Here is a 109,266-nt window from a genome sequence, read left to right as displayed (position 1 = left end):
CCTCGGGGCGCGGGGACCATGGTTCGCCGCGTGTCAGGCGTCGTCGGCGGTCTCGTCGGCTTCGTTCTCGGCGCTCCCTGAGAGATGGCCGATCAGGCGGCGCAGTTGCTCGCCGTACCTCGCCTGGAACTCGGGCGATCGCGGGTCCAGCCCGGATACCTCACGAGCGATCTGGGGCATCACGATCGGCGCCATGATCATGCCCATCAGGGCCAGCCGCAGAAAGCCCGGTTCGAGGTCGTCCGCGATCTCGCCCCGCTCACGGGCCTGCTCCAGCCTGGCCATGTCGGCGCCGATCGCCTCCGACTCCGCCGGGAGCTCCTGGGGCTCGTCCGAGAGCCCGCGCCAGATGGCGAGCCGGGCGGGCCGGGGGTCCAGCAGGCCGCGTTCGAGATAGCGGACCGCGACATCGGCCAGCGGGGCGTTCTCCGCGGCGAAGAGCGCCTCCTTCTCGGCCCAGCTGTGCTGGAGCTCGGTGTAGAGACCGTCCTTGCCGCCGAAGTAGTAGTTGATCAACTGCTTGTTGACGCCTGCTCGTTGGGCGATGTCCTGGGTCCTGGCGCCGGCCAGCCCATGGGCGGCGAACTCGTCGAGGGCCGCGTCGAGCAGCAGCCGTCTGGACCGCTCCGCGTCCCGCTGACGATCCTCGCGCTGCGGCGCCCGGCGCGGCCGGGTCCGCTCCTGGTCCGCGTCCGTCGCCTGTCCACCGCCCACGAGAAAACCGCTGTCGTTGACCGTCATGCGAACACTCTAGCCAATCAACCACTCGATTGACAGTATCATCCAGTCGATTGATTATGGGGGCATGACTACTCACGCCGACGAAAAGCCTGGCCTGGCCCCCGAAGCCAAGCAGGCCGTGCTGGTCGTGCTGCTGGGGGCGATCCTCGTCTTCCTGGACTCGACCGTCGTCAATGTCGCCCTGCGCCATCTGTCCCTCGATTTCCACACCTCGTTAGACCGTGTCCAGTGGGTCGTGACGAGCTATCTGCTGGCTCTTGCGGCCGTGATCCCGCTCTCCGCATGGGCAACGCTGCGGTTCGGCCCCCGTCGGCTCTACGGCTGGTCGCTCGCCGTGTTCACCCTGGCCTCGGCCCTGTGCGGGCTCGCCCCGTCGGCCGGCATGCTGATCGCCTTCAGGGTTCTCCAGGGCGTCGGCGGCGGGATGATGATGCCGGTCGGCCAGACGATCCTCGTGAAGGCCGCCGGGCCCAAGGGGCTGGCCCGGGTGATGAGCGCGATCGGCGTGCCGATGGTGCTCACCCCGGTCTTCGGGCCCACCATCGGCGGGCTGCTGCTGGACCATGCGGGCTGGGAGTGGATCTTCTGGATCAATGTGCCGGTCGGTCTGCTGACCTTGTATCTGACGGCACGGATGCTGCCGCGCGACCAGCTGGCACCGGCCGGGCCACTCGATGTCTGGGGGCTGCTCCTGGTGTCCGCGGGCGCGGTCGGCATGACCTACGGGCTCGCCCAGGCCGGATCGAACGCCTCCCTGCTCACCACGGACGTACTGGGGCCGTTCCTCGCGGGACTCGCCCTCACGGCCGTGTTCGTGGTGTACGCCCTGCGGGCCGCCCACCCCGTGCTCGATCTGCGGCTCTACCGGAACAAGATGTTCAGCGCGGCGTCCTTCGCCACCTTCGCGATGGGCGCGGCAATCTTCGGCGGCATGATCCTGATGCCGCTGTACTACCAGGTGGTCCGCGGTCAGGACGCGGTCGGCGCCGGTATGCTGCTCGCCCCGCAGGGCATCGGCGCGGCCTTCGCCATGTGGCTCTCCGGCCGGCTCTTCGAGAAGATCGGCAGCCTGACCGCGGTCATCGGCGGTGTCGTCTGCGTCGCGGCCACGGTTCCGTTCGTACTCATCTCGGCCGACACCTCGTACTGGCTGCTGGGAGCCGCCATGGTCTTCCGCGGCTTCGGTATCGGCCTGGCCGGCATGCCGGCGATGACGGCGGCGTTCCGCGCGCTCGAACCGGCTCAGATCAACGATGCCTCACCGCAGTTGAACATGCTCCAGAGGATCGGCGGTTCGATGGGCACGGCACTGTTCGTGGTCGTGCTCCAGCAGCATCTCAACAGCGCGGGCGCCCGGGTGTCCGCGCAGGCCTCCGGCTTCGGGACCACCTTCGTGTGGGTGCTGGCCACGTCGGCGCTCGCCACCGTGCCGCCCGTGCTGATGACGGCTCTGGAGCGCCGCGCCAAGGCCGTGGAGGCGGCCGACGGGAACAGGCCCGGCACGGAGGCCGAGACCGCTCCCGCGGGTTGAGCGGACGCCGGGTGGCGGCCCCGGCGGCGGCCACCCGGCGTCCGTACCGTGCGAGGGTCCGTTTCGGGCCCCTGCGCTGGGTCCGTTTCAGGCCCGTGCCTCGAGGAGAGCCTCCGTGCGCGGTCCGTCGCCCTGCCCCGGCAGCCGTACGTCGGTGATCTTCAGCCCGGCCCGGGCGAGCAGGTCGCGGAACTCGTCCACGGTGCGCTCCCGGCCGCCCAGCACCACCAGCATCTGCAGATCGGAGAACTTGCCGGGATGGAAGCCCGGGACATCCGGGATCACCTGGTCGATGATGACGAGACGGGATTCGGGCCCCATCGCGTCCCGGACCCGGCCCAGGATGCGCAGCGCGTCGTCGTCGCCCCAGTCGTGCAGCACCCGGGACAGCACATAGGTGCTGGCCCCTTCGGGCACGCCGTCGAAAAAGCTCCGCCCGACGATCTCCGCCCGGTCCGACACCTTCTGCTCGTGCAGCAGGGCGGCGGCCTCCCCGGCCTCAGCCACCGTCGGCAGGTCCTGGAGGATGCCCCGCAGGCCCGGATGGGCCTTCAGCACATGGGCGAGCAACGTCCCGACGCTGCCGCCCAGATCGACGACCAGCGTGTCCTTCGAGAAGTCGCAGGTGTCGATGACCGGCGGCACCGTGCCGCGCCCGACCATCCTGTGGAACACCTGCCGGGCCTCCTCGTTCCGGTCGAGGAAGTCGAACGCGGACATGTGGTAGATCTCGTCGAACGCGGGCTTCCCGGTGCGCACCGTGTACATGACGTCGGCCCAGGAACGGAAGTTCTCCGCGCCATTGACGATGGTGAACTGGGCCAGCCCCCCGCTGCGGAACGCCTCGCCCGCCGGGGTCAGTTCGAAGACCCGGCCAGGGTGCTCGCGGAACAGGCCGAGCGCCGCGATCGCCCGGCAGAAACGGTAGAGGGCGTCGGCGTGGCTGTCGGTGGCCTCGGCCAGCCGGTCGCTGCTCAGCGGTCCGTCGGCGAGTAGATCCGCAAGCCCCAGGCGGGCGGCGACATACAGGCTCTGGAAGGTCCAGGGGGCACTCCTGAAGACCAGTTGGAACAACTCGTCGGGGCCGAGTGCGGTCGGGTCGTCCGATGGCGGCATGAGCGACATGAAGGGAACTCACCTCTCGGAGGAATCAAGGGAAGGGGCCGAGGCGGGGGTCGAAGAGGCGGCCATCGCCCTGTGGGCGGCGGCCCCGGCCGGGCGGCGGGCCCGGCTCCAGTGCTCCATGACGGGGGTCTCCACCAGGGCGTACAACAGCCAGGCACACAGCAGGGAGAGCGCGAGCACCGGCAGGGACAGTCCCGTAGCCTGCCAGGTGTTCAGTGAGTGGGCGGGGTCGATGCCCATGGCCAGGGCCACCCGGTCGATGACCAGTTCGTGGACCATGTACAGGGCGAACGACACGTCGCCGAGCCACACCATCGTCCGGCCCCGCAGCGCCGAACTGCCCCGGCCGATGTCGGCGCGGGCCCCGGCGGTGATCAGCAGGGTCAGCGGTACGGAGGTGACCGCGACCGTGCCGTACTGGCCGGGTGCGTACAGGGCTCCGACGTAGGAGGCGATGACCAGCGCTCCCGCGGGCAGCAGGCCGATGCGCGGTCCGCGCCCCGCCATGACCAGGCGTGCCAGGAGCATGCCGAGCACGAATTCCAGCGCCCGGGTCGGCGGGAAGAAGTAGACGAACCACAGCTGGGTGACGGAGAGACCGTTCCCCGTCGGAGACGGCGTGCCGCCCGCCAGGATCAGCTGGGAGATCAGCGGCACGCACCATACGGCGGCCGCGACGCCGCCCGCGCACCACCACAGCCACCGCTCGGGCACGCGGCGGACCAGCACCAGCAGCAGCGGGAACGAGAGGTAGAAGAACGCCTCGCAACCGAGCGACCAGCTGACCTGGTTGATGCCGGTGAGCACGTCGAAGCGGGGCAGCCAGGTGTGCACCAGCAGCAGGTTCGGGACGAGCTGATGTGTCGTCACCGCGTGGCCCTCGACGAGCAGCAGGACGACGGCCACGGCCGCGGTCACGAGATGGTTCGGGTAGATCTTGCAGGCCCGCCGGCGCCAGAACGCCCGCGCCCGCTGGCCCTCCCGGGCCGACCAGGTCAGCACGAAGCCGCTGAGGACGAAGAAGAACGACACCCCGGTGGAACCAGCCTTGCTCCAGAAGAAGGTCATGCCGCCGTGTGCGCCCCAACTGCTAGGCACGAACTGGAAGAAGGCGTGCGAGACGAACACCATCGCGGCGGCGAGGAAGCGCATGCCGGTGAGGGTGGGCAGCGCTTCCCGGCGGCCCAGGGGCGCGGAGGTGCTCATCCGGCATCGGGCGACGTCGGCGCCCAGCCGCTCTCGCGCAGGAACGACTCGAAGGTGTGGAGCTCCGGGTGGGCCGCGCGCAGCGCCGGGATGTCCGCCTTGTAGCCGATCTCGTTGAACCAGACGAAGGTCTTGGCCATCCACTCGTTGCGCTTCGCGATCTCCTCGATGGGCTCGGACTCGAAGCGCGTCGGCAGCCCCGTGTGCCGTGCGAAGACGGCGGCGATCTCCGGTCCGGTCAGTGCCTCGCCGGCGATCTCGATGTTCCGGCCGAGGTGGTCCTCGGGGTGGTCGAAGGCGTCGGCGACGAAGACGCCGATGTCCTGCGAGGCGATCATCTGCAGGACGGTGTCCGGCAGCAGCCCGCGGCTCAGGAGCAGCCCGCCCTGCCCGTCGGGCACCGGCGGGAGGTCGAGGAAGTTCTCCATGTAGTAGACGGCACGCAGGAAAGTGGTCGGGCGGCCGGCCGCCCTGATGATCTGCTCGACGCGCAGTTTGGTCTCACGCCAGCCGACGCCACCCGGGTTCTCCACCCCGCCGACCGAGCTGTGCACCAGATGAGCGACCTCGTTCTCCCGCACCGCGGCGGCGACGGTGGCCGCGTGCCGCTCCTCGCCGTCCAGGCCGTTTCCGTGGGTGGGGGTGAAGACGCTGAACACGCCGTACGCCCCGGCAGTCGCCGCACGTACCGAGTCCGGGTCGTCCAGGGACCCCTTGACGAGCACCGCGCCCTTCGCGGCCAGCTCCTCGGCCCGGGGATGGCCGAGGTCACGGACGAATGCGTGTACCCCCCAGCCGTGGTCGAGCAGCTGCCGGGCGGCGGCACCGCCCTGCCTGCCGGTCGCGCCGAACACCAGCAACCAACGACCCGTGCCGTTCTCCTTCGCCACCCCGCCTGTCGTGCCTGCTATGTCTGCCATGTATGGGCCTCCGCAGTCGCTCGCCGTCGCCGGTCCGGTGGCCAGGCTCACGGCGGCGGCTGGAATCCCGCTGGAGGCCGGGTTGAACAGCCCGGGACTGTCCAGCGGCGGTCGAGCCCCCTTCGAGCCGCGCCGCAGACCCTTGCGGCGCACACCTCGCGTCGTCGAAAGGAGTACGGCAGCCATGCGCCAAAGCCGCTACCGGGAGCGTGAGGCAGGCCGGGCCAGCCCGGAGGAGGAGACTCCCGCCGCCCGGACCCTGTTCGACTGGCACGGCACGGCCGGCCTCGGGTGCGAGGGCCCCGACGCCGACTGGCGGTTGCGGCCGGTGGGTGAACTGCTGCACGGGGACGCGACGATACGGACCACCGGGAGCGGGCTGGTCGTCGAGTCGGGGGCCCACCGGGCGCCGGGCGCCCCGCCGGAGTTCGGCCATGCCACCGGCCCCGGCGGCGCCGACGACCACCTCAAGTGGTGCGCCCTGGTCGAGCGCACCGCCGCCTCCGGACTGCCGGGCTTCGACGCGCCGGAGAGCGGTGAGCTCACCGTCACGGCCTGGCTGGCCCCGCGTGTCTTCGGCGCCGGCCGGCACCCGTTCGGCGACGCGGTCACCGACTCGGAGTCGGACGCCCGGCTCGCGGCCGGCGCACTGATCGCGCTGGACCCATACAGCGGCCTGGTCTTCGACTTCTTCCTGACCAACCGGCGCATCCACGCCGTCTACGAGCGGCTGTACCGGCCTGGTGACGACCGGGCCGCGTTCTCGTACCTGATTCCTGTCGCGGACCGCTCCCCCGGCGACGGCGAGGGCGACCGCGGCCACCTCCTGGAGATCGCCTTCGAACGCTCGGCCGGCACGGTGACCTGGCGGGTGGATGGCAAGCAGGTGCTGCGCGTCGGTCGGCTCGGTTGCCGCTCCCTGGGACGCGAGCACCTGGCGATCGACCATGGCGGCGTCGAACGGCCCGTGGTGCCTCGCCAACTCGTCTTCGGCCTGGGCCTGTTCACCCTGCTCGACGCGGCCGGCCCGGACGGCCGGGGACTCGTACGCCTCTCCCCGGACCCCGACCACTACGTCGACCCGGCCCTCGATGATCCCGTACCGCAGCGCTTCTGGGACGAACACGGCCGGCGGCGGCACCGGCTGTGGGGCCAGGGGGTACGGCTGACGGCCCGCCGGCTGACCGTCGCCGTACGACCGGCACTGACGTGACACGCAACCACACGGAAAGAGGATTCATGCGCACGGCGGAGAAGACTGTACGGAATCTCGCGCGGCCCCTCCTGGCCATCGGTTTCGTCACTGGCGGCTATGGAGTGGTGCGGGACCCCGGACCGCTGTCCCGGGTGGCCGAGAAGCATGGAGTCCCGTTCCCCGAGCTGGCGACCCGTGCCACGGCGGCGGGCATGCTCGTGGGCGGTGTCGCCCTCGGCGCGGGTTTCCGGCCACGTCTCAGCATCGGCCTGCTGGCCGCCTGCCTGGTGCCGACCACGGTGACCGTGCACGGCTTCTGGCGCCAGCAGGACCCGCTGCGGCGGAAGATGGAGCGCAACGAGTTCTTCAAGAACGTGAGCCTGCTCGGCGGTCTGGCGATCGCCGCGGCCGACGCGGCGGCGTCCGGCGGGGAGCCGCCACGATGACGACGACAGTAACGCCCGACACGGCCGGCTCGCTGGTCTCCCGTGCACAGGAGGTCGAGCGGCTGGCCGCCCGGCATGCCGCCGAGGCCGACCGGGACCGGCACCTGCGGGCCGAGGTGGTCGAGGCGATCGCCGACGCCGGATTCACCCGGCACTTCGTGCCCGCCCGCTGGGGCGGCGCGGCCGGCGGATTCGGCGCGCTGGTCGACGCCGTGACGGTGGTCGGCGAAGGGTGCACCGCGGCGGCCTGGGTGGCGTCCCTCGGCGCGACCGTGGCCCGGATGGCCGCCCATCTGCCGGCCGAGGGCCAGCAGGAGATCTGGGGAGACGGCCCCGACCCGCTGCTGGTCGGCGCGTTGATGCCGGTGGGACGGGCCCGCCCGGTGCCCGGCGGCTGGCGGCTGACCGGCACCTGGTCGTTCATCAGCGCCGTGGACCACTCCGACTGGGCGCTGGTGTGCGCCATGACGCCGGCGGAGGGAGCGCATCAGGAGGAGGCCCGTTACTTCGCGGTGGAGCGTGCCGCGTACACCGTCCGCGACACCTGGCTGTCGGTGGGGATGCGCGGCACGGGCAGCAACACGCTCGTGCTGGAGGAGGTGTTCGTCCCCGTCCACCGGTCGTTCCCGCGCGAGCACGTGCTGGAGGGCACGGGCTCCCCCTCCCCCGCGCCGTGCCACCGGGTGCCGCTGAAGGCGGTCAACGGGTTGTCGTTCGTCACCCCGATCCTGGGGGCCACCCGCGGCATGTTCGCCCGGTGGACCGAGTGGGGAGCCGCCCGGGAAACGGACGTGGCCTTCCGCGAGGTCCTCACCCGGACCGCCTGGGACCTCGACACAGCACTGCTCCTGCTGCACCGGGCGGCGTCCGTCGCGGACGGGGGCGCGCCTACCGCCCTGCTGACGGCGCGCAGCGCCCGGGACTGCGCGCTGGTGGCCGAACGCCTGCTGACCGCCACGAACCTGATGTTTCGCGCGACCGGCACCTCGGGCCAGTCTCAGGGAAGCCCCTTCGAGCGCTCCTGGCGGGACGTCAACTCGGCGTCGAGCCATCTCGTCCTGCGCCTCGGTCCGGCCGCGGCGGCCTACACGGAGCAACTGCTCGCGGAACCGAAGGACGTGAAGGACTCTAGAAGGACCTGAAGGACACGGACGGCTGAGCCGATACGACGCCGATACGACGTCATCGCCGGACGGGCCTCCTCGGCCCGTCCGGCGATGACGCGTGTCCCTGTCCCTGCCGCTCAGCGCACCGGCGCCCCTGCTCCCGCGGTGGCCGCGAGCGCGAGCGTGACCCGGCTGTTGTCTCCGAGCGCCTTGCGCACGTACGCCAGCGCGTCCGCCTGGGTCGCGCCCTCCCCCAGCACGTCGGAGACCGCCGTGGGGTCGATCACCACGGTGTGCCGAGCCGAGGCGACCGTCCCGGACGCACCCTGATCGAACGTCCACAGCCCGCTGTGCCCGAGCAGCAGCTTCGGCAGCACGCGCTGCTTGTACGCGATCCAGCCGGGCTCGCTGCACACCCGCACCGAACGCGTGGTGTGCGAGGAGCCATCGCCGGTCACCGTGTCCATCTCCAGGTCCTGCACGCCGGGGGCGAGTTCGGTCAGCCGGCTTCGGGTCACGTGCGGCAGCCGTTCTGCCCACAGATCGGCGCGGTGGACGAACGCGTACGCCTGGTCCGCCGGGCGCTGAAGCTCCACCGTGTCGCTGAAGGAGAAGACCACCTCGGACACCGGATGGCCGCACTCGGCGATCCGGGCCAGGGCTGCCAGCTCGGCGGTGCTGTTGCGATCGAGTGCCAGCATCATCCGGGCCAGTACCTGCGGGTCGTTCTCGACGCTGGTGAAGCGGTGCCGCAGCACGACTTCGGTACGCTCGCCGGGCAGTTGCCGCAGCAGCCAGCCGCCGCCCATCGAGGCGAACGGCGGGCTGCTGTGCTCCTGCTGGAACCCGACGTAGAGGCGGTCGGGGTCCAGAACCCGGCGTGAGGTCCACGTCGCCACCTCACCGCCCATCTCCGCCCACAGCTGGAAGCGTTCGGTGCCGCGACCGTACGGCGGCGGGTCGAGATGCCGCACGTGGACGCAGGGGCCGAAGACGGCGGGCCAGGACGCGGAGTCCGCGACGAGGGCGTAGAGCGACTCGGCCGGCGCGTCGACGATGAGGGTGTGTTCCGTGCGGTGGATCCGGGGTGATGTCATGCGGCGCGTGCCCCTTCGCTCTGAGCGTTGACGAGCCCCAGCAGGACGCGGGGGGTGGTGAGTTCGGCCAGTGCGTCGTCGGCGAGGTCCACGCCGTGCTCCTGCTTGATCCGCGCCATGCAGTCCAGCAGGGCGAGCGAGTCGTAGCCGAGGTCCTCGAAGGGCACGTCGATGATGTCGCCCTCGACTGCCGCCGCCTCGTCCTCGCCGGCGCAGGCCACGAGGATGGCGCGCAGGTCGTCGATGTCCATCGGTGCTGCCATGGTGTTCTGCCTCCTGGTGCTCTTCCCGGTGCGTTCGGTCGTCAGGTGGGGTCCGGCCGGGTCACGACCACAGCCGAGTTGAAGCCCCAGCGCCCGCGCGCGAGCACCAGGGCGGTACGGAGGGCCGCACTACGCGGTTCGTCCAATACCAGGTCGAGGCCGTAGTCGGACGGCACGTCGGTGGTGTGCACGGTCGGCGGCACGACCCCGTCCCGCAGGGAGAGCAGGGCCGCGACGAGGTCAGCGGGACCGCCGCCCGCGTACATCCGGCCGGTCATGGACTTCGGCGCGGTGACGGGGACGCCGTAGGGGCCGAACACGCCCCGGATCGCATCGGCCTCCGCCCGGTCGAGTGCGGGCAGGCCCGCGGCGTCCGCGAACACCACGTCGACGTCCGCTGGGTTCAACCCGGCGTCTGCGAGGGCGAGTTCGGCCGCGCGGCGCAGGCCGGGCGGCCGCCCCGACCCGGGTTTCGGATCGAAGGTCGACGCGTAGCCCGCGACGGCACCGTGCGGCCGCCGTACACCGCGTGCCCGCGCAGATGCCGGGTCCTCGACGACCAGGAGTGCCCCGCCCTCGCCCGGCACATGACCGTTCGCAGCACGGTCGAAGGGCAGATACGCACGGTCCGGCCGGTCGTTCACCGTGCTTGCCCGGCCGCCCGCCAACTGGGCGGTCCAGCCCCACGGGTCGAATGCCGAGTCCACACCGCCCGCCAGCACCAGCTTGGTGCCGAGTCGCACCGTACGGCGTGCGTGGCCGACGGCGTCGAGTCCGCCGGCCTGTTCGGCCACCAGCGCGGCGCTGGAGCCGCGCATCTTGTGCCGGATGGATATCTGGCCGGTGTTGACCGCGTAGAACCAGGCGAAGGACTCGTAGACGCTGACGAACTCGGGCCCCTGGCTCCAGAGTTTGCGGAACTCCCGGTGGGTGAAGTCGAATCCACCCTGAGCGCTCGAGACGACGACTCCCATGTCGTAGTCGGTGAGGGCGCCAGGCTCCCCCTCATCTTCCTTCACACCGCCGACCGGGATGCCCGCGTCCTCGACCGCCCAGTCGGCCAGTGCCAAGGCGTACCGGGTGGAGACGTCGGTCTGCGGCAGCAGCCGGCCGGGGAGGTGGTCCTTCGCCTCGAAGTCCCTGATCTGGCCGGCGAGCCGGGAGGGGTATCCGGAGGTGTCGAAGCGGTCCAGCTCCCTGATGCCGTGGCGACCGGCGAGCACAGACTTCCAGTACTGCTCCGTGCCGAGCCCGTTGGGCGCGGCGATCGACATGCCGGTGACGAGCACGCTGCTCATGAGGCCTTCTCCCCCACTCCGGTCAGGACCATGGCGCTCTGGAACCCGCCGAAGCCGCTGCCCACGGACAGCACGGTGTCGATGGGCAGTTCACGGGCGGTGAGGGGTACATAGTCGAGGTCGCACTCGGGGTCGGGCTGGTGCAGGTTGGCCGTGGGCGGGACCGTGTTGTGCCGGATCGCCAGGGCGCAGGTCGCGATCTCGATGGATCCGATGGCGCCGAGCGAGTGTCCGATCATCGACTTGATGGAGCTGACCGGTACGCGGTAAGCGTGGTCGCCGAGGCTCCGTTTGAACGCGGCGGTCTCGTGGCGGTCGTTCTGCTTCGTTCCGGAGCCGTGCGCGTTGACGTAGTCCACGGCCGTACGGTCGACCCGCGCCTCGTCGAGAGCAGCACGGATCGCCTCGGCCATCTCCCGGCCGTCCTTCTTGAGGCCGGTCATGTGGTACGCGTTGCAGCGGCTCGCGTAGCCGCTGACCTCGGCGTAGACGGGCGCCCCGCGGGACAGCGCGGCCTCGTACTCCTCCAGGACGAACATGGCCGCGCCCTCGGCGAGCACGAACCCGTTGCGGGAGACGTCGAAGGGGCGCGAGGCGTGTTCCGGGTCGTCGTCCCGGGGAGTCGTGGCCTTGATGGCGTCGAAACAGGCCACGACGATCGGTGTGATCGGGGTGTCGGTGGCCCCGGCCACGGCCACGTCGACGGTGCCTTCGCCAATGAGCTGGACCGCGTGCCCGACAGAGTCGAGGCCGGAGGTGCAGCCGTCGGACACCATCGTCACCGGCCCCTCCGCACCGACCGTCCAGGCGACCTCGGCGGCCATCACGCCCGGGCTGAGGTAGTCGAACATGTGCGATGACAGATAGGCGTGGTCGACCAGCCACTGCCGCCCGCTGTCGGACATGACGAGATATTCGTTCTCGAGACTGGTCGCGGAGGCGACCGCGGTCCCGAGGCTGACGGCGATCCGTTCGGGCCGCACCCGTTCGACGGGCAGACCGCTCTCGGCGAGCGCGTCCCTGGTGCAGGCGACCGCGAGCTGGGTCGCCCGGTCCATTCTGCGGATCTCCCGGGGGCCGAACCCCTCGGCCCGCGCGTCGAAGTCGACCTCACCCGCAACCCTCGACCGGAACGGCGAGGCGTCGAAGGACGAGATCCTGCGGGTGGCCGTACGACCGTCCGTCAGCAGCTGCCAGAAGTTCTTGGTTCCGATGCCACCAGGGGCGCGCACCCCGATGCCGGTGATCACTACGCGGCGCTTCCCCACACGTCTTCCTTCCCCTGTGCCCGAACCGACGCCGGGACCGCCGACAGCGTGCGGCGCAACGCTCGACCGCCTCTGGAGCGCTGCTCGGGGCGTGCGCCGACAGGCCGACCGGGGAGCCGTGGCCAAGGGACTGACGAGTAACCGGGAGGGGTTTCACCTGCAGCAGGTTGTTCCGCTCGTAGAAGGCGCGAGGTCCACTACGGTCGCCCGGTCAGAGGGGGATGGCCGTACGCGTCTCCGCGGGGCGGCCCCGACGGGGAGATCGTCCGGCTCCGGGGCGGCAAGGCCGTCGTGGTCGTCCGGATCGACAGGGCCACCGACGGAACTGCTCGGCCGACGCACCGTTCGGGCACACCACCCCCGTTGGAGAGGGACCGCCGGGCCGCCTTCCGGAGGCAGTCCCCGTTCGGCAGGGGCGCACCGCCTCGTCCTTGAAGCAGATGTAGCCCCCCGCAGGCCGCCCGGGCCCTTTTACCTCCACCCAGGTCGCCTCCTTCCAGCCGGTCACGGCCTCATCGTCGCGCTCGGCCACCCTCAGTGCGGGCACCTGCGGGCTGAAGCCGAGCCGGTGCATCAGCCTCGTCGCGCCCGAGACGCTGTAGGAGACGTGGAACTTCCTGCCGATCAGCGTGGCCACACGTGCAGCCGTCCACACCTGGTCCTCCACCCAGCCGTGCACGGCTGGCCCCTGCTCCAGGTACATGGCAAGCTTCTCCAGGCAGCGTGGCGACAGACGGCACCGGCCCCCGCTCGGCCCTCGGGAAAGCAGCGCGTCGGCACCGCCTTGCCGCCACAACTGCTGCCACCGGTAAAACGACTTCACACTTACACGCAGCAGCCGGGCCGCCTCCGGCGGATTGACCTGCTGAGCGAACAGCTCCGCCGCCAGGGGAGGAGAGGCTGCCGCCCGTAGGAACGCAGCCCCGGTCGGCTTCGCTCTGCCCTGCGTGGCGCCTTCCTTCGCGCACGTGGTGCGCATGCAGGAGCGAGATGGCTTCGAGCCGTATGGCGGCCGAGAAGACGTGCGTAGGGTCAACGTCCAACTCCGGGAGGCCGACGGCGGGCTGCGGGTCCAACCCCGAGTGGAGCCTCTTTTCGGCATACCGCCTCGGCCTCGCAGGCCCCCCGCTGTTCACCTCGTTCCCGGCCAGTGGGTCCGCTGGCAGCTCAACTACCGTTTCAGCAGTGCATCGGGGATGCAGGACTGGTCGTATTGGATGGACACCTTCAACATCGCCTACGGCCCAGCGGACGCTGATGTGTTCTTGTCGGAGCCCACTGTGCATGTAGACGAGCGTGGACCGCTCCGGTAGCTGCACCACGGGTTGATCACGCACTGGAGCCGTTCCTCTCCGCTTCAGCGTTGAGGGGCTGGCCGAGCTCGGTCAGGAGTCTTTCGATGCGTTCGCTGGTGCAGCGGTGGCGTTCGACCTCGCGGTCCCAGCCGCGTTCGGCCGCGTCGCGGGCGACGGCCCGCTTGACCTCGCGCCGTGCGCGCAGTCGTGGTGCATATTCGGGTGTGGTGACGAACTTCGCGCAGGTCAGGTAGAGGTCGCACTCGCGGGGGCCTTCGGCGGGGAGTCGGAGACAACGGCCGAGTTCGAGTTCGGTCTTGAAGAAGTTGGTCTTGAGCCAGTCGACCGAGGTGTCCGGCAGTGTGCCGTTGCGCAGTTCGTCGGCGGCCGGGCCGGCGATCGTGGCGTCGGGGCCAAGCACGGCCTGGTAGTCGCGCAGGAGTTCCTGGTCACTGATCTGCGCATAGACAAGGGCCATGTTCACGGAGGTGTGCCCGAGGACCTTCATGATCGTGCGGAGCTTCGCGCCGCGTTCGGCAAGCTGGGTGCCCACCGTGTGTCGGAACCGGTGAGCTGAGGCGGTGCCCCGGCCGGTGCCGCCGCGGCCGCCAAGGCGGACGAGGCGGACGAGGCCAACGGCCTTGCAGGCGGCCTGGATCGGGGTCTCGAACAGGTAGTACGTCGACAGCAGCTTGCCGTGGCCCATGAACAGGTAACGGATCTCTTCGCCGGTCCGCTCGTCGTTGAACGGCCGCTCCGGTGCGTTTCTGCGCAGGTCGACGACCTTCTGCAGGGCCTCGGCGGCATCCTCGTGCAGGGGGACGACGCGCTCCTTGTAGTTCTTGCGCCCGGACAGGCGGAGCCGTGCGGTGCCGTCGGGGTAGCGGTCCAGGCAGTCCAGCGGAAGGCGCTGGATCTCGGTGCGGCGGGCTCCGGACCAGCGGGCGACCAGCAGTGCGGCCCGCTGGAACGGGCAGGCGATCGCGTCGATGCCGGGCATCAGCCGGTCGAGGTCCTGCTCGGGGATGAACCGCGGCACCTTCTGCGGGTACTTCGGGGCGTCGCCGGCGCCGATGAGGGTGCGGCCGGGCACGTCGTCGTATTGCCAGGGTTCAGGCACCGCCGGCAACCTGCGGCGGACGACTTTCGCCCAAGCCCCCTTCCGGCTCGGTCGGCCGGGTCCGCAGGGTGGCGTCCTTGAATCCCCGCGGACGGTTCATCTCGTCGATCGGGCACTCAACGACCCGTCTGGTCATCCAATGAAGCTCGGCCTTGTTGCCGCCGTTCCAGGAACAGTTGTGAGACATCAGTGAGAAGCAAGGACAAAAAAGGCCCTCTGACCTGGTCATTTGACGTGATCACTAGAATCCAGCCCCATCATAACGTCACGTACGTCCTGTACATTTTTTACAGACGCCGAAGGAGGGGCACCCATGACCCGACCGACCGCCCGCTACGTCCTGCCCGAGTTCACCGAACGCACGAGCTTCGGCTCGAAGACCATGGATCCGTACTCGAAGCTGCTGGAGGAGCGGATCGTCTTCCTTGGGACGCAGATCGACGACACGTCGGCGAACGACGTGATGGCGCAGTTCATGCACCTGGAGTACCAGGACCCGGACCGGGACATCTCCCTGTACATCAACTCCCCCGGCGGCTCGTTCACGGCCATGTCGGCGATCTACGACACCATCCAGTACGTCAGCTGCGACGTGGAGACGATCTGCCTGGGCCAGGCGGGTTCGTCGGCCGCCGTGCTGCTGGGCGCCGGCACGGCGGGCAAGCGGTTCGCGCTGCCGGGCGCCCGTGTGGTGCTGCACCAGCCGGCGCTGTACGAACCGGTGCGAGGGCAGGCCAGCGATCTCGCCATCCAGGCCGAGGAGTTGACGCGGACGCGGGCCCAGCTCGAGGAGATGCTCGTCCGGCACACCGGACGCAGCCCGGAACAGGTCACCGCCGACATCGAGCGGGACAAGATCCTCGACGCGCGGGAGGCGGTGGAGTACGGGCTGGTGGACCGGATCATCCCCAGCCGCAAGGCCACCGTCGCCCCGCCGAGCGGGAGGTGAGCGGCCGGTGCTCCCACCCGAACTCCCGCCGCTGCCCGCGCTCACCAGGGCCGAGGGCGAGTTGATCGACCGTTACCTCGATGTGGTCGACCTGCTGGGCCGGATCAACCCGGCGCACCACGGGGACACCTACCGCGGACTGCGCGCCGCGCAGGCGCTGGTGGCCAGGGCGGCCGAACTGCGCGACGCACTGGCCCTGATGCACCAGCGCGGCGAGAACGAGGTGCACGCCCCCACGCTGCGGCGGGCCCTGAGGGTCCTGGACGGCGAGCGGCGCACGGCCCGGGTCACCGTGCCGCCGGACGACGACAGTTGACGCGAACGCCCGCTCCGGACATCCCGGCCCTGACGCCGGGCGTCCGGAGCGGCGCCGAAACGGACCAAATGACGTACCCCCCTTTGCAGTAGACGCGACCCCTTTTTCGCGACCCTCCAAGTTGCGCAACGCACGTGGCCGCAGGGCGGAATGGGGCATTCCACCCCAGGTCCGGGCCTCCTCGAGGTCCTCGACACCGCCTCGAACGCAGGGGCGTCCACCCGAACGGGTGAGTGGTGAGGAACAACACAAACCCCGATTCCATTGGGATTTTCGGACATCCGTGAGTCAAGATCCCTGTCTGACGACAAGCCCCCGCCACCGCGGCGGGGCAATCCGGGCGGACGCCGAGTCCTGCCGCCGCACGGATGACCGGTCGACAGAAGTGGATCGGCAGGAGTGGAGGACCCAAGCACGACGGGTCGCCGGGACGGTCACGCCATGACCGGTCCGAGCAGCCCTTGGGGTGAAGCCGCGTCAGCGGCCGGGCAACTTCGCCAGCCCGAATCCGACAGGTCATCCTTCACAGGCGGCTGACGAAGGGTTGCGCATGACTGCGCTCAATCGTGTCCCGTCGCTGATGGTCCGGGCCGGTACGGCCTCGGCCCTCACCCTCGCCGCCGTGGGCGGCTCCGTCGTGATCCCGGGGGTCGCCTCCGACGCCTCGGCCGCGACGCCGGCGACGAAGGCACTGCAGGTGGCTGCCTCCAAGAAGGGCTCGCCCTACGCGTGGGGTGCATCAGGACCACGCCGGTTCGACTGCTCCGGGCTCACGCTGTACTCGTACAAGGCGGCGGGCAAGAAACTGCCCCGTACGGCGGCCCAGCAGTACAACACGACCCGTCACATCTCCGCGAGCAACCGCAGGGCCGGGGACCTGGTGTTCTTCCACTCGGGGTCGAACGTCTACCACGTCGGCATCTACGCCGGGCAGGGGAAGATCTGGCACGCCCCCAGGACCGGGGACGTGGTGAGGCTGCAGAAGATCTGGACCAAGAGCGTCTGGTACGGACGGGTCAGCTGACTCTCCCGCGGGGGCGGCGGCCACCTGACAGGCCGTCGTCCCCGCGGGCCTGACCGGCGTCCGGCTGGATACCCGTGTCCCATGGCCCACCACCATCCCGCCGCGCGCAACGAGACCCCGCTCGAGCGCGCCGACCGCAACTTCGTGGAGTTGCTCCAGGAACTGCGCGTCACCCAGACCGGCGTGCAGATCCTCTTCGCCTTCCTGCTGAGCCTGGCCTTCACCCAGCGCTTCCCGTCCCTCGACACGTTCCAGCGCGCCACGTACGTCACCACGCTGCTGCTGGCAGTCCTCGCCGCCGCACTCTTCACCGCCCCGGCCGCGCTGCACCGCTCGCTCTTCCAGCAGGGCGCCAAGCCGCTCATCGTGCAGGTCTCCTCACGGCTCGCCACCGTCGGCATGGGCGTCCTGGTGTTCGCCTTCACCGGATCGGTGCTGCTGGTCGTGGACGTGACGACCGGTCGGACCGGCGGACTGGTGGCCGGCGCGGCCACCCTGTCCGCGTGCCTGGGTCTGTGGGGGCTGCTGCCCCGGCTGGTACGGCGGCGGGTCGCGTGGACGCGGGACACCTCACCGCCCGTCCACGAGCCCGCGCAGGACCGGGAGACGGCGCCCGGGACGCAGCGCGCCTGCGGTGGCCCCTACGGCTCCTGCTGACCCGCCGTCACCGCCGGGGCCGAAACGGTCCACGGGAGCTCGATGGAGACCGTCTTGCCGCCCTCCCTGGTGGGCCGTACGTGCATTCTGCCGCCACACTCGGCAGCCAGCCAGCGGATGATCACCATGCCGCGGCCGTTGTCCTGCTGGACGGCGGCGGGCAGCCGCTTGGGGAAGCGCGGATGGCTGTCGGTGACACCGATGCTCAGTTGTTCGTCACGCTCGAGCCTGATGTCCACGGTGAAGGTGGGTGACTGACCGAAGGTGTGCTGTACGGCGTTGGTGGTGAGTTCGGAGACGATGAGGCGGATGGTGTCGGCGATCTCCGTATCGGCCGGCAGTCCCCACTCCGCCAGGGTCGTGATGACGTAGCCACGGGCCGCGGAGACCGAGGCGGGCTGGCTCGGCAGAGTGACGGATGCTTCCAGATGGTCTGCCATGGCGCGGTCGTCCCTTTCCCACGGGACCGGAGTCCGACACGGAGCGGATGGTTCGAGTACGGTCCCGGACTGGTGCTTCTTCGCCAGACTGCCATTACCGCGCCGGTCACGGTGCCGATCCACCAAGATATGCATATATCTGTCGCTCAAAGCAGTGAACTCTGCGACGAGAGACCGTATTTGGGTGGCCCGGAAGGAGTAAGGAGGAGTGCATGCTGCACGGTCCCGCGGTGCGCCGTCGGAAACTGGGCACCGAACTGCGTGCCCTGCGCACGGGTGCGGGGCTCACCAGCGGTGAGGCGGCCCGGCTGGTGGGCTGGCACCAGTCGAAGGTGAGCCGCATCGAGACCGGCTCCAGCGGGGTGAAACCGGCCGATGTGCGGTTGCTCCTGGACGCCTACGGCGTCGGCGACGCCCAACTGCGCGAGCTGCTGCTGGCGTTGGCGGGCTCCGACGAGGGCGGCGGCCGGCACCACTGGTGGCACGCCTACCGCGGGGTGCTCCCGCCGACCTACCGGGATTTCATCAGCCTGGAGTCCCAGGCGAGCGCGATGCGCACCCTGGAGACCTCCGTGGTCCCCGGACTGCTGCAGACGCCCGAGTACGCGCGGGCGGTGACCAGGGCCGCGGTGGGCGGCCTTGACGACGAGCGGCTGGACGCCCTGGTGGAGGTGCGGCTGGCCCGCCAGGACGTTCTGCGGGCGGACCCGCCGCTGGAACTGACCGCGATCCTCGACGAGGCGGTGCTGCACCGCGAGATCGGCGGCCCCGACGTCATGACCCGCCAGCGGAAGCGGCTCATGGAGGCCGCACGGCTGCCCCAAGTGCGGCTCCAGGTACTGCCGTTCACTGCCGGGGCGCATGTCGGCGTCACCGGTCCTTTCGTAATCTTCTCATTTTCGAGCACTTCTGATCTGGACGTGGTTGTTCTCGACCACTTGACGAGTAGCCTCTACCTCGAACGGAAAGAAGACCTTCAGGCCTATACGGAGGCCTTCAACACCCTTCGGATCCACGCCCTTTCGCCCGAGGACTCGTTGGATTACCTCGCCGGTCTCGATGACGGCGCGTAAGGAGGCACCCATGACCGCATTGCCTCGGAACGTTCCTTCCAGTACCGATCTGCACGACGTGCGATGGCTGCGCAGCAGCTACAGCACGGGAGCGAACAACTGCGTCGAGACGGCGCTGCCGCACTCCGGCCCGGCGGCCGGGCTGCTCGCGGTGCGCGACTCCAAGGACCCGGCGAGGCCCGCGCTGCTCTTCTCCCCCGAGAGCTGGGCGGGCTTCACAGCCGCGTTCCGGTCCTGATCGATCCTGATCAGTTCCGATCAGTCGCTGATCGGACGAGGCCCGGCCGTGTCACGCCGACTCATGGTCGCGTTTCCCCGATCACCCGTACCGCGTGTTCGAGCTGCGCGTCGGAGAGGTCCGCGCGGGCGGTGAGCCGGAGCCGGGAGATGCCGTCGGGCACGGAGGGAGGGCGGAAACAGCCCACGGCGAGGCCGGCCGCACGGCAGTCGGCCGCCCACCGCACGGCCCCCTCCGGGGACGGCGCACGCACCGAGACCACCGCGGCGTCCGGGCGTACCGCCTCGTGACCCGCGGCGGTCAGCCGTGCGTGCAGTTCGGCGGCCACCTCGCGAGCCCGCGCCGCGCGCTGCGGCTCGCGGCGCAGCAGCCTGAGGGCCGCCAGGGCGGCGCCCGCCGCCGCGGGGGCGAGGCCCGTGTCGAAGATGAACGTGCGGGCCGCGTTGACCAGGTGGTCGATGACCCGGGCTGGGCCGAGGACGGCTCCGCCCTGGCTGCCGAGCGATTTGGACAGCGTGACCGTGACGACCACGTCGTCGGCGCCCGCGAGCCCCACCGCCTGCGCGGCGCCCCGGCCGCCGTGGCCCAGCACACCGAGCCCGTGGGCGTCGTCGACCAGCAGGCCGGCACCGCGCTCCCGGCAGGCGGCGGCGTACGCGGCCAGCGGTGCGGCGTCGCCGTCGACGGAGAACACCGTGTCCGACACGACGACCGCAGTGCCCTCGTGCGTCCCCAGGGCCTTGCGCACCGCCTCCGGATCGGCGTGCGGCACGACCTGGGTGGCGCCCCGGGCCAGCCGGCAGCCGTCGATCAGCGAGGCGTGGTTGGCCGCGTCGGAGACGATCAGGGAGCCGTGCGGGGCCAGCGCGGTCACGGCGGCGAGGTTGGCCGCGTAGCCGGAGGAGAAGACCAGCGCCGCCTCGAAGCCGCAGAAGCCGGCCAGCTCGCGTTCCAGTTCGGTGTGCAGTTCCGTGGTGCCGGTGACGAGCCGGGAGCCGGTCGAGCCGCCGCCCCAGGTCCGGGCGGCCGCGGCGGCCCCCTCGGCGACCTCGGGGTGGTGGGCGAGGCCCAGGTAGTCGTTGCTCGCGAGATCCAGGAGCGGCGAGTCGGCCGGGCGCGGTCGCAGGGTCCGGACGAGTCCGGCGCGGCGGCGCAGCTCCGCCTGCTCGTCGATCCAGCCGAACGCCATGGCTCCTCCGGGGCTTTTGTAGGCAGTGGACAGACACTAGTCGCACCGGCCGCACCCCATGGTGTGGCAATCCACACACGGCGAAGTGCGGCTCTTGTTCAATGTCTCCTTGGCCACGGACGGGTCGGTAGGACAGGATCGGCTCTCATGGACCTGCTGAACACGCTGGTGGACAAGGGGCTTCGGCGCGAGCTGCCGACCCGCGAGGAAGCGCTGGCCGTCCTCGCCACTTCCGACGACGACCTGCTCGACGTGGTGGCCGCAGCCGGGAAGGTGCGCCGGCACTGGTTCGGGCGACGGGTGAAACTGAACTACCTCGTCAACCTCAAGTCCGGCCTGTGTCCCGAGGACTGCTCCTACTGCTCGCAGCGGCTCGGCTCCGACACGGGCATCCTGAAGTACACCTGGCTGAAGCCGGAGGAGGCCTCGAAGGCCGCCGCGGCGGGGCTCGCGGGCGGCGCCAAGCGGGTGTGCCTCGTGGCGTCCGGGCGCGGTCCGACCGACCGTGACGTGGACCGGGTCGCCGGCACCATCAAGGCGATCAAGGAGCAGAACGAGGGCGTCGAGGTGTGCGCCTGCCTCGGTCTGCTCTCCGACGGTCAGGCCGAGCGGCTGCGCGCGGCGGGCGCGGACGCCTACAACCACAACCTCAACACGTCCGAGTCGACGTACGGGGACATCACGACCACGCACACCTACGCCGACCGCGTCGACACCGTGACCAAGGCGCACGCGGCGGGCCTGTCCGCCTGTTCGGGACTGATCGCGGGCATGGGCGAGAGCGACGAGGACCTCGTCGACGTCGTCTTCTCCCTGCGCGCGCTGGACCCGGACTCCGTTCCGGTCAACTTCCTGATCCCGGTCGAGGGCACCCCGCTGGCCAAGGAGTGGAACCTCACCCCGCAGCGCTGCCTGCGCATCCTGGCGATGGTGCGGTTCGTCTGCCCCGACATCGAGGTGCGCATCGCGGGCGGCCGCGAGGTCCATCTGCGCACGATGCAGCCCCTCGCGCTGAACCTCGCCAACTCCATCTTCCTCGGCGACTACCTGACCACCGAGGGACAGGCCGGCCAGGCCGACCTCGAGATGATCGCGGACGCCGGGTTCGAGGTGGAGGGCGCCGACCAGGTGACGCTGCCCGAGCACCGGGTGCGGGGCGGAGGCGGCTGCGGGGCGCACGAGAGCGCGGGCTGCGGGTCCCACGACGGTGCCGGGTGCGGCTCCCACGAGAGCGGCGGAGTGTGCGGTACGGCGCCGGTGGCGGCCGAGCCGCGTACCGACCTGGTCGCCGTGCGCCGCCGCGGTGCCGGGACGGACCTCGCGCCCAATGCCTGACCTGCCCGTCGCCGAGCTGCTGGAGCTGGACCGGCGGCATGTGTGGCATCCGTACGGCCCGATGCCCGGCCGCGTCGAACCGCTCGTCGTGGAGTCGGCGAGCGGGGTGCGGCTGCGTCTGGCGGACGGCTCGGGCGAGTTGGTCGACGGCATGGCGTCCTGGTGGTCGGCGATCCACGGCTACAACCACCCGGTGCTGAACGAGGCCGCGCGCGAGCAGGTCGGCAGGATGAGCCACGTGATGTTCGGCGGGCTCACCCACGAGCCCGCGGTCCGGTTGGCAAAGCTCCTTGTCGACATGTCTCCCGAGGGCCTGGAGCATGTCTTCCTCGCCGACTCCGGCTCGGTGTCGGTCGAGGTGGCCGTCAAGATGTGCCTGCAGTACTGGCGCTCACTGGGCCGGCCCGGCAAGCGGCGCCTGCTGACCTGGCGCGGCGGCTACCACGGTGACACCTGGCAGCCGATGTCGGTGTGCGACCCCGAGGGCGGGATGCACGACCTGTGGACCGGGGTGCTGCCCCGGCAGGTGTTCGTGGACCTGCCTCCGGCCGCGTACGAGGAGTCGTACGCCGACCTGCTGCGCTCGGCGATCGCCGGGCATGCCGACGAACTCGCCGCCGTCATCGTCGAGCCCGTGGTGCAGGGCGCGGGCGGCATGCGGTTCCACTCCCCCGCGTATCTGCGGGTGCTGCGCGAGGCGTGCGACGCGCACGACGTGCTGCTGGTCTTCGACGAGATCGCGACCGGGTTCGGCCGTACGGGCGCCCTGTTCGCTGCGGAGCACGCGGCCGTGACGCCGGACGTGATGTGCGTGGGCAAGGCGCTGACCGGTGGCTATCTGACGATGGCGGCCACGCTGTGCACCTCCCGGGTGGCCGACGGCATCTCGCGCGGCGACGTGCCCGTGCTCGCCCACGGCCCCACCTTCATGGGCAATCCCCTCGCCGCGTCCGTCGCCTGCGCCTCGATCGGGCTGCTGCTCGGCCAGGACTGGCCCGCGGAGGTCAAGCGGATCGAGGCCGGGCTGCGGGAGGGGCTGGAGCCGGCGCGGGGGCTCCCGGGGGTGAAGGACGTACGGGTCCTCGGCGCCATCGGCGTCGTGCAGCTGGACCACGAGGTCGACATGAAGGCCGCCACGGCGGCGGCCGTGCGCGAGGGCGTGTGGCTGCGGCCCTTCCGCGACCTGGTCTACACGATGCCGCCGTACGTCACCGGGGACGCCGACGTGGCACGGATCGCGCGCGCGGTGTGCGCGGCGGCACGGGAGGGTTGAGATGCCGGTACTGGTGATCACGGGTACGGGAACCGAGGTCGGCAAGACGATCACGACGGCCGCGGTGGCCGCCACCGCGGTCGCCGCCGGCCGCTCGGTGGCCGTGCTGAAGGCCGCGCAGACGGGCGTACGGCCCGACGAGCGCGGGGACGCCGACGAGGTGGCGCGGCTCGCGGGTGCCGTGACGGCGACCGAACTGGCCCGCTATCCCGAGCCGTTGGCACCGGCCACGGCCGCACGGCGGGCAGGGATGACGCCGGTGCGTCCGCAGGACGTCGCCGAGGCCGCCGCCAAGCTGTCCGCCGAGCACGATCTGGTGCTGGTGGAGGGTGCGGGCGGGCTGCTCGTGCGGTTCGACGAGGCCGGCGGGACGCTGGCGGACGCGGCGCAGCTGCTGCGGGCGCCGGTGCTGGTGGTGGCGACGGCGGGTCTCGGCACGCTCAACACCACGGAACTGACGGCCCGTGAACTCCGGGGCCGGGGCGTGGAGTTGCTGGGTGTCGTCATCGGCGGCTGGCCCGACGCCCCCGATCTGGCGATGCGGTGCAACATCACCGACCTCCCGGACGTCGCCGGGGCCCCGCTGCTGGGTGCCGTGCCCTTCGGGGTCGGCTCGCTCGCCCCCGCCGACTTCCGCGCGGCGGCGCCGGGTTGGCTGGCGTCCCGCCTGGACGGCACCTGGGACGCGGAGGCGTTCCGGACGCGGGAAGCCCCGTAACACCAGGACGACGACGACCGCCCGCCGCGGACCTGTCCCGGCACGGGTGCGCCGGGGCCGGACGGGGGAGAATCGGGGGTAAGGCCCGTCCTCCCGAGGAGGTCCCCATGCCGCTGCGGTCGCCCCTTTCCGGCTCGGCGAAGCCGGCCCGGGATGCCGTGCACCACCCGCTGTTCGCCCGCTACTACGCCCGGGTCAGTGTCTCCGCCGAGACCCGGATGGGCGTGGGCGCCATCCGTGACCGGCTGTTGACCGGTCTGTCCGGACGCGTCGTCGAGATCGGTGCGGGCAATGGACTGAACTTCGCGCACTATCCGAGCGCCGTCTCGGAGGTGGTGGCGATCGAACCGGAACGCCTGCTGCGGCGGTTCGCGGTCGAGAACGCGCTGCGCGCCGAGGTGCCGGTCGACGTCGTGCCCGGCGCGGCGGAGGCGCTGCCCGTCAAGAGCGAGGCCTTCGACGCGGCGGTCCTGTCGCTGGTGCTGTGCAGCGTGCGGGACGTGCAACGGGCGCTCGGCGAGGTACGGCGGGTCCTGCGGCCCGGCGGAGTCCTGCGGTTCTTCGAGCACGGCCGCGGCGGCGGACGGATCATGACCCTCACGCAGCGCACGCTGGACCGTACGGTGTGGCCGCGGCTCAACGGTGGCTGTCATGTGGGCCGGGACCCGGTCGCCGCCCTGCGTGAGGCCGGGTTCGAACTCGGTCCCTACCGGCGGCTGTCGCTGCCGGAGAGGGGACCGACCCTGCCGACCTCGTACTGCGTCCTCGGCATGGCCTGGCGGCCCGGGCCCACGGAGCCGGCCGGCGGGCCGTGATCACACCGTCCACTGCCGCAGTTCCGCCGCGATGTCGTGCACCGTGGCCTCACCGCTCTTGACCAGCCGGGCCAGCTCGCGCACCTGCACGGGCGAGGTGGCCACCTTCAGACCGCTGGCGACGAGGTAGCCGTAGGCCACGGCCGTCGCGAACAGGGCGTTGGTGCGCTCCAGCGCCGGGACGTGGATGAGGAGTTGGAGCAGGGAGGCGGCACGCGCGTGCGGACCGTCGTACACGGGCACGTCGAATATCTCCGCCTCGTGCCGTGCGACGGCGGCGACGAGGGCGCCCCAGTCGGTGACCTGGGGATCGCCGGGAGTGTTCTGTTCGGCGAGCATGAGGAGCCAGGCGAGGTCGATTCTGAGGTTGCTCAAGGGATCAGTGGCTACCTTCGCGCATGCCCTCGTTCTCGCCGCCGAACTCCTCCGCGAAGACGGACTCGTACTGCTTCATGAAGTCGGCCGCGGCCTCGACGAACGTGTGCCCCACCTCGCCGGTGTCCTGTCTGACCAGTTCCTCGATGTAGCGGTTGACGCTCATGCCGCGGGCCAGGGCGCGCTCGCGGGCGGCGCGGGCGGTGCCCTCGTCCACTCTCACGTTCAGCTGGGTCTTCGCCATACCTCGAAGCTAGCGCCGATGCGCTAGCGCCGGCAAGGGGGCGCTTCCGGGAACCTCGCGCGTCCCCCGGATGGAAGATGCCCCTTACACCGGCATCAGGGGCGCGACCTGGGACGGAGAGGGACCGGGACCTGTGGTGGATACCGGCTGTGGGGCGGGTCACACTACCCTCGGCAGCGGCGAGCAGAATCGGCACGTCCACGAGGAGGCTGCCTTGTCCACAGCACCTGCGGAGCACGCCACGGTCCCTCCGTCGCCCGACGGCGTCGCCGCCCGCGCCCGCGCGCTGACCAAGGCGTACGGATCGGGCGAGACGACCGTGCTGGCCCTGGACTCGGTGGACGTGGACATCGCGCGCCGCCGCTTCACCGCCGTCATGGGGCCCTCGGGCTCCGGCAAGTCCACGCTGATGCACTGCCTGGCCGGCCTGGACACGGTCTCGGCCGGCCAGGTGTGGCTCGGCGACACCGAGATCACCGGGCTGAAGGATCGCGAGCTGACCCGGCTGCGGCGGGACCGGATCGGGTTCATGTTCCAGTCGTTCAACCTGATCCCGACGCTGAACGCGGCCGAGAACATCACCCTGCCCATGGACATCGCGGGCAAGAAGCCGGACCAGGAGTGGCTGGACCAAGTCATCGACACGCTCGGCCTGCGCGACCGGCTGCGGCACCGCCCCTCCCAGCTGTCCGGCGGCCAGCAGCAGCGGGTGGCCTGTGCGCGGGCGCTGGCCTCCCGGCCCGAGCTGATCTTCGCGGACGAGCCGACCGGCAACCTGGACTCGCGGGCCGGACTCGAGGTACTCGCCTTCCTGCGCCGGGCCGTGGACGATCTGGGGCAGACGGTCGTCATGGTCACGCACGACCCGGGCGCCGCAGCCCACTCCGACGTGGTGCTGTTCCTCGCCGACGGGCGCATCGTGGACGAGACGCGGCAGCCGACGGCGGAGGCGGTGCTGGAGCGGATGAAGCGTTTCGACGTGATCCGCGGCCAGTCCGGTGCCACGGAAGGACAGGAGTAGGCCGGTGCTCAGGGCGACGCTGCGGAGCTTCCTCGCGCACAAGGGCAGGCTGCTGCTCTCGGCGCTCGCGATCATCCTGTCCGTGGCGTTCGTCGTGGGCAGCCTGATCTTCTCCGACACGGTGACCCGCACCTTCGACCAGCTCTTCCACTCCACCGCCGCGGACGTCACCGTCTCCCCCAAGCAGGACCTGAAGTCCTCCGTGCCCACCGGCGAGGCCCGGACCCTGCCCGCCGAGCTGGCGCGGCGACTGGCCCGGGTCGACGGGGTGAGGTCCACCCACGCCGACGTCGGCGTCCAGAACGTCACCATCGTCGACCGGCACGACAAGTCGGTCGGACCGACCACCGGCGCCCCCACCATCGCCACGGACTGGTACCTCACCGACCGCAGCCCCGTACGCCTGACCTCCGGCCACGCCCCGCACGGGGCCGGCGAGGCCCTGCTCGACGCGGACACCGCCGACAAGAAGCACGTACGGATCGGCGACCCGCTCACCGTGATGGCCCAGCCCGGCACCTTCCGGGTCCGGGTCGTCGGGATCGCCACCTTCACCACCACCAACCCTGGCGCCGCCCTGGTCTTCCTCGACCCCCAGGTGGCCGCGACGAAGCTGCTCGGCTCCGCCGACCGGGCCACCGGCATCTCGGTGTTCGCCGCGAAGGGCGTCACCGATCCCGTGCTCAAGCAACGGGTGGCCGCCGTGACCGGCACCGGCGCGTACGACGTGCGCACGGCCGGCGAACAGGCCAAGTCCTCGGCGGCACAACTCGGCGGGTTCCTCGACGTCATCAAGTACGTCATGCTCGGCTTCGCCGGGATCGCCGTCCTCGTCGGGATCTTCCTGATCGTCAACACCTTCTCCATGCTGATCGCCCAGCGCACCCGCGAACTGGGCCTGCTGCGCGCCCTCGGCGCCGACCGGCGGCAGGTGCGCCGGTCGGTGCTCACGGAGGCGGTGCTGCTCGGCTTCGTCGGCTCCACCCTGGGCCTCGCGGCCGGGGTCGGGCTCGCGGCGGGGCTGCTGAAGCTGATGAGCGGCTTCGGCATGAACCTCAAGACCACCGAGATGGTCGTCGGCTGGCCGACGCCGGTCGCCGCGTACGCCGTCGGGGTCGGCGTCACCTTCGTCGCCGCGTACCTGCCGGCCCGCCGGGCCGCCGGCGTGTCCCCCATGGCGGCCCTCGCGGACGCCGAAGTGGCGGGCATGGGGCGGCCGTTGAAGACCCGTGCGGTGGTCGGGTCCGTCGTCGGGGCGCTCGGGGCGGCCGCGCTGGCGGGCTGCGCCGCGTCCTCGAAGACGGCCTCGGCGGCCTCCCTGCTCGGGCTCGGCGTGGTGCTGACGCTGATCGCGACCGTGATCGCCGGCCCGCTGCTGGTCCGGCCGATGATCCGGGTGCTGGGCGGGGCTTTCCCGGCGCTGTTCGGGTCGGTCGGCCGCATGAGCCAGCGCAACGCCCTGCGCAACCCCCGCCGTACGGGTGCCACCGCGGCCGCGCTGATGGTGGGCCTCGCGCTGGTGGGCGGGATGTCGGTGGCCAGCGCCTCGATGTCCAAGTCCTTCGACCGGCAGATCGACCGGACGCTCGGCGCCGACTTCATGGTGCAGAACACCAACTTCCTGCCGTTCAACCGGGAGATCACCGACAAGGTGCGGGCGACGGAGGGGGTCCGTCTCGTCGTCCGGGAACGCTTCACAGGTGTCGCGGTACGACTGCCGGACGGCAAGCGCGTCGCGACCACGGCCGCCGGCTTCGACCCGCGGCTGGACGACGTCGCGCACATCACCTACACGCGGGGCAACACCGCCGCCGCGCTGGCGGACGGCAACATCGCCATGGACGCCAAGTTCGCCGACGACCACCACGTACGGCTCGGCAGCGTGCTCCCCGTCCAGTTCCCCGGCGGGCACGCGACCCGGGCCAGGGTCGCCGCCCTCACCAACCAGGACGGGTCCAGCGGGTTCGGCACCCAGGGCGGCCTGTACTTCGGCATCGCCACCGTCGAGAAGTACGTGCCGGGCGGCGAGGACAGCGTGCTGTACGTCGACAAGTCCCCCGGTACGAGCGCCGACCAGCTCCGCAAGAACCTGGAGCGGACCCTCAAGCCGTACCCGCAGGTCCAGGTCCGCGACCAGGCCGACTACAAGAAACTGGTCCACGACCAGATCGCCGTGCTGCTGTACCTGGTGTACGCGCTGCTCGGCCTCGCGATCATCATCGCGGTGCTCGGCGTGGTCAACACCCTCGCCCTGTCGGTGGTGGAACGCACCCGCGAGATCGGGCTGCTGCGGGCCATCGGGCTCGCCCGGCGCCAGTTGCGGCGGATGATCCGGCTGGAGTCGGTGGTGATCGCGGTGTTCGGCGCGGTGCTGGGGCTCGCGCTGGGCCTGGTGTGGGGCGTGTGCACCCAGCAGGTCCTGGCCCTGCAGGGCATGAAGGCCCTCGCCATCCCCTGGGGCACGATCATCGCGGTGGTGATCGGCTCGGCGGTGGTGGGCGTCGTGGCGGCCCTCCTGCCTGCGCTGCGGGCGTCCCGCATGAACGTCCTGGAGGCGATCGCCCACGAGTGACCCCTTCGGGGCGGGAGTCGTCCGGATACTGGAATTCCGTGTATCGGACGACCCCCGGTGATGAGATCGCCGCATGACTGAACTGCGGATCCGAGCAGCGGCCCCGGCCGACCTCGACGCCGTCCTCGCCTTCTGGAAGACCGCCGCCGAGGGCACGAGCATCAGCGACGACCGGGACGGCGTGGAGCGGCTGGTCGAGCGCGACCCGGAGGCGTTGATCCTGGCCGAGCGGGACGGCGAGCTGGTCGGCACGGTCATCGCCGGCTTCGACGGCTGGCGCTGCCATCTCTACCGGCTCGCGGTCGACCCGCGCCGGCGCCGCCAGGGCATCGGCTCGGCGCTGCTGGCCGCCGCCGAGGACCGCTTCGTACGGCTCGGCGGCCGCCGCGGGGACGCGATGGTCCTGGTCCGCAACGAGACCGCCCAGCACGCCTGGCGCGCGGCCGGATACGCGCCCGAGGAACACTGGCGACGCTGGGTGAAGCCGCTCACCGACTGAGCCCCTTTGCTCATCCTTTACCATGGGGGCACCCTTCGGTCCCCCCGTCGGGGACCACCCGGTCCGGCATGAAAGGTGTGAGCGTCCGTCCATGGGCGACCCTCCCAGTCGTAGGAGCAGTACGCGACATCGCGCGATCCTCCCCGCCCTGCCCGACCATGGGACGGAGGTGACCCGATGACCGAAGTGCTCCTGCTGCTGGTGGCGATCCTGCTGTCGCTCGCCTGCGGCGCCTTCGTCGCGGCCGAGTTCTCGCTGACCACGGTCGAGCGCGGCGAGCTGGAGCAGGCCGTGGAGCGCGGCGAGCGGGGCGCCTCGGGTGCCTTGAAAGCCGTGCGGAACCTGACGTTCCAGCTCTCCGGCGCCCAGCTCGGCATCACCGTCACCAACCTGGTCGTCGGCATGCTCGCCGAGCCGTCCATCGCCAGGCTGATCGCCGGCCCGCTCCAGGCACTCGGCCTCTCCCGCTCGGCGGCGACCTCGCTCGCCCTGGTGCTGGGTACGGCGCTGTCGACCGTGTTCCTGATGGTCGTCGGCGAGCTGGTGCCGAAGAACTGGGCGATCTCCTCACCCCTGCCGGTGGCCAAGCGCGTGGGCAACGCCCAGCGCTGGTTCAGCGCCGCCTTCCGGCCCTTCATCACCCACCTCAACAACACCGCGAACCGCGTGGTGCGCCGCTTCGGCCTGGAACCCGCCGAGGAGCTGGCCTCCGCGCGCGGCCCCAAGGAACTGGTGGCGCTGGCGCGGCACTCCGCCCGGGAGGGCGCTCTGGAGGCGGACACCGCCGAGCTGTTCGTCCGGACCCTCAACCTGGCCGACCTGACCGCGGAGAACGTGATGACACCCCGCGTCCAGGTCGTGGCCCTCGATGCCCAGGCGACCTGCGAGGACGTGGCCAACGCGACCCGGGCGACCGGGCTGTCCCGCTTCCCCGTCCACCGCGGCGGCCTGGACTCTGTCGTCGGCACCGCCCACGTCAAGGACGTGCTGGCGATATCCGCCGAGCGCCGCACCCGCGTCCCGGTCTCCGAGATCATGCGCGAGCCCCTCCTCGTCCCCGAGACCCTCACCGTCGACCGGCTGCTGGACCGGCTGTCCGGCAAGCGGACGATGGCGGTGGTGATCGACGAGTACGGCGGCACCGCCGGCGTGGCCACCCTGGAGGACATCGTCGAGGAGGTCGTCGGCGAGGTCCGCGACGAGCACGACCCGCACGAGACTCCCGACCTCGCCCTCGCGGGCAGCGACGACGAGGGCCGCGCCCTGTACTCGGCCGACGGCTCGGCCCGCGTCGACCAGCTCGCCCGCGTCGGTCTGCGGGCGCCCGAGGGACCGTACGAGACGCTGGCCGGACTCGTGGCGACCCGGCTGGGCCGGATCCCGGCCGTCGGCGACACCGTCGACGTCACCGGGTGGCGGCTGGACGTGGTGGACGCCTCGGGGCGCCGGGCCGCTCGGGTGCTGCTGCACGCGCCGTTCGAGGACGAGGCCGGGGCGGGCCAGGGGGAGGATGCGAAATGACCGCCGTACAACTGCTGATCGGCCTCGCGACCCTCGTCGTCAACGCCTTCTTCGTCGGCGCGGAGTTCGCGCTGATCTCGGTGCGCCGCAGCCAGATCGAGCCGTACGCCGAGGAGGGCGACCGGCGGGCGAAGAGCGTGCTGTGGGGGCTGGAGCACGTGTCCGCGCTGCTGGCGGCCGCGCAACTGGGCATCACGCTGTGCACGCTGGTCCTGGGTGTCGTCGCCGAGCCGGCGATCGCGCATCTGCTGGAGCCGGTGTTCCACGCCGTGGGCGTGTCGGCGGGGGCCGGGCACGTGGTGTCCTTCGTGATCGCGCTGACCCTGGCGACCTATCTGCACATGCTGCTGGGCGAGATGGTGCCGAAGAACGTGGCGCTCGCCGAGCCGGTGCGCAGCGCGCTGCTGCTCGGGCCGCCGCTGGTCGCCCTGTCGCGGGGGCTGCGCCCGGTGATCTTCACGGTCAACGCCTTCGCCAACGCGCTGCTGAAGCTGCTGCGGGTGGAGACCAGGAACGAGGTCGCCGCCACCTTCTCGGACGCCGAGCTGGCCCGGATCGTGCGTGACTCGGGTGAGGCGGGGCTGATCGACGACCGGGCGCTGGAGCGGCTGAGCGACGCGCTCGAGCTGGGCAGGCGTCCGGTGCGCGACGTCGTCCTGCCGCTGGAACGCGTCGTGTACGCGCGCGTGGGCGTCACGCCGGAGGAGCTGGAACGGCTCTCGGCCGAGTCGGGCTTCTCGCGCTTCCCGGTGGTGGACGAGGGCCGCCGGATCACCGGCTATCTGCACGTGAAGGACGCGCTGGACGCCTTGGGACGCGATGTGCCGTTCCGGGTGCGGGACATGCGGCCCATCGCGCGCGTGCGAGCGAGCACGCCCCTGGACGACGTGCTCACGGCGATGCGGGGCAGTCGTACCCATCTGGCCGCCGTGCTCGGCGACGACGGCCGGCTGGAGGGGCTGGTGACCATGGAGGACGTGCTGCGGGAGCTGTTCGGGCAGCCGGCCTGAGCGCGGGCGCCGGAAGGCCGACCGACCGACGGGTATGGCGTCGGGTTACCATCGCTGACGCCATGCAGACGAACGCCTCTCCCTCGTACACCAGCCTGGTCGCGGTCGGCGACTCCTTCACGGAGGGCATGTCGGACCTGTTGCCCGACGGCTCCTACCGCGGCTGGGCCGACCTCCTCGCCGGCCGGATGGCCGCCCACACGCCCGGTTTCCGCTATGCCAACCTCGCGGTGCGCGGCAAGCTGATCGGGCAGATCGTCGACGAGCAGGTGGACGTGGCGGCGGCCCTGCGGCCCGATGTGATCACGCTGGTCGGCGGGCTCAACGACACGCTGCGACCCAAGTGCGACATGGGACGCGTACGGGCTCTGCTGACGGAGGCCGTGGAGCGGCTGGCGCCGTCCTGCGAGCAGTTGGTGCTGATGCGCAGTCCGGGCCGTCAGGGTCCGGTCCTGGATCGGTTCCGGCCGCGCATGGAGGAGCTGTTCGCGACCGTCGACACGCTGGCCGAGCGGCACGGCGCCGTGGTCGTCGACCTGTACGGGGCGCCCTCGCTCGCCGACCCGCGGCTGTGGGACGTGGACCGGCTGCACCTCACGGCGGAGGGCCACCGCAGGGTCGCCGAGGCCGTCTGGCAGGCACTCGGCTACGACCCCGAGGACACCGAGTGGCGTACGCCGGTACCGGCCACGGTGCCGCCCGGCTGGGCCGCCCGGCGGATCGCGGACGCCCGGTTCGCCCGGCAGCATCTGCTCCCGTGGATAGGCCGCCGGCTGACCGGCCGCTCCTCGGGCGACGGCCGCCCCGCCAAGCGGCCGGAACTGCTGCCCTACGAGGGCCCGGCGGTGTGAGCCCCCGATGCCGACGCGGGTGATCAACCTCCGGGGCCTCCTCCACGAGTACGGCGCCCGGCTGGAACTCGCCCCCGCTGACGTGGTCTATGTCGGTCGCCGCTGGACCCTGGGCGGCTGGGACCTGCCCGGGCACCCGCTCCGCAACCCCTTCGCCTACGACACCCCCAAGCGCCGCCGGGACGGCACCCGCGCGGAGGTCATGGCGATGTACCGGGCGTATCTGCTGGAGCGGCCCGACCTGCTGGAGCTGGTCGAAGAGCTGCGCGGGAAGACGCTGGCCTGCTGGTGCGCGCCCCTGCCCTGCCACGCGGACGTGCTGGCGGACCTCGCCGACTCCGTCCGGTGACGCAGGTCTCGTAGCTTCCCACGAACGGAAGCGTGGCGCTGGCCTGCACGAATCGCCAGTAGAATCCGTACACGTGACTTCCGCTCCCGCCAAGCCCCGCATCCCGAACGTCCTCGCCGGACGCTACGCCTCCGCCGAGCTCGCCACGCTCTGGTCGCCCGAGCAGAAGGTGAAGCTGGAGCGGCAGCTCTGGCTCGCCGTGCTGCGGGCCCAGAAGGACCTCGGGATCGAGGTGCCGGACGCGGCGATCGCCGACTACGAGCGCGTCCTGGACACCGTCGACCTGGTCTCGATCGCCGAGCGCGAGAAGGTCACGCGGCACGACGTGAAGGCGCGGATCGAGGAGTTCAACGACCTCGCCGGGCACGAGCACGTCCACAAGGGCATGACCTCGCGCGACCTCACCGAGAACGTCGAGCAGCTGCAGATCCGGCTCTCGCTGGAGCTGATGCGCGACCGTACGGTGGCCGTCCTGGCCCGGCTGGCCAAGCTGGCCGGCGAGTACGGCGAGCTGGTCATGGCGGGCCGCTCGCACAACGTGGCCGCGCAGGCCACGACGCTGGGCAAGCGGTTCGCGACGGCCGCCGACGAACTGCTCGTCGCGTACGGCCGGGTCGAGGAACTCCTCGCCCGCTACCCGCTGCGGGGCATCAAGGGCCCGGTCGGCACGGCGCAGGACATGCTGGACCTGCTGGGCGGCGACGCGGCGAAGCTGGCCGAGCTGGAGAACCGGATCGCCGGGCACCTCGGTTTCTCGCAGGCGTTCACCTCGGTCGGCCAGGTCTACCCGCGCTCGCTTGACTACGAGGTCGTCACCGCGCTGGTCCAACTGGCCGCGGCCCCCTCCTCGCTGGCCAAGACGATCCGGCTGATGGCCGGGCACGAACTGGTGACCGAGGGCTTCAAGCCGGGCCAGGTCGGTTCCTCCGCCATGCCGCACAAGATGAACACGCGGTCCTGCGAGCGCGTCAACGGCCTCATGGTGATCCTGCGCGGCTACGCCTCGATGACGGGCGAGCTGGCCGGCGACCAGTGGAACGAGGGCGACGTGTCCTGCTCGGTGGTGCGCCGGGTGGCCCTCCCGGACGCCTTCTTCGCGCTGGACGGCCTGCTGGAGACGTTCCTGACGGTACTCGACGAGTTCGGCGCGTTCCCCGCAGTCGTCGCGCGTGAGCTGGACCGTTACCTCCCCTTCCTCGCCACCACCAAGGTGCTGATGGGGGCGGTGCGCGCCGGCGTCGGCCGAGAGGTCGCGCACGAGGCGATCAAGGAGAACGCCGTCGCCTCCGCGCTGGCCATGCGCGAGCAGGGCGCCGAACGCAACGAGCTGCTCGACAAGCTGGCCGCCGACGAGCGCATCCCGCTCGACCGCGCCCGGCTGGACGCGCTGATGGCCGACAAGCTGTCCTTCACCGGCGCCGCGGCCGACCAGGTCGCCGCCGTAGTGGGCCGCGTCGAGGAGATCGTCAAGCAGCACCCGGAGGCCGCGGGCTACGCCCCGGGGGCGATCCTCTGACCCGCTTCACCCCGGCGGAACTTCAGGCCGCCCGCGACCGTCTCGTCCCGGACGTGGTCGCGGACGGCCTCCATGTCCTGTTCTGCGGCATCAACCCCGGCCTGATGACGGCCGCCACGGGCCACCATTTCGCCCGCCCCGGCAACCGCTTCTGGCCGGTGCTCCACCTGTCCGGCTTCACCCCTCGGCTGCTGAAGCCCTCGGAGCAGGGGGAGTTGCCGTCGTACGGGCTGGGCATCACGAACGTCGTGGCGCGGGCGACGGCACGGGCGGACGAGCTGAGTGCCGAGGAGTACCGCGAGGGCGGCCGGCGGTTGGCGCTGAAGGTGGCGCGGCTGAGGCCGCGGTGGCTGGCGGTGGTGGGGGTGACGGCCTATCGAGCCGCGTTCGACGACCGAAAGGCCCGGGTGGGGCCGCAGGACCGGGTCATCGGGGACACGCGGGTGTGGGTGCTGCCGAACCCCAGTGGCCTGAACGCCCACTGGACGGCGCAGACGATGGCGGAGGAGTTCGCGCGGCTCAGGGTCGCCGCCGAAGGTTAGCCGCCCGAAGGCCGGCCGGTGAAGGGTGGCTCGGTGTCGGTCACGGCGGCGAGGAGGCGGGCCCTGTCCGGTTCGTCCCGGTCGGAGACGGCGAGGGTGATCCAGCGGCCCGTCTCGCCGGCCGGCCAGGTCCGCAGGTCGTCGGCCAGGACACCCAGCGAGGCCCAGGGCTCGGATATGCGCTCACCGCGCGTCAGGCGCTCCCTGAGCGTCACGGTTTCCGAGCGGGCCTGACCGCCCAGCCGTTCGTCCAGGCGCTCGGCCACGGCGGTCTCGTAGGCGTGGAGGTCCTCCGGGCTCGGCCAGGCTCCCGGTCCCAGGGAGACCATGAAGTAACCCGGTCCGCCGCTGCCCACCTCCGTGCTGCCGTGCACCCCGGGAAAGTCCCGGACACACAGCAGGTCCAGCACGGCGAGGTCCCTCACGATGTCCATGTCATCCAGTATCTCCACCCCCACGGCTTGGTGATCCACCGGACAGTCCCTGGCACTCGCCGGGGTCCGCCGCGCCGAGTACGATCCGGCCAACACGCGCACGAGCTGGGAGGACGGACGGTGGGGCGGCTTACCGGCGGGGACCCCTCGCTGCTGCGAAGGATCAACTCCGCGGTGGTGCTGCACGCGCTGCGCGCCACCGACTGCGCGACCCTCACCGAGATCACCCGGGTGACGGGGCTGTCCCGGCCGACGGTCGAGGGGGTCGTAGAGGGGCTGATCGAGGCGGGGTACGTCGTCGAGAAGGCCGCCGATGAGAGCGTGGTCCGGCGGCAGGGGCGGCCCGCCCGGAGGTTCCGCTTCCGGGCCGAGGCGGGGCATCTGCTCGGCCTGGAGATCGGGCCGCACCGGGTCGCCGCGCTGCTGTCCGACCTGGACGGGCGGGTGCTGGGCGCGCAGGCCAAGGAGGTGGACGAGGCGGCCGGGGCGGACGAGCGCCTGGAACGGCTGCGCACCGCGGTCGCCGAGCTGCTGCGCCGGGCGGGCGTCGCCCGGGACTCCCTGCGCGCGGTCGGGGTGGCCACGCCGGGCATCGTGGAGGCGGACGGCGCGGTACGGCTGTGCGCGGCGCTGCCCGAGTGGACGGGGCTGCACCTCGGCGAGCGGCTCAGCCGCTCCTTCAAGTGCCCGGTGCTGGTCGAGAACGACGCCAACGCCGCGGCCGTCGCCGAGCACTGGAAGGGTGCCGCCACCGAGTCGGACGACGTCGTGTTCGTGCTGGCCGGACTGAGTCCTGGTGCCGGTTCCCTCATCGGCGGACAGCTGCACCGGGGGTACGGCGGGGCGGCCGGCGAGATCGGCGCCCTGCATCTGCTGGGGCGCGAGGTCACCCCGGAAACGCTTCTGTCCACGACGGGCGAACCCCTCCACCCCCTCGACGAGCAGGCCGTCGCCGAGGTCTTCGCGCTGGCCCGCGAGGGCGACCAGCGGGCCCGCGCCGCCTTCGACCGCTTCATCCAGCGCCTCGTCCACGACGTCGCCGCTCTCGTCCTCGCCCTGGACCCGGAGCTGGTCGTCATCGGCGGCTGGGCGACCGGCCTGGACGGCGTCCTCGACCCCCTGCGCCGCGAACTGTCCCGCTACTGCCTGCGCCCACCGAAGGTCGCCCTCTCCCTCCTGGGCGAGGCCGCCGTGGCCACGGGCGCCCTGCGCCTCGCCCTGGACCACGTCGAGGAACAGCTCTTCGCGGTGGAGGGCACGATGACGGCCCGCCGCTGACAGGGTTGACGAGAGGGCCCGCGGCCCCTTCCCCGGCGAGCACACGCCCCCTACGGCCCCAATCCGCCAACGGGCCCGATACCCGCATGATCCCCCTGCCCCACGCGCCCACCCCGGTGCGCGCAAAGTGCGCGCACGGCCCACGCTTCCCTGCGGCACCGCGCACCTTCACGCCCGCCTGGTACGCGCAGGCCCGTCGCAGCCCCTCGGGCCCGCGCCCGACGCCGAACACCGCACGCCCCGGAACTGTGGCAGGGCGTGCGGTGTCGGCAGTGGCAGGTCGGATCAGGACGCCCGGCGTTCCGGGTCCTGGTGGATTTCCACGTTGCCCGAGTCACCGAAGGTCAGGCGGCACGTGTCCGCGCGGTACGTGGCGACGGAGAGGGCAGCCGTGCGGCCGCCGGCGAGGTAGCGGGTGGTGACGACGAGGACGGGCGCGCCCGGGAGCCGGTCCAGTTCCTTCGCGTCGTCCGCACGCGCGGAGCCCAGCTCCACCGCGCTCTCCTGCCCTTCCAGCTCCAGCCGCTGCAGCTCTCGCAGGACCGCACGCGCGCGTGCCGGCCCGGACGGGGCGTCTATGGCGGACAGGTCCGGCACCGAGGCGGCCGGGACGTACAGCAGTTCCGCGGCGACGGGCTGGCCGTGCGAGACCCGGGACCTGCGCACGGTGTGCACGGCGTCGTCCGGGCCGACCTCCAGCGCTGCGGCGACGGCGGCCGGCGCTGCGGCGACCGCGCAGTCGACGGCCTGCCAGACGTCCCCCGCGGCCCCGGGCCAGGCGTGCTGTTCGGTACCGACGGCGACCCCCACGCGCGGCGGCGCCACGGTCGTACCGACCCCGCGGCGGCGCTGCAGCCGGCCCTCCAGTTCGAGCTGCTCCAGGGCCTGGCGGAGCGTCGCGCGGGCGACGCCGAAACGGGCGGCCAGGTCGCGCTCGTTCGGCAGGATCTCGCCGACGGCGAACTCGGAGTCCAGTGCCTCACTGAGCACGGTCCTGAGATGCCAGTACTTCGGTTCCGGTACCGATTCCAGCTGCGTGGTCCCCACCCTGTCCTCCGCAATCGCCGTGGTCCGGCGGCGTTTTAACGCCCTTGTTTATTAAAGGTTGTTGCACTTCTCTGCGACCATAGGGCGGCCCAAACCCTTGGTCAAGACCAATCCTCGATCCCGTGGGGAGGGGATAGAGAGCGGTTGCTCTAGCCGAGGGGCAGGGACTGCAGTTTGTCGGGGTTGCGGACGATGTAGACGGCCTGGACCCGACCCTCGAAGACGTCCAGCTGGAAGACGCTGTCGGGCTTGCCGGCGGACAGGACCACGATCGCGGGGCCGCCGTTGAGCTCCATGAACCGGAACGACGGATCCGGTACGCCCTTCTGGGCGACGCCGACGAGGAACCGGCCCACCTTGTCGGCGCTCTCCAGGACCCGCAGCGGTGCCCGCGACTTGCCGCCGCTGTCGCCGACCAGTCGTACGTCGGGCGCGAGCAGTGCCATCAGCCCGTCCAGGTCGCCCTCCGCGGCGGCGGCGAGGAACCGTTCGGTGAGCTCACGGCGCCGCTCGGGATCGACCTCGTACCGTGGCCGCCGCTCCTGAACGTGCCTGCGGGCCCGCCCGGCGAGCTGGCGTACGGCCGGCTCGCCCCGGTCCAGCATGGCCGCGATGTCCGCGTAGGGGTAGCCGAAGGCCTCCCGCAGGACGAACACGGCCCGTTCCAGTGGGGACAGCGACTCCAGGACGACCAGGACCGCCAGGGAGACGGAGTCGGCGAGCACGGCCCGTTCGGCGGTGTCCGGGGCGGTGTCGCCGAAGTGGGTGGCGTAGGGCTCGGGCAGCCAGGGGCCGACGTACGTCTCGCCCCGCGCCTTGACCTGACGGAGCCGGTCGATGGCGAGGCGGGTGGTGACACGCACCAGATAGGCGCGCGGTTCGCGCACCTCCCGGCGATCCGCGCCGGACCAGCGCAGCCAGGCCTCCTGGACCACGTCCTCCGCGTCGGCCACCCGGCCGAGCATGCGGTAGGCGACGCCCAGCAGGACGGGCCGGTGTTCTTCGAAGACATCGGTCTCGGTGTCGGTCGTCACCCCTCCATCCCATGCGACACCTGCGGACATGTCCAGGAGAATGGCGCGTGTCCGGGAGCAGAATGGCCTGCGTGCCGCCGGGGCGGCCGGCGGTCCGGACGGACGGAGGTGGCCATGCGGTACGCGGTTCTGGGCACGGGCGACGTGGGCCGGACGCTCGGCGGCAAGCTGGCGGAGCTCGGCCATGAGGTGACGCTGGGTTCCCGCACGAAGGACAATCCGACCGCTCTCCAGTGGGCGCGGGACGCCGGTGCGGGCGCGCGGGCGGGGACCTTCGCCGAGGCGGCCTCGGCGGCCGAGGTGGTGCTGGTCGCCGTGGGCGGGCGGGTGGCGCTCGACGCGCTGGAGGCCGCCGGGGCGGAGAACCTCGACGGCAAGGTCGTCCTCGACGTCACCAACCCGCTGGCGTTCGAGGACGGGCAGGTGCGGCTCGACCCGGTGGAGTCGGACAGCGTGGGCGAGCGGATCCAGCGGGCCTTCCCGCACGCGCGCGTGGTGAAGTCGCTGAACACGGTCAACTGCAAGGTGATGGTGGAGCCCTCGCTGGTGCCGGGCGAGCACCAGATCTTCGTGTGTGGGGAGGACGCGGGCGCCAAGGAGCAGGTCACGCGGATGCTCGGGGAGTTCGGGTGGCCCGCGCACCGGGTGCTCGACCTGGGCGGCATCCGCTCGGCCCGCAGTGTGGAGATGCTGCTGCCTTTGTGGCTCGACCTGTTCCGGCAGATCGGGCACGGGGAGTTCAACCTGGAGGTGCGCCGGGGGCATTGAGGACGAGTCGACACACCCAGGGGGCTACCCGTCGGTAGCAATTGCTGACAAGCTGTCTACCCGGCGTCCGTCAGCGAGCCCGTACGAGGAGCACCCATGTCCGCCACCGTCTCCTTCAAGGTCCCCTCCCCCCGCGGACCGCAGCCCGTGACCGTCTCCTACACGCGCGTGGGCCGCGGCGAGCCACTGCTCCTGCTGCACGGCATCGGTCATCACCGGCAGGCCTGGGACCCGGTGGTGGACATCCTGGCGACCGAGCGCGACGTGATCGCCGTCGACCTGCCCGGCTTCGGCGCGTCCCCGGCGCTGCCGGACGGACTCGCCTACGACCTGCCCACGACGACCGCCGTGTTCGGCGCGTTCTGCGAGGCGCTGGAGCTGGACCGTCCGCATGTGGCGGGCAACTCGCTCGGCGGGCTGCTCGCCCTGGAACTGGGCCGCGAGAACCTCGTACGGTCCGTCACCACGCTCTCCCCGGCCGGGTTCTGGTCGCAGGCCGAGCGGCGCTACGCCTTCGGCGTCCTGCTCGCGATGCGCCGTATCGCGCAGCGCCTGCCGCTGCCCCTGGTCGAGCAGCTGTCCCGCTCGGCGGCCGGCCGCACCATGCTGACCAGCACGATCTACGCCCGCCCCGGCCGCCGTTCACCCGAGGCCGTGGTCGCCGAGACGCTCGCGCTGGCCCAGGCCACGGGCTTCGACGCGACCCTCAGGTCCGGTGCGACCGTCCAGTTCACGGACGACATCCCGGAACTGCCCGTCACCGTCGCCTGGGGCACCCGGGACATGCTGCTGGTGCGCCGCCAGGGGGTGCGCGCCAAGCGGATCATCCCCCGGGCGCGGTTGGTGCGGCTGCCCGGCTGCGGGCACTGCCCGATGAACGACGACCCGGCGCTGGTCGCCCGCGTCCTCCTCGACGGCAGCCGCTGACGCGGCCCGCCCTCGGCTCAACGTGCCGGATCCGAGGGCGACTCCGGCGCCCACGAGGGCGCTTCCGACGCCCTGGGCGGCTCCGTAGGCGCCCGCCGACACGAGCGGGGCCGTGCAGGCGGCGGCGACGGGGATCAGCCCGGAGAACAGCGTGGCGCGCTCGACGCCGACGCGCTGCACGCCCATGTACCAGCAGACGAATCCGACGACGGTGACGACCACCGCCTGCCACAGCAGCGCGAGAGCCTCGTCGCCGTGGGGACGGCGCAGCCACGCCGCGCCGTCCAGCAGCAGTCCGGCCACCGCCGCCTCGGCCGCGGCGAGTGCGCACACGGTGGCCGACAGCAGCCGGGGCCCGAGCAGCCGCAGCACCGGCACGGCCAGAACGGCGAAACCGACCTCGCCCGCCAGCGCGCACGCCGAGAAGGCGATCCCGGCGCCGTCCGTACGCCCCCACCCCTGCACGGTGAAGGCCCCGAGGGCGACCAGGGAGGCCCCGTACAGCACCCGGCGCCGGGGCCGGCGCCCGGACGTGAGGGGCACGACGACGGCGACGACCACGGGCGCGCAGCCCACGAAGACTCCGGGTACGGCCGGTTCCGCGCCGCACTCGGCGGCGAGGACGGCCAGGTTGAAGCCGACCATGCCGATCGCGGCGAGTGCCGCGAGCCGCGCCCACTGGCGGACGGTGACCGTCCGCAGGCGTCCGGCCGCGCCTTTGCCGGCCAGTGGGACGAGGAGCAGGCAGGCCGTCCCGTAGCGCAGGAACTGGCCGCCCGCGTACGGGTAGTGGCCGAGGACGCTGTTGGCGGTGAAGGAACCGCCGACGAGCACACAGGCGAGGGCGGCGAGGAGGGCTCCGCGGGCGGTGGTGGCGTTCATGGTGGTGACGCTAGGGAGCCCGGCGGTCTGGTTTAAGGTCCACTTCCATGACGCCATCGGGGACCAATCGGGACAGCACGCGGGAGTCGGTCGTCTCCCCCGCCTGGGAGCTGCTCCTGCCGGCCGCCGCGGCCCCGGCACGCGCGCGTGGGCGTTCCCTGCAGGCGGCGCTGCGGGAGGCAGTGCGGGCGGGGCGGCTGGCGCCCGGGACGCGGCTGCCGTCGAGCCGCGACCTCGCCGCCGACCTCGGGGTCTCACGGGGGCTGGTCACCGAGGCGTACGAGCAGTTGACGGCGGAGGGGTACCTGCGCAGCGGCCGGGGTGCCGGTACCTGGGTGAGCGGTGCCGTACGGGCGGCCCGGGCACGCGCGCGTGACCTCGCGCCCCGTTCGCCGGGCGCCGCTGCCGACTTCGTGCCCGGAACGCCCGACCTGTCGTTGTTCCCGCGCGCCGCCTGGGCCGCGGCACAGCGCGGTGTCCTGGCCGAGCTGCCCCACCAGGACCTCGGCTACCCCGACCCGCGCGGCCTGCCCCAACTGCGCACCATGCTGGCACAGTTGCTCGCACGCCGCCGGGGCGTGGTCGCGGACCCGGAACGGATCGTCATCGTCTCCGGAGTCGCTCAGGCGACGACGCTGCTCGGATTCGCGCTCCACGCGCGCGGGTTCGGCGCGTGGGCGTCGAGAACCCCGGAAGCCCCCAGCACGACGACCTGTACGCGGCGGCCGGCGTCACCACCGTGCCGGTGCCACTCGACGAGGAAGGGCTCCGCATCGACCCGCTGCGGGCGTCGGGCGTACGGGCCGTGGTGACGACACCCTCGCACCAGTTCCCCACCGGCATCGCCTACTCGGCGCGCCGCCGCGCCGAACTGCTCGACTGGGCACGGTCGGTGGACGGTTTCGTCCTGGAGGACGACTACGACGGCGACTTCCGCTACGACCGCGCTCCAGTGGGCGCCCTCCAGGGCCTCGACCCGGAGCACGTGGCCTACACGGGCTCGGTCAGCAAGTCGCTCGCCCCGGGGCTGCGGCTCGGCTGGCTGCTCGTACCGGAGGCGCTGGCCGGCGAGGTCGTCGAACGCAAGCGGACCATGGACCTCGGCCATCCCACCCTGGACCAGGCGCTGTTCGCCCGGTTCGTCGAACGCGGCGAGTACGACCGCCAGTTGCGCCGCTGCCAGCGCGCGTACCGCGAGCGGCGGGACGCCCTCGTCGCCGCGCTGGACGACCACTTCCCCGGGTCGGAGGTCTCGGGCATCGCGGCCGGACTGCACGTCATCGCGGCGCTCCCGCCCCGCTACGGCCCCGAGGAACGCTTCCTCGCGCGCGTTGCCGAGGCCGGTGTCGCCGTACGCCCGTTGTCGGACCACACGCACGCGCGTGCCCGGCGGGACGAGGCCGAGGGAGTGCGCCTCGTTCTGGGATACGCGCATCTGTCACCCGCGCGGATCCGGGAGGGCGTAGGGCTGATGGCGCGGGCGGCGGCCGGGTGACCACCGGGTGGACACCCGGGGTCCCTTGTCACCGCGGTCAGTTGTTCACCCGGGGTTTGCGTGTGCGCTGCGGCGTCCCAGTAGGTGTGGGGCGCAACACCCGCCGGATCCCGTCCCTGGAGGCGCATCCATGTCCCACCGTCCGTTCCCCGCTCGCCGCAGCGTGCTGCGCGGCTCGCTCGCCGCGTCGGCGGCCCTGACCCTGCCCACCGCGCTCGGCTCGGCACCGGCGTTCGCGCTGTCCGGTCGCCCCAGAGCCGGCTGGGGGGTGCAGGCGGGAGACGTGACCACCCACTCCGGGCTGGTGTGGGTGCGCTCCGACCGTCCCGCGCGGATGATCGTCGAGACGTCCGCGACCGAGTCCTTCCGCAACCCGCACCGCTGGCGCGGCCCGCTGCTCGGCGCCGGCTCGGACTTCACCGGCACGACCCGGCTGCACGGGCTGCCGGCCGGCGAGCAGATCCACTACCGGGTACGGCTCGCCGACCCCGACGACCCGCGCCGCACCGGCGAGCCCGTCACCGGCACGTTCCGTACGGCACCGGCCAAGCGCCGCAAGGGCGTCAGGTTCGTGTGGTCCGGCGACCTCGCGGGACAGGGCTGGGGCATCAACGAGTCCATCGGCGGCTACCGGATCTTCGACGCCATGGCCAAGGTCGACCCGGACTTCTTCCTGTGCAGCGGCGACAACATCTACGCCGACGGACCGGTCTCGGCCACCGCCGCGCTGCCCGACGGCGGTGTCTACCGGAGCGTCACCACCGAGGAGAAGTCGCACGTCGCGACCACGCTGGCGGACTACCGGGGCAACTTCCGCTACAACCTGCTGGACGCGGCGCTGCGCCGGTTCAACGCCCAGGTGCCCAACATCATCCAGTGGGACGACCACGAGGTCCGCAACAACTGGTACCCGGGCGAGGTCATCGGCACCGGTACCGCGTACCCGGCCGGCACACGGCTCGACGACCTGGCCGTGCGCTCGCGGCAGGCGTTCTCGGAGTACTTCCCGATCTCCACGATCAGCGGCCGTCCCGACGGCCGCATCTACCGCAAGGTCAGCCACGGTCCCCTGCTGGACGTGTTCGTGCTCGACATGCGGACCTACCGCAACGCCAACTCCCCGGACAACCAGACCACGGACCCCGTCGGCATCCTCGGCCGCGAGCAGTTGGAGTGGCTCAAGCGGGAGCTGGCGAAGTCCCGCGCGGTGTGGAAGGTCATCGCCAACGACATGCCGCTCGGCCTTGTCGTCCCCGACCCGGTCGAGGGCAAGCCGAACTTCGAGGCGGTCTCGCAGGGCGACCCCGGCGCCCCGCTCGGCCGCGAGCTGCAGATCGCCGAGCTGCTGCGGTACATCAAGCACCGGCGCATCACCGGCACGGTGTGGCTGACGGCGGACGTCCACCACACCTCGGCCCAGCACTACGACCCCTCGCGGGCCGCGTTCAAGGACTTCGAGCCGTTCTGGGAGTTCGTCTCCGGCCCGCTGAACGCCGGCGCCTTCCCCGCCAACGCGCTGGACGGCACGTTCGGCCCCGACCGGGTGTTCGTCAAGGCGCCGACCACCTCGAACGTGTCACCCGCCGAGGGCTACCAGTTCTTCGGCGAGGTCGACATCGACGGCGACAGCGGCGAGTTGACGGTGCGTCTGCGCGAGTACGACGGCACCGTGCTGTTCACCCGGACGCTGCAGCCCGGCCGGGTGGGCCAGTAACTCCCGTACCCTTTATGCCCCAGGGCCGCGCACCGAAGTCATCCCTCGGTGTGCGGCCCTGATGGTAAAAATGTCAACAAAAGGTACATAAGCATCCTTTACCCATCGGTCACAATGCGTTTGTGATCACGCAACACATTTCCCGCACAGTGGTTGCATGAGTCGAGAAATGTCTGATGTGACGCATGCGAAGCGGAAGAACGTCCTCCAGCTCGGAGCGGTGTTCCACAATTGGTGGTCACGCCGCCACGGTCACGCGCCGCCGACGGACGATACCGACGCCCGGTCGCTGCCCGAGGAGCGGCAGGCCGGGCCCCTCGCGAGCGTGCTGTGGCGGATGCGGACAACGGTGCGGGACGAACCGGGGTCGCTGGCAGTGCTGTGCACAGCGCTCGCCGAGCGGCAGGTCGACATCCTGAGCCTGCAGACCCATCCGCTGGCCGAAGGCACGGTGGACGAGTTCCTGCTGCGCGCCCCCGGCGAGCTGGCGGCGTCCGAACTCACCCGGGCGGTTTCGACGGCCGGCGGTACCGACACCTGGATCGAGCGGGGCGACGCCCATGACCTCGCGGACCCGCCGACCCGGGTGCTGGGCCTCGCCGCTCGCACCGCCCTGGACGCGGCCGAACTGCCGCTGACGCTGCGGCAGTTGCTGGGCCGGTGCACCATCCGGCAAACGCCCGCAGCGCCGGTCGCCGGCGGCCGGGCCCTGCAGGGCGTGCCCGTCGAGGGCGTACTGGAGGACACCGTGATGCGGCTGCGGGCGCCGGAAGGCGGAGTGATCACCGTGGAGCGGCCGTACCTGCCGTTCACCCCGACCGAGTTCGCCCGGGCGCGGGCGCTGGTGGAACTGGACGCCCGGCTCGGCCCCCGCGTGCCGCGCAGCCACGACGTGCTGACGCTGCCCGAGGGCAACGCCATCACCGTACGGCGGGCGGACACACGGGATCTACAGGGCGCGAAGGAGATGCACGAGCGGTGCTCGGCGCGGACGCTCGGTCTGCGGTACCACGGGCCGGTCGGGGACGCCGACCGCTATCTGAACCACCTGTTGAACCCGCGGTTCGGCCGGACGCTCGCCGTGCAGACCGCTTCCGGGCGGATCGTCGGGCTCGGTCACCTGCTGTGGGACGGGGACGAGACCGAGGTCGCGCTGCTCGTCGAGGACAAGTGGCAGAAGCGGGGCGTCGGGGCGCAGTTGCTGCGCAGGCTGGTGGGGATGGCGGTGGAGGCCGGGTGCGGGAGTGTCTATGCCGTGACTCAGGCGTCCAACACCGGGATGGTCGCTGCCATGCGGGGGTTGGGGGTTCCTCTTGACTATCAGGTCGAGGAGGGGACGCTGGTGATCACGGCGCGGCTGGATGTGGATGCACGGGCGTTTACGAGGGCGGAAGCGCCGTAAGAGGTTCTGCTTCAGTGGCCTCTGCGGGTGCGATGTGGCTGATCGCGCCCCGCGGCGGAGCCGCATATTGATACAGCCCCGCGCCCCTACGGGGGCGCTCTCCCAGAGCCTGGTTCAAATCCGCCCAGATATCCTCCACGTCCTCCAAGCCCACTGACATGCGCAGTAGGTTGTCGTGCACCCCTGCGCTGCGCCTGTCCCCGGCGTCCACTATGCGGTGGCTGATGGACGCCGGGTGTTGGATGAGGGTGTCCACGCTGCCGAGGCTTACCGCGGGGGTGATCAGGCGGACCGCGGCTATGACCTCGTGGGGGGCGGTCGTGGTTTCGAAGGCGATCATCGCGCCGCCGATGCGCGGGTAGTGGACGCGGGTGACACGGGGGTCGGCGGCGAGGCGACGGGTCAGTTCGGCGGCGGTGGCCGAGGCGGCTCGGACGCGGACCGGCAGGGTGGCCAGGCCGCGCAGCAGGAGGTAGCCGGCGAGCGGGTGCAGGATGCCGCCGGTTGCGAAGCGGATCTGCCTCAGACGGCCGGCGAGCTCCTCGTCGCAGGCCACCACGCCCGCCATCACGTCGCCGTGTCCGCCGAGGTACTTGGTGGCGCTGTGCAGGACCAGACGCGCGCCCTCGGCGGCGGGGCGTTGGAGTACCGGTGTGGCGAAGGTGTTGTCGACCAGCAGGGGGATCGAGCCGCAGGAGTGGGCCACGGCCCGCAGGTCGACCTCGGCGAGGGTCGGGTTGGCCGGCGACTCGACCATGACCAGGCCGGTGTCGGGGCGCAGGGCGTCCGTGATGCCCGCCGGGTCGGTCCAGGTCACCTCGGTGCCGAGCAGACCGGCGGTCAGCAGGTGGTCGCTGCAGCCGTACAACGGGCGTACGGCCACCACGTGGCGCAGGCCCGTCGAGGCGCGTGCGAGGAGGACGGCGCTCAGCGCTGCCATGCCGGAGGCGAAGGCGACCGCGGAATCGGTGCCCTCCAGGCGGGCGAGGGCGGTCTCGAAGCGGGCCACGGTGGGGTTGCCCAGTCGGCCGTAGACCGGTGGGCCCTCGGGTTCGGCTCCGGTGGCGGCGAAGGCGTCGATGCGGGCGGCCTCGCCGCGGCTGTCGTAGGAGGGGTAGGTGGTCGACAGGTCGAGGGGCGGGGCATGCAGTCCCTGCCGAGCGAGGTCGTCGCGGCCGGCGTGGACGGCTTCCGTGGCCAGTGCTCTGGTGGAGTCCATGGACCCAAGGGTGAACATCGATCGGCATGAAGGGGGAAAGTGCCGTGCTACGTTCGGGGGATGGGCGAATCTGTCGTACTGGATCCGGTGGACCTGCACCTGCTGCGGCTGTTGCAGAACGACGCCCGGACCACTTACCGCGATCTCGCCGCGCAGGTCGGGGTGGCGCCGTCGACGTGTCTGGACCGGGTGACCCGGTTGCGGCGCGCCGGCGTGATCCTGGGGCATCAGCTGCGGCTCGATCCGGCCAAGCTCGGCCGGGGGCTGGAGGCGCTGCTGTCGGTGCAGGTCAGGCCGCATCGGCGGGAGTTGGTGGGGCCGTTCGTTGAGCGGATCAGGGCGCTGCCGGAGTCACGTACCGTTTTCCATGTCACCGGTCCGGACGACTATCTCGTCCACGTCGCCGTCGCCGACATGGCGGATCTGCAGCGGCTGGTGCTGGACGAGTTCACGGCACGGCGTGAAGTGGCGCGCGTGGAGACGCGGTTGATCTTCCAGCAGTGGGACTGCGGGCCCCTCCTCCCACCTTCGCCCGCGGCTCAATCGGGGTGACGCGCGGCGGGCCGTCGTACGAGGATGGGGCCATGTCTGAGATCAAGAGCCCGCTGCCCCGTGAGGTCGCCGACGCCTATGTCGACGACCTCGTCGCCCTCGATCCGATCACCGGCACCTTCCTCGGCGTGCAGGACAGTTCCAGCAGCCTGCCCGACCTGTCGCCCGCCGGTGCGGAGGCGCTGGCGGAGTTGTCGCGCACGACGCTGCTCCGGCTGGCGGAGGCCGAGCGCCTGCCCGGCGCGGACAGTGACATCGAGCGCCGGTGCGCGCGCCTGCTGCGCGAGCGGCTGACCGCCGAGCTCGCCGTGCACGAGGCCGAGGAGGGCCTGCGCGCCGTCAGCAACCTCAGCTCGCCCGCCCATGCGGTGCGCCAGGTGTTCACCGTGACGCCGGCGCAGTCGGAGGAGGACTGGGCGGCGATCGCCGAGCGGCTGCGTGCCGTGCCGGGCGCGCTGGCGGGCTACCGGGAGTCGCTGGCCCTCGGGCTGGAGAAGAAGCTGTACGGCGGGCCGCGCGCCACCGCCACCTTCGTGGAGCAGCTCGGTCAGTGGGCCGACGCCGACGGCGAGGGGCACGGCTGGTTCGCTCAGTACGCGGCGGCCGGCCCCGACGCGCTCCGGTCCGAGCTGGACGCGGCGGCCCGGTCTGCCGACGAGTCCGTCGTCGCGCTGCGCGACTGGGTACGGGACGTGTACGCGCCGGCGATCGAGGGCGCCCCGGACGTGGTGGGCCGGGAGCGGTACGCCCGCTGGGTGCGCTACTTCAACGGCACCGACCTCGACCTGGACGAGGCGTACGCGTACGGCTGGTCCGAGTACCACCGCCTGCTCGGCGAGATGAGGACCGAGGCGGAGAAGATCCTGCCCGGCGCCGAGACGCCCTGGGTGGCCCTCGCGCACCTGGACGAGAACGGCACGCGCATCGAGGGTGTCGACGAGGTGCGGAGCTGGCTGCAGTCGCTCATGGACGAGGCGATCGAGAAGCTCGACGGCACCCACTTCGACCTGGCCGAGCGGGTACGGCGCGTGGAGTCCCGTATCGCCCCTCCCGGCAGCGCCGCGGCACCGTACTACACGCCCCCGTCGGACGATTTCACCCGCCCCGGCTGCACCTGGCTGCCGACCATGGGACAGACCAGCTTCCCCGTCTACGACCTGGTCTCCACCTGGTACCACGAGGGCGTGCCGGGTCACCACCTGCAGTTGGCGCAGTGGAAGCACGTCGCCGACAACCTCTCCCGCTACCAGGCCGGCGTGGGCATGGTCAGCGCCAACGCCGAGGGCTGGGCGCTGTACGCGGAGCGGCTGATGGACGAGCTGGGTTTCCTCACCGACCCGGAGCGCAGGCTGGGTTACCTGGACGCGCAGATGATGCGGGCCGCGCGCGTGATCATCGACATCGGCATGCACCTGGAGCTGACGATCCCGGACGACTCCCCCTTCCACCCCGCGGAGCGCTGGACGCCCGCGCTGGCGCAGGAGTTCTTCGGCTCGCACAGCAGCCGTCCGGCGGACTTCGTGGAGAGCGAGCTGACCCGGTACCTGTCCATGCCGGGCCAGGCCATCGGCTACAAGCTCGGCGAGCGCGCCTGGCTGCTGGGCCGGGAGAAGGCCCGCGAGCGCAAGGGCGCCGCCTTCGACCTCAAGACCTGGCACATGGCCGCCCTGTCGCAGGGTTCGCTGGGTCTGGACGACCTGGTGGACGAGCTGTCCCACCTGTGATCAACGCCGGTCTCCCCCTTCGGAGTTGATGACCTCGCCGGTGATCCAGTCCGCCTCGTCCGTGGCCAGCCACGCGATGAGGCGGGCCGGGTCGTCGGGCATCACGGTGATCGCGTGCTCGGCCGGCGTCGTGGACAGCGAGCGGGTGATGGAGGCGAGGGCGCGTGCGCGCGGCGGGAGCCCGGCGCGCAGACGGGCGTACGCCTGGACCGGGAGCAGCACCGAGCGGGTGTCGACCGCCCAGTGCGCGTCCGGCATCGTGCCCGGACCGTCGAGGACCCGCGCCGCGGGGTCGCCGAGCGCGACGCGTACGGCACGTGGTGGTGCGGATAGACGCTCGCGCCGTACGCGGCCAGCCGCCGGGCGACGGCGTGTCCGATGCCGCCGCACGCGACTATCCGTGCGGGATCAGCCCTGATCGAGCCGCCGCAGTTGTACGAGGCCCAGCCAGGTCTCGGGTCCCGGCTGGACGTTGGCCGCGCGGACCTCGTAACGCCCCGGTTCGAGGGTGACCTTCAGGCAGTCGGTCCGTTCCGTGTCGCTGCCGGGCCAGGCGGAGTCGAAGAGGACGACGGTGCCCGGAACCTCCCAGCTCACCTCGTCCTTCCAGTCCGCCGTGGCGAGGGCGACGGGGACGCCGGCGAGGAGTTCGTCCTCGGAGGCGGCGGCGCTCCACCGTACGAAGGTGCCGTGCTCGGGCAGATAGGCGGTCGCGGCGGGTTCGTCGCCGAGGACCAGGGCGGCCGAGTCGCCGACCGGGAGCAGGCCGACCACTCCGTCGACCTCGCAGGCCCGGTCGTAGTCGGAGGCGGCTTCCTCGCCGTCGGCGCCCGCCCAGAACGGAAGCACTGTCTCCGGTACCGCTATGAGCGGGCCGCCGCCCGATTCGACCCACTCCAGCGCACCGGGATCCGCGTATCGCACCATGGCCCAGAACCGTACACGCACGAGCCGAGCGGGTCAGCAGCCGCAGTCCGCCGCGGCCACCGGTGCCGTCAGCGGGTCGCCGGGGCGGCGCTCGGTGCCCTGCCAGGTCTCGTACGCGAATCCCTCCCGCGCCCAGTACTCGAAGCCGCCGAGCATCTCCTTGACCCGGTAGCCGAGTTCGGCGAAGGCGAGGGCGGCGCGGGTGGCACCGTTGCAGCCGGGGCCCCAGCAGTAGGTGACGACCGGCACGGACGGGTCGAGGAGCTGCCCGGCCTGCTCGGGGACGAGGGCGGTCGGCAGGTGGATCGCGCCGGGGATGTGGCCCTGGTCCCAGGCCTCGGTGGAGCGGGAGTCCACGAGGACGAAGCCGGGGTCGCCGCCGGCCGCGAGAGCGGCGGCCACGTCCGAGACGTCGGCGTGGAAGGCGAGGCTCGCCCGGAACCAGGCGGCGGCCTGGGCCGGGGCGGCGGGGGCGACGCGGAGCACGGGGTTCACGGTGTCGGTGTTCATGACCGTAAAGCTATGACCGTCGGGCGGCTGCCTGAAGGGGGGATCCACGGCGCCCGCCTTGATCGGCCGGGGTTTCCCCTGCTATTCATCGGGAATGACCACGTATTCCCCGGACGCCACCGACTGGCGCATCCTCGAGGTCCTCCAGCGGGAGGGACGGGCCAGCTACGCCGAGTTGGCGCGGGCCGTGTCCATGTCGCCGAGCGCCGTCACCGAGCGGGTGCGCAGGCTGGAGGAGGCCGGCGTCATCCAGGGGTACGCGGCCGTGGTGGACCCGGAGCGGCTGGGCCTGCCGATCCTCGCGTTCGTGCGGCTCAGGTATCCCAACGGCAACTACAAGCCCTTCCACGACCTGGTCGCCGTGACGCCCGAGATCCTCGAGGCCCACCACGTCACGGGCGACGACTGCTTCGTCATCAAGGTCGCCGCCCGTTCGATGCGCCATCTGGAGGAGGTGTCGGGGAAGATCGGCACGCTGGGCTCGGTGACCACGAGTGTCGTGTACTCGTCGCCGCTTCCGCGCCGCGCGCTCGGTCACTGACCGCGCTGCCGCAGCGTCGATCCCGATCTGCCCTTGACCACCTCCAACTGGGCGTGCACGCGTCGCCGCAGGTCGGGGACGTGGCTGACGATGCCGACGCTGCGATCGCGCTCGCGCAGGGAGTCGAGTACGTCGAGCACCTCGTCCAGGGTCTGGTCGTCCAGACTGCCGAAGCCCTCGTCGATGAAGAGGGTGTCCAGGCGGACCCCGCCCGCCTCGTCGGTGACGACGTCCGCGAGTCCGAGGGCGAGGGCGAGCGAGGCGAAGAACGTCTCGCCGCCCGACAGCGTCGCCGTGTCCCGCTCACGGCCGGTCCACGCGTCGACGACGTGCAGTCCGAGACCGCTGCGGCCGCGCCCGGACCGGTCGTCGGAGTGGACGAGGGTGTAGCGGCCGGACGACATGCGCCGCAGCCGTACGGTCGCCGCGGCGGCGACCTGTTCGAGGCGGGCCGCCAGCACGTACGACTCCAGGCGCATCCTGCGGTCGTTCTCCGCGGAGGTGCCGGCGGTCAGGGAGGCAAGCCGGGCCACCCGGTCGTACTCCTCACGCAGGGGGGCCAGTCGCCGCATGCCCGTGGCCGAGCGGGCGGAGAGACGGTCGAGTTCGGCGCTGCGGCGGGCCGCCGCGTCGCATGCGGAGGCCACCTCGCGTACACGCCGCCCGGCCGCGGCGGCGGCCTGTTCCGCGCCCGCGAGGTCGGCGGCCGGCTGCTGTGCGGCGGCCGCGGTGTCGGCCTCGGCGAGCGCGGCGCGTACGGCGGACTCCTCGGACTGCCAGGCGTCCAGACGGCGTTGCAGCTCCCGGTGCGCGTCGGCGTCGAGGAGGGCCGCGGCGGCGGCCTGCGGGGTCTCGAAGCCGGCACGGAAGGCGGCGTCGGCGAGGCGGGCGTCGGCGTCCTTGAGTCGCTGGGCGGTGTCCTCGGCGGCGCGGGCGCAGTCGGCGGCGTCGGTGAGCAGGGCGACCCGGCGCTCCAGTTGGGCGGCACGGGCCGCGACACTGTCCGCGGTGCCGCGCGCCTGCGTCAACTCCCCTTCCAGAGCGATCCGTTCCTGGTCCAGGGCGTCCCGGTGGGCGAGCCGAGCGGCGGTCCCTACGGCGGCCTCCTGCTGGGCCCGGATACGCCGTTCGCGTTCCTGCTCGGCCTGTCGGAGCCGTTCGTGCGCGTCGGACAACGCGGACGCGCCGGTGCGGGCCTCGGCGTACCGTCGCTCCAGCTCCTCCGCTGCGACAGCGAGTTGCTCGGTCGGCGTGTCACCGGCCTCGCCCTCCGCGGCGGCCAGGGCGCGCTGGACGAGGCCGAGGCGCCGCTCGGCGGCGGTGCGCTGGTCGTCGGCGTGCTGGTAGGCGGCCAGCGCACGGTCCTCGGTCTCCCGGTCGACGTGTCCGGCGTCCTTGCGTGCGGGCGCCGGGTGGTCGGTGGCGCCGCACACGGCGCAGGGTTCGCCGTCGGTGAGCTGGGCGGCCAGCTCGGCGGCGATGCCCTCGAGTCGCTGCTCCTTGACGTCCAGCCATGCGCCGCGGGCCTCCTGCGCGGCCGCGGTGGCGGCCATGACCTCCCGCTGGGCGTCGTCGACGTCCCGGCCGAGCTGGTCGCGCTGCCGGGCGGCGGCCAGGCGCCTGCGGGCGGGTTCCCGCTGGACGGCCAACTGCTCGGCCCGGGTGGCGGCCTCCTGCGCGGACTCGACGCCGGCCTGGAGTTGCGTGCGCATGTCCGGCCACCCGGCGAGCCAGGCCTCGGCCTCCTCGAGGACATCGGCGTCGTCCCGCTCCTGCCGCTCGAGTCCGTCCCGCTCCCGGACCAGCTCGGTCAGCCGCTGCTCGGCCCGCCGCGCCGACTCCAGTCCGCCCAGTTCCTCGGCGGCGCGGCGAGCCGCGGTGGCGAGCCCGGTCGCGCCGGCGTCGGCGAAGCCGTCGGGCAGCAGCGCACGTGCGCGTGCTTCCGCCTCGGCGCCGCGGCGGTGTTCCGCCTCGGCGCTCTCGCGGAGGTCCAGGGCCGGGGCGACCGCCTCGGCCTTGCGGGAGCGTTCCATGCGCGCCTGCGCCTCCCGGTGCGCGTCGGCATGCTCCTCGAGCCGCCTGGCACGCTCCCTGGCCTCGCTGAACCGCCTTTGCAGCCGGGCCAGTTCGCGGGCCTCGGTCAGCGTACGCTCGGCGGCCGCCTGTGCGGACTCCGCGGCGGTGAGGCGGAGGTGGGCGATGGTGAGCTGTTCGCGTGCGGTGCTGCGGGCGACGGCGGCGGCCACCATGACGGCCTCCGCCAACCCCGGTTCCCCGGGCGTCAGTTCCGGCAGTTCCATCGCACCGCCCGCGGCCTGCTGCATGCGGTGCGCGTCGGCCAGCAGCTCGGTGTCGCCCTCGCGCACCCGGGCCTCGGCGGTGCGCCGGCGTTCGGCGAGCCGCTTCTCCACCTCGGCGAAGCGGTGGGTGTCGAAGAGGCGGCCGAGCAGCTTGCCGCGCGCCTCGGCGTCGGCGCGCAGGAAGCGGGCGAAGTCGCCCTGGGGCAACAGGACGACCTGGCAGAACTGCTCACGGCTCATGCCGAGCAGCTGGGCGACCTCCTCGCCGATCTCCTGGTGCGAGCGGCTGAGTTCCTTCCAGGCGGCCGTCGCGCTGTCGTACTCCCGCAGCCAGCTCTGCGCCTTCTCCAGGGTCGTCCCGGTGCCGCGCTTCTTCAGGCGCTCCCAGGGCGGCTGCCGGGTGATCTCCAGCCGGCGCCCTGCCACGGTCAGTTCGAGGGTGACCTCGGTGCGGGTGGCCGACGCCGCGTGGTCGCTGCGCAGGGTCAGGCCCTGACCGCTCTGCCGGGCGCCGGGCACGCTGCCGTACAGCGCGTAGCACACGGCGTCCAGGACCGAGGTCTTGCCGGCTCCCGTGGGGCCGTGCAGCAGGAACAGTCCGGCGGCCGACAGTTCGTCGAAGTCGACGGACTGGGCGGCTCCGAAGGGGCCGAAGGCCGTGATGTCCAGCCGGTGCAGCCTCACCGCGCCACCTCCCGGACGGTCTCGTCGGCGCGCACCGCGTCGAACGCGTCCCGCAGCACGGTCCGTTCGCGCTCGTCGGGTCCGGCGCCGCGCACGTGCGCGACGAAGTCCTCGGCGATCTGCTGGTCGCTGCGGCCGGCCAGGCGCCGGGCATAGGACACGTCGGGGTCGTCCGGTGCGCGCTCGGGCTCGAAGAGGAGGCTCAGGGTGTGCGGGAAGCGCTCGGTGAGCCGGGCCATGGGGTCGGCCGGGCGGACGGGGTCGGTCAGGGTGGCCTCGACCCAGGCGTCCTCGTACCGGGCGAGGCCGGGGTCGGCGAGCAGGTCGTCCAGGGTGCCGCGGATGCGGGCCAGTGTGCGCGGCACCGGGCAGTCGAGGCGCTCGGCGGTGACCGCGCCGTCGGCGTCGAGATCGACGAGCCACATGGTCTTGCGGTGGCCGGTCTCGGAGAAGGAGTACGGCAGCGGGGAGCCGGAGTAGCGGACGCGGTCGGTGATGGCCTGACAGCCGTGCAGGTGCCCGAGCGCCGCGTAGTCCACGCCGTCGAAGACACCCGCGGGCACGGCGGCCACCCCGCCGACGGTGATGTCGCGCTCGCTGTCACTGGCCTCGCCGCCGGTGACGAAGGCGTGGGCGAGGACGACGGAGCGTGTGCCGGGCGGGCGCGTGGCGAGGTCGGCCCGCACGCGTTCCATGGCGGCGGCGAGCACCGCCTCGTGCCCGGCCTTCTCGACGCCGAACTCGTCCTTCACCAGGGCGGGTTCGAGATACGGCAGCCCGTAGAACGCCACGTCGCCGAAGTCGTCCGCCAATACCACCGGCGTCCCGCAGGCGGCCGGCTCGGTGCGCAGATGGATGCCGGCCCGCCCGATCAGCCCCGCGCCGACGCCCAGGCGGCGGGCCGAGTCGTGGTTGCCGGAGATCATCACCGTCGGCACACCGAGGTCGGCGAGCCGATGCAGTGCGTCGTCGAACAGCTCGACCGCGGCGAGCGGCGGCACCGCGCGATCGTACACGTCTCCCGACACGACCACCGCGTCCACGCCGCGCTCGCGCACGGTCGTGACGAGGTGGCCGATGAACTCGGCCTGGGCGTCGAGCATGTTCACCCGGTGGAACGCCCGGCCGAGATGCCAGTCGGAAGTGTGCAGCAGCCTCATGATCCCCGAGACTAACGGCCGGGTCCGACATCACGGGTGGTTACTCCCGTATCAGCCCGTCATGAGCCGTATGACGCTCGTCCGTTACGTCCGTTTCCTCTGGAACGTCAGGCGTCCCCGTATGCCTCCCCGCCCAGTTCGAGCCCCGCTGTCCCGGCCGTCGCGTCGGCCAGCCAGGCCCGGAACACGTCCACGTCGGCGTCCGGGAGGCCGATCTCGATGGTGACCGCCTCGCCGTAGCGCACGTCCCGTACCTCGCGCCCCGTCGCCCTCAGGTCGTTGTGGACCTTGCCGGCGCGCTGGTGGTCGACGGTCACCGTGGCGAGCCGGAAACGGCGGCGGGTGAGCGTGCCGAGGGCGTCCAGCGTCTCGCCGACCGCGCCGCCGTACGCCCTGATGAGGCCGCCCGCGCCGAGTTTGACGCCACCGTAGTAGCGGGTGACGACGGCGACGACGAACCGCATCTCACGGCGCAGCAGCATCTGCAGCATGGGGACGCCCGCGGTGCCGCCGGGTTCGCCGTCGTCGCTCGCCTTCTGGATCGAGGCGTCGGCCCCGATGACGTAGGCCCAGCAGTTGTGGGTGGCGTCCGCGTGCTCCCTGCGGACGGCGGCGACGAAGTCCTGCGCCTCCTGCTCGCTGCCCGCGGGAGCGAGCGAGCAGAGGAAGCGTGAGCGGTTGACCTCGGTCTCGTGCACACCCGCGCGCGCGACCGTGCGGTACTCGTCCTGCATCCGGCCAGCCTAATCCGTGGCCAAAGGCGCTGTGGCAGGGCAGCGGCGCGAGCTCAGCGGGTCTTCCTGCCGCGCGCGACGATCACGCTCGTCAGGAGCGCGGTGCCGGGGGCGAGCGCCTGCCAGCCGGTGCCGTGCCAGGCCAGGACCGCGATCGCGGAGGTCGGGAACTTCACCCGGACGTCGTCCAGCGCGTCGTCCAGGCTGTCCCCGGCGAGTTCGAGGACGAGTTCCTCGAGGCCGGGGTTGTGCCCGATCAGCAGCAGCGTCTCCACCTCCGAGGAGACCTCGCGCACGGCGCCCAGCAGCTCGGGCACGTCGGCGGCGTACAACCGGGGGTCATGACGTACCGGGGGTGGTGTGCCCCACTGGGCCGAGGCGAGTTCCCAGGTCTCCCGCGCGCGTACGGCAGTCGAGCACAGGACGAGATCGGGCAGGCAGTCCGCCTCGGCGAGCGCACGGCCGGCCGCCGGCGCGTCCCGCCGGCCGCGCGGCGCCAGCGGGCGCTCATGGTCCGGGACGCCGTCCGGCCACGCGGACTTCGCGTGCCGCAGCACCACCAGGCGACGCAGCGGGCCCGCCCCCGCGCGCGCGATCACGCCGGGGATCCCAGGTCGCGGGTGAGTTCGAGACCGAGCAGCCGGTCGGCATAGGCGTAGGTCTCGAAGCGGGCGCCGTCCGCGACCTCGGCCGCGGTCTCCACCCAGGTCAGCACATCGAGCACGGCAGGCATGTCCAGATTGTCCTCCCAGGCCGTACGGAGGCGGGTGCGCGCCTCCTCCGGGACGGGCCGTGAAGGCTGCCGCGCCCAGTCGGCGACCGCGCGACGCCGCCGCACGAGGGAGGCCTCGGCGTCCGCGAGGACCTCGGCGTCCAGCCGCACGGGGTGGCTGTGGTGCCGGTAGAGCAGGGCCAGGCGCAGGGCGGTCGGGTCGGCGTCCTCGCCCGTGCCCGGCTCGGCCGTGTGGACCGGGGCGACGGCGACCCTGAGTCCCTCGGGCGTCTCCCAGCCCTGCCCCACGACATGGATGACCTGCCCCTCGCCCAGCCCGGAACCGACGTCCCGGCGGTCCTCCAGGGGCCGGATGCCGAGCGCGTCCGCCCCGGCTCGCAGTTCGGAGTGCTGCGCGTCGGCGGCCAGCACCCCCCACACGGGGGTACCGCCGAGTTCCAGGGCACGCACGAGCAGGTCGGCGACCAGCAGCACCCGCAGGGCGCCGGCGTCGAACCCCGGTACATGGGCCTCGACGCGGGTCAGCCCCCGGCGGGAGGGGGCGGCGTCGACGGACTCGCCGGTTCGGGCGTCGGTGATACGCAGCACGTGGGTGAGCGTAAGCGGGCGAGCGCCCGTGCGCAGTCATCCGGCACGGATTGCGGACATGCCGCCGCGATCGGTCGGGGGAATCCTCGCGCGGCCTCGTCCGTTGTCGCACTGGACAGCACTTCACGAGGGTCAGGAGGCCAACGGTGTACGGCGACCAGGAAACGGTCCGCAGGATCCTCACCGAGCTCGGCGACACCTGGGCCGTGGTGGGGCTCTCGTCGAACCAGCGGCGCGCGGCGTACGGCGTCGCCCAGGTGCTGCAGCGCTACGGCAAGCGGGTCGTCCCCGTCCATCCGAAGGCGGAGACGGTGCACGGCGAGCAGGGATACGCCTCCCTCGCCGACATCCCCTTCGACGTCGACGTGGTCGACGTCTTCGTCAACAGCGACCTGGCCGGCCGGGTGGCCGACGAGGCGGTCGCCAAGGGCGCGAAGGGCGTCTGGTTCCAGCTCGGCGTGATCGACGAGGCGGCGTACGACCGTACCCGCGCGGCGGGCCTCGACATGGTCATGGACCGCTGCCCGGCGATCGAGATACCCCTGCTGGGCTGATCGGGGACGTCTGCTCATAATGCTCGCGTGACGTTCCCCTCCCCCCGCCCCGACTCCCCTTCCCCGCAACGCTTTCCGGTGGTGATCGTGGGTGCCGGGCCCGCCGGTCTGACCGTCGGGAACATCCTGCGGGCCGCCTCGGTCGACTGCCTGGTCCTGGAGGCCGAGACGCGTGAGTTCATCGAGCAGCGGCCCCGGGCGGGTGTGCTCGAGGAATGGGCGGTACGTGGGCTGGAGCAACGGGGCCTCGCCGACCGGCTGTTGGAGCGGGCGCAGCGGCACACCGAGTGCGAGTTCCGCTTCGAGGGGCAGCGGTACCGGCTCGCGTACCAGGAGCTGACGGGACATCACCATTATGTCTATCCGCAGCCGTTGCTGGTGACGGACCTGGTGCGGGAGTACGCGGACGTGCGCGGCGGGGCAATACGGTTCGGCGTACGCGACGTCCAGTTGCACGGACTGGACTCGGACCGGCCAACGGTGTCGTATCTCGACCCGGAGACCGGCCGACGGGAGCTCGTGCACTGCGAGTTCGTCGCCGGCTGCGACGGCGCTCGCGGGGTGACACGGAGCGTGCTGCCGCAGCGGGCCCGCGTGGCCCGGCACGACTACGGCGTCGGCTGGCTGGCGCTGCTCGCCGAGGCGCCGCCCTCCAGCGACTGCGTGGTCTTCGGCGTCCATCCGCGCGGTTTCGCCGGGCACATGGCCCGCAGTCCCGACGTCACCCGCTACTACCTGCAGTGCCCGCCCGGCGACGACCCGGACGCCTGGTCCCACGAGCGCGTGTGGTCCGAGCTGCAGGAGCGCCTCGGCGCGGCCGACCGGCCGCCGCTGACCGAGGGCCGGCTCATCGAGAAGCGCGTCCTCGACATGCACAACTCCGTGGTGGAGCCCATGGTGTTCGGCCGCCTCTTCCTGGCCGGCGACGCCGCCCACCTGACCGCCCCCATCGCCGCGAAGGGCATGAACCTCGCCCTGCACGACGCCTTCCTGCTGGGCGACGGCCTGGTCGAGTACCTCACCCAGGGCGAACCCGCGGGCCTCAAGGGCTACTCGGACGCCTGCCTCGGCCGCGTGTGGGACTACCAGGAGTTCTCCCAGTGGCTGTCGGAGGTGTATCACGGCGCCGCCTCCGGCGACGCGTATCGCGCGGGCACCACGCTGGCCCGGTTGCGCCGCCTCTTCGCGTCCCCCGCCGCCGCGGCCGCGTTCGCGGAGCAGTACCTCGGCACGTATCCGCTCTGACGCACCTCAGTCGTGCAGGGGCCGGTCGCTGAGCCGGTGGTCCGCCACGTTCAGCGCCTCGTCCACCAGTCGCCGCAGATGCCCGTCGGGCAGCGAGTAGATCACCCGCCGCCCCTCCTTGCGTGTGTTCACCAGGCCCGCGAGCCGCAGCCGTGCCAGGTGCTGACTGACCGCGGGACGGGCCGCTCCGCACGCCTTGGTGAGCGTGCTGACGTCGGCCTCTCCCGAGGTCAGGGCATGCAGCAGGGCGAGGCGGGTGCGGTCGCCGAGGAGGGCGAGGAGTTCGGCGGCGAGAGCGAACTGTTCCTCGCCGGGGCTGCGCGGATGCGCATCGTGCGCAGGTGATAGGTGCATGCGTGCGCTCATACGCACATAATGGCGTCGTGGACGTCGTACGTCCACTCCCGCGACACCGGAAGGGGACCGCCGTGAGCGACCGCCACGAGCACGCGCACCAGCATGACCACGCGCACGACCATGGCCACACCCACGGCCACGACCACCCCCATGAGCACCCGCGCCCGCGCCATCGCCTGCGCCACCTGCTGACCCCCCACTCCCACGAGACAGCCGACAAGCTGGACCCCGCCCTGGAGTCCTCGGCCCGGGGTATGCGCGCGCTGTGGGTCTCGCTCGCCGTCCTCGGCGCGACCGCGCTCGTCCAGGCGGTCGTGGTCGTCGTGTCCGGATCGATTGCGCTGCTCGGCGACACGGTGCACAACGCGGCGGACGCACTGACCGCCGTACCGCTCGGGATCGCCTTCGTGCTGGGCCGGCGGGCGGCCAACCGCCGCTTCACGTACGGCTACGGGCGCGCCGAGGATCTCGCGGGCATCGTGATCGTGCTGACGATCGCCGCGTCGGCGGCCTTCGCGGCATGGGCGGCGGCGGAACGGCTTCTCGACCCGCGGCCGGTCCATCATGTCGCGGCCGTGGCGGTGGCGGCGCTGGTGGGCTTCGCGGGCAACGAGTGGGTGGCGCGGTACCGGATCCGGGTCGGCCGCTCCATCGGTTCCGCCGCGCTGGTCGCCGACGGGCTGCACGCGCGGACCGACGGTTTCACCTCGCTGGCGGTGCTGGTGGGCGCGGGCGGCTCGGCGCTGGGGTGGCAGCTCGCCGACCCGGTCGTGGGGCTGGCGATCACGGCGGCGATCGCGCTGACGCTGCGGGACGCCGCGCGCGAGGTGTTCCGGCGGGTGATGGACGCCGTCGACCCGGCCCTGGTGGACCGCGCCGAGCGGGCGTTGCGGGAGGTGCCGGGGGTGCGGGAGGTCGGCGAGCTGCGGCTGCGCTGGATCGGGCACCGGCTGCGGGCCGAGGTCGCGGTCGTGGTGGACGGCGAGGCGACGGTACGGGAGGCCCACGGCATCGCCGTCGACGCGGAACACGCCCTGCTGCACGCCGTACCGCGCCTCACGGCGGCCCTCGTCCACGCGGATCCGGCGCCCGCGCCCGGTGAGGCGGACCCGCATCTGGCGCTGGCCCATCACACCGTGGCCTGACCTCAGGCCACCCCCAGCCCCTCCAGCACCACCGCGCCGGGAAGCTCCGCGAAAGCCTTGCCCGGCACCAGGAGCTTGCCACGGCGGCGGCCGCTGCCCACCAGGACGTACGGCAGGTCGACGACGGCGGAGTCGATCAACACCGGCCAGCCGCCGGGGAGTCCGATCGGGGTGATGCCGCCGTACTCCATGCCGGTCTCCTGCGTCGCCGTGTCCATCGACGCGAACGACGCCTTGCGGGCGCCGAGTCGGCGGCGCACCACTCCGTTGACGTCGACGCGGGTGGTGGAGAGGACCACGCAGGCGGCCAGTGTCGTCTCGCCGCCCCGCTTGCCCGCGACGACCACGCAGTTCGCGGACTGTTCCAGCAGTTCCCGCCCGTAGTGCTGGACGAAGACGGCGGTGTCGGCCCACCGCGGGTCGGTGTCGACGTAGACGATCTGCTCGGCGGGGACGCTGCCGCTCCAGTGGAGTACGGCGTCGGCGACCGGGGCCACCAGGTCGTCGAGGACGTCGGGGGCAGGCAGAGCGGTGTCGAAGTGTCCGATGGGTGCGTCCATGACGGCACGCTAACAGGGGCGGCGGGGCTCGCTCAGGGGACGGGCGGGACGGACACCGCCAGCACGACGCGGGTGGGGACCTCGCCCCGATTGCCGTAGGCGTGCGGGGCGTTGGCCTCGAAGGTGACGCTCGCCCCCGCGGGGACACGGTGCTCGGCGCCCTCGACCGTGAGGGTCAGCTCGCCCTCGGTGACATGGGCGATCTCGACCGTGCCGACGGGGTGCGGATCCGAGCTGCTGCCCTCCCCCGGCATCAGGCGCCACTCCCACATCTCCAGCGGACCGGGGGCCTCGGTGCCGGCGAGGAGCCGGCTGTAGCTGCCGGCCTCGGTGTGCCACAGCCGCACCACCTGCTCGGCCGGGACGATTCGCACCTTAGGTCCCCGCTCGTAGTCGAGCAGCGTGGTGATGCTGACGCCGAGCGCGTCACCGATCTTGACGACCGTGCCGATGCTCGGGTTGGTGCGGGCCTGCTCGATCTGGATGAGCATGCCCCTGCTGACGCCGGCCCGGGCCGCGAGCGCGTCGAGGGTGAAGCCGCGCTCGTTGCGCCAGCGCTTGACGTTGCGCGCCAGGGACTGGGTCAGCAGGTCGAGGTCCGACACGTTCGTCCGATGTCCCCTTCTCGCGAGGCCAATATCCTGGATGACAGAGTTCACTTCACTGGACTACGGTGAGGTGCACCCGATCGTTCACCGAACTGTACTGCGAGGCCGGCCGTGACAGCATTCTTCGCCCTGGCCACCAGCCTGCTGTGGGGCCTGGCCGACTTCGGCGGCGGACTGCTGACCCGGCGCACCCCGGCGCTGACGGTGGTCGTGGTCTCGCAGGCGATCGCGGCGACCGTGCTGGGGGTGGTCGTCGCGGCCACGGGCGGCTGGAGCGAGGCCGGTCCGCGACTGTGGTTCGCCGTCGCGGCGGGCCTCGCGGGGCCGCTCGCGATGATCTCCTTCTACAAGGCACTGGCCCTCGGACCGATGGGGGTCGTCTCCCCGCTCGCGACCCTGAGCGTCGCCGTCCCCGTCGGTGTGGGCCTGTTCCTCGGCGAGCGCCCCGGTCTGACGCAGGTGGCCGGGATCACGGTCGCCGTCACCGGTGTCGTCCTCGCGGGCGGCCCCCGGCTCGGGGGCACGTCGGTGCAGCGCCGGGCCATCGTGCTCACCCTCGTCGCCGCCCTGGGTTTCGGCACGGTGTTCGCCCTGATCGCGGAGGCCTCCACCACCGTCACCGGCCTGTTCCTCGCGCTCTTCGTGCAGCGTCTGACGAACGTGGCCGCGGGGGGCGTCGCCCTGTACGTGTCCGTGCGGCGGGGCTCTGATGCGCTCCCCGAGGGCCGGTTCCCCTGGGCCTCCCTGCCGGCGCTGGCCTTCGTGGGGCTCGCGGACGTCGCCGCGAACGGCACGTACTCGGTCGCCGCCCAGCACGGCCCGGTCGTGATGGCCGCCGTGCTCGCCTCGCTCTACCCGGTGGTGACCGCCCTGGCCGCGCGCGGCATCCTCCGCGAACGCCTCCACGCGATCCAGGCCGCGGGCGCGGGTCTCGCCCTGCTCGGCACCCTGCTGCTGGCCGCCGGCTGAGGGTTCCGCGTCAGGAGGGCTCGGCGTCCAGTTCGGCGAGTCGCGCCACCGTCTCGTCGTCCAGCTCCGAGAGCGCGCGCAGCTGCTCCGGCGTGACCCCGTCGGGGATCGGCACCGGCGCCGGCGTCCTGAGCGGCGGCTGCCAGCCCTCGGCGGCCGTCCAGCGCCGTACGACCCGGGCGGGCGCGCCCGCGACGACGGCGTGGTCCGGTACGACACCCCGGACCACCGCGCCGGCCGCCACGACGACGTTCCGCCCGATCCTCGCGCCCGGCAGGATCACGGCACCGGTGCCGATCCAGCAGCCCGGCCCGATCTCCACGGGCTCCATGCGCGGCCACTGCTTGCCGATCGGCTCGTGCGGGTCGTCGTAGGAGTGGTTCGTGGAGGTGATGTAGACGTAGGGGCCGAAGTAGCAGTCGCTGCCGATCGTCACCGTCGTGTCGGCGATGACGTGGCTGCCGCGGCCCAGCACGACGCCGTCCCCTATGCGCAGGATCGGGTCGGGTCCGAGGTCCAGGTCTGGCATGAGTCCCGCGGTGAGGGTGACCTGTTCGCCGACGATGCAGTGGGAGCCGAGGTGGATCCAGGGTTCGCCGAAGACCGTGCCGAGCGGGAAGGCGAGCCGGGTGTGCGCGCCGAGGGCGCCGAAGCGGAGGCGGCCCGGGCTCTCGGCGGTCACCGAGCCGGTGCGCTGCACCCAGGCCCAGCCCGCGTGGACGGCGCGCTGGGTCAGGTTCCGCCGCCAGGATGAGAACGTGTTCTTGCTCTTCGGCACGCAGTCACCGTACTGAGCGTGCGGCACCCCGGCAGGGTCGAGGGTCTGTGATCTTCGCCCTACCAGGTGGCGTACCGTGCGTTCTGAGTCGACGACGAGGAGAGGGCGATGACGCACAAGGCCTTGATCACGGGGATCGGCGGGAAGGAACCGAGGATCGACGAGGAGGCGTTCGTCGCGCCGACGGCGTCGGTGATCGGGGACGTGACCCTGCAGGCGGGCGCCGGTGTCTGGTACGGGGCGGTGCTGCGGGGCGACGTCGAGCGGATCTTCGTGGGCGCTCAGGCCAATGTCCAGGACAACTGCACGCTCCACGCCGATCCGGGGTTCCCGGTCCACATCGGTGAGCGGGTCTCCGTCGGGCACAACGCCGTGGTGCACGGGGCGACGGTGGGGGACGACTGCCTCGTCGGGATGGGCGCGACCGTGCTGAACGGCGCGGTGATCGGGGAGGGCTCGCTGGTCGCCGCGCAGGCACTGGTGCCGCAGGGCATGCAGGTGCCGCCCGGGTCACTGGTGGCGGGGGTGCCGGCGAAGGTGAAGCGGCCCCTGACGGAAGAGGAGCGCCAGGGAATCACCCTCAACGGGACCCTGTACGCCGAACTCGCCAAGGCACACCGCGAGGTGCACGAGAAGCAGTAGGCGTCACTCGGCGGCGCTGACCGGCTCCCGCTCGGCCGCTTCCCGCTGTGCCGCCGCCTTCTTCGCCTTGCGCCGCACGATGAGCATCGACGCGAGGCCGACCAGGACCGCCGCCGCCAGGCCCACGTACGAGAAGCGCTTCAGCCAGTTCTCGGCGACGATGCCGACGTAGTAGACGACCGCCGTCGTGCCGCCCGCCCAGCAGATGCCGCCGAGGACGTTGGCGATCAGGAACTTCCAGTACGGCATGTGGAGGACGCCCGCGAGGGGCCCGGCGAAGATGCGCAGCAGGGCTATGAAGCGGCCGAAGAAGACGGCCCACATGCCCCACTTCTCGAAGGAGCGCTCGGCGGTGGCGACATGGCCCTCGCCGAAGTGTCTGGGGAACTTCCGGCCGAGCCAGGCCAGCAGCGGCCGTCCGCCCTTGCGGCCGATGGCGTAGCCGATGGAGTCGCCGACGACCGCGCCGAGGGTGGCGAAGGCCCCGAGCAGCACGGGGTTGATGCCGGAGTGCTGGGAGGACAGCAGGGCCGCGGAGACCAGGACGATCTCGCCGGGCAGCGGGATACCCAGGCTTTCGACACCGATGACCAGCGCCACCACGGCGTAGACGGCTACCGCGGGCACCGTGTCGAGCCACTGCTGGACGTGCAACGCCGGTTCCTCCCGATTCGTGACCCTGGGTTCCCGTGTTCCCGGCATGCGCCGCACGGGGGCCCATGCCGGGAAGCCTACCGGGTCAGCCGGAGGAGGCGCGGTCCCACAGATCGCACTGGTGCTCCTGGCGCACGGTGGCGCTCAGGGTGTTCCCGCCCTTGGACGCCGTCTTCAGGGAGAGGACCACGGCCGGTCCCGCGGGCATCGGGGGCTGGCCGGCCGCCCAGGGCACCCCGTCCCGGACGAAGGAACCCCAGTACCGCACCATCTGCCCCGCCAGCACCTTCTGTTCCGCGTTGAACGGGGACGGGAGACCGAAGTGCTTGAAGAGGTACTGGACCTCGTCGACGTGCGTCGCACCGAAGTCGAAGGACGTGTGCAGGTTGCGCAGCGAGGCGAAGGGCGGGGAGGTGCGGTCCGCGAACTCGTACGAGTAGACGGGGGCGCGGGTCCTCAGGAGGCCGTCGAGACGCAGTGCGGGGCAGCTGAAGACGGAGTCACCCAGCGCCGTCGCGTAGCCGATGGTCGGAGTGGGATAGGCGGAGAGCGGGTAGCGGGCCAGGGCCTGGTCGCCGAAGGCCTGGCGCATGACCGCCGGGTACTGCTCGGCCGTGAGCGGTGTCCCGGTCAGGTCGAACCGGGAGAAGGCGAAGAGGCGTCCCTCGTCCTTGTTCGCGCCGTTGAGCACCGGCACCCGGGAGGCGGTTCCGCGCGCGAAGGCCTGTTCGGGCTGCACCGGCAGGAAGGCGCCGCCGGCCACCGGGCCCCAGTCGAAGCCGCCCTGTGCCTGAAGGATCTCGCGGGCGGACTTGCCGCGCAGACAGGCGACGGTCGCGCAGCCGAGCTTCTTGGCGAAGGCGGCTCCCGCTGCGACCGCGTCCGGGTGCGTCCGGGCGGCGCAGTCGCCGTAGGCACCGCTCTCGATGATGCCCGCCCGGAACAGCCCCCTGGCCGTCGGCGAGGCCAACTGGGTGCAGACCGAGCGGCCGCCCGCCGACTCGCCGGCGATGGTGACACGACCGGGATCACCGCCGAAGCGGCCGACGTTGGCGCGCACCCAGCGCAGCGCGGCCTGCTGATCCAGCATCCCGAAGTTGCCGGAGACCCCGTCGCGCGCCTCCTTGTCGAGGCCGGCCGCGGCGAGGAACCCCATCGCGCCGAGACGGTAGTTGACGGTCACGACGACCGTCCCGGTCTGCCGGGCGAAGGTGTCGGGGACGACGTCCTGTCCGGCGCCGGCGGTCAGGCCGCCGCCGTGGAACCAGACGAGGACCGGTCGGTGAGTCGAGCCCTCGGGAACGTACACGTTCAGATCGAGGCAGTCCTCGGTGTACGACGGCTGTTCGTAGCCGGGATCCCAACTCGACGTCTGGACGCACTTGTCGCCGAAGCCCTGCGCGGAGCGCACCCCGTGCCAGGGCCGGACGGGCCGCGGGCCGCGCCAACGGAGGCTGCCGACCGGCGGCTGGGCGTACGGGATGCCGAGGAACTGCCGCCCCTCCGCGGTGGTCTCGCCGCGCACCAGGCCCGCCTGGGTGCGAACGACCGGACCGTCACCGTGGGTTGCCGCCCGGGCCACCGGCGCGGGCGCGACGAGCGCCGCCGCGAGGGCCGTCAGGGCGATGGCGATGCGCCGTATCACGCGCCCACCTCCATGCTCGTCCGCAGCCGCAGATCACGCGAGGACGCCCCGAGCCACACGGTGCGCCGACCGGTCCCGAGCACCCAGCGGTGGCGCTTCGGGTCCCAGGAGGACAGGGTGCGTGCGGCGACCTCCACCTCGACGCGCCGCCGCTCCCCCGCCCGCAGCGCCACCCGGCGGTATCCGCCCAACACCCGTACCGCCTGCGCGAGTCGGAGGTGGGGCGAGGGCCCGACATAGACCTGCGGGACCGCGATGCCGTCCCGGCGCCCGGTGTTGCGGACCTCGAAGGACACCACCAGTCTGCGCCCGCTCCGGCGCACACGCAGGTCGTCGTAGACGAAGGAGGTGTACGACAGTCCGTGCCCGAAGGGGAACAGCGGCCGCACGCCCTCGGCGTCGTACCAGCGGTAGCCGACGTGGATGCCTTCGGAGTACTCCTCGGTGCCGTTCACCCCGGGATAGCGGCGGGGATCACCGGCGACGGGGTGGTGGGCGTCGTCGGCCGGGAAGGACTGGGGAAGGCGGCCGCCGGGGTCGCACTCCCCGTAAAGGACGGCGGCGGTGGCGGCCGCGCCCTCCTGGCCCGGGTAGTACATCTGGAGCACGGCGCCGGTCGCCTCCAGCCAGGGCATCGACGTCGAGGACGAGGTGTTGAGGACGACCGTGGTGCGCGCGTTGGCCTTCGTGACGGCCTCGATCAGCTGCTGCTGGTGACCGGGCAGGGCGATCGTCGTACGGTCCAGGCCCTCGGTGGCGTCCTCGTAGGCGAACAGGACGACATCACGGGCGCCGCGGGCGGCGGTGACGGCCTCGGCGACGTCCTGGGCGCGGGTCGCGCCGGTGATCCTGCGCAGCCGGAACAGCATTCCGTCGGCTCCGCCCTGCGCGGTGACGTGCAGGGTGTGGGCGCCCTTGGCGAGCGTCAGGGTCCTGCGGCGCACGGACAGCCCGTCGGGGTCGGCCGAGACGAGGCCGCCCTGGAAGTACTCGCCGAACCCTGCCGCCTGCGGGAACAGCTCCGTGCCGTCGAGCAGGACCTTGGGGCGGGCGGTGGGCGCGGAGGAGAAGTGCAGGACGAACGTCCACTCGTCGGGCTCGGCGACGGTGAGCGTGCCGTCGTAGGTCCAGATCTTGCCGGCGCCGACCTTCTGTCCCTCGCTGTCGAAGGCGGGGCTCAGCGTGCCCGCCGGGATCGGCTTGCCGAACAGGTCCTCGCCGAGCGCGTAAGTGACCTTGCCGGCGCGGGCCTTGATGGCGTCGAGGGGGCTGTCCGCGTGGTCGGGGACGACATGGGCGCTGCCGCCGCCGCTGACGAAGGGCAGGCCGCCCGTCGGGCCGATCACCGCGACCGTGTCGCCCGGGGCGAGCGGGAGGGTGTGGTGTTCGTTGCGCAGGAGGGTGGCGCCCGCCTTGGCGACCTCCAGGGCCACGGCCGCACCCGCCCGCGCGTCACGGGCCGGACGGGGCGGCACGCTGCCGTCGAGCAGCCCGAAGCGGTCCATGACCGAGAGGATGCGGCGCACGGCCCGGTCGACGTAGCGCTCGGGCACGCTGCCGTTCTGTACGGCCGACTTGAGCGCCGTACCGAAGTAGGTGCCGTCGGGCATCTCCATGTCGAGGCCGGCCGTGATCGCCCGGGCGGTGCTGTGCGCGGCGAACCAGTCGGTCATCACCCAGCCTTCGAAGCCCCACTGGTCGCGCAGGATGCCGGTGAGCAGCGTCCTGTTCTCGCAGGCGAAGGTGCCGTTGACCTTGTTGTAGGCGCCCATCACGGCGCCCGCCCCCGCGTCGACGGCCGCTTCGAAGCCGCGCAACTCCAGCTCGTGCAGGGTCTGTTCGTCGACCCGCACGTCGATGGACATGCGGTCCTGCTCCTGGTTGTTCATCGCGAAGTGCTTGACGGTGGCGATGAGGTGTTCGCCCTGGATGCCCTTGATCTCGGCGGCGACCAGGTCGGAGGCGAGCAGCGGGTCCTCACCGAGGGTCTCGAAGTTGCGGCCCGCGTACGGGGTGCGGACGAGGTTGACCATCGGGGAGAGCAGCACGTCCTGGCCGAGGGCACGGCCCTCGCGGCCGACGACCTGGCCGTAGCGCCGGGCGAGTTCGGGGTCGAAGGCGGAGGCGAGCAGGACGGGCGCGGGCAGGGCGGTGGCATGGCGGGTGACGCGGACGCCGGCCGGGCCGTCGGTCAGGCGCAGGGGCGGTATGCCGAGGCGCTGGACGCCGGGGACGTAGCCGGCCTGGCCGAGCGAGGCGGGGTCGGTGGCGCCGTGCAGCAGGGAGATCTTCTCGTCGAGGGTGAGCCTGGCGAGGAGGCTCTCGACGCGGGGGCCGGCCCCCGCCTCGGGTCTGGCGAGGGCATGTGCGGGGGGCGTCAGGGTGCCGGTGGCCGCTGCGGCGACGGTGATCGCGCCGCCCATCAGACGCAGGGCGGATCGCCGGGAGACGGTTTCGGACATGAGCCGTCACTCCTTCGGTGTGCGGGCACGACGTTGTGGACCGCTCTCACGCCGCGGCGTCCCGGCCCGCGTTCGGCATCTGAACGCGGCGTGCGTAAGAGACCGGTGACGAGCCGTTGGACACCAGTGGCGCGGCGGGAAAACTATGACCGCGGGTGACTCGTGTCAATGACGCGAACATGAAAGGCGTGGAATGCCCACAAGAGTCGAAGGATCCACAGGGGACGGAGGTTTCGACGGACACGAAGCCGGGGCCACCCCTGGGCGGGCGGCCCCGGCGAGGCTCGGGTGCCGGTCAGTGAAGGACGGACCCGAGCGTGGTCGTGACGGCGTCCAGGGTGTCCGTCGTCAGGGTCCGGACCCGGGCGAGCGGCGCCGGCACCACGGTGGGCCGGGTCCTGTCGGCGACAGGGGCGATCTTCGGCCGGTACTGCTCGGCCCTGGGCGCCTGTCGCTGAAGGTGGCCGCCGGGCGCGGGCGGCGTCGCCTCCGTCGCCTCCTGGCCCCCGATGGAGCGGCTGTCCGCGGATCCGCCCGGCTGCTTCGCCTGCCGTGTCTTCTGCGGTGGGAGCGCTCCGCCGCCGACCTCGAGCACCCAGCGCTGCCCGGCCGAGCCGTCCCGTTCGGCGACCACGACGTCACTTTCCTTGCCGGGTGCGATCAGCAGCCCCTCGCTCCCGCGCACCAGCAACTCCCCGCGCACGGTGAAGTCGTAGCGCACCTCCCCCGCGTGGACGACGCAACCGGCCAGGACGACGGCGCGGGCGTCGGCGTCCAGACAGAGGCTGGGGTCGGCGCCGCTGCGCAGCAGCCCGTCGTCCCCGTACGACCACTGCTGTGACGCCGCGGAGGAGCAGGCCGCCAGCACGGCCGCCGCCCCGGCCCCGGCCCGGCCGCCGTCGACGCCGAGGCACAGGCCCCGGCCCGTGGCGCGGAGCCTGCCCCGGCCGATCTCCACGGGCTCACCGGCGGAGGCCGGCGACGCCGACCCGGCCGCCGCTGAGTGCGCAGGAGCCAGGGAACTGCTGCTCACCGCGTCCCAGGTCACGTGCGGATGCGGGACACCGTTGTCGTCCGTCCAGCCCTTGGTGACGAGGACGGTCGCGAGCAGGGCCACGGCGGTCAGGCCGACCCCCACCACAAGGGCCTTGGTGTGCCTGCGCGGTGGGGTGGGCCGATGCCGGCCGCCCCCCGCCGGACGTCCGGGCCGCGCCGCGGAGTCGCCGCCACGGCCGGGCCGGGAGTCGAGGTAGCGCCGGGCGCCCCAGCCGAGGACGGTCTCGGCGAGGAGCACCTCCAGGCCGCCCTCGAAGTGGCTGAGCTGCTCGGCCGCGTGGCGGCAGTAGCGGCAGTCCCGAAGATGCTGCTCGACGTCCGGGAGGAGGGCACCGCCACGGCGGATCGGGACGTCCAGGAGGCGGTTGTAGAAGCGGCACTCCTTGCCGGGCGCGAGTTCCCGGTGGGCGCGTACGCAGCCGCTGCGGAATTGTTCGCGCGCCTGCTCCAGGGCGGCAACGGCGGTGGGCGTGTCCACCCCCAACAGACCGGCTGGTATGGTTATGGGTTCGGCCTCGACCTCGGTATGCCACAACAGGCATTGCGAGGCCCCCGGAAGGGCCCGGAATGCCCGCTCGGCCAACTGCCGCCTTTCGGGCGTCACGGAGCGAGCGGCACGCAGCCCACGACCGCCGGTCGGTTTGCGGAGTTCCGGCAGCAGAACGGAAATGACGTCGTCCGCCGCCCACTCCTTGGCCGCGTCCCGTACCGCCGTGAGGAGTTGGGGTCGAAGGGCGCCGGGGGCGGGCCTGCCGAGCACACGATGGAACGCCGCGGCGGCGACCATGGCGGCGGAACTCTCCGTGGTGGTCAGGCAGACGGAGGCGTAGTCGTACGTCGCCCGCCAGTGCCGGGCCAGCAGCAACGCGCCCGCGCGGGCACCGTTCGCACGCTGTCCCAGTTGCGCGACGAGGTCGCGGTCGGACTCCGCCGGACCCGATCCGGGACGCGGCGGGTAGGGGGGTCGTGGGGGGTAGGGGGATTGCACTGAACCAATTCCTTCCAAGCCGCAGGACGGCAGGTGGAATACGCACGTCCGTCGGAAAGCAGGTGCCTGATTGGTGCATACCTATGCCGCGCGAGTTACTCACCGCCATAGGGCCGCTCACTTTCGCACAATTGACGTACACGAAACAAGGAGTTCGAGTGACCGAAGTTCAAACAGCAGAAACTCCAGAAAAGTTGTGTACACGCGGGCGTCATTGGCACACGAAACCTCCAACTTCTGACCGGCTGTCGGACGAGACCCACAGCGCGCTCTGAGGATTCTCCGGGTGAGTTCTCATCCCCGTGGGGCAGCATCGGCCGCATGATCGCCCCCCACGCTTCGAGCGCCCCCGTCCCCGCCCCCAGCGTCCTCGGCGTCCGCAAAGCCGTCGTCCCGGCCGCCGGACTCGGCACCCGGTTCCTGCCCGCGACCAAGGCCACTCCGAAGGAGATGCTGCCCGTCGTCGACAAGCCGGCCATCCAGTACGTCGTCGAGGAGGCGGCCGCGGCCGGGCTCGACGACGTGCTGATGGTCACCGGCCGCCACAAGCGTGCCATCGAGGACCACTTCGACAACGCCTTCGAACTGGAGCAGGCCCTCGCCGCCAAGGGAGACGCGGTACGGCTGGACGCCGTGCGCGATCCGGCCCGGCTGGCCAACATCCACCACATCCGCCAGGGCGAGCCGCTCGGCCTCGGGCACGCCGTGCTGTGCGCCCGCCGCCACGTCGGCGACCAGCCCTTCGCCGTCCTGCTCGGCGACGACCTGATCGACCCGCGCGAGAGCCTGCTGGGCCGGATGCTGGACGTACGCGACCACTACTCGGGCAGCGTCGTGGCCCTGATGGAGGTGCCGCCGGAGCAGATCCCCCTCTACGGCTGCGCGGCCGTGGAGGCCACCGCCGAGGACGACGTCGTCCGGGTCACCGGTCTGGTGGAGAAACCGTCACGCGCGGACGCGCCGAGCCGCTACGCCGTCATCGGCCGCTACGTCCTCGACCCGGCAGTCTTCGACACGCTCGAGCGCACCCCGCCGGGCCGGGGCGGCGAGATCCAGCTGACGGACGCCCTCCAGGAGCTGGCCGCGGGCGGCACCGTGCACGGAGTCGTCTTCGACGGGCTGCGCTACGACACCGGCGACAAGGCCGACTACCTGCGCACCGTCGTCCGGTTGGCCTGCGACCGGGACGACCTCGGTCCCGAATTCGTCGCCTGGCTCAAGGAGTTCGTGGCCGGCCTGGACAGCGGCACCGCCGACGGACGCCGCCGCCACGCCGCCTGACCCCACGACGAGGGCCCGGGGGACGGACGTACCCCCGGGCCCTTCACACCTCACCGCCGCTCAGACACCCGGGCGCACGGCCCACGCGGCGGCGATCTCAGCCATGAGGACGCAATGTCCACACGACGGTCATCTCGCCGGTCACCGCACCGTCGGCGCGCCGGATCTCGATCGACACCGGGAACTCGGGGCGCTCCCCCGCGTCCAGTTCCGCGACGACGTCGGCGGCGGGGCGGCCGAGGGTGGCGGTCGCGGTGACGGTCCCCATCGCCAGCTTGCGGTAGGCGATCTCGGCGCTGACGGCGAGCGGAACGGCCCGGGCGAGCTGCTCCCCGAAGGCGGCCAGCACGATCGCCCCGCTCGCGGACTCGCCGAGCGTGAACATCGCGCCGGCGTGCGGCCCGCCCACGTGGTTGTGGTACTCGCCCTGGTCCGGCAGGACCACCACGGCCCGGTCCGGCGTGGTCTCCTGGAACTCCAGGTTCAACGTCCGGGCCATCGGCACCGTCGCGGCCAGCAGCTCACCGACGGACATCTGATCTGCGCTCATGACCAGCACGTTACTCACGAGTAGCCTGGCTGGCCAGAGCGGTGTGACGATCGTCGCTCCGGCCCCGCAACGGCGTTGGTGAGCCACAGTGACCGAATCGTGTCCCCGGCGGCACTAGGGTTGCTGCCCATGTGGCCAGGACAGCAGCCGCCAGGGGGCGAGCAGAACCCGCAGGGACCGGTTCCGCAAGGACCGGGCCCGCAGGTCCCGCAGGGACAGCACAACCCGTACCAGCAGCCGGGGTACCAGCAGCCGAATCCGTACCAGCAGCCAGGGTTCCAGCAGCCCAACCCCTATGCGCAGCAACCGCAGTGGGGGCCGCCGGGGCCGGTGGGCGCGCCGCAGCCGCCGAGCGGCAGCGGGGGCAACCGGACGAAGTTGGTCGCGATCCTGGCTGCGACGGCCGTGGTCGTGGCGGCCGGGGTCACGGCCGCCGTGGTGCTGAGGGGTGGCAGCGACGACAAGGCGAACGGCGGTTCGGGCGGCGACAAGCACGCCGGGCAGTCCGCGAGTGCGTCGGCCGACCCCAGCCGGTCCCCCACCGGCTCCGGGGACAACCCGCGTGGTGGCGACACCGAGAAGGCGACCGTCGCCGGCTGGAAGGTCGTGGTGAACCCCAAGTGGGGCACCGCCTTCGACGTACCGGCCGACTGGGAGGTGGAGACGCCCGGGACCCTGATCGGCTTCGAGGACAAGAGCAAGGACGCCGGCAGCAAGCCGCTCATCACGATGTCGGCGCCGGCGTACTACAAGTCCAAGTGGTGCACCTCCGACGACGACAAGGACGGCCGCACCGAGGACACCGCGCTCGCGGCCGTGGGCACCAAGGGCGCGGACGGCGCCAAGAACACCGACGAGGTGGCCGTCAACCAGGTGCCCTGGTGGGTCTTCGGCGGCTACACGCAGCCGGACAAGAAGAGCATCACCTTCGACAAGAAGGCCAAGAAGTTCACGACCGCCTCCGGCATCGCCGGCAGCTACGCCTGGGCCCGGTCGAAGCACAACCCGCAGATCGGCAAGTCCAAGTGCGACAGTGACGGCAAGGCCGTGACGTTCGGCTTCAAGAACTCCGCCGGGGACTTCGTCGCCTGGAACCTCTACGGCGCGACGGGCGTCAAGGGCGAGGTCCCGGACGCGACCATCATGAAGATCATGAGCACGGTGCGGTTGACGAAGGAGCCGCCCACTGGCGGCTGAACGCCGGCTCAGCCGATGCCGAACGCCCCCTCCGGGGGCTCCGGCGACGGTACGGCGTCCTCGTCCCGGACCGGTCGCGCGCCGTCGACGAAGTCCCGTAGGCCGGACCCGTGTTCGACCCGGGCCGGGAAGGCGTCGGCGGCGGTGCGGCGAGCCAGGGTGAACGTGTCGACGGGGTGGTGCGCGGCGACGAGGACGGCGTTGCCGAACCGGCGCCCGCGCAGGACGGCCGGTTCGGCGATCAGCACGAGCTCCTCGAACGCCTCGGCGAACGTGGCGAGTTGGGAGCGCAGGAAGCCGAAGGGCGCGGCGTCGGCGAGGTTGGCCAGGTAGACGCCGCCCTCGCGCAGGACGCGGTTCGCCACGTGGGCGTAGGCGACGGAGGTGAGGTGGGCCGGCACGCGGGAGCCGCCGAAGACGTCGGCGACGATGACGTCCGCGGAGTCCGCGGGGGCGGCTTCCAGCCAGGCGCGGGCGTCCGCGGTGTGCAGGGCGACCGAGGCGCCGTCGGGGAGCGGCAGATGCTCCACGACCAGCTCCAGCAAGCCCCCGTCCGCCTCGACGACGTCCTGCCGTGAACCAGGGCGGGTGGCGGCGACGTACCGGGGCAACGTGAGCGCGCCCCCACCGAGATGCAGCACGTCCAGCGGACGCCCGGGCTCCCCGACGAGGTCCAGCACATGCCCGAGCCGCCGCGCGTACTCGAACTCCAGATGCTCCGGCTCGTCCAGATCCACGTACGACTGCGGCGCCCCGTCGACGGTCAGCAGCCAGGCCCGCTCCCGATCGACATCGGGCATGAGCTTGGCGACCCCGAGGTCGGTGGTCCTGCTGACGGGGATGGGTTCGGTCACGACTCCATTGTGCGGCCGGGAAACGCCGAGAAGGGGTGTGGGGACTGCGGTCCCCACACCCCGACCTCACTCCACCCCGGTGACGGTTCCGGCCCCCACGGTCCGCCCGCCCTCACGGATGGCGAAGCCCAGCCCCGCCTCCAAGGGCACGTCCCGCCCGAGCTCGACCGTCATCGTGACCGTGTCACCGGGCCGCGCGACGGCGACGTCACCGAGGTCGACGTCACCCACCACATCCGCGGTACGGATGTAGAACTGCGGCCGGTACCCCGTGGACACAGGCGTCGTACGACCGCCCTCGCGCGCGGACAGCACGTACACCCGCGCCGAGAACCGCCGCCCCGGCACCACGCTCCCCGGCGCCGCCACGACGTGCCCGCGCCGGACCGCGTCCCGGGGGACACCCCGCAGCAGCAGCGCCACGTTGTCCCCGGCCTGCGCCTCGTCCATGGGCTTGCCGAAGGTCTCCAAGCCGGTGACGACGGTCTCGACACCGGCGCCGAGGACTTCGACCCGGTCGCCCACGCGGACGACTCCCCGCTCGACCGCGCCGGTCACCACCGTGCCGCGGCCGGTGATGGTGAGCACGTTCTCCACCGGCAGCAGGAACGGCGCGTCCAGGTACCGCTCGGGCATGGGCACATACGTGTCCACGGCGTCGAGCAGCGCCTCGACGGACGCCGTCCAGCGCGGGTCGCCCTCCAGGGCCTTCAGCCCGGAGACCCGTACGACGGGCACCGCGTCGCCGCCGTACCCCTGCGCGGTGAGCAGCTCTCGGACCTCCAGCTCGACGAGGTCGATGAGCTCCTCGTCGCCCACGTCGGCCTTGTTGAGGGCGACGACGAGGTGGTCGACGCCCACCTGCCGGGCGAGCAGCACGTGTTCGGCGGTCTGCGGCATGATCCCGTCGAGGGCGGAGACGACGAGGATCGCCCCGTCGAGCTGCGCGGCCCCGGTGACCATGTTCTTGACGTAGTCGGCATGGCCCGGCATGTCCACGTGCGCGTAGTGCCGGGTGTCGGTCTCGTACTCGACGTGCGCGATGTTGATGGTGATGCCGCGGTCGATCTCCTCCGGGGCGCGGTCGATGCGGTCGAAGGGCACGAACGTGCCGGTGCCGCGCTCGGCCAGCACCTTGGTGATGGCGGCGGTCAGGGTGGTCTTGCCATGGTCGACATGGCCGATGGTGCCGATGTTCAGGTGCGGTTTGGTGCGCACGTACGCCGTCTTGGGCATGGCTGTACCTCGAAGCCTCTCAGCCGTGAAGAAGAAACGCGGGACCCCGGGGACTGGCCGACCCTCCCCTCGCGGGGTCCGCCGGACGATCCGGAGAGGGTCAGCTTCGGGCGCCGTCGGCTGCGGCCAGGAGGATCAGGACGGCAGCCTTCGGCGCATCCGCGACTGCGGATGCTGCGAGGACGAAGGCGTGCCGGAACATGGGGTCGATCATCGCCGACGTCCTGTCCGGCGTCGAATGGTTTTTCAGCACATCGGCGGACGAAGGGGAGTTCAGGGCCCGATGTTCTTCAGGGCCTCCCGCACCGACAGCGGCGCGAACCTGCCCCGCTCCCGCGCCAGGAACGCCCGCACGGCTTCCGGGTCGGTCTTGGCGTACTCGCGCAGGCACCAGCCGATCGCCTTGCGGACGAAGAAGTCGGGGTGGGCGGACTGGCGCAGACAGTAGGTGAAGAGGCGCTCGGTGTCGGTGTGTTCCCTGTAACGGAGTTGGTGGAGCAGGGCGGAGCGGGCGATCCACAGGTCGTCGTCGGCGATCCAGGCGTCCATGTCCGTCTTCAGTGCCGGGTCGGCCGCGACGAGGGCGCCCACGACGTGCGCGGCGAGCAGGTCGACGGTGTCCCACCAGGAGGTGGTGACGATCAGCCGCCGGGCAACCGGGAGGAAGGCGGAGGAGCACACGCGCACGTGCCGGCGCAGGTAGTCGACGGCGAAGTAGTGGTACTCGCGTTCCGGCAACTGCCAGCAGCGCAGGGCGATCGCGGTGCAGTCGGACTCGTCGGGGCGGGGCAGGCCGGCGACGACGGTGCGGGACAGGGCCCGGCGCACGGGTGTGGCCAGGCCCAGGAAGGGCGCCACGTCCTTCATGTACGCGCGCATGGACGCCGCCCGTTCCGGGTCCGCCGCGGACGCGTAGCCGACGGTGAGCCGCTCAAGGACGGTGTCGGCGAGTGTGCTGAACGGCACACCCGGGGCGACCACATCTGTGACGCTCATAGAAGGAACCATACGGCGATCAGACACGTGCGTCGGTTAGTGTCGCCGGATGCTCGATGCCCACACCCGCTCTGGGGGCACCGCCACGGCCTCTCCCCGGGCCGCCGCCACGGAGCTCGCCGTCGTCGTCCCCGCACCGCCGGGCCTGCGGACGCGCTGCACGCGCGTGCTGCGCTCGCCCTGGTCGCGGCTGTCCCTGCTGCTCGTCCTGCTCGCCACCGCTGCGACCTGTGTGCTGCTCTTCGAGCCGCAAAGGTTGCTGGCTGACGGCTGGCCTCCGCAACTGGGAGGTCCCACGGCGGCCGTGGTCTTCGCGGGGGCGTACGGGCTGTGCACGGTGGCGTTCGTGCCGCGGCCGCTGCTGAACCTCGCGGCGGGCGCGCTGTTCGGCTCCCAACTGGGCATCGGCACGACCCTGGTGGGCACGGTGCTCGGCGCCGGGATCGCCTTCGGCCTGGGCCGCGTCCTCGGGCAGGACGCGCTGCGCCCGCTGCTGCGCGGCCGGCTGCTGAAGGCGGCCGACGGCCAGCTCAGCAGGCACGGCTTCCGCTCGATGATGGCGGCCCGGCTCTTTCCGGGGGTGCCGTTCTGGGCGGCGAACTACTGTGCCGCCGTCTCCCGCATGGGCTGGGCGCCCTTCCTGCTCGCGACGGCGCTCGGCTCCATCCCGAACACCGCCGCGTACGTCGTCGCAGGCGCCCGCGCCTCGGCGCCGACCTCGCCCGCCTTCCTGATCGCGATGGCCTGCATCGCCCTGCCGGCGCTGGCGGGAGCGGTGGTGGCCTGGCGCAAGCGGCACCAGATCCGGGGCGCCTGACCCCTTACGCGGCTTCCAGGATCATCGCGTTGGCCAGTCCGCCCGCCTCGCACATCGTCTGCAGGGCGTAGCGGGCGCCCCGCGCGCGCATGGCGTGCACGAGGGTGGTCGTCAGGCGGGTGCCGCTCGCGCCCAGGGGGTGTCCCAGGGCGATCGCGCCGCCGTGCACGTTGACCTTGGTGAGGTCGGCGCCGGTCTCCTGCTGCCAGGCCAGGACGACGCTGGAGAACGCCTCGTTGACCTCGAACAGGTCGATGTCGTCCACCGTGAGGTCCGCCCTGCGCAGGACCTTCTCCGTCGCCGGAATGACCCCGGTGAGCATCAGCAGCGGGTCGGAACCCGTGACGGCGAAGCTGTGCAGGCGGGCGAGCGGGCGCAGTCCGAGGCGGGCGGCGGTCTCGGCGGAGGTGATGAGGACGGCGGATGCGCCGTCGTTGACGGGGCTGGAGTTGGCCGCCGTGACGCCCCACTCGATCTGCGGGAAGCGCTCGGCGAAACCGGGGTCGTGGAAGGCGGGCCTGAGGCCGGCCAGGACCTCGGGGGTGCTGTCCGGACGAACGCACTCGTCGCGCGTGACGCCCTCCAGGGGCGCCACCTCGGCGTCGAAGAGGCCGTTGGTCCAGGCCTCGGCCGCCTTGCGGTGCGAGGAGAGGGCGAAGCTGTCCATCTGCTCGCGGGTGATCGACCACTTGGCGGCGATCAGCTCGGCGCTGATGCCCTGCGGGACCAGGCCTTCCGGGTAGCGCTCGGCGACACCGGGTCCGAAGGGGTCCTTGCCCGCGGGCACGTTCGACCACATCGGCACACGGCTCATGGACTCGACGCCACAGGCCACGACGATGTCGTAGGCGCCGGAGATGACGCCCTGGGCCGCGAAGTGCACGGCCTGCTGGGACGAGCCGCACTGGCGGTCCACCGTGGTCGCCGGGACCGTGTCCGGGAAGCCCGCCGACAGGACGGCGTAGCGGGTGGTGTTCATGGCCTGTTCGCCGACCTGGTCGACGGTTCCGCCGATGACGTCGTCGATCAGCGCCGGGTCGACGCCGGAGCGCTCGACGAGCGTGCGCAGGGTGTGGGCGAGGAGTTCGACGGGATGGACGTGCGCGAGGGCGCCGCCCGGCTTGCCCTTGCCTATCGGGGTGCGTACGGCTTCGACGATGACTGCGTCACGCATGGTGCGGGCCTCCACGACGGCGGTAGTTGATCGGGTAGGGGAATGGGCGGATAGGTGAATGGGCTAGGTGAATGGGATAGGCGATGGGGGCTTACTGGTGAGTAGGAAATCCAAACTCACAGTAGCCCAGTGAGTTGGAAAATCAAACCCTCACCTGGATCTCCCCTAGACTGTGCGCATGGCAGCACCGAAGGACCCGCGGCCCTGCTCGATCGCTGACGCCCTGGCGATCGTCGGCGAGAAGTACTCCCTGCTCGTTCTGCGGGAGGTGTGCCTGGGCAACGGCCGCTTCGACCAACTGGTACGCAACATCGGCGCCCCGCGTGACGTCCTCGCCACCCGCCTGCGCCGCCTGGTCGACGCAGGGATCCTGACCAGGCGCGCCTACAGCGAGCGCCCGCAGCGCTTCGAGTACCGGCCGACGCAGGCGGGCCTTGAACTGGAGCCGGTCCTGATGACGCTGAAGGAGTGGGGCGACCGCCACGTACGCGACGGCGTCGACCTCCCCATGGTGGTCGAGCACATCTGCGGCCACGAGTTGGTGCCGGTGGTCACCTGCGAGGCCTGCGGCGCGCCGGTCCGCCACGAGGACCTGACGGCGCACCCGCAGGCCGAGGGCTGGACGGTCTCAGGCCCCACCGCGGCCTAGGGTCCGCCGGAGGTCAGGACGGGACGAGCACCTCGTTCCACTCGCGGACGTGCCAGGCCTTCACCACTCCCTGCAGGACGAACGGATCGCCGGCGACGAAGTCCTCGGCCGCCGCGAGCGTGGTGAAGACGGCCATCGAGCCCTCTTCCTGGGGGTTGCCGAACGGGCCGATCATCAGCAGTTCACCGCGCTCCACGAACTCCTGGTAGCGGGCGGTGTGCGCGGCGAAGTAGGCGGGCGCCCTCGCGGCCAGGTCGTCGGCCGACTCGTAGAACACGACGTACTTCATCGGGCCTCCCGAGGCCTGAGCGAGCCGACGCCTCCAGGCTACCCGCCCGGTCGTCGAGGCGCCCGGTCACGGCCCCGGGTACACGTCCAGCCGCCCGCACATCCCGAACCTGCCGTGTTCGGAGGGCAGTTCGGCGCGTACGGCAGCGTCGGCGAGGTGGGTGACGTCGCCCTTCTCGAGGCGGTCCAGCTGCTCCCCCGTGGCGGCCGCAGCCGCCTGCGCGCCGCGCTCCCAGCGTTCGCGCCACTCGGCGAGCCGGGGCCGCACCAGGGCCGCGGCGGCGCGGTGGAAGGCCGCCAGCGGCTCCGGGCCGTCCGCCTCGCGCAACGCCCGGTAGCCCTCCAGGGCCAGGTCCCGGCGGGTCCGGGCGATCCGCTCCCGTTCCTCCTCCGGCGCGTCCGCCGGGATCACGGTGACGGCGGCGTACGTCTCGGCGTCGGCCAGATACCGCGGCGGCAGCGTCAGGACCGCGTCGCCCGCCTCCGGGAGGCCGCTGTTCTGCATCAGGACCGTGATGCGCAGGTCGTCCTCGTTGACCAGCCGGTGGATGGTGCCCGGCGTGAACCAGGCGACCGTGCCGGCCGCGAGCGGCGTGACCTCGTATCCGGACGTCGTGAGGGTCTGCACCGCGCCCCGGCCGCCGGTGACGACGTACGCCTCCGAACAGGTCAGGTGCATATGGGGAGTTCCGCCGCAGACCCCGTCGGCGGCGGGCCAGTCGTAGACGGACAGGTGCGACACCGCGACCCCGCCGGGCAGGCCGGTGAATCCCTCCGCGCTCACCACGGGTGCGCCTCCAGGTACTTGGCGATCTCGTCCCGCTCCCAGGCCCCGTCCGCGACGACGACGCGGTAGCGGCGGGTGAGGGTGTCACCGGGGGCCAGTTCCAGTTCGTCGTAGAAGGCCCAGGAGGGGGCCACGGCGGCGAACGGTTCGTTGCGGACGAACCAGTGGGCGGGGTGCGTGCCCCGGGCGCCCAGGTGGTCGTTCTCGGGGGCGTGCGCGAAGACGAGGGTGGCGTGGCCGTCGGTGCCGTCGTGCTCGCCCGAGTAGGCGAGCCAGGCCGCCTGTTCGCCCATGAGGCCGGGGCCCTCACTGTCCGGGGCGATGATCCGGCCCTCGCGGAACGCACGCGGCCCGCGCCAGAACAGGCCGGTGTAGCCCGCGAGTTCGCGCCCTGCGGTGGTCGGACTGCCGAACCGCAGCGGCTCGGCACGGCGGTTGGTGATGGCACTGGTCCAGGTGAGCGCCCAGGAACCGGACTCCCGGTCGACGTCGTGGATCTCGATCCGGCGCTCCTCGTCGGCCCACAGTTCGCCGCTGTACGGGTGCCAGGTCAGCCGTTCGGCGATGACGACCCGGTCCTCGTGGGCGGCCACCTCGTCGAAGGCGTTGTGCGCCATCGAGCCGACCCGCTCGGGCAGTTCGAGGTAGCCCTCGCCGTGGACGTAGGAGTTGCCGCCCCACAGGTTGGCGCCGGACAGGTGCGAGGCGGTCAGCTGCAGGCCCTTGTGCCAGCGGTGGTCGTTGGGCCGGTAGTCGGTGACGACGTCGCCGGCCAGGGTGCGGATCGGGTGGAGGTAAGGCTTCGGGGCCTCCCAGGCGGCCTCGGGGGCGTAGACGTAGCTGAGCAGGTCGACGCCGGTGGCCGGCTCGGTGACGGTGATGCGGTCACCGTGGGCGTGGACGAGACGCAGGGCGCTCATGCGGAGACCTCCTGGGTGACGACGGGCTCGGCGGGGTCGGCGGTGGCGGCGGGGGCCCAGCCGGGTACGCCGCCGTGCATCGCCGTGTGGAACGGGTCGCCGGCGCCGATCTCGCCGGCCCGCACGGTCGTGTCGGTGAACGCCGACTTGTACAGGGCGGCGATCAGCTCCAGGCCGGCACGCCCGTCGGCGCCGCTGCTGCGCGGCCGTTCACCGGCCCGCATGCTCGCGACCAGCTCCCTGAGCTGCTCCCGGTGCGAGCTGGGCACGTCCGCCCCGAAGTCCTGCCAGGCCGCCGCCTCGTCGCCGGGCACGTCCGGGGCCGGGGTGATGCGCCAGTCGGCGTTGCTGTGTCCGTACAGGTGGGTGAGTTCGACGGTGGCGCGCTCGCAGTCGACGCGGATCCGGCTGACCTCGTCAGGGCTCAGCACGCTGTTGACGACGGTCGCCATGGCACCGTTCTCGAAGCGGACCAGGGCGGTGGAGACGTCCTCGGTCTCCACGTCGTGCACCAGGCGGCCGGCCATCGCGCGCACCTCGCTCCACGGCCCGAGCAGGTCGAGCAGGAGGTCCATCTGATGGATGCCGTGTCCCATCGCCGGGCCGCCGCCCTCGGTCTCCCAACGGCCGCGCCAGGGGACGGCGTAGTAGGCGGCGTTGCGGTACCAGGTCGTCTGGCAGTGCGCGACCAGCGGCCGGCCGAGCGCCCCCTCGGCGAGCAGGCGCCGTACATGCCGGGTGCCGGAGCCGAAGCGGTGCTGGAAGACGATCGAGGCGTACGGGCCGCCGTCCGTGCCCTCCTCGGCCGCCACGGCGTCGTAGTCGGCGAGCGTCGGCACGGGCGGCTTCTCGCACCACACCCAGGCCCCGGCGCGCAGCGCGGCGATCGTCTGCTCGCGGTGCAGGGTCGGCGGGGTGCAGATGCTGACGAGGTCGGGCCGCTGCTCGGCCAGCATCCGGTCCAGGTCGGTGTACGCGTGCGGGATCCCGGCCGACCGGCACAGCTCCTCGACCGCCGTGGCATCGATGTCAACGGCGGCCACCACCTCCGTCTCGCCCTGCTCGGCGAGCTCGGCGAGCGCGGGCAGGTGGGAGCCCCGCCCGATGGCGCCGGTACCGACGAGGGCGGCCCGGATGCGACGGCCCGCCAAGGGCGCCGAGCGGGGATGGGTCTCGGGCGTGGACATGTACGCGATCAGCGCTCCTCCGGGAACGGCGGCCTACGAGGAGAGATGGCAGCAAGCGCTTTCCCCTCCCTGAGAACGTAAGCTCCGCCCCCGTACAAGGTCAACCACCCCGCAGCCACGGCGGCGGGACACCCGTGGCACGGCGCGGCGGGCCGCCCGCTAGGCTTCGGCGCATACCCCGTGATCTTCCCGCCCGGCGGCGTGACGACGCGTCGCGCCCGTCACGACGAGCGCTTGGACTCCCTTCCTCCATGTCGTGGTTTGAATCCCTCATCCTCGGGCTCGTCCAGGGTCTGACCGAGTTCCTTCCCGTCTCCTCCAGCGCGCATCTGCGGCTGACCGCGGCCTTCTCGGGCTGGAAGGACCCGGGCGCCGCCTTCACGGCGATCACGCAGATCGGTACGGAGACGGCGGTGCCGATCTACTTCCGGCGGGACATCGGGCGGATCGCCTCGGCGTGGTCCCGCTCGCTGGTCAGCAAGGAGATGCGCAAGGACCACGACGCGCAGACGGGCTGGCTGGTGATCGTCGGCTCGATCCCGATCGGTGTGCTCGGGCTGCTGTTCAAGAACCAGATCGAGGGGCCGTTCCGTGATCTGCGGATCACGGCGACGACGCTGATAGCCGTCGGCGTGGTCATCGGCATCGCGGACCGTCTGGCCGCGCGCGACGAGACGGGCGGCCGGCACCGGGCGCCCAAGCAGCGCAAGACGCTGGAGAACCTCGGCGTGCGGGACGGTCTGGTCTACGGCATCTGCCAGTCCATGGCCCTCGTCCCCGGTGTCTCCCGCTCCGGGGCGACCATCAGCGGGGGCCTGTTCATGGGGTACCGGCGGGAGGCCGCGGCCCGCTACTCCTTCCTCCTCGCGATCCCCGCGGTGCTGGCGTCCGGCCTGTTCGAGGTGAAGGACGCGATGGCGAGCGACACCATCTCGTGGGGCCCGACCCTCTTCGCGACGATGATCGCCTTCGCGTCCGGATACGCGGTGATCGCATGGTTCATGAAGTTCATCTCGACCAGGAGCTTCATGCCGTTCGTCTGGTACCGCGTCGCCCTGGGGATCGTCATCATCGCGCTGGTCACGGCGGGTGTGCTCAGCCCGCACACGGCGGAGGCGCCCGAGTGACCCACCGGCCGCCGGGCTGACCGTCCAGTCAGTAGCGGTAGGGGGATCATGGAACCGTGAGCAACGACATACGGGATGAGTAGCCGCCCGGTAGCGCAGTGTCAGTGCTTGCGCCTAGGCTTGTCGGCATGTCCCCCGAATCCGTGGCCCCTGGTTCCGTGCGGTCTGCTGCCGAGCTGAACGAGCAGATCCGTGCGCTCTGGCTGCGTGCGGGCGGGTCGCTGTCGGCCCAGGAGCGCGCGGAGTACGAGCTGCTGGTGGTCGAGTGGGCGCAGGCCATCCGGGCCCAGGTCATCAAGGCGGCCTGAAGCGGCCGGCGGAGCCCTCGCGTGCGGCACCTCGACAGCGTTCCCGAACGCCGCGGCCTCGTCATCTTCCTGAACGGCACGACCAGTTCGGGCAAGTCGAGCATCGCGAGCGAACTGCTGGAGCTCCTGGACGGGCCGTACTTCCACCTGCCGGTCGACGCGTTCCACGCGATGCGCTCGCGCGCCCCGGTACCGGCTGAGCGGTTGGACGTCGTTCTGCACCGGACCTGGCGGGGGTTCCACCGGGCGGTCGCCGGGATGGCCGCCGCCGGGAACAACGTCGTCGTGGACCACGTGCTGAGCGCCGAGTGGCGGCTGCAGGACTGTCTGTCGGTCCTGGTACCGCAGGACGTGGTGTTCGTCGGAGTTCGCTGTCCCGTCGAGGAGTTGGAGCGCCGGGAGCGCGAGCGCGGCGACCGGCACGCCGGACTCGCCGCCCGTCAGCTCGAGCAGGTGCACGCGCACGGCCTCTACGACATCGAGTGCGACACCGGAGTCGAGACCGCGCGCGAATGCGCCCTGCGCATCAGGGAGTTCCTCCCCGGGCGACCCAGACCGACCGCGTTCGAGCGGCTGGTCGCCTCCCGGGAGCACCGCGGCTGAAGTGAGCGCGAGCTCAACGGCCGCCCGCCACCCGCAGCACCGTGCCCGTCGTGTACGACGCGTCCGGCGACAGGAGCCAGGCGATGGCCGCGGCGATCTCCTCGGCCCGGCCCGGACGCCGTAGCGGAATCGTCGCGGCCATGCGCCGGGCGCGGTCGGGATCGCCCATCGCGGCGTGCATCTCGGTGTCGATCGCGCCGGGCGCGACCGCGTTGACGCGGATGCCGTCCGGCCCGAGTTCCTTGGCCAGGCCCAGGGTCAGGGCGTCCACGCCGGCCTTGGCCGCCGCGTAGTGGACGTACTCGCCGGGACTGCCCAGGGTGGCCGCGCCCGAGGAGACGTTCACGATGGCGCCGTTCCCCCGGGCCGTCATCAGCTGTGCCGCACGGCGCGAACACAGCAGCGTGCCGAGGAGGTTGACGTCCACCACCCGTCGCAGCGTGTCCGTGTCCGTGTCGGCGAGGCGGCCCAGGCGACCGGTGACGCCCGCGTTGTTCACCAGCCCCGTGACCCGCCCGAGTTCGCGTTCCGCCGTCTCGAAGAGGTGCTCGACCTCCGCCTCGGCCGCCACGTCCACCCGCACGGTCACGGAACGCCGGCCGGCCTTCCGCACGCCCGCCGCCACCTCCTCGGCGGCCCCCGCGTCCCGGACGTACCCGACCACCACGTCATGCCCGTCCGCCGCGAGCCGCAGACAGGTCGCGGCGCCGATTCCCCGACTGCCGCCCGTGACCACGGTGATGGAACGCGTCATCGGAGAACCCTCCAGCCCGACCGAAATGATCACCGGTCACTCTAGCCCTCGCTGAGAACCCGTCAGGGGCGGGCGAATATCGCCGTACACCTTGGCCCGGCACAGCGCATGCCCAACACTGATCGAATGACGCAGCGCGTGGAGCTCGCGACCGTGATGGACCGACTGGCCGTCGACGAGATGGTCACCGACTACGCGACGGCGGTGGACGACGGCGACTGGACGGCGTACCGGGCGCTGTTCACCCCCGACGGGCGCGCGGACTACCGCTCCGCCGGCGGCATCGAGGGCGACGCGGGAAAGGTCGCCGCATGGCTCGCGGAGAGCATGCGGGTGTTCCCGATGCGGCAGCACCTGATCGTCAACCGCAGGGTGCGGTTCGGGATCCTGGAACAGGACGCCGGCGACACGGCCCGGGTGAGGGCCGACTACGTCAACCCCATGCGGTTCGACGCCGAGGGCGCCGCTCCCGACTTCGTGTGCGGCGGGCGCTACGCCTTCGGGCTGCTGCGGACGCCCGACGGCTGGCGGTTGCGCGAGGTCGTCGTCCAGGAGAAGTGGCGGCGGATGCCCGGGCGGGCGGCCGGCTGATCCCGGCGCCTCTGTCCTCGATCACCGAAAGGACGCACACTGGAGCCACCGCGGGGTAGGGAGGCACCGTATGAGGAACTTCGGTGAATGGCTATCCTCCCCATGGCGGCGCTCGACGCTGGCCGCGCTGGCCGGCGCCCTGCCCGTGTTCGCTTTCCCCGCGCCCTCGTTGTGGTGGTTCGCGTACGTGGCCCTCGTGCCCTGGATCCTGCTGGTCCGGTCGGCGCCGAGCGGGAAGCGGGCGGCGTACGACGGCTGGGCCGGCGGGTTCGGGTACATGGTCGCGGTGCACCACTGGCTGTTCCCGAGCCTGAACGTGTTCATCTTCGTCATCGGGGCGCTCCTGGGCGCACTGTGGGCGCCGTGGGGCTGGCTGGTACGGCGTTTCCTGGGCGCGGTGCAGGGCCCGGGCCGGGGTCTGGCGGCGCTGGTCGTACTGCCGGCGGGTTGGCTGATGGTGGAGCTGGTGCGGTCCTGGCAGGGGCTCGGCGGGCCGTGGGGCATGCTCGGCTCCAGCCAGTGGCAGGTGGAGCCGGCGCTGCGGCTGGCATCCGTCGGCGGGGTGTGGCTGCTCAGCTTCCTCGTCGTGGCCGTCAACGTCTGCGTCGCCGTCCTGGTGTCGGTGCCCGCGTCCCGGGTGCCCGCCGTGGCCGGCATCGTCGCGACGGCCGCCGCCACCTCCGCGGCCTGGGTGTGGTCACCGCGCCCCGCCACCGACGGCCGGGTGCGCGTGGCCGTCGTCCAGCCCGGCGTCGTCGAGGGCGCGGCCCAGCGGTTCGCACGCGAGGAGCAGCTCACGCGCCGGCTCGTCGGACGGCAGCTCGACCTGATCGTCTGGGGCGAGAGCAGTGTCGGCTACGACCTCGGTGACCGGCCCGACCTCGCCCGGCGGGTCGCGGCGCTGTCCCGGGCGACCGGGGCGGACATCCTCGTCAACGTGGACGCGCGCCGCTCCGACAAGCCCGGCATATACAAGAGTTCTGTCCTCGTCGGCCCGGACGGGCTCACCGGCGACCGCTACGACAAGATGCGGCTCGTGCCCTTCGGCGAGTACATACCGGCCCGGGGGCTCCTCGGCTGGGCGACCTCCGTCGGCAAGGCGGCCGGTGAGGACCGCAGGCGGGGCGCCGAGCAGGTCGTGATGAACGTCGGACACGGCCTGCGCATCGGACCGATGGTCTGCTTCGAGTCGGCGTTCCCCGACATGAGCCGTCATCTCGCCGAGGACGGCGCCGACGTGCTCGTGGCGCAGTCCTCGACGTCGAGTTTCCAGGACAGCTGGGCCCCCGAACAGCACGCCTCGATCGCCGCGCTGCGCGCCGCCGAGACCGGCCGGGCGATGGTCCACGCGACGCTCACGGGCGTGTCCGCGGTGTACGGGCCGAGCGGGGAGCGGATCGGGTCGTGGCAGGGGACCAGCGACAGCACCTCAGTGGTATATGACATACCACTGGCGCACGGCGTCACCCCGTACGTCCGCCACGGCGACTGGCCCGTGCACGGCTGCCTCCTCGTCCTCGCGCTGTGGTGCGTGACCGAGGGCGCCCGAGCCGGACGGCTCAGGCGGCCCGCTCCGCAACCGCACGTACCACCCGCTCGCACAGTTCATGAGTCGCCAGCGCGTCCCGGGCGCTGAGCACCTTGCCCGCGCGCACCGCGTCCAGGAAGGCCAGCGCCGCCTGTTCGATACCGCGTTGGCGGGCCACCGGCACCCAGTCGCCGCGCCGGCGCACCGTCGGCTGGCCCTTGTGGTCGATCACCTCGGCGAGGTTGAGGACCTGGCGCTTGGTGTCCTGCCCGGACACCTCCAGGATCTCCTCCGTCGAGCCGCTGAGCCGGTTCATCACGCCGAGCGCGGTGAAGCCGTCTCCGGACAGCTGCAGCACCACGTGGTGCAACAGCCCGTCCTCGACGCGGGCGCGCACGGTGACGTCGTCGATCGGCCCGGGCACCAGGAAGCGCAGGGTGTCCACGACGTGGATGAAGTCGTCGAGGATCATCGAGCGCGGCTCCTCCGGCAGCCCGATCCGGTTCTTCTGCATGAGGATCAGCTCGCGCGGATGGTCGGCGCACTGCACGTAGCCGGGCGCGAAGCGCCGGTTGAACCCGACGGCCAGGCTGAGGCCGTGCTGTTCGGCGAGCGCCACCAGCCGCTCGGAGTCGGCGAGTCGATGGGCGAGCGGCTTGTCGACGTAGGTCGGCACGCCCGCCTCCAGCAGCCGCGTCACGATCTCCGGATGCGCCACGGTCGGCGCGTGCACGAAGGCGGCGTCCAGATGCTGCGCGAGCAGCGCGTCCAGGGTCGTGTGCCGGTGGTCCCGCGGGAGGTGCAGGCTGTCGCCGACCCGGTCGAGCGTCGCGGGCGTCCGGGTCTGCAGGTGCAGCTCGACCCCGGCCAGCTGGGCGAGCACCGGGAGGTAGGCCTTCTGCGCGATGTCGCCGAGTCCGATGCAGCCGACCTTCACGGGGTGCTCTCCTCTGGCGGGTGCCTGCCGGGGTCCTGCCCGAAGCATACGGCGGTTGCGGCGACCGCAGCGCGGCGATCGCACCGGAGCTCCCGACGCCGGGCTGTGAGTTGGGACAGGATGCGGGTATGACGACCGAGCGCCGTGAACCCGCGACCAACGCCGACGAACGCACCATGCTGGAGGGCTGGCTCGACTACCACCGGCAGACCCTGGCGTGGAAGTGCGAGGGCCTGACCGACGCCCAGCTCAGGACGGCCTCCGTGGAGCCCTCCACGCTGAGCCTGATGGGGCTGGTGCGGCACATGGCGGAGGTGGAGCGCAGCTGGTTCCGCCGGGTGTTCGCCGACGAGGACGCGCCGCCGCTGTACTACGCCTACGAGGACGACCCGGACGGCGAGTTCCGTCTCACCGAGGCGGACACCTGGGCGCAGGCGTACGCCGCCTGGCAGGGCGAGATCGAGGCGGCTCGGCGCCACACGGCCGGGCACGGCCTGGACGAGCTGTCCAAGGGGCGACACCGGCGCACCGGTGAGCAGTTCAGCCTGCGCTGGATCTACACCCACATGATCGAGGAGTATGCCCGGCACAACGGGCACGCCGACCTGATCCGCGAACGCATCGACGGCGCCACGGGCGACTGACGTCAGCCGGGGCGGGTCCACACCCACCATAAGGGGCGGGAGATCACCCGTGCGGGGCATCCTGCGCTCGTCCGCTGTCCTGCGGGCCGTCGAAGCCGTCATTGTTGCGCGGATGCATCGAACGACGACCATCGCAACGCTCCTGGTCACCGTGGCTGTCTCGGCCCTCTCCGGCTGTGTCACGGTCCAGCGCCCAGCCGTGCCGGGGCCGCCGCCGACGGCACCGTCCCAGCCGCAGGCTCCGCGCCCTGACGGTGACGGAGAGCCGCAGATCGTACAGGCGCCGGCCCGGGAGGCGCTGGAGATGACCGGCCCGTCCCCGTCCGCCGAGCCGAGGACACCGCAACGGCACGGTCCGGCGGCGGACGCGCCTGCCGGGGCCGGGAAGCCCCCGGCACCCCGCTCGCACCCTCACCACCCCCGGCCGCCCCAGCCGGAGCCACGGCACTCCAGAAGTCCGAACATCGACCTCCCCGACGTCACCAAGCCGGTCCCAAAGAACCAGTCCGACGTGTGCGCCCTGGGCCGCAGGTACGGCGGCTGGCGACCGGACAGCCCGGAAACCGTCATCTGCACGCAGACGTACGGCCGTTGACCTGAGCCGGGCGGAGGTCAGGGGCGTTGTCGGGGTGGGCCCCAGGAGCCGGTTTCGCCGGCGGTGTCCTGGTGGGTCAGGCGTAGCTCCAGTCGGGTGATGGCCGCCCGCACGCCGTTGCCGTAGCCGTCGTCCGCGAGGGTCGCGGCGGCTGTGCGGGCCCGGCGCAGATGGGTGCGGGCGGCGCCGCCGTGGCCGAGTTTCAGGTAGTCGGCCGCCAGGTTCAGATGCAGCGAGGGGTACAGCGCCCGCACGGCGAGCGCTCCCTCGTGCTCGGCGAGCCGCTCGTCCGTCAGCTCCTCCGCGGCCGTCAAGGCCCGCAGGTCCCAGGCGAGTTCGTCGGCGGGGTCGTCCTGCGCGTCGGCCAGGTAGTGGGCCAGCGTGCAGCGGTGCAGGGGGTCGCCGTGCTCGCCGATCTCCGCCCACAGCGCCAGGAAGCGGTGCCGGGCCTCCTCGCGGTCCCCCGCGTGCTGCAGGATCACGACCTGCCCGATCCGTGTCATCACGGCGTCCGCCGCTGTCTGCTCCGGTCCCTCGGCCACCGCGCGCTCCGCCCACTCGTCGGCTGTCCCGACCGACGCTAACCCCCGCCACCGGCATTCTCGGTCAGGCGACACCGGCCGGGCCGTGATCCGGGCCCGGCCTCCCGGATCACCCCCGCCGTCCCGGGCCCTAGCGCCGCCGCAGGCAACGTTCGCCCCGTCGCGACGCCCGGCACGCCGAGAGGACGCTCCCCCACTCTCGACTTCGCTCGAGCGGGAGGGGCCCCACGACGCCGCTCGTTACCGGGCAAGTTGCCTGCGGCGGCACTAGCCCAGGTTCGGGATCGTCCAGTCGATCGGTGTGTGGCCCTGCCCGGCCACCGCCTCGTTGATGTGGGTGAACGGGCGGGAGCCGAAGAACTTCTTCGCGGACAGCGGCGAGGGGTGCGCGCCCTTGACCACCACGTGCCGGCTCTCGTCGATCAGCGGGAGCTTCTTCTGCGCGTAGTTGCCCCACAGCACGAAGACCGCCGGGTCGGGTCGCCCGGCCACCGCGCGGATCACCGCGTCGGTGAACCGCTCCCAGCCCCTGCCCTTGTGCGAGTTGGCCTCGCCGGAGCGGACCGTGAGCACCGCGTTGAGCAACAGCACGCCCTGCTGGGCCCAGGGCATCAGATAGCCGTTGTCCGGGATCGGCGTGCCCAGCTCCTCGTGCATCTCCTTGTAGATGTTGCGCAGGGAGGGCGGGATCTTGACGCCGGGCCGGACCGAGAAGCACAGGCCGTGCCCCTGTCCCTCGCCGTGGTACGGGTCCTGGCCGAGGATGAGGACCTTGACCTCGTCGTACGGCGTGGCGTCCAGCGCGGCGAAGACCTCCTCGCGCGGCGGATAGACGGGACCCCTCGCCCGCTCGTCCTCGACGAACTCCGTCAGCTCCTTGAAGTAGGGCTGCTGCAGCTCGTCACCCAGAACCCCGCGCCAGGACTCGGGCAGCATGGCGATGTCGGTCACGTCAACGTCCTTACGATGTGCGGAAACGGCGTGCGGTCACTTCCTGGACTCAGAACCTACAGGCGACCACTGACAACGGCCGTCCACCGCCCGAAGAAGGGCCCTGCGACGCCGAGGGCGCCGTTTCCGTGACGGAAACGGCGCCCTCGGGTGCCCGGTGGTTACGGTCTCGACGCCCCTGTCAGCCGACGCCTGCGTTCAGGAAGATGCCACCGTCGACGACGAGCGTCTGGCCGGTGATCCAGTCGGACTGCTCGGAGGTGAGGAACGCGGCGGCGCCCCCGATGTCGGAGGGCACCCCCAGCCGGGCCAACGGGTAGGCGGCGGCCGCCTCCGCCTCCCGGCCCTCGTACAGGGCCTTGGCGAACTGGGTCTTCACCACGGCCGGCGCGATCGCGTTGACCCGCACCTTCGGCGCGAACTCGTGCGCCAGCTGCTGGGTCAGGTTGATCAGCGCGGCCTTGCTGACGCCGTACGCGGCGATGAAGGGCGAGGGCGCGAGGCCCGCGACGGAGGCGATGTTGACGATGGCGCCGCCGTTGTCCTTCTGCCAGGCGTGCCAGGTCTTCTGGGCGAAGCCGAGCGCCGAGATCACGTTGGTCTCGAAGACCTTGCGGGCCACGTTCAGGTCGAGGTCGGCGACCGGGCCGAAGACCGGGTTGGTTCCGGCGTTGTTGACCAGGTAGTCGACGCGGCCGAAGGCCTCCATGGTGCGCTCGACGACCTCGGTCTGGTGGTCGAGGTCGTGCGCCTTGCCGGCGATGCCGATGACGCGCTCGGCGCCGAGCCTGTCGACGGCCTCCTTGAGGGCGTCCTCGCCCCGGCCGGTGATGGCGACACGGTCGCCGCGGGCGACGAGCGCCTCGGCGACGCCGTAGCCGATGCCTCGGCTGGCGCCGGTGACGACGGCGACCTTGCCGGAGAGTGCGGGCAGTTCGGTCATGGTGCGTGAATCTCCTAGTCGAGCGGTCCGCCGGCGACGTACAGCACCTGGCCGGAGACGAACCCGGCCGCCTCGCCGGTGAAGAAGGCGATGGCGTTGGCGATGTCGTCCGGCTCACCGACCCGGGCCACCGGGATCTGGGTGGCGGCCGCGGCCTTGAAGTCCTCGAAGCCCATGCCGACGCGGTCGGCGGTGGCCTTGGTCATCTCGGTGGCGATGAAGCCGGGGGCGACGGCGTTGGCGGTGATGCCGAACTTGCCGAGTTCCTTGGCGAGGGTCTTGGTGAAGCCCTGCAGACCGGCCTTGGCGGCCGAGTAGTTGACCTGGCCGCGGTTGCCGAGCGCCGAGGAGGAGGACAGGTTGACGATCCGGCCGAAGCCCGCGTCGACCATGTGCTTCTGAACGGCCCTCGACATCAGGAAGGCGCCGCGCAGGTGCACGTTCATGACGGTGTCCCAGTCGGCGACGCTCATCTTGAACAGCAGGTTGTCGCGCAGCACGCCCGCGTTGTTGACCAGGATCGTCGGCGCGCCCAGCTCCTCGGTCACGCGTGCGACGGCGGCCTCGACCTGCGCCTCGTCGGAGACGTCCGCGCCGACCGCGAGGGCCCTGCCGCCGGCCGCGGTGATCTTCTCCACGGTGTCCTTGCAGGCGGCCTCGTCGAGGTCGATCACGGCGACCGCACGGCCCTCGGCGGCCAGTCGTACGGCGGTGGCGGCGCCGATTCCCCGCGCTCCGCCGGTGACCACGGCGACCCGCTGCTCAGTGGTGGACATTGCTGCTTCTCCTCGCCCTTGAGAGAACCCGCGGCCCGGTGAGCGACCGCTTAGTACCTTCGTCGCACGTGACGCTAGAAGCCCTGGCACCCGGTGTCAACGTCATGTGGCGCCGGTGTGATCCATTACCTCACCAGCAGGTCGAGCAACCGCTCCGTCTCGGCCGCCGGATCGGTGGTGAGGCCAGTGTGCACCGATCCGGGCTGGACGACGGTGGAGCGCGGCGCGACGAGCCAGCGGAAGCGCCGTCCGGCGTCCTCACCGGCGGCCTGCCCCGCCGCCTCTCCCCCGCCGCAGACGCGCTCGACGGCCCCGAGCGCCGCCCGGACGCCGGCCACGTCGGCGTGCGGGTCGAGGGCGAGCAGCCGCGCCTCGTCCAGATGGATGCGGGCGCCGACGTACCCCTGGGCGCGGCAGTACAGGAGCACTCCGGCGTTGATGCACTCGCCGCGTTCGACGCGGGGCACGACCCGCAGCAGGGCGTACTCGAAGACGTCCCGTTCGTTGGCCTCGCTGCCCCGGATGATGTGCCGTTCGACGACGGAACCGGCCATGTGGATGCGGCGCTCGCTCACTTGCCCTCCTCGATTCCGGTCACGCGCGTGTGGACGTCGGCGGCGCGGGCGAGCAGCACGCGCGCGTAGGCGCGCCGGAGCTCGTCCGGGGTGTCGAAGCCGGGTTCACCGGCCAGCCAGACGTCCGGCACCTCGGCGGTGACCTCGGCCAGCAGGTCCTCGGTGACGTGGGGCGCGAGCTCGGCGGCGGCGCCCGCGAGGTCGGGGCGGAAGCGGGCGAGAGCGTGGTCGGAGGCGTCGTAGGGGCGGGCGGCGGAGGACTCGGCGCCGGGCCAGTTGTGGTGCCAGATCATGGTGGCGCCGTGGTCGATGACCCACAGTTCGCCGTGCCACATCAGCAGGTTGGGATTGCGCCAGGAACGGTCGACGTTGTTGATCAGCGCGTCGAACCAGAGGATGCGTCCGGCTTCCTCGGGGCTCACCTCGAAGGCGAGCGGGTCGAAGCCGAGGGCGCCGGAGAGGAAGTCCATGCCGAGGTTGGTGCCGCCGCTCGCCCTCAGCAGGTCCTGCACCTGCTGCTCCGGCTCACCGAGCCCCAGCACCGGATCGAGGCCGATCGTCACCAGCCGGGGCGTCCGCAGGCCCAGTCGGCGGGCGAGTTCGCCGCAGACGACCTCCGCCACCAGAGTCTTGCGGCCCTGGCCCGCGCCGGTGAACTTCATGACGTACGTCCCGTAGTCGTCCGCCTCGACGAGCCCCGGCAGCGAACCGCCTTCACGCAGGGGCGTGATGTAGCGGGTCGCGATCACTTCCTTGAGCATCGCCCCAGGTTACCGGCCGACAGCGAACCGACAGCTCTGGTTTACCCCGCCCTGAACTCGAACGCGTTTAGATCTCGACATCGTCTGAACAACCCGCGCCCGGGCCCCGTACCCCTGGACGATCCACCAAGCCCCCACGACGAAGGGAACCGTCAGCATGACGACCAGCGAACCGCTCCAGCCCGTTCCGGCCCCCGCACGCCGTACCGTCGTCGCGGCGGCCGGCGCGGCGGGACTCGCCGTCGCGCTGACCGCGTGCGGATCCTCCAGCGACAACTCCTCCTCCGGCTCCTCGGGCACCCAGGCCGGCGCGAACGCGAGCACCGGCGGCACGACCGGGGGCGACTCGGGGGCGAGCGCCTCGTCCGGCTCGGGCTCCGGCGGCGGCACGGCGCTGGCGAAGACCGCGGACATCCCCCAGGGCGGGGGCAAGATCTTCAAGGACAAGTCCGTGGTGGTCACCCAGCCTGCGTCGGGCACCTTCAAGGCCTTCTCGACCAAGTGTCCGCACCAGGGCTGCGCGGTGAGCAGCATCTCCAACGGGGTCATCGTCTGCCCCTGCCACGGCAGCGAGTTCTCCGTCACCGACGGCAGCGTGAAGAAGGGCCCGGCGACCACGGGCCTCACGGCGCAGAACGTCACCGTGAGCGGGGACTCGATCACGCTGGGCTGACCCGCGCGCGCCGGGATCGTTCGAAGCAGCTCACCACCGCGTCCGTGGTCGCGACCGTGGCGACCAGCGCGAGGGTGTGGCGGACCATCGCGGGGGTGTAGTCGGAGGGCACCCCCGCGATGGCGTCGGACGGCACGACGACGCCGTAGCCGCGGTTGACCGCGTCGAAGACCGCGTTGGGGATCGCCACGTTGGCCGAGACACCGGTCACGACGAGGGTGCGGCAGCCCAGGTTGCGCAGCAGCGCGTCGACCCCGGTGCCCTGGATCGGTGACAGCCCGTGCAGCCGCCGTACGACGAGGTCCTCGTCGGCGACCTCGATCGGGGCCGCGACGCACACCGCCGAGGTGCCCGCCAACTGCTGGACGGGCAGGCGCTCCGCGGCCCGGAACAGGCGGGCGTTGCGACTGGAGCCGCGGCCGTCGGGACGGCGCTCGGCGATGGCGTGCAGGACCTGGACACCGCTCGCGTGGGCGGCGGACACGAGCCGGGCGACATTGGCGAGTGCCCCCGACTTCCGCGCCTCCCGGGCGAGTTCGGGCAGCGCGCTGTCCGTGCCGACGACACCCTGCTGGCACTCGACGGTGAGCAGCACGGTGGTCGCCGGATCGAGGAGTTCGCTGAGCTGTTCGTACGACGGCACGGTTCCCCCTCGTCGCCGGCGGCTGGAGCCGGGGAGCGTAGCGGCCATTGCGCGGGGACGGAAGACGACCCATGCTTTTCTGACGTGATGTCAGAGGATCATCGGAGACCCTCTGGCACTTCGTGAGAGAAGAGGGGGACGCATGACCGTCACTCAGCGTCGCGGCCGCAAGATCATGATGACGCCGGGCGAGCTGGACGAGTTCCTGACCGGCCAGCGCACCTGCCGGGTGGCCACCGTGTCCGCCGACGGGGTCCCGCACGTCAGCGCCCTGTGGTTCGCCTGGGACGGCACGTCGATCTGGCTGTACTCGGTGGTGCGCAGCAAGCGGTGGACCGACCTGCGCCGGGACCAGCGGGTCGCGATCGTCGTCGACTCCGGCGAGGAGTACGACGACCTGCGCGGTGTGGAGCTGTCGGGCACCGTGGAGTTCGTGGGCGAGTTCCCGCGCACCGGGGAGCTGTGTGCCGAACTCGACGTCCCGGAGACGCTGTTCGCCCGCAAGAACTTCGGCCTGGAGGAGATGCCGCACGACGGACGGCACGCCTGGGTGCGGCTGACGCCCGACAAGATCGTGTCCTGGGACTTCCGCAAGCTGGGCTCGCTGTAGCGCGGCGCGTCACCGGGTCAGCCGACCTTTCGCGCCGCCTGCTGCAGGGCCTCCACCGCCGCCCGGATCGACGGGCGGCGGTCTGCGTCCGCGCGCCACACGGCGTAGACGTACCGGTGGACGCGATGCCGCACGGGCACCGCCCGCACCCCGGCCGGCATCGGGTCCCGCCCGAGCCGCGGCGCGACGCAGACCCCCAATCCGGCCGCCACCAGGGCGAGTTGGGTGTGGTGCTCCTCGGCGCGATGGGCGATCCGCGGCTCGATGCCCTTGCTGCGCAGGGTGTAGAGCAGCCACTCGTGGCAGAACTCGCCCTCCGGCCAGACCACCCACTCGTCCTCGGTGAAGTCGTCCAGGTCGACCTCGTCCCGGCCGGCCAGCGGATGCTCCGCGGGCATGGCGACCTCCACGGGGTCGTCGAGGATCGGTGCCTTGGCCAGCCCTTCGGGCATGGGCAGCGGTTTGTTGTACCAGTCGAGCACCACGGCGAGGTCGGCGTCTCCGCGCAGCACGGCGTTGACCCCGTTCTCCGGCTCCAGCTCGCGCGAGCGCACGCGCAGAGCCGGATGGTCCTCGCGCAGGGCGGCGAGCGCGGCGGGGAAGAGTCCGCGCAGAGCCGTGGGGAACGCGACCAGACGCAGCTCGCCGACCACCTGACCGCGCTGCGCCTCCAGGTCGGACTGGGCGAGCTCGACCTGGGAGAGGATCCGCGCCGCGTGCTCGGCGAGCAGCCGGCCCGCGTCCGTGAGCCGCACGCCCCGGCCGTTCTTGGCCAGCAACTGCTGACCGACCTCGCGTTCCAGCTTGGACATCTGCTGCGAGACGGCCGAGGTCGTGATGTGCAGTCCTTCCGCCGCGCCACTGACCGAGCCGTGCCGGGCGAGGGCGTCGAGGGTGCGCAGGCGCTCCAGGTTCAACATATAAGCAATGCTACGAGACACCTCGCGCGAAATCTCGATTGTGCTACGAGATGGTGGGCGGCATCGTTACGGTCATGAGCAGCGTCACCGCGCCCACCGAGGCCCCCGCACGTCCCTCAGCCCGCCGCCCCTCCCCCGACTGGCGGCTGCGCTTCGGCGCCCTCTCCCTGATCTGGGGCTTCAGCTTCCTTCTCATCAAGGTCGGGACGCAGGGGTACGCGCCCTTCCAGGTCACCCTGGGGCGGCTGGTGTTCGGCACCGCGGTGCTCGCGGCGGCGATGGCGGTGAAGCGGGAGCGGCTGCCGCGCGGCGCGCGCACGTGGGGCCATCTGGCGGTCGCCGCGTTCTTGCTGAACGCGCTGCCGTTCTCGTTGTTCGCGTACTCGGAGGTGACGATTCCCTCCACGCTGGCGGGGATCTGCAACGCGACCTCTCCCCTGTGGGGGATGGCGCTCTCGCTGGTCGCCCTGTCCGAGGACCGGCCGACGCGGGTGCGCGTCGCGGGGCTGGGCATCGGGTTCCTCGGGGTGCTGACGGTCCTCGGCGCGTGGCAGGGGTTCGACGGGCTGGACGCGCGGGGTACGGCGATGGCCCTGCTGGCCTCGTTGAGCTATCCCGTGGGGTGGATCTACGTCCGGCGGACGCTGGCCGGGTCGAGTCACTCGAATCTGTCGCTGACGGGGGCGCAGTTGCTGCTGGCGACCCTGCAACTGGCCTTCGTCACACCGCTGTTCACGTCGTTCCCGGAACACTTCGCCGTCGTTCCGCTGCTCGCGATCGCCGCTCTGGGGGCGCTGGGCACGGGGCTGGCCGTGCTCGTCCAGTACGGGCTGGTCGCTGAGGTGGGGCCGACCACGGCCCAGATGGTCACGTACTTCATTCCCGTCATCGCCACCGGTGCGGGTGTGGCGGTGCTCGGGGAGTCGCTCAGGTGGTCGACTCCGGTGGGCGCGGTGATCGTGCTGGCGGGGGCGGCGCTGACTCAGGCGCGGCGAAGAGTCTCAGGGTGACCGGGGCAAGCCTGCGGAGGCCTCATGCGTAGGTGCGTGCCGAAGCCGGGCCCAGGGCCTTGGCGATCGCGTCCGCCAAGGTGGCGGTCTCGTCGGGAGTGAGAGTGGAGATCGTGACGCGGATGCCGGGCGGGGCGGCCATGCGGAAGCGGGCGCCCGGGGAGACCGCCCATCCCGCGTGCAGGAGGCGGGAGACGGCGGCCGTCTCGTCGGGGACCGGGATCCAGACGTTCATGCCGCTGCGTCCGTGGGCCTCGATCCCGCGGTCCGCGAGCGCGCCGATCAGCAGGTCGCGTCGCTCTCGGTACGCCTCGGCCACCGCACGCGGGTCGTGCGCGCCGTCGGACCACAGGCGCACGACCGCCCGCTGGGTGATGCGGCTGACCCAGCCGGGGCCCAGACGGTGGCGGCCGCTCACCCGGTCGACGGTGACCTGGTCGCCGGTGAGGACGGCCAGGCGCAGGTCGGGTCCGTAGGCCTTGGCGACCGAGCGGACGAAGGCCCAGTGACGGGTGACGCCGGCCAGGGGATGCAGGGGCAGGTCGACGATGCCGTGGCCGTGATCGTCCTCGATCAGGAGGGTGTCCGGGTGGTCGCCGAGCGCTGCGCGCAGGGCACGCGCGCGCGTGGGCGTCACCGCGGCGCCGGTGGGGTTCTGGGCGCGGTCCGTGACGATCAGCGCGCGGGCGCTGGCGGCGAGGGCGCGGCGCACCTCGCCGGGGCGCGGGCCCTCGTCGTCGACGCCGACCGGGGCCGTGCGCAGACCGAGCGCCGGGACCAGGTCGAGGAGGCTGCCCCAGCCCGGGTCCTCGACGGCGACGGTGTCGCCCGGCTTGAGGTGGGCGGCGAGCACCCGCTCGATGGCGTCCAGGGAGCCGGAGGCCACGGCCAGCGGGCCGTCCGGTACCCCGTCGGCGTCCAGGTCCGCGCGGGCGAGCCGGGCCAGCTCCGGCTCCACCAGGGCGTCCCCGTACAACACCGGACTGCGGTCGGCCTGCTCGGCCGCGGCCGCGAAGGCGCGGGCCAGCGAGGGCAGCAGCGCCGGGTCCGGGTTGCCGCTCACCACGTCCCGCGCCCCCTCCGGCACGTCCATCCGCGCGTACTCGCGCCCCGTGGTGGCGGGCTTCGACCGCACCCGGCTGCCCCGGCGGCCGGCGGTCTCGATCACGCCGCGCTCCCGCAGGATCCGGTAGGCGGACGCGACGGTGTTGGGGTTCACCTCCAGCTCTGCCGCCAACTCGCGCATGGGCGGCAGGAGTTGCCCCAGCTCCAGCTCGCCGGAACCCACCGCGCGCTCGACGCTCGCCGCAATCTCAGCTGCGCGTCGTCCCTCGATCCGGTATTCTCCTATCACAAAGCAGATTATGCACTAGTGCAATGCAGAGCGCAACACGGACCGCCTTGGAGACCGCCATGCAGGACACCGCTCAGCCGACGTCACCGCCCGCCGCCTACACGCCGACCGACCGCACCGTCCCCACGCGCTCGGCGAACCGGGCGTCGTACGACAGGGAACTGGTGCACGCGATACTCGACGAGGGATACGTCTGCCATCTGGGCTTCGTGCGCGACGGACGGCCGGTGGTGCTGCCCACGCTGTACGGGCGGGTCGGCGAGCGGCTGTACGTGCACGGCTCGACGGGCTCGCGTCCGCTGCGGATGACCGGTCAGGCCGACCCAGGGCTCCCGGTGTGCCTGACGGTCACCCACGTCGACGCGCTGATCCTGGCCCGCTCCGCCTTCCACCACTCGATCAACTACCGGTCGGTGGTGGTGCACGGCGTCGCCCACGACGTCACGGACCCCGAGGAGAAGCGGGCGGCCCTGGACGCGCTGGTCGACCACGTCGTACCGGGCCGGGCCGCCGACTCCCGGCCCGCGAACAAGAAGGAGCTCGCCGCCACCGCCGTGATCCGCCTGGACCTGGACGAGGTCTCCGCCAAGCTCCGCACCGGCGGGGTGAACGACGAGCCGGAGGACCTCGCCCTCCCCCACTGGGCCGGCGTCGTCCCGCTCCACATGGGGTACGGGGCCCCGGTCGCCGACGGTGACCTGCCCTCCGGCATCGAGGTGCCGGACTACCTGACGGTGCGCTGATGCCGATCAAGTGGGGCGCCACGGCGCGCCAGCACCTGCCGCTCAGGGCCCGGGTGTGACATCAACTGCCGTGCCGGCGCTGCTCATTGAGGAGGGGGGCCGCACGGGGGAGGGCCCCTCTCCGTCGTTTGCCCGCTCCGCTGCTCAGATGCCGGTGCCCCGGGCGGACAGCTCCCTTTCCGGATCGCCGCTCGCCACCGGATCCGTCGACCTCTTGGCCGGGGTCGAGGACTGGGCGATGAAGGCGCCGACGAGCACGACCGCGCCGCCCACGATCTGCGGCGCCGAGAGGTGCTCGCCGAGCAGCACCCAGGCCAGGACGGTCGCGACGACCGCCTCGAGACAGGCCACCACACCGGCGACCTGCGGGGAGAGCCTGCGCACCGACAGCACGCCGGTGACGTAGGCGAGGACGGTCGCGACCAGGACGATCCACGCCAGCAGCACACCGGCGGCGACGGGGGTGCCGTTCATCCGCGCGGTGCCCGACAGCACGGACCAGTCCATCGACCAGGGCCGGGCGACGGCCGTGAGGACGACGGCGCCGATCAGCAGGCCGTACGCGATGACGCCCAGAGGGTCCGGCGCGTCCTCGCCGGCGTCGCCGCCCTGGTCGGACAGGACGAAGTAGCCGACCTGGCAACAGGCGGCGGCGAGCGCGAGCAGCAGGCCCAGGGCGTCGAAGCTCAGACCCGACCGGACCTCGACGACACACGCGAGCCCGCCCACCGCGAGGACCACGCCGAGCGCGGCCGCACGCGTCACCGGCCGCCGCTGCACGAACCGGACCCAGCCCAGCACCAGGGCGGGCGCCAGGTACTCCACGAGCAGCGCGACGCCCACCGGGATCCGGGATATGGCCGCGAAGTAGCAGGCCTGCACCCCGGCCACGGCCAGCAGCCCGAACCCGGCGAGCAGCGCGGGACGACGGCGCGGCAGCGCGCGGTGGCGCACGGCCACCGGCAGCATCACCAGGGCGGCACCGGTCACCCGCAGCCACACCACGTGCAGGGGGTCGAGCCCCGCCTCGATCAACGGCTTCGCGGCGACCCCGGACCCCCCGAAGGCGAGGGCGGACGCGAGCGCGAGACCGAGCCCGACGCTCTTGCCACGGCCGGCCTGACTGCTCTGTGAGGTACGCACCGGCACATGATGACAGGCGACGACATGAGCGTCACCCCCGATGACACCTGTCTCAGCCGATGGACGGGGGGACGGGCACCGGTCAGCGGCCGGTCCAGCCCGGACGGACGAGCCGGTCCTCGACACGCGCGAGCACCTCGTGCCGGTCGATTCCGGCCCGGTCGAGCACCTCGACGGCCCTGGCCTGCGGATCGGCGACGATCGCCGCGAGCAGGTCGAGCCCGAGGGCCGCGCCCCCGTCCCGGCGGGCGGCGCGTGCGGCGGCGCATTCCATGGCCTCGGCGGCCAGCGGCGAGTAGCCCTCGGCCTCCCGCACCACGGGCACGGCGCCGGAGTCCTCGACGGAGCCCTGCCAGCGCAGGCCGTAGCCGATGCTGCGCTGGACGAGGTAGCCGAGCAGACGGGCGATCTCCGCTCCGTCGTCGAAGACGGCGCGAACCTCGGGGTCGTGCTCCAGAAGCGAGTGCAGCAGATGAGCGGTGTCGATCTGCCGGTCCCCGTCCCGCACACTCCGGCGGCGCGCGCCCGAGACCACCGCTGCCAGTTCGGCACTGACACCGGCATCGTTGTCGGGACGGGTACCGACGGCCGGCTCCTCGGCCTGCTGTCGGGGGATACGGGGTGGCACAACCCCCACCCCATCAGCCCCGGCGTGCGCCGTCATCCCCGGGGGGAACCATTTCGGCGTCCCACGGAGAGTGGACGACGCACCCCGGAATCTCCTCCTTGGGGAGGAGATCAGGCCGTTTTACCCGCAGGGGCGCACCGTCTTGCCGCGCGCCCCGGGCGCGCTGATTCTGACGGCTCGTCAGTATTGAATGTTGCGACCTCTGCGGTTACTTTCCGCGACACCACAGCCCGACATGAAGAGGTGGTCGCATGCCCGAAATCAGCGCGGAGGCACGGATCGAGGCGCCGGCCGAGAAGGTGTGGGCGCAGCTGACGGACTGGCCCGCGTACGGCGAGTGGAACGCCACCCACACCAGCTTTCCGCAGGGCGGCCCGTCGGCGCTCGAAGTGGGCCGGACGTTCCAGGAGAACATGAAGCTGATGGGCTTCCCGGCGGAGGTCGAGTGGACCGTGGCCGAGGTCGAACCGGCCCGGACCTTCGCCATCACGGGCAAGGGCCCGATGGCCGTGAGCCTGGCCACGCGCTACACCCTGACCCCGGACGGCGACGCCACGAAGGTCCGCATCGACGGTGAGTTCACCGGCGCCGCGGTCACCCTGATGGCGGGCAGGCTCAAGGACTCGGGTACGGCCGCGCTGAACGAGTCGCTGCGCAAACTCGCCGGACTGGTGTCCTGACCTGAGGACACGGAAAAGGCGCCCCGCGGATCACTCCGCGGGGCGCCGGTCGCCGCAGGACCGTCAGTCCTCGTCGGCGAGGATCAGGTACAGCTTCTTGCGGGCTTCGTTGATGACGGCCAGCGCCTTCTCGCGCTGCTCCTTGCTGCCGGTCTTCCAGACCTGGCCGAAGGCCTCCATCAGCCCGAAGCCGGCCTGGCGGATCTCGCCGAGCGCCTCGAAGTCGATGCCCCGGGAGGCCTCCTCCCAAGGCGCGTCCGGGCCCTCGTCGGCCGCGGCGCGGCCGGCCTCGGTGAGGGAGAACAGCTTCTTGCCGCCCTCACTCGCGCTGGCGATCAGGCCCTCGTCCTCCAGCAGCTGGAGGGTGGGGTACACCGAGCCGGGGCTGGGCTTCCACGCCCCGCCGCTGCGCTCGGCGATTTCCTGGATCATCTCGTAGCCGTGCATCGGCCGGTCCTTGAGCAGGGCCAGGATCGAGGCGCGTACGTCACCGCGCCGCGCCCTCCCCCTCGGTCCGCCGCGCCCTCGTGGCCCCCAGGGTCCCGGACCGAAACCGGGTCCGCCGAAACCGAAGCCGCCGCGCGGGTCGCCCCCGGGGCCGCCCGGCCCGAAGGGGCCGAAGGCACCGCGCAGCCCTTCGAAACCACCCCGCCCACGAGGGCCGGGTCCACCATGTCCACGTTCGAATCCGTGGGAACGCATCGCCATCACTCCATTCCATCGTTGATCTGTCGCGATGCGTCAACGATATATCGGAACTGTTCGCATGGCAAGGCCCGGCCGAAGAACGGGTCCGACCCCAGGTCAGGGCCGGGCCCGAGGCGGCTCAGTGGCCTCGGAACGCCTCCTCCAGCCACCAGGCGCCGTGGTCGCGGGTGACCTTGGCGTCGACCAGGAGGGGTGCGGCGCGGGGGCCGGCCACCCAGTCCGCGACGGCTTTCAGGTCGCCGCGCGTGCGGACGGTCACCGCCTCCAAGCCGTAGCCGCGGGCGACGGCGGCGATGTCCGTCTCCGGGAAGGTGACGGTGTCCAGCGGGAAGCCGCCGGGACCGAAGTGGTGCACCTCGGCCCCGTAGGCGTCGTCGTTGTAGACCACGACCACCATCGGCAGACCCAGCCGGCGTGCCGTGTCGAACTCCACGGCGCTCATCAGCGCGCCTCCGTCGCCGAGCGCGGCGACGGGCAGCCGATCGGGGCGGGCCAGGGCCGCGCCGATCGTGGTGGCGAGGCCCAGACCGATCGACTGGAAGGCCTGGGTGAAGCAGAAGCCCTGCTCGTCCGGTACCGAGAGGTACGCGCTCGGGTAGCCCATGAAGTTGCCCGAGTCCACGCCGACGACCCGCTCCGCGGGCAGGATGTCGTCGAGGGCGATGCTGAGGGTGCGCGGGTCGATCCGGTCCCGGGTGCCCTCGTCCTCGTACGGCACGTCCCTCCACCGCACGCGCGCGGCGAGCGCCTCGGCGAGCTCCGGTGTCCGGTACCCCTGGTGTTCCTCGCCGGCCGCCTCCAGGGCCCGTCGCGCGGTGCGCTCCACGTCGCCGGTGACGCCGAGGGTGATCGGCCGGTGCGCTGCGAGCGCCTCCGGGTCGTCGTCGACCTGGACGACCCCCGCGTCGGCGCCGATCAGGTTGCCGTGCCGCATGGTCCACATGTTCAGGGCGCAGCCCCAGCCCACGATCAGGTCGGCGCCCTGGATCAGTTCGGCGGCGAGGGGGGACGCGAAGCCGCCGGAGACGTCCAGGGTCCAGGGACTGCCGTGGAAGAGGCCGCGGGCGACGGCCGAGGTGGCGAGCAGGGCCCCGTGGCGGTCGGCGAGCGCGGAGAGGGCGTCCCGGGCGGCGGGCGTGCGGGCGCCGCGGCCGGCCACGAAGACCGGGCGCCGGGCGCCTTCCAGGGCCCGTACGAGATCCGCGACCGCGGTCCGCGACGGCTCGACCGGCTCCGGTGCGGGCAGGGACACGGCTTCGGTGGACACGCCGTCGGGCACCTCCAGGGCCTGCACCTCCAGCGGGAGGTTGAGCAGGACCGTGCGCCGTTCGTGCACCGCCCGGCGCAGTGCGGCGCGGGCCTGGTCGACCGCGTCGTGGGCCGTTGTCACGCGCGCGGTGACGGCGCCGACAGAGTGCGCCAACACCGCTTGTTCGATACGGAAGTTGGACCGCTGCGCGGTCGCCTCGGCGGCCAGCACGAGCAGGGGCGTACGGCTCTTGGCGGCCTCGGTGATGCCGGTGAGGGCGTTCGTCAGACCGGGGCCCTGATGGACGCTGAGCGCGGCGACCGTACCGCTCGTGCGGGCGTAGGCGTCGGCCATGGTCGCCGCGCCGCCCTCGTGCCGAGCGGCGACGAAGCGGGCGCCCGCGGCCACCATGGCGTTGGTGAGGTGGAAGTTGCCCGAGCCGACGACGCCGAAGACGTGGTCCAGCCCGGCCGCGGTCAGCGCCCGTCCGACGGCTTCCGCGACCTTCACGACCGCTCCACCAGGGCGAGCACCCGCGCGGGGGCGCCGGAGCCGGCGACGATGGGCAGCGGTCCGGCGATGAGGACGGCGCCGGTCGGGGGCAGGACGGCGAGGTTCTGCAACTGGGTGAGGCCGTACTTGTCGTTGCCCAGGAGGTGGGAGTGGCAGGGGAACGCCGGGTCGAAGGAATGGGCGCGGCCCGCGTCCGTGCCGACCGTCTCCGTGCCGAGGCCGATCACCGGTGACTCCTCGGCGACCCAGCGTGCGCACTCCGGCGACAGACCAGGCGTGTGCGGGCCGTTCTCGTCGGCGTTGAGAAACGCCTCCTGCGACTGCGAGCGCGCGTCCCAGCCGGTGCGCAGCAGCAGCCAACCGCCCTCGGGCAGCGGTCCGTTGTCCGCCTCCCAGGCCTTGATGTGGTCCACCTCGACGAGGAAGTCGGGGTCCTTGGCGGCCTGTTCGGAGAAGTCCAGCACGACCGCCGGGGCGATCAGCCGCCTCGCCGGTACCGACGCCACGTCGGCGAGGTCCCGGCCGGTGACCCAGTGGACCGGCGCGTCGAAATGGGTGCCGGTGTGTTCGCCGCTGCGGAAGTTGTTCCAGTACCAGGCCGGGCCCCGGTCGTCGTATCGGCTGATCTCCTCCAGCTCGAAGGCCTGGGTCTGCCCGAACTGGGGCGGCAGCTGGATCACGGGGGTGGACGGGGAAAGCGGCTGCGTGAGGTCGACGAGCTCGATGGACCCGCTCCGCAAGCCGGACAGCAGAGCGGCGAGCACGGACGGCTGGGACATGACGGCCTCCTGGGACGGGGCTGAACTGCCAACGTCTGCCTGTACAGGGTGTCAGCGTCTCCCGGATCGTCCAGACCCGCAGCACCGGTCGGGTCGGCCCCTGGAACTAAGGCCAGTGGTCCGGGATTGGCCTTGGTCGTGAGGGCCACGGGGTCCTAGCGTCGAGGTCATGCGGATCCGAATCGTCGACGCCTTCACCGACCGTCCCTTCGCCGGCAACCCGGCGGGAGTGCTGCTTCTCGACGCCTTCCCGGACGACGAGCGGCTGCAGAGGATCGCACTGGAGGTGAACCACGCGGAGACGGCGTTCGCACACCGGCTGCCGGAGGGCGGGGAGGCCGACTGGGCGCTGCGGTGGTTCACGCCTGCGGCCGAGGTCGATCTGTGCGGACACGCCACGCTCGCCACGGCCCATGTGCTGCACTCCACGGCCGCCCATGAGGGCACCGTGCGGTTCGCGACCCGCAGCGGCGTGCTGGTCGCGACTCCCCGCGAGGACGGGTCGATCACTCTGGACTTTCCTACGGCCCCGCTGACACCGGTCGAGGTGCCGGCCGGGGTCGCCGAGGCGCTGGGCGCCCAGCCGCTGTCCGCCTTCGACACCGGGCCGAACGTCGGGGACCTGCTCGTGGAACTCGCGGACGAGAAGACGATCCACGGCCTCTCCCCCGACCTGAGGGCGCTGGGCGCCTACTCCGAGCGCGGTGTCATCGCCACCGCCCGCGCCGAGGACCCCGCCCGGGGCTACGACTTCGTCTCCCGCTGTTTCTTCCCGAACGTCGGCATCGACGAGGACCCCGTCACCGGCAGCGCCCACACGGCGCTCGCCCCCTTCTGGTCCGAGCGTCTCGGCAGCCCCGCCCTCACCGGCCTCCAGGCGTCCCCCCGCTCCGGCCGCGTCCACACGGAACTGCGCGGCACCCGCACCCTGCTCACCGGCAACGCGGTCACCGTCATCGAGGGCGAACTGCTCGCCTAGACGGTGTGTAGGTGCCGGTCGTGGGCCCGGGCCTCGCTCGCACATTGTCGTGGGTTGCCGACCGGGCGCAGCCTGGCCGGTAGTGCCTACATGTGCGGGAGGCCCGGTGTTTTCTGAGCGTACGAGCGTCGGGTTGGATGTGCCTGCCCGCAGCGTGGTGGCGTGCGCGATCGACACGGTGAGCGGGGAGTTGATCCGCTGCCGGCTCACGCCGCAGCATGCTGACGTCCTCGGGTGGATCAGGTGCCTGCCCGGTCCGGCCGCGGTGGCCTACGAAGCCGGCCCGACCGGGTTCGGCCTGACCCGGGCGCTTTCGTTGGCGGGGATACGCTGCGAGGTACTCGCGCCCTCGAGGCTGCAGCGTCCGGCCGGTGAGCGGGGGAAAACCGATGCACGCGACGCCTTGCACCTGGCGAAGCTGCTGCGCCTGGACGAGTTCACCGCGGTGCGGGTGCCCTCGACGGCCGAAGAAGCCGCCCGGGATCTGGTGCGGGCGCGCGAGGACGTGCGCGGGGACCTGATGCGGGCGCGCCATCGGGTGAGCAAACTCCTGCTGCGCCACGGGCTCGTGTGGAGCGGCGGGGTGACGTGGCGGCCGGCGCACCACGCCTGGCTCGGCGCGCAGCGCTTCGACGACGTGGCGCTGCAGGCCGCCTACGAGAGCGCCTACGAGGCGGTGGCCCTGGCCGAGGCACGCCGGGCCCGACTCGACAAAACGATCGCTGCGATGGCCACCGACTCACCGTGGTCTGCGGTGGTCGCCCGACTCTGGTGCCTGCGCGGAATCGACACGCTCACCGCCTTCGCCCTGGCCGTGGAAATCGGCGACCGGGAGCGGTTTAGCGGGGCGAGCATCGGCGCCTACCTCGGGCTGGTCCCGAGTGAGTCCTCCAGCGGCCAGTCCCGTTCGCAAGGACCGATCACCGAGACCGGCAACTCCCATGCCCGCAGGCTGCTGGTCGAAGCCGCCTGGCACCACCGCAAGCGCTACCGGGCCGGGGCCACGATCCAAGCCCGCTGGCCACGCGCACCAGCCGCAGCGCGCGCCCGCGGACACCTGGGCAATCAGCGGCTCAACCAGCGCTGGAAGACCTTCACCGCCCACCACAAGCGGCCGGTGGTGGCGAACGTGGCCGTCGCCCGCGAGCTGGCCGGCTGGTGCTGGTCGCCGGCCACCCTGCCAGACTGAGACGGGCCCACAGACCGGCCGGCCGGCGACCTGGCGGCGGCAGCGTGAGGAGCGACCCGCGGCAGCACCATGAGCAGCGGCCACAGCCCGCCACGCTCGATCTCTAGACCCGCGCAATCGCTCCCGCCGAACAGCCCGTCCTGCGGTAACCAGCCCGCGCGTATCAGCATGGACCACGCGTCGAGACCGACACGCGCGCCACCAGGCACCGACCGGCACCATGCACACAAGCGGCGCCCGAGACCCCTGTCCCGGACGCCGCTGAAGACTGCCCCTTGACAGACCGGCCCTACATATCAGTGCCGCCGCAGGCAACGTCTGCCCGGTTACTGAGCTTTTCAGGTTGGGTTCGGTTGGTGTGAAGTGATGGTCAGTCCGGTCTCGGTGAGGCAGCCGTCAATGAGTTCGGGATGGCGCTGG

At 72.1% G+C, this 109,266-nt stretch carries 112 protein-coding genes, 4 pseudogenes and 1 riboswitch; of the genes and pseudogenes, 56 read left to right on the top strand and 60 right to left on the bottom strand.

Annotated elements, in window-relative coordinates; all coding sequences use genetic code 11:
- Positions 1 to 33: 33 nt before the first annotated feature.
- The gene (locus tag ACIRVK_RS11955; protein WP_404245801.1) at positions 34 to 741 is read right to left on the bottom strand and encodes a TetR family transcriptional regulator; all 708 of its coding nucleotides are present in this window, start codon (positions 739 to 741) and stop codon (positions 34 to 36) included.
- 64 nt (positions 742 to 805) lie between these two features.
- Here ACIRVK_RS11955 and ACIRVK_RS11950 point away from each other — a divergent pair, with 64 nt between their 5' ends.
- On the top strand, positions 806 to 2,272 hold the full coding sequence (locus ACIRVK_RS11950) for a DHA2 family efflux MFS transporter permease subunit (RefSeq protein ID WP_404245799.1): 1,467 nt from the start codon (positions 806 to 808) through the stop codon (positions 2,270 to 2,272).
- Between the two features lie 87 nt (positions 2,273 to 2,359).
- On the opposite strand, the gene ACIRVK_RS11945 is transcribed toward ACIRVK_RS11950, so the two are convergent.
- The 3 genes from ACIRVK_RS11945 to ACIRVK_RS11935 are packed head-to-tail and all read right to left on the bottom strand — an operon-like array spanning position 2,360 to position 5,523.
- The gene (locus tag ACIRVK_RS11945; protein WP_404245797.1) at positions 2,360 to 3,388 is read right to left on the bottom strand and encodes a methyltransferase; all 1,029 of its coding nucleotides are present in this window, start codon (positions 3,386 to 3,388) and stop codon (positions 2,360 to 2,362) included.
- 18 nt (positions 3,389 to 3,406) lie between these two features.
- On the bottom strand, positions 3,407 to 4,603 hold the full coding sequence (locus ACIRVK_RS11940) for an acyltransferase family protein (protein WP_404245795.1): 1,197 nt from the start codon (positions 4,601 to 4,603) through the stop codon (positions 3,407 to 3,409).
- Positions 4,600 to 5,523, bottom strand: coding sequence for an NmrA/HSCARG family protein (locus tag ACIRVK_RS11935; protein ID WP_404245793.1), 924 nt, complete (start codon positions 5,521 to 5,523; stop codon positions 4,600 to 4,602). The genes ACIRVK_RS11940 and ACIRVK_RS11935 overlap by 4 nt, the downstream gene beginning before the upstream one ends.
- Before the next feature lie 184 nt (positions 5,524 to 5,707).
- Here ACIRVK_RS11935 and ACIRVK_RS11930 point away from each other — a divergent pair, with 184 nt between their 5' ends.
- From ACIRVK_RS11930 to ACIRVK_RS11920, 3 genes are read left to right on the top strand one after another with little or no spacing between them, the layout of a single operon-like run.
- On the top strand, positions 5,708 to 6,736 hold the full coding sequence (locus ACIRVK_RS11930) for a DUF6081 family protein (protein ID WP_404245792.1): 1,029 nt from the start codon (positions 5,708 to 5,710) through the stop codon (positions 6,734 to 6,736).
- 26 nt (positions 6,737 to 6,762) lie between these two features.
- Entirely contained in the window at positions 6,763 to 7,164 is a 402-nt protein-coding gene (locus ACIRVK_RS11925) for a DoxX family protein (protein ID WP_404245790.1), read from the top strand.
- Positions 7,161 to 8,306: an acyl-CoA dehydrogenase family protein gene (locus tag ACIRVK_RS11920; protein ID WP_404245788.1), complete on the top strand. Its 1,146-nt coding sequence runs from the start codon at positions 7,161 to 7,163 to the stop codon at positions 8,304 to 8,306. Before ACIRVK_RS11925 ends, ACIRVK_RS11920 begins: the two co-directional genes overlap by 4 nt.
- A 101-nt stretch (positions 8,307 to 8,407) precedes the next feature.
- Here the strand turns inward: ACIRVK_RS11920 and ACIRVK_RS11915 are convergent, their stop codons facing one another.
- From ACIRVK_RS11915 to ACIRVK_RS11895, 5 genes are all read right to left on the bottom strand, one after another.
- A complete protein-coding gene (locus ACIRVK_RS11915) occupies positions 8,408 to 9,367 on the bottom strand; it encodes an aromatase/cyclase (protein ID WP_404245786.1) in 960 nt (319 codons plus the stop codon).
- A complete protein-coding gene (locus ACIRVK_RS11910) occupies positions 9,364 to 9,630 on the bottom strand; it encodes an acyl carrier protein (RefSeq protein WP_404245784.1) in 267 nt (88 codons plus the stop codon). Before ACIRVK_RS11910 ends, ACIRVK_RS11915 begins: the two co-directional genes overlap by 4 nt.
- Before the next feature lie 41 nt (positions 9,631 to 9,671).
- Positions 9,672 to 10,928 (bottom strand): ketosynthase chain-length factor, encoded by a 1,257-nt coding sequence (locus ACIRVK_RS11905; protein ID WP_404245782.1) that lies wholly within the window; start codon positions 10,926 to 10,928, stop codon positions 9,672 to 9,674.
- On the bottom strand, positions 10,925 to 12,322 hold the full coding sequence (locus ACIRVK_RS11900; RefSeq protein ID WP_404245780.1) for a beta-ketoacyl-[acyl-carrier-protein] synthase family protein: 1,398 nt from the start codon (positions 12,320 to 12,322) through the stop codon (positions 10,925 to 10,927). Before ACIRVK_RS11900 ends, ACIRVK_RS11905 begins: the two co-directional genes overlap by 4 nt.
- A gap of 85 nt (positions 12,323 to 12,407) precedes the next feature.
- The gene (locus ACIRVK_RS11895; protein ID WP_404245778.1) at positions 12,408 to 13,175 is read right to left on the bottom strand and encodes a transposase; all 768 of its coding nucleotides are present in this window, start codon (positions 13,173 to 13,175) and stop codon (positions 12,408 to 12,410) included.
- Here ACIRVK_RS11895 and ACIRVK_RS11890 point away from each other — a divergent pair.
- Positions 13,081 to 13,509: pseudogene (locus ACIRVK_RS11890) on the top strand (hypothetical protein); the annotation flags it as partial. The gene ACIRVK_RS11895 and the pseudogene ACIRVK_RS11890 overlap by 95 nt on opposite strands.
- Before the next feature lie 16 nt (positions 13,510 to 13,525).
- Here ACIRVK_RS11890 and ACIRVK_RS11885 read toward each other — a convergent pair.
- Complete coding sequence (locus tag ACIRVK_RS11885; protein WP_404245776.1) at positions 13,526 to 14,611, bottom strand: tyrosine-type recombinase/integrase; 1,086 nt, start codon at positions 14,609 to 14,611, stop codon at positions 13,526 to 13,528.
- A gap of 313 nt (positions 14,612 to 14,924) precedes the next feature.
- Between ACIRVK_RS11885 and ACIRVK_RS11880 the strand changes: the two genes are divergently transcribed.
- The 4 genes from ACIRVK_RS11880 (at position 14,925) to ACIRVK_RS11865 (ending at position 17,557) form a co-directional block, all read left to right on the top strand.
- Positions 14,925 to 15,560, top strand: a complete 636-nt coding sequence (locus ACIRVK_RS11880) for an ATP-dependent Clp protease proteolytic subunit (RefSeq protein WP_404245774.1) — start codon at positions 14,925 to 14,927, stop codon at positions 15,558 to 15,560.
- Positions 15,561 to 15,567: 7 nt separating this feature from the next.
- Positions 15,568 to 15,876: a hypothetical protein gene (locus tag ACIRVK_RS11875; protein WP_404245772.1), complete on the top strand. Its 309-nt coding sequence runs from the start codon at positions 15,568 to 15,570 to the stop codon at positions 15,874 to 15,876.
- Between the two features lie 335 nt (positions 15,877 to 16,211).
- Positions 16,212 to 16,423, top strand: a riboswitch (cyclic di-AMP (ydaO/yuaA leader).
- Positions 16,424 to 16,426: 3 nt separating this feature from the next.
- Complete coding sequence (locus ACIRVK_RS11870; protein ID WP_404245770.1) at positions 16,427 to 16,900, top strand: C40 family peptidase; 474 nt, start codon at positions 16,427 to 16,429, stop codon at positions 16,898 to 16,900.
- Positions 16,901 to 16,981: 81 nt separating this feature from the next.
- Complete coding sequence (locus ACIRVK_RS11865; RefSeq protein WP_404245768.1) at positions 16,982 to 17,557, top strand: DUF6328 family protein; 576 nt, start codon at positions 16,982 to 16,984, stop codon at positions 17,555 to 17,557.
- Here the strand turns inward: ACIRVK_RS11865 and ACIRVK_RS11860 are convergent.
- Positions 17,542 to 17,997 (bottom strand): ATP-binding protein, encoded by a 456-nt coding sequence (locus tag ACIRVK_RS11860; protein WP_404245766.1) that lies wholly within the window; start codon positions 17,995 to 17,997, stop codon positions 17,542 to 17,544. The genes ACIRVK_RS11865 and ACIRVK_RS11860 overlap by 16 nt on opposite strands.
- A 212-nt stretch (positions 17,998 to 18,209) precedes the next feature.
- Between ACIRVK_RS11860 and ACIRVK_RS11855 the strand changes: the two genes are divergently transcribed.
- On the top strand, positions 18,210 to 19,070 hold the full coding sequence (locus tag ACIRVK_RS11855) for a helix-turn-helix domain-containing protein (protein WP_404245764.1): 861 nt from the start codon (positions 18,210 to 18,212) through the stop codon (positions 19,068 to 19,070).
- A 10-nt stretch (positions 19,071 to 19,080) separates the two neighbouring features.
- Entirely contained in the window at positions 19,081 to 19,308 is a 228-nt protein-coding gene (locus ACIRVK_RS11850; protein ID WP_404245762.1) for a DUF397 domain-containing protein, read from the top strand.
- A gap of 61 nt (positions 19,309 to 19,369) precedes the next feature.
- On the opposite strand, the gene ACIRVK_RS11845 is transcribed toward ACIRVK_RS11850, so the two are convergent.
- Positions 19,370 to 20,497 carry an 8-amino-7-oxononanoate synthase gene (locus ACIRVK_RS11845; RefSeq protein ID WP_404245760.1) on the bottom strand — a complete coding sequence of 376 codons (1,128 nt, stop codon included), beginning with the start codon at positions 20,495 to 20,497 and terminating at the stop codon, positions 19,370 to 19,372.
- Between the two features lie 147 nt (positions 20,498 to 20,644).
- On the opposite strand from ACIRVK_RS11845, the gene bioB reads away from it, so the two are divergent.
- The 4 genes from bioB to ACIRVK_RS11825 all read left to right on the top strand — a co-directional run bounded on the left by bioB (position 20,645) and on the right by ACIRVK_RS11825 (position 24,638).
- Positions 20,645 to 21,832 carry a biotin synthase BioB gene (bioB, locus tag ACIRVK_RS11840; RefSeq protein ID WP_404245759.1) on the top strand — a complete coding sequence of 396 codons (1,188 nt, stop codon included), beginning with the start codon at positions 20,645 to 20,647 and terminating at the stop codon, positions 21,830 to 21,832.
- A complete protein-coding gene (locus ACIRVK_RS11835; RefSeq protein WP_404245757.1) occupies positions 21,825 to 23,105 on the top strand; it encodes an adenosylmethionine--8-amino-7-oxononanoate transaminase in 1,281 nt (426 codons plus the stop codon). Before bioB ends, ACIRVK_RS11835 begins: the two co-directional genes overlap by 8 nt.
- A 1-nt stretch (position 23,106) precedes the next feature.
- Positions 23,107 to 23,823: a dethiobiotin synthase gene (gene bioD, locus ACIRVK_RS11830; RefSeq protein WP_404245755.1), complete on the top strand. Its 717-nt coding sequence runs from the start codon at positions 23,107 to 23,109 to the stop codon at positions 23,821 to 23,823.
- 107 nt (positions 23,824 to 23,930) lie between these two features.
- Positions 23,931 to 24,638, top strand: a complete 708-nt coding sequence (locus tag ACIRVK_RS11825) for a class I SAM-dependent methyltransferase (protein ID WP_404245753.1) — start codon at positions 23,931 to 23,933, stop codon at positions 24,636 to 24,638.
- Here ACIRVK_RS11825 and ACIRVK_RS11820 read toward each other — a convergent pair whose 3' ends face one another.
- Both ACIRVK_RS11820 and ACIRVK_RS11815 read right to left on the bottom strand, forming a co-directional pair.
- The gene (locus tag ACIRVK_RS11820) at positions 24,639 to 25,013 is read right to left on the bottom strand and encodes a fic family toxin-antitoxin system, toxin component (protein WP_404245751.1); all 375 of its coding nucleotides are present in this window, start codon (positions 25,011 to 25,013) and stop codon (positions 24,639 to 24,641) included. It lies immediately after the preceding gene.
- A 4-nt stretch (positions 25,014 to 25,017) separates the two neighbouring features.
- The gene (locus ACIRVK_RS11815; RefSeq protein ID WP_404245749.1) at positions 25,018 to 25,257 is read right to left on the bottom strand and encodes a toxin-antitoxin system HicB family antitoxin; all 240 of its coding nucleotides are present in this window, start codon (positions 25,255 to 25,257) and stop codon (positions 25,018 to 25,020) included.
- A 214-nt stretch (positions 25,258 to 25,471) separates the two neighbouring features.
- Here ACIRVK_RS11815 and ACIRVK_RS11810 point away from each other — a divergent pair, with 214 nt between their 5' ends.
- The 9 genes from ACIRVK_RS11810 to mug all read left to right on the top strand — a co-directional run bounded on the left by ACIRVK_RS11810 (position 25,472) and on the right by mug (position 35,138).
- On the top strand, positions 25,472 to 26,278 hold the full coding sequence (locus ACIRVK_RS11810) for an ABC transporter ATP-binding protein (protein ID WP_404245747.1): 807 nt from the start codon (positions 25,472 to 25,474) through the stop codon (positions 26,276 to 26,278).
- 4 nt (positions 26,279 to 26,282) lie between these two features.
- Entirely contained in the window at positions 26,283 to 28,850 is a 2,568-nt protein-coding gene (locus ACIRVK_RS11805; protein ID WP_404245745.1) for an ABC transporter permease, read from the top strand.
- Positions 28,851 to 28,923: 73 nt separating this feature from the next.
- A complete protein-coding gene (locus tag ACIRVK_RS11800) occupies positions 28,924 to 29,349 on the top strand; it encodes a GNAT family N-acetyltransferase (RefSeq protein WP_404245743.1) in 426 nt (141 codons plus the stop codon).
- A gap of 177 nt (positions 29,350 to 29,526) precedes the next feature.
- Positions 29,527 to 30,870 (top strand): hemolysin family protein, encoded by a 1,344-nt coding sequence (locus tag ACIRVK_RS11795; RefSeq protein ID WP_404245741.1) that lies wholly within the window; start codon positions 29,527 to 29,529, stop codon positions 30,868 to 30,870.
- Entirely contained in the window at positions 30,867 to 31,880 is a 1,014-nt protein-coding gene (locus ACIRVK_RS11790) for a hemolysin family protein (RefSeq protein WP_404245740.1), read from the top strand. Before ACIRVK_RS11795 ends, ACIRVK_RS11790 begins: the two co-directional genes overlap by 4 nt.
- Positions 31,881 to 31,942: 62 nt before the next feature.
- On the top strand, positions 31,943 to 32,731 hold the full coding sequence (locus ACIRVK_RS11785) for an SGNH/GDSL hydrolase family protein (RefSeq protein WP_404245738.1): 789 nt from the start codon (positions 31,943 to 31,945) through the stop codon (positions 32,729 to 32,731).
- Positions 32,732 to 32,738: 7 nt separating this feature from the next.
- The gene (locus ACIRVK_RS11780) at positions 32,739 to 33,080 is read left to right on the top strand and encodes a DUF4326 domain-containing protein (RefSeq protein WP_404245735.1); all 342 of its coding nucleotides are present in this window, start codon (positions 32,739 to 32,741) and stop codon (positions 33,078 to 33,080) included.
- Between the two features lie 73 nt (positions 33,081 to 33,153).
- Positions 33,154 to 34,596: an adenylosuccinate lyase gene (purB, locus tag ACIRVK_RS11775; RefSeq protein ID WP_404245734.1), complete on the top strand. Its 1,443-nt coding sequence runs from the start codon at positions 33,154 to 33,156 to the stop codon at positions 34,594 to 34,596.
- Positions 34,593 to 35,138 (top strand): G/U mismatch-specific DNA glycosylase, encoded by a 546-nt coding sequence (gene mug, locus ACIRVK_RS11770; protein WP_404246135.1) that lies wholly within the window; start codon positions 34,593 to 34,595, stop codon positions 35,136 to 35,138. Before purB ends, mug begins: the two co-directional genes overlap by 4 nt.
- On the opposite strand, the gene ACIRVK_RS11765 is transcribed toward mug, so the two are convergent.
- On the bottom strand, positions 35,135 to 35,572 hold the full coding sequence (locus tag ACIRVK_RS11765) for a hypothetical protein (protein WP_404245732.1): 438 nt from the start codon (positions 35,570 to 35,572) through the stop codon (positions 35,135 to 35,137). The genes mug and ACIRVK_RS11765 overlap by 4 nt on opposite strands.
- A 120-nt stretch (positions 35,573 to 35,692) precedes the next feature.
- Between ACIRVK_RS11765 and ACIRVK_RS11760 the strand changes: the two genes are divergently transcribed.
- Complete coding sequence (locus ACIRVK_RS11760) at positions 35,693 to 36,850, top strand: ROK family protein (protein WP_404245731.1); 1,158 nt, start codon at positions 35,693 to 35,695, stop codon at positions 36,848 to 36,850.
- 285 nt (positions 36,851 to 37,135) lie between these two features.
- Here the strand turns inward: ACIRVK_RS11760 and ACIRVK_RS11755 are convergent, their stop codons facing one another.
- Positions 37,136 to 37,897 carry a GntR family transcriptional regulator gene (locus ACIRVK_RS11755; protein WP_404245729.1) on the bottom strand — a complete coding sequence of 254 codons (762 nt, stop codon included), beginning with the start codon at positions 37,895 to 37,897 and terminating at the stop codon, positions 37,136 to 37,138.
- A 149-nt stretch (positions 37,898 to 38,046) separates the two neighbouring features.
- Positions 38,047 to 38,931, bottom strand: coding sequence for an RNA polymerase sigma-70 factor (locus ACIRVK_RS11750; protein WP_404245727.1), 885 nt, complete (start codon positions 38,929 to 38,931; stop codon positions 38,047 to 38,049).
- A 114-nt stretch (positions 38,932 to 39,045) separates the two neighbouring features.
- Here ACIRVK_RS11750 and ACIRVK_RS11745 point away from each other — a divergent pair, with 114 nt between their 5' ends.
- Positions 39,046 to 39,699, top strand: coding sequence for an NADPH-dependent F420 reductase (locus ACIRVK_RS11745; protein ID WP_404245725.1), 654 nt, complete (start codon positions 39,046 to 39,048; stop codon positions 39,697 to 39,699).
- 96 nt (positions 39,700 to 39,795) lie between these two features.
- Positions 39,796 to 40,626, top strand: a complete 831-nt coding sequence (locus ACIRVK_RS11740) for an alpha/beta fold hydrolase (protein WP_404245723.1) — start codon at positions 39,796 to 39,798, stop codon at positions 40,624 to 40,626.
- A 93-nt stretch (positions 40,627 to 40,719) separates the two neighbouring features.
- Here ACIRVK_RS11740 and ACIRVK_RS11735 read toward each other — a convergent pair.
- Positions 40,720 to 41,508: pseudogene (locus ACIRVK_RS11735) on the bottom strand (EamA family transporter); the annotation flags it as partial.
- Positions 41,509 to 41,555: 47 nt separating this feature from the next.
- Between ACIRVK_RS11735 and ACIRVK_RS11730 the strand changes: the two are divergent.
- The 3 genes and pseudogenes from ACIRVK_RS11730 to ACIRVK_RS11720 all read left to right on the top strand — a co-directional run bounded on the left by ACIRVK_RS11730 (position 41,556) and on the right by ACIRVK_RS11720 (position 46,119).
- A pseudogene (locus ACIRVK_RS11730) lies at positions 41,556 to 43,003 on the top strand (PLP-dependent aminotransferase family protein).
- A 130-nt stretch (positions 43,004 to 43,133) separates the two neighbouring features.
- Positions 43,134 to 44,717, top strand: coding sequence for an alkaline phosphatase D family protein (locus tag ACIRVK_RS11725; RefSeq protein ID WP_404245721.1), 1,584 nt, complete (start codon positions 43,134 to 43,136; stop codon positions 44,715 to 44,717).
- A 157-nt stretch (positions 44,718 to 44,874) separates the two neighbouring features.
- Positions 44,875 to 46,119, top strand: coding sequence for a GNAT family N-acetyltransferase (locus tag ACIRVK_RS11720; RefSeq protein WP_404245719.1), 1,245 nt, complete (start codon positions 44,875 to 44,877; stop codon positions 46,117 to 46,119).
- Here ACIRVK_RS11720 and ACIRVK_RS11715 read toward each other — a convergent pair.
- Entirely contained in the window at positions 46,097 to 47,356 is a 1,260-nt protein-coding gene (locus ACIRVK_RS11715; protein WP_404245717.1) for a trans-sulfuration enzyme family protein, read from the bottom strand. The two genes, ACIRVK_RS11720 and ACIRVK_RS11715, sit on opposite strands and share 23 nt — an antisense overlap.
- A 42-nt stretch (positions 47,357 to 47,398) precedes the next feature.
- Between ACIRVK_RS11715 and ACIRVK_RS11710 the strand changes: the two genes are divergently transcribed.
- Positions 47,399 to 47,890, top strand: a complete 492-nt coding sequence (locus ACIRVK_RS11710) for an Lrp/AsnC family transcriptional regulator (protein ID WP_404245715.1) — start codon at positions 47,399 to 47,401, stop codon at positions 47,888 to 47,890.
- Positions 47,891 to 47,922: 32 nt separating this feature from the next.
- On the top strand, positions 47,923 to 49,614 hold the full coding sequence (locus ACIRVK_RS11705; protein ID WP_404245713.1) for a DUF885 domain-containing protein: 1,692 nt from the start codon (positions 47,923 to 47,925) through the stop codon (positions 49,612 to 49,614).
- Here the strand turns inward: ACIRVK_RS11705 and ACIRVK_RS11700 are convergent.
- From ACIRVK_RS11700 to ACIRVK_RS11690, 3 genes and pseudogenes are all read right to left on the bottom strand, one after another.
- A pseudogene (locus ACIRVK_RS11700) lies at positions 49,615 to 50,078 on the bottom strand (3-ketoacyl-ACP reductase); the annotation flags it as partial.
- Positions 50,023 to 50,541, bottom strand: coding sequence for an immunity 21 family protein (locus ACIRVK_RS11695; RefSeq protein ID WP_404245711.1), 519 nt, complete (start codon positions 50,539 to 50,541; stop codon positions 50,023 to 50,025). The gene ACIRVK_RS11695 and the pseudogene ACIRVK_RS11700, both read right to left, overlap by 56 nt.
- Before the next feature lie 33 nt (positions 50,542 to 50,574).
- Positions 50,575 to 51,051 (bottom strand): rhodanese-like domain-containing protein, encoded by a 477-nt coding sequence (locus tag ACIRVK_RS11690; protein ID WP_404245709.1) that lies wholly within the window; start codon positions 51,049 to 51,051, stop codon positions 50,575 to 50,577.
- A gap of 94 nt (positions 51,052 to 51,145) precedes the next feature.
- On the opposite strand from ACIRVK_RS11690, the gene ACIRVK_RS11685 reads away from it, so the two are divergent.
- Complete coding sequence (locus ACIRVK_RS11685; RefSeq protein WP_404245707.1) at positions 51,146 to 51,592, top strand: Lrp/AsnC family transcriptional regulator; 447 nt, start codon at positions 51,146 to 51,148, stop codon at positions 51,590 to 51,592.
- Here the strand turns inward: ACIRVK_RS11685 and ACIRVK_RS11680 are convergent.
- The 5 genes from ACIRVK_RS11680 to ACIRVK_RS11660 all read right to left on the bottom strand — a co-directional run bounded on the left by ACIRVK_RS11680 (position 51,586) and on the right by ACIRVK_RS11660 (position 57,791).
- The gene (locus ACIRVK_RS11680; protein ID WP_404245705.1) at positions 51,586 to 54,576 is read right to left on the bottom strand and encodes an AAA family ATPase; all 2,991 of its coding nucleotides are present in this window, start codon (positions 54,574 to 54,576) and stop codon (positions 51,586 to 51,588) included. The genes ACIRVK_RS11685 and ACIRVK_RS11680 overlap by 7 nt on opposite strands.
- A complete protein-coding gene (locus tag ACIRVK_RS11675) occupies positions 54,573 to 55,736 on the bottom strand; it encodes an exonuclease SbcCD subunit D (protein WP_404245703.1) in 1,164 nt (387 codons plus the stop codon). Before ACIRVK_RS11675 ends, ACIRVK_RS11680 begins: the two co-directional genes overlap by 4 nt.
- A gap of 107 nt (positions 55,737 to 55,843) precedes the next feature.
- Positions 55,844 to 56,470 (bottom strand): YigZ family protein, encoded by a 627-nt coding sequence (locus ACIRVK_RS11670; RefSeq protein ID WP_404245701.1) that lies wholly within the window; start codon positions 56,468 to 56,470, stop codon positions 55,844 to 55,846.
- Positions 56,471 to 56,523: 53 nt separating this feature from the next.
- Entirely contained in the window at positions 56,524 to 57,069 is a 546-nt protein-coding gene (locus ACIRVK_RS11665; RefSeq protein ID WP_404245699.1) for a SixA phosphatase family protein, read from the bottom strand.
- A complete protein-coding gene (locus ACIRVK_RS11660; protein WP_404245697.1) occupies positions 57,066 to 57,791 on the bottom strand; it encodes a hypothetical protein in 726 nt (241 codons plus the stop codon). The genes ACIRVK_RS11665 and ACIRVK_RS11660 overlap by 4 nt, the downstream gene beginning before the upstream one ends.
- A gap of 146 nt (positions 57,792 to 57,937) precedes the next feature.
- Here ACIRVK_RS11660 and ACIRVK_RS11655 point away from each other — a divergent pair, with 146 nt between their 5' ends.
- Positions 57,938 to 58,345, top strand: coding sequence for a CoA-binding protein (locus ACIRVK_RS11655; RefSeq protein WP_404245695.1), 408 nt, complete (start codon positions 57,938 to 57,940; stop codon positions 58,343 to 58,345).
- A gap of 27 nt (positions 58,346 to 58,372) precedes the next feature.
- Positions 58,373 to 59,590 (top strand): 4-hydroxybenzoate 3-monooxygenase, encoded by a 1,218-nt coding sequence (locus ACIRVK_RS11650; protein ID WP_404245693.1) that lies wholly within the window; start codon positions 58,373 to 58,375, stop codon positions 59,588 to 59,590.
- A gap of 6 nt (positions 59,591 to 59,596) precedes the next feature.
- Here ACIRVK_RS11650 and ACIRVK_RS11645 read toward each other — a convergent pair whose 3' ends face one another.
- Positions 59,597 to 59,956 (bottom strand): ArsR/SmtB family transcription factor, encoded by a 360-nt coding sequence (locus tag ACIRVK_RS11645; protein WP_404245691.1) that lies wholly within the window; start codon positions 59,954 to 59,956, stop codon positions 59,597 to 59,599.
- 62 nt (positions 59,957 to 60,018) lie between these two features.
- On the opposite strand from ACIRVK_RS11645, the gene ACIRVK_RS11640 reads away from it, so the two are divergent.
- On the top strand, positions 60,019 to 61,092 hold the full coding sequence (locus ACIRVK_RS11640) for a cation diffusion facilitator family transporter (RefSeq protein WP_404245689.1): 1,074 nt from the start codon (positions 60,019 to 60,021) through the stop codon (positions 61,090 to 61,092).
- A 2-nt stretch (positions 61,093 to 61,094) separates the two neighbouring features.
- Here the strand turns inward: ACIRVK_RS11640 and ACIRVK_RS11635 are convergent, their stop codons facing one another.
- Together ACIRVK_RS11635 and ACIRVK_RS11630 are read right to left on the bottom strand one after the other, a co-directional pair.
- Positions 61,095 to 61,652, bottom strand: coding sequence for a YbaK/EbsC family protein (locus ACIRVK_RS11635; protein ID WP_404245687.1), 558 nt, complete (start codon positions 61,650 to 61,652; stop codon positions 61,095 to 61,097).
- 32 nt (positions 61,653 to 61,684) lie between these two features.
- Positions 61,685 to 62,257: a helix-turn-helix domain-containing protein gene (locus ACIRVK_RS11630; protein WP_404245685.1), complete on the bottom strand. Its 573-nt coding sequence runs from the start codon at positions 62,255 to 62,257 to the stop codon at positions 61,685 to 61,687.
- Positions 62,258 to 62,371: 114 nt separating this feature from the next.
- Here ACIRVK_RS11630 and ACIRVK_RS11625 point away from each other — a divergent pair, with 114 nt between their 5' ends.
- The gene (locus tag ACIRVK_RS11625) at positions 62,372 to 63,229 is read left to right on the top strand and encodes an EamA family transporter (protein ID WP_404245683.1); all 858 of its coding nucleotides are present in this window, start codon (positions 62,372 to 62,374) and stop codon (positions 63,227 to 63,229) included.
- A gap of 10 nt (positions 63,230 to 63,239) precedes the next feature.
- On the opposite strand, the gene ACIRVK_RS11620 is transcribed toward ACIRVK_RS11625, so the two are convergent.
- Positions 63,240 to 64,007, bottom strand: coding sequence for an acyltransferase (locus tag ACIRVK_RS11620; protein ID WP_404245681.1), 768 nt, complete (start codon positions 64,005 to 64,007; stop codon positions 63,240 to 63,242).
- A 108-nt stretch (positions 64,008 to 64,115) separates the two neighbouring features.
- Here ACIRVK_RS11620 and ACIRVK_RS11615 point away from each other — a divergent pair, with 108 nt between their 5' ends.
- Positions 64,116 to 64,649 carry a gamma carbonic anhydrase family protein gene (locus tag ACIRVK_RS11615; RefSeq protein ID WP_404245679.1) on the top strand — a complete coding sequence of 178 codons (534 nt, stop codon included), beginning with the start codon at positions 64,116 to 64,118 and terminating at the stop codon, positions 64,647 to 64,649.
- Positions 64,650 to 64,652: 3 nt separating this feature from the next.
- Here the strand turns inward: ACIRVK_RS11615 and ACIRVK_RS11610 are convergent, their stop codons facing one another.
- The 4 genes from ACIRVK_RS11610 to ACIRVK_RS11595 all read right to left on the bottom strand — a co-directional run bounded on the left by ACIRVK_RS11610 (position 64,653) and on the right by ACIRVK_RS11595 (position 71,454).
- Complete coding sequence (locus ACIRVK_RS11610; protein ID WP_404245677.1) at positions 64,653 to 65,303, bottom strand: DedA family protein; 651 nt, start codon at positions 65,301 to 65,303, stop codon at positions 64,653 to 64,655.
- A gap of 85 nt (positions 65,304 to 65,388) precedes the next feature.
- The gene (locus ACIRVK_RS11605) at positions 65,389 to 66,948 is read right to left on the bottom strand and encodes a carboxylesterase/lipase family protein (protein ID WP_404245675.1); all 1,560 of its coding nucleotides are present in this window, start codon (positions 66,946 to 66,948) and stop codon (positions 65,389 to 65,391) included.
- Positions 66,945 to 69,410: a beta-glucosidase gene (locus tag ACIRVK_RS11600; protein ID WP_404245673.1), complete on the bottom strand. Its 2,466-nt coding sequence runs from the start codon at positions 69,408 to 69,410 to the stop codon at positions 66,945 to 66,947. The genes ACIRVK_RS11605 and ACIRVK_RS11600 overlap by 4 nt, the downstream gene beginning before the upstream one ends.
- Positions 69,411 to 69,705: 295 nt before the next feature.
- Positions 69,706 to 71,454 carry a ricin-type beta-trefoil lectin domain protein gene (locus ACIRVK_RS11595; protein WP_404245671.1) on the bottom strand — a complete coding sequence of 583 codons (1,749 nt, stop codon included), beginning with the start codon at positions 71,452 to 71,454 and terminating at the stop codon, positions 69,706 to 69,708.
- A 321-nt stretch (positions 71,455 to 71,775) separates the two neighbouring features.
- Here ACIRVK_RS11595 and galU point away from each other — a divergent pair, with 321 nt between their 5' ends.
- On the top strand, positions 71,776 to 72,735 hold the full coding sequence (galU, locus tag ACIRVK_RS11590) for a UTP--glucose-1-phosphate uridylyltransferase GalU (RefSeq protein ID WP_404245669.1): 960 nt from the start codon (positions 71,776 to 71,778) through the stop codon (positions 72,733 to 72,735).
- A gap of 97 nt (positions 72,736 to 72,832) precedes the next feature.
- Here galU and ACIRVK_RS11585 read toward each other — a convergent pair whose 3' ends face one another.
- Positions 72,833 to 73,270, bottom strand: coding sequence for a DUF4442 domain-containing protein (locus ACIRVK_RS11585; RefSeq protein ID WP_404246133.1), 438 nt, complete (start codon positions 73,268 to 73,270; stop codon positions 72,833 to 72,835).
- A gap of 144 nt (positions 73,271 to 73,414) precedes the next feature.
- Between ACIRVK_RS11585 and ACIRVK_RS11580 the strand changes: the two genes are divergently transcribed.
- Positions 73,415 to 74,482 carry a hypothetical protein gene (locus ACIRVK_RS11580; RefSeq protein ID WP_404245666.1) on the top strand — a complete coding sequence of 356 codons (1,068 nt, stop codon included), beginning with the start codon at positions 73,415 to 73,417 and terminating at the stop codon, positions 74,480 to 74,482.
- An 8-nt stretch (positions 74,483 to 74,490) separates the two neighbouring features.
- On the opposite strand, the gene ACIRVK_RS11575 is transcribed toward ACIRVK_RS11580, so the two are convergent.
- From ACIRVK_RS11575 to ACIRVK_RS11565, 3 genes are all read right to left on the bottom strand, one after another.
- Positions 74,491 to 75,336, bottom strand: a complete 846-nt coding sequence (locus ACIRVK_RS11575) for a spermidine synthase (RefSeq protein ID WP_404245664.1) — start codon at positions 75,334 to 75,336, stop codon at positions 74,491 to 74,493.
- 66 nt (positions 75,337 to 75,402) lie between these two features.
- The gene (gene tuf, locus ACIRVK_RS11570) at positions 75,403 to 76,572 is read right to left on the bottom strand and encodes an elongation factor Tu (protein ID WP_404245662.1); all 1,170 of its coding nucleotides are present in this window, start codon (positions 76,570 to 76,572) and stop codon (positions 75,403 to 75,405) included.
- 273 nt (positions 76,573 to 76,845) lie between these two features.
- The gene (locus ACIRVK_RS11565) at positions 76,846 to 77,568 is read right to left on the bottom strand and encodes a DNA alkylation repair protein (RefSeq protein WP_404245660.1); all 723 of its coding nucleotides are present in this window, start codon (positions 77,566 to 77,568) and stop codon (positions 76,846 to 76,848) included.
- A gap of 49 nt (positions 77,569 to 77,617) precedes the next feature.
- Between ACIRVK_RS11565 and ACIRVK_RS11560 the strand changes: the two genes are divergently transcribed.
- The gene (locus ACIRVK_RS11560; RefSeq protein ID WP_404245658.1) at positions 77,618 to 78,385 is read left to right on the top strand and encodes a TVP38/TMEM64 family protein; all 768 of its coding nucleotides are present in this window, start codon (positions 77,618 to 77,620) and stop codon (positions 78,383 to 78,385) included.
- 4 nt (positions 78,386 to 78,389) lie between these two features.
- Here ACIRVK_RS11560 and ACIRVK_RS11555 read toward each other — a convergent pair whose 3' ends face one another.
- Positions 78,390 to 79,559: a thiolase family protein gene (locus ACIRVK_RS11555; RefSeq protein ID WP_404245656.1), complete on the bottom strand. Its 1,170-nt coding sequence runs from the start codon at positions 79,557 to 79,559 to the stop codon at positions 78,390 to 78,392.
- Between the two features lie 178 nt (positions 79,560 to 79,737).
- Here ACIRVK_RS11555 and ACIRVK_RS11550 point away from each other — a divergent pair, with 178 nt between their 5' ends.
- Positions 79,738 to 80,208, top strand: a complete 471-nt coding sequence (locus ACIRVK_RS11550; RefSeq protein ID WP_404245654.1) for a winged helix-turn-helix transcriptional regulator — start codon at positions 79,738 to 79,740, stop codon at positions 80,206 to 80,208.
- A 13-nt stretch (positions 80,209 to 80,221) separates the two neighbouring features.
- Here ACIRVK_RS11550 and ACIRVK_RS11545 read toward each other — a convergent pair whose 3' ends face one another.
- From ACIRVK_RS11545 to ACIRVK_RS11530, 4 genes are all read right to left on the bottom strand, one after another.
- The gene (locus ACIRVK_RS11545; protein ID WP_404245652.1) at positions 80,222 to 80,497 is read right to left on the bottom strand and encodes a YciI family protein; all 276 of its coding nucleotides are present in this window, start codon (positions 80,495 to 80,497) and stop codon (positions 80,222 to 80,224) included.
- Between the two features lie 66 nt (positions 80,498 to 80,563).
- Complete coding sequence (locus tag ACIRVK_RS11540) at positions 80,564 to 81,283, bottom strand: cupin domain-containing protein (protein WP_404245650.1); 720 nt, start codon at positions 81,281 to 81,283, stop codon at positions 80,564 to 80,566.
- On the bottom strand, positions 81,277 to 82,203 hold the full coding sequence (locus ACIRVK_RS11535) for a PmoA family protein (protein ID WP_404245648.1): 927 nt from the start codon (positions 82,201 to 82,203) through the stop codon (positions 81,277 to 81,279). The genes ACIRVK_RS11540 and ACIRVK_RS11535 overlap by 7 nt, the downstream gene beginning before the upstream one ends.
- On the bottom strand, positions 82,200 to 83,390 hold the full coding sequence (locus ACIRVK_RS11530) for a Gfo/Idh/MocA family protein (protein ID WP_404245646.1): 1,191 nt from the start codon (positions 83,388 to 83,390) through the stop codon (positions 82,200 to 82,202). Before ACIRVK_RS11530 ends, ACIRVK_RS11535 begins: the two co-directional genes overlap by 4 nt.
- Positions 83,391 to 83,641: 251 nt before the next feature.
- Between ACIRVK_RS11530 and ACIRVK_RS11525 the strand changes: the two genes are divergently transcribed.
- From ACIRVK_RS11525 to ACIRVK_RS11515, 3 genes are all read left to right on the top strand, one after another.
- Positions 83,642 to 84,517, top strand: a complete 876-nt coding sequence (locus ACIRVK_RS11525; RefSeq protein ID WP_404245644.1) for an undecaprenyl-diphosphate phosphatase — start codon at positions 83,642 to 83,644, stop codon at positions 84,515 to 84,517.
- A 128-nt stretch (positions 84,518 to 84,645) separates the two neighbouring features.
- A complete protein-coding gene (locus ACIRVK_RS11520) occupies positions 84,646 to 84,825 on the top strand; it encodes a hypothetical protein (protein ID WP_404245642.1) in 180 nt (59 codons plus the stop codon).
- A 21-nt stretch (positions 84,826 to 84,846) separates the two neighbouring features.
- Entirely contained in the window at positions 84,847 to 85,428 is a 582-nt protein-coding gene (locus tag ACIRVK_RS11515) for a chloramphenicol phosphotransferase CPT family protein (protein ID WP_404245640.1), read from the top strand.
- A 13-nt stretch (positions 85,429 to 85,441) separates the two neighbouring features.
- Here the strand turns inward: ACIRVK_RS11515 and ACIRVK_RS11510 are convergent, their stop codons facing one another.
- Positions 85,442 to 86,182 (bottom strand): glucose 1-dehydrogenase, encoded by a 741-nt coding sequence (locus ACIRVK_RS11510; protein ID WP_404245638.1) that lies wholly within the window; start codon positions 86,180 to 86,182, stop codon positions 85,442 to 85,444.
- Positions 86,183 to 86,308: 126 nt separating this feature from the next.
- On the opposite strand from ACIRVK_RS11510, the gene ACIRVK_RS11505 reads away from it, so the two are divergent.
- Together ACIRVK_RS11505 and lnt are read left to right on the top strand one after the other, a co-directional pair.
- Positions 86,309 to 86,773 (top strand): nuclear transport factor 2 family protein, encoded by a 465-nt coding sequence (locus ACIRVK_RS11505; RefSeq protein ID WP_404245636.1) that lies wholly within the window; start codon positions 86,309 to 86,311, stop codon positions 86,771 to 86,773.
- A gap of 70 nt (positions 86,774 to 86,843) precedes the next feature.
- Positions 86,844 to 88,409, top strand: coding sequence for an apolipoprotein N-acyltransferase (lnt, locus tag ACIRVK_RS11500; RefSeq protein WP_404245634.1), 1,566 nt, complete (start codon positions 86,844 to 86,846; stop codon positions 88,407 to 88,409).
- Here the strand turns inward: lnt and ACIRVK_RS11495 are convergent.
- Positions 88,333 to 89,238: a Gfo/Idh/MocA family protein gene (locus ACIRVK_RS11495; protein ID WP_404245632.1), complete on the bottom strand. Its 906-nt coding sequence runs from the start codon at positions 89,236 to 89,238 to the stop codon at positions 88,333 to 88,335. The two genes, lnt and ACIRVK_RS11495, sit on opposite strands and share 77 nt — an antisense overlap.
- Positions 89,239 to 89,366: 128 nt before the next feature.
- On the opposite strand from ACIRVK_RS11495, the gene ACIRVK_RS11490 reads away from it, so the two are divergent.
- Positions 89,367 to 89,882 (top strand): DinB family protein, encoded by a 516-nt coding sequence (locus ACIRVK_RS11490; RefSeq protein ID WP_404245630.1) that lies wholly within the window; start codon positions 89,367 to 89,369, stop codon positions 89,880 to 89,882.
- A gap of 112 nt (positions 89,883 to 89,994) precedes the next feature.
- Positions 89,995 to 90,477, top strand: coding sequence for a hypothetical protein (locus tag ACIRVK_RS11485; protein WP_404245628.1), 483 nt, complete (start codon positions 89,995 to 89,997; stop codon positions 90,475 to 90,477).
- A 17-nt stretch (positions 90,478 to 90,494) separates the two neighbouring features.
- Here the strand turns inward: ACIRVK_RS11485 and ACIRVK_RS11480 are convergent, their stop codons facing one another.
- The 6 genes from ACIRVK_RS11480 to ACIRVK_RS11455 form a co-directional block, all read right to left on the bottom strand.
- Positions 90,495 to 91,019 carry a hypothetical protein gene (locus ACIRVK_RS11480; protein WP_404245626.1) on the bottom strand — a complete coding sequence of 175 codons (525 nt, stop codon included), beginning with the start codon at positions 91,017 to 91,019 and terminating at the stop codon, positions 90,495 to 90,497.
- A gap of 267 nt (positions 91,020 to 91,286) precedes the next feature.
- The gene (locus tag ACIRVK_RS11475; RefSeq protein WP_404245624.1) at positions 91,287 to 91,970 is read right to left on the bottom strand and encodes a uracil-DNA glycosylase; all 684 of its coding nucleotides are present in this window, start codon (positions 91,968 to 91,970) and stop codon (positions 91,287 to 91,289) included.
- A gap of 181 nt (positions 91,971 to 92,151) precedes the next feature.
- Entirely contained in the window at positions 92,152 to 92,913 is a 762-nt protein-coding gene (locus ACIRVK_RS11470) for an SDR family oxidoreductase (RefSeq protein ID WP_404245621.1), read from the bottom strand.
- 14 nt (positions 92,914 to 92,927) lie between these two features.
- A complete protein-coding gene (fabG, locus tag ACIRVK_RS11465) occupies positions 92,928 to 93,689 on the bottom strand; it encodes a 3-oxoacyl-ACP reductase FabG (protein WP_404245618.1) in 762 nt (253 codons plus the stop codon).
- 125 nt (positions 93,690 to 93,814) lie between these two features.
- Entirely contained in the window at positions 93,815 to 94,264 is a 450-nt protein-coding gene (locus tag ACIRVK_RS11460; RefSeq protein ID WP_404245616.1) for a DUF3037 domain-containing protein, read from the bottom strand.
- Positions 94,261 to 95,025, bottom strand: a complete 765-nt coding sequence (locus ACIRVK_RS11455) for a HipA family kinase (protein WP_404245614.1) — start codon at positions 95,023 to 95,025, stop codon at positions 94,261 to 94,263. The genes ACIRVK_RS11460 and ACIRVK_RS11455 overlap by 4 nt, the downstream gene beginning before the upstream one ends.
- Before the next feature lie 157 nt (positions 95,026 to 95,182).
- Between ACIRVK_RS11455 and ACIRVK_RS11450 the strand changes: the two genes are divergently transcribed.
- A complete protein-coding gene (locus ACIRVK_RS11450) occupies positions 95,183 to 95,698 on the top strand; it encodes a Rieske (2Fe-2S) protein (RefSeq protein WP_404245612.1) in 516 nt (171 codons plus the stop codon).
- Here ACIRVK_RS11450 and ACIRVK_RS11445 read toward each other — a convergent pair.
- A complete protein-coding gene (locus tag ACIRVK_RS11445) occupies positions 95,685 to 96,341 on the bottom strand; it encodes a cysteine hydrolase family protein (protein WP_404245610.1) in 657 nt (218 codons plus the stop codon). The genes ACIRVK_RS11450 and ACIRVK_RS11445 overlap by 14 nt on opposite strands.
- 142 nt (positions 96,342 to 96,483) lie before the next feature.
- On the opposite strand from ACIRVK_RS11445, the gene ACIRVK_RS11440 reads away from it, so the two are divergent.
- On the top strand, positions 96,484 to 96,951 hold the full coding sequence (locus ACIRVK_RS11440; protein ID WP_404245608.1) for a pyridoxamine 5'-phosphate oxidase family protein: 468 nt from the start codon (positions 96,484 to 96,486) through the stop codon (positions 96,949 to 96,951).
- Between the two features lie 17 nt (positions 96,952 to 96,968).
- On the opposite strand, the gene ACIRVK_RS11435 is transcribed toward ACIRVK_RS11440, so the two are convergent.
- A complete protein-coding gene (locus ACIRVK_RS11435; RefSeq protein WP_404245606.1) occupies positions 96,969 to 97,871 on the bottom strand; it encodes a LysR family transcriptional regulator in 903 nt (300 codons plus the stop codon).
- A gap of 74 nt (positions 97,872 to 97,945) precedes the next feature.
- On the opposite strand from ACIRVK_RS11435, the gene ACIRVK_RS11430 reads away from it, so the two are divergent.
- Positions 97,946 to 98,881 carry a DMT family transporter gene (locus ACIRVK_RS11430; RefSeq protein ID WP_404245604.1) on the top strand — a complete coding sequence of 312 codons (936 nt, stop codon included), beginning with the start codon at positions 97,946 to 97,948 and terminating at the stop codon, positions 98,879 to 98,881.
- Between the two features lie 22 nt (positions 98,882 to 98,903).
- Here the strand turns inward: ACIRVK_RS11430 and ACIRVK_RS11425 are convergent, their stop codons facing one another.
- Positions 98,904 to 100,235, bottom strand: coding sequence for an aminotransferase class I/II-fold pyridoxal phosphate-dependent enzyme (locus tag ACIRVK_RS11425; RefSeq protein WP_404245602.1), 1,332 nt, complete (start codon positions 100,233 to 100,235; stop codon positions 98,904 to 98,906).
- A 59-nt stretch (positions 100,236 to 100,294) separates the two neighbouring features.
- On the opposite strand from ACIRVK_RS11425, the gene ACIRVK_RS11420 reads away from it, so the two are divergent.
- Complete coding sequence (locus ACIRVK_RS11420; protein WP_404245600.1) at positions 100,295 to 100,978, top strand: pyridoxamine 5'-phosphate oxidase family protein; 684 nt, start codon at positions 100,295 to 100,297, stop codon at positions 100,976 to 100,978.
- A gap of 144 nt (positions 100,979 to 101,122) precedes the next feature.
- On the opposite strand, the gene ACIRVK_RS11415 is transcribed toward ACIRVK_RS11420, so the two are convergent.
- Together ACIRVK_RS11415 and ACIRVK_RS11410 are read right to left on the bottom strand one after the other, a co-directional pair.
- A complete protein-coding gene (locus ACIRVK_RS11415) occupies positions 101,123 to 102,127 on the bottom strand; it encodes an EamA family transporter (protein WP_404245598.1) in 1,005 nt (334 codons plus the stop codon).
- Positions 102,128 to 102,203: 76 nt separating this feature from the next.
- Positions 102,204 to 102,749, bottom strand: coding sequence for a Clp protease N-terminal domain-containing protein (locus ACIRVK_RS11410; protein WP_404245596.1), 546 nt, complete (start codon positions 102,747 to 102,749; stop codon positions 102,204 to 102,206).
- Positions 102,750 to 103,000: 251 nt separating this feature from the next.
- Between ACIRVK_RS11410 and ACIRVK_RS11405 the strand changes: the two genes are divergently transcribed.
- Positions 103,001 to 103,429: an SRPBCC family protein gene (locus ACIRVK_RS11405; protein WP_404245594.1), complete on the top strand. Its 429-nt coding sequence runs from the start codon at positions 103,001 to 103,003 to the stop codon at positions 103,427 to 103,429.
- Positions 103,430 to 103,492: 63 nt separating this feature from the next.
- Here the strand turns inward: ACIRVK_RS11405 and ACIRVK_RS11400 are convergent, their stop codons facing one another.
- The 3 genes from ACIRVK_RS11400 to ACIRVK_RS11390 form a co-directional block, all read right to left on the bottom strand.
- Positions 103,493 to 104,131, bottom strand: a complete 639-nt coding sequence (locus tag ACIRVK_RS11400) for a PadR family transcriptional regulator (protein ID WP_404245592.1) — start codon at positions 104,129 to 104,131, stop codon at positions 103,493 to 103,495.
- A gap of 124 nt (positions 104,132 to 104,255) precedes the next feature.
- The gene (locus ACIRVK_RS11395) at positions 104,256 to 105,896 is read right to left on the bottom strand and encodes a thiamine pyrophosphate-binding protein (RefSeq protein WP_404245590.1); all 1,641 of its coding nucleotides are present in this window, start codon (positions 105,894 to 105,896) and stop codon (positions 104,256 to 104,258) included.
- Complete coding sequence (locus tag ACIRVK_RS11390; RefSeq protein WP_404245588.1) at positions 105,893 to 106,678, bottom strand: cyclase family protein; 786 nt, start codon at positions 106,676 to 106,678, stop codon at positions 105,893 to 105,895. The genes ACIRVK_RS11395 and ACIRVK_RS11390 overlap by 4 nt, the downstream gene beginning before the upstream one ends.
- Positions 106,679 to 106,847: 169 nt before the next feature.
- Here ACIRVK_RS11390 and ACIRVK_RS11385 point away from each other — a divergent pair, with 169 nt between their 5' ends.
- Complete coding sequence (locus tag ACIRVK_RS11385; protein WP_404245586.1) at positions 106,848 to 107,657, top strand: PhzF family phenazine biosynthesis protein; 810 nt, start codon at positions 106,848 to 106,850, stop codon at positions 107,655 to 107,657.
- Positions 107,658 to 107,706: 49 nt separating this feature from the next.
- Complete coding sequence (locus ACIRVK_RS11380; RefSeq protein WP_404245584.1) at positions 107,707 to 108,846, top strand: IS110 family transposase; 1,140 nt, start codon at positions 107,707 to 107,709, stop codon at positions 108,844 to 108,846.
- Positions 108,847 to 109,266 lie beyond the last annotated feature (420 nt).

The organism is Streptomyces sp. NPDC101152, assembly GCF_044768275.1.
Taxonomy (GTDB): domain Bacteria; phylum Actinomycetota; class Actinomycetes; order Streptomycetales; family Streptomycetaceae; genus Streptomyces.
This window is presented reverse-complemented; position numbering and strand designations above follow the sequence as displayed.

Coding starts and splice junctions, on each gene's coding strand:
- ACIRVK_RS11955 (WP_404245801.1), bottom strand. CDS start 741: ATGACGGTCAACGACAGCGGTTTTCTCGTGGGCGGTGGACAGGCGACG.
- ACIRVK_RS11950 (WP_404245799.1), top strand. CDS start 806: ATGACTACTCACGCCGACGAAAAGCCTGGCCTGGCCCCCGAAGCCAAG.
- ACIRVK_RS11945 (WP_404245797.1), bottom strand. CDS start 3,388: ATGCCGCCATCGGACGACCCGACCGCACTCGGCCCCGACGAGTTGTTC.
- ACIRVK_RS11940 (WP_404245795.1), bottom strand. CDS start 4,603: ATGAGCACCTCCGCGCCCCTGGGCCGCCGGGAAGCGCTGCCCACCCTC.
- ACIRVK_RS11935 (WP_404245793.1), bottom strand. CDS start 5,523: ATGGCAGACATAGCAGGCACGACAGGCGGGGTGGCGAAGGAGAACGGC.
- ACIRVK_RS11930 (WP_404245792.1), top strand. CDS start 5,708: ATGCGCCAAAGCCGCTACCGGGAGCGTGAGGCAGGCCGGGCCAGCCCG.
- ACIRVK_RS11925 (WP_404245790.1), top strand. CDS start 6,763: ATGCGCACGGCGGAGAAGACTGTACGGAATCTCGCGCGGCCCCTCCTG.
- ACIRVK_RS11920 (WP_404245788.1), top strand. CDS start 7,161: ATGACGACGACAGTAACGCCCGACACGGCCGGCTCGCTGGTCTCCCGT.
- ACIRVK_RS11915 (WP_404245786.1), bottom strand. CDS start 9,367: ATGACATCACCCCGGATCCACCGCACGGAACACACCCTCATCGTCGAC.
- ACIRVK_RS11910 (WP_404245784.1), bottom strand. CDS start 9,630: ATGGCAGCACCGATGGACATCGACGACCTGCGCGCCATCCTCGTGGCC.
- ACIRVK_RS11905 (WP_404245782.1), bottom strand. CDS start 10,928: ATGAGCAGCGTGCTCGTCACCGGCATGTCGATCGCCGCGCCCAACGGG.
- ACIRVK_RS11895 (WP_404245778.1), bottom strand. CDS start 13,175: ATGCGCACCACGTGCGCGAAGGAAGGCGCCACGCAGGGCAGAGCGAAG.
- ACIRVK_RS11880 (WP_404245774.1), top strand. CDS start 14,925: ATGACCCGACCGACCGCCCGCTACGTCCTGCCCGAGTTCACCGAACGC.
- ACIRVK_RS11870 (WP_404245770.1), top strand. CDS start 16,427: ATGACTGCGCTCAATCGTGTCCCGTCGCTGATGGTCCGGGCCGGTACG.
- ACIRVK_RS11865 (WP_404245768.1), top strand. CDS start 16,982: ATGGCCCACCACCATCCCGCCGCGCGCAACGAGACCCCGCTCGAGCGC.
- ACIRVK_RS11860 (WP_404245766.1), bottom strand. CDS start 17,997: ATGGCAGACCATCTGGAAGCATCCGTCACTCTGCCGAGCCAGCCCGCC.
- ACIRVK_RS11855 (WP_404245764.1), top strand. CDS start 18,210: ATGCTGCACGGTCCCGCGGTGCGCCGTCGGAAACTGGGCACCGAACTG.
- ACIRVK_RS11850 (WP_404245762.1), top strand. CDS start 19,081: ATGACCGCATTGCCTCGGAACGTTCCTTCCAGTACCGATCTGCACGAC.
- ACIRVK_RS11845 (WP_404245760.1), bottom strand. CDS start 20,497: ATGGCGTTCGGCTGGATCGACGAGCAGGCGGAGCTGCGCCGCCGCGCC.
- bioB (WP_404245759.1), top strand. CDS start 20,645: ATGGACCTGCTGAACACGCTGGTGGACAAGGGGCTTCGGCGCGAGCTG.
- ACIRVK_RS11835 (WP_404245757.1), top strand. CDS start 21,825: ATGCCTGACCTGCCCGTCGCCGAGCTGCTGGAGCTGGACCGGCGGCAT.
- bioD (WP_404245755.1), top strand. CDS start 23,107: ATGCCGGTACTGGTGATCACGGGTACGGGAACCGAGGTCGGCAAGACG.
- ACIRVK_RS11825 (WP_404245753.1), top strand. CDS start 23,931: ATGCCGCTGCGGTCGCCCCTTTCCGGCTCGGCGAAGCCGGCCCGGGAT.
- ACIRVK_RS11815 (WP_404245749.1), bottom strand. CDS start 25,257: ATGGCGAAGACCCAGCTGAACGTGAGAGTGGACGAGGGCACCGCCCGC.
- ACIRVK_RS11800 (WP_404245743.1), top strand. CDS start 28,924: ATGACTGAACTGCGGATCCGAGCAGCGGCCCCGGCCGACCTCGACGCC.
- ACIRVK_RS11795 (WP_404245741.1), top strand. CDS start 29,527: ATGACCGAAGTGCTCCTGCTGCTGGTGGCGATCCTGCTGTCGCTCGCC.
- ACIRVK_RS11790 (WP_404245740.1), top strand. CDS start 30,867: ATGACCGCCGTACAACTGCTGATCGGCCTCGCGACCCTCGTCGTCAAC.
- ACIRVK_RS11785 (WP_404245738.1), top strand. CDS start 31,943: ATGCAGACGAACGCCTCTCCCTCGTACACCAGCCTGGTCGCGGTCGGC.
- ACIRVK_RS11780 (WP_404245735.1), top strand. CDS start 32,739: ATGCCGACGCGGGTGATCAACCTCCGGGGCCTCCTCCACGAGTACGGC.
- ACIRVK_RS11765 (WP_404245732.1), bottom strand. CDS start 35,572: ATGGACATCGTGAGGGACCTCGCCGTGCTGGACCTGCTGTGTGTCCGG.
- ACIRVK_RS11745 (WP_404245725.1), top strand. CDS start 39,046: ATGCGGTACGCGGTTCTGGGCACGGGCGACGTGGGCCGGACGCTCGGC.
- ACIRVK_RS11740 (WP_404245723.1), top strand. CDS start 39,796: ATGTCCGCCACCGTCTCCTTCAAGGTCCCCTCCCCCCGCGGACCGCAG.
- ACIRVK_RS11725 (WP_404245721.1), top strand. CDS start 43,134: ATGTCCCACCGTCCGTTCCCCGCTCGCCGCAGCGTGCTGCGCGGCTCG.
- ACIRVK_RS11720 (WP_404245719.1), top strand. CDS start 44,875: ATGAGTCGAGAAATGTCTGATGTGACGCATGCGAAGCGGAAGAACGTC.
- ACIRVK_RS11715 (WP_404245717.1), bottom strand. CDS start 47,356: ATGTTCACCCTTGGGTCCATGGACTCCACCAGAGCACTGGCCACGGAA.
- ACIRVK_RS11710 (WP_404245715.1), top strand. CDS start 47,399: ATGGGCGAATCTGTCGTACTGGATCCGGTGGACCTGCACCTGCTGCGG.
- ACIRVK_RS11705 (WP_404245713.1), top strand. CDS start 47,923: ATGTCTGAGATCAAGAGCCCGCTGCCCCGTGAGGTCGCCGACGCCTAT.
- ACIRVK_RS11695 (WP_404245711.1), bottom strand. CDS start 50,541: ATGGTGCGATACGCGGATCCCGGTGCGCTGGAGTGGGTCGAATCGGGC.
- ACIRVK_RS11690 (WP_404245709.1), bottom strand. CDS start 51,051: ATGAACACCGACACCGTGAACCCCGTGCTCCGCGTCGCCCCCGCCGCC.
- ACIRVK_RS11685 (WP_404245707.1), top strand. CDS start 51,146: ATGACCACGTATTCCCCGGACGCCACCGACTGGCGCATCCTCGAGGTC.
- ACIRVK_RS11675 (WP_404245703.1), bottom strand. CDS start 55,736: ATGAGGCTGCTGCACACTTCCGACTGGCATCTCGGCCGGGCGTTCCAC.
- ACIRVK_RS11670 (WP_404245701.1), bottom strand. CDS start 56,470: ATGCAGGACGAGTACCGCACGGTCGCGCGCGCGGGTGTGCACGAGACC.
- ACIRVK_RS11645 (WP_404245691.1), bottom strand. CDS start 59,956: ATGAGCGCACGCATGCACCTATCACCTGCGCACGATGCGCATCCGCGC.
- ACIRVK_RS11635 (WP_404245687.1), bottom strand. CDS start 61,652: ATGGACGCACCCATCGGACACTTCGACACCGCTCTGCCTGCCCCCGAC.
- ACIRVK_RS11615 (WP_404245679.1), top strand. CDS start 64,116: ATGACGCACAAGGCCTTGATCACGGGGATCGGCGGGAAGGAACCGAGG.
- ACIRVK_RS11600 (WP_404245673.1), bottom strand. CDS start 69,410: ATGTCCGAAACCGTCTCCCGGCGATCCGCCCTGCGTCTGATGGGCGGC.
- galU (WP_404245669.1), top strand. CDS start 71,776: ATGATCGCCCCCCACGCTTCGAGCGCCCCCGTCCCCGCCCCCAGCGTC.
- ACIRVK_RS11585 (WP_404246133.1), bottom strand. CDS start 73,270: ATGTCCGTCGGTGAGCTGCTGGCCGCGACGGTGCCGATGGCCCGGACG.
- ACIRVK_RS11580 (WP_404245666.1), top strand. CDS start 73,415: ATGTGGCCAGGACAGCAGCCGCCAGGGGGCGAGCAGAACCCGCAGGGA.
- tuf (WP_404245662.1), bottom strand. CDS start 76,572: ATGCCCAAGACGGCGTACGTGCGCACCAAACCGCACCTGAACATCGGC.
- ACIRVK_RS11565 (WP_404245660.1), bottom strand. CDS start 77,568: ATGAGCGTCACAGATGTGGTCGCCCCGGGTGTGCCGTTCAGCACACTC.
- ACIRVK_RS11560 (WP_404245658.1), top strand. CDS start 77,618: ATGCTCGATGCCCACACCCGCTCTGGGGGCACCGCCACGGCCTCTCCC.
- ACIRVK_RS11555 (WP_404245656.1), bottom strand. CDS start 79,559: ATGCGTGACGCAGTCATCGTCGAAGCCGTACGCACCCCGATAGGCAAG.
- ACIRVK_RS11550 (WP_404245654.1), top strand. CDS start 79,738: ATGGCAGCACCGAAGGACCCGCGGCCCTGCTCGATCGCTGACGCCCTG.
- ACIRVK_RS11545 (WP_404245652.1), bottom strand. CDS start 80,497: ATGAAGTACGTCGTGTTCTACGAGTCGGCCGACGACCTGGCCGCGAGG.
- ACIRVK_RS11535 (WP_404245648.1), bottom strand. CDS start 82,203: ATGAGCGCCCTGCGTCTCGTCCACGCCCACGGTGACCGCATCACCGTC.
- ACIRVK_RS11530 (WP_404245646.1), bottom strand. CDS start 83,390: ATGTCCACGCCCGAGACCCATCCCCGCTCGGCGCCCTTGGCGGGCCGT.
- ACIRVK_RS11525 (WP_404245644.1), top strand. CDS start 83,642: ATGTCGTGGTTTGAATCCCTCATCCTCGGGCTCGTCCAGGGTCTGACC.
- ACIRVK_RS11520 (WP_404245642.1), top strand. CDS start 84,646: ATGTCCCCCGAATCCGTGGCCCCTGGTTCCGTGCGGTCTGCTGCCGAG.
- ACIRVK_RS11510 (WP_404245638.1), bottom strand. CDS start 86,182: ATGACGCGTTCCATCACCGTGGTCACGGGCGGCAGTCGGGGAATCGGC.
- ACIRVK_RS11505 (WP_404245636.1), top strand. CDS start 86,309: ATGACGCAGCGCGTGGAGCTCGCGACCGTGATGGACCGACTGGCCGTC.
- lnt (WP_404245634.1), top strand. CDS start 86,844: ATGAGGAACTTCGGTGAATGGCTATCCTCCCCATGGCGGCGCTCGACG.
- ACIRVK_RS11490 (WP_404245630.1), top strand. CDS start 89,367: ATGACGACCGAGCGCCGTGAACCCGCGACCAACGCCGACGAACGCACC.
- ACIRVK_RS11485 (WP_404245628.1), top strand. CDS start 89,995: ATGCATCGAACGACGACCATCGCAACGCTCCTGGTCACCGTGGCTGTC.
- ACIRVK_RS11470 (WP_404245621.1), bottom strand. CDS start 92,913: ATGACCGAACTGCCCGCACTCTCCGGCAAGGTCGCCGTCGTCACCGGC.
- fabG (WP_404245618.1), bottom strand. CDS start 93,689: ATGTCCACCACTGAGCAGCGGGTCGCCGTGGTCACCGGCGGAGCGCGG.
- ACIRVK_RS11455 (WP_404245614.1), bottom strand. CDS start 95,025: ATGCTCAAGGAAGTGATCGCGACCCGCTACATCACGCCCCTGCGTGAA.
- ACIRVK_RS11450 (WP_404245612.1), top strand. CDS start 95,183: ATGACGACCAGCGAACCGCTCCAGCCCGTTCCGGCCCCCGCACGCCGT.
- ACIRVK_RS11440 (WP_404245608.1), top strand. CDS start 96,484: ATGACCGTCACTCAGCGTCGCGGCCGCAAGATCATGATGACGCCGGGC.
- ACIRVK_RS11435 (WP_404245606.1), bottom strand. CDS start 97,871: ATGTTGAACCTGGAGCGCCTGCGCACCCTCGACGCCCTCGCCCGGCAC.
- ACIRVK_RS11430 (WP_404245604.1), top strand. CDS start 97,946: ATGAGCAGCGTCACCGCGCCCACCGAGGCCCCCGCACGTCCCTCAGCC.
- ACIRVK_RS11420 (WP_404245600.1), top strand. CDS start 100,295: ATGCAGGACACCGCTCAGCCGACGTCACCGCCCGCCGCCTACACGCCG.
- ACIRVK_RS11405 (WP_404245594.1), top strand. CDS start 103,001: ATGCCCGAAATCAGCGCGGAGGCACGGATCGAGGCGCCGGCCGAGAAG.
- ACIRVK_RS11400 (WP_404245592.1), bottom strand. CDS start 104,131: ATGCGTTCCCACGGATTCGAACGTGGACATGGTGGACCCGGCCCTCGT.
- ACIRVK_RS11390 (WP_404245588.1), bottom strand. CDS start 106,678: ATGTCCCAGCCGTCCGTGCTCGCCGCTCTGCTGTCCGGCTTGCGGAGC.
- ACIRVK_RS11385 (WP_404245586.1), top strand. CDS start 106,848: ATGCGGATCCGAATCGTCGACGCCTTCACCGACCGTCCCTTCGCCGGC.